101 protein-coding genes, 1 tRNA gene, 3 rRNA genes and 1 pseudogene (1 of these 106 running past the window's edge) are annotated in these 115,343 nt (G+C 67.4%); 46 read left to right on the top strand and 60 right to left on the bottom strand.

Going from position 1 to position 115,343, the window contains the following annotated elements:
• The 7 genes from ACOI2T_RS15560 to ACOI2T_RS15530 form a co-directional block, all read right to left on the bottom strand.
• Window positions 1-1,017 carry an HAD-IIA family hydrolase gene (locus ACOI2T_RS15560; protein ID WP_409505273.1) on the bottom strand — a complete coding sequence of 339 codons (1,017 nt, stop codon included), beginning with the start codon at window positions 1,015-1,017 and terminating at the stop codon, window positions 1-3.
• Between the two features lies 1 nt (window position 1,018).
• Window positions 1,019-1,888 (bottom strand): tetratricopeptide repeat protein, encoded by an 870-nt coding sequence (locus tag ACOI2T_RS15555; protein ID WP_409505272.1) that lies wholly within the window; start codon window positions 1,886-1,888, stop codon window positions 1,019-1,021.
• A 134-nt stretch (window positions 1,889-2,022) separates the two neighbouring features.
• A 5S ribosomal RNA gene (gene rrf / locus ACOI2T_RS15550) occupies window positions 2,023-2,136 on the bottom strand.
• A 137-nt stretch (window positions 2,137-2,273) separates the two neighbouring features.
• Window positions 2,274-5,396, bottom strand: a 23S ribosomal RNA gene (locus ACOI2T_RS15545).
• A gap of 331 nt (window positions 5,397-5,727) precedes the next feature.
• Window positions 5,728-7,247 (bottom strand): 16S ribosomal RNA (locus ACOI2T_RS15540).
• The 16S, 23S and 5S rRNA genes sit together here, the layout of an rRNA operon.
• A 391-nt stretch (window positions 7,248-7,638) precedes the next feature.
• Window positions 7,639-8,931 (bottom strand): tyrosine--tRNA ligase, encoded by a 1,293-nt coding sequence (tyrS, locus tag ACOI2T_RS15535; protein WP_198538931.1) that lies wholly within the window; start codon window positions 8,929-8,931, stop codon window positions 7,639-7,641.
• Window positions 8,932-8,967: 36 nt separating this feature from the next.
• Window positions 8,968-9,579, bottom strand: coding sequence for a DNA-3-methyladenine glycosylase (locus ACOI2T_RS15530; protein WP_085149861.1), 612 nt, complete (start codon window positions 9,577-9,579; stop codon window positions 8,968-8,970).
• 69 nt (window positions 9,580-9,648) lie between these two features.
• Here ACOI2T_RS15530 and ACOI2T_RS15525 point away from each other — a divergent pair, with 69 nt between their 5' ends.
• From ACOI2T_RS15525 to ACOI2T_RS15515, 3 genes are read left to right on the top strand one after another with little or no spacing between them, the layout of a single operon-like run.
• A complete protein-coding gene (locus tag ACOI2T_RS15525; protein ID WP_409501866.1) occupies window positions 9,649-10,404 on the top strand; it encodes an ABC transporter ATP-binding protein in 756 nt (251 codons plus the stop codon).
• Window positions 10,347-11,174 (top strand): ABC transporter permease, encoded by an 828-nt coding sequence (locus tag ACOI2T_RS15520; RefSeq protein WP_084356799.1) that lies wholly within the window; start codon window positions 10,347-10,349, stop codon window positions 11,172-11,174. The genes ACOI2T_RS15525 and ACOI2T_RS15520 overlap by 58 nt, the downstream gene beginning before the upstream one ends.
• A gap of 7 nt (window positions 11,175-11,181) precedes the next feature.
• Entirely contained in the window at window positions 11,182-11,820 is a 639-nt protein-coding gene (locus ACOI2T_RS15515; protein ID WP_409501865.1) for a TetR/AcrR family transcriptional regulator, read from the top strand.
• Here ACOI2T_RS15515 and ACOI2T_RS15510 read toward each other — a convergent pair.
• The 14 genes from ACOI2T_RS15510 to ACOI2T_RS15445 form a co-directional block, all read right to left on the bottom strand.
• Complete coding sequence (locus tag ACOI2T_RS15510) at window positions 11,794-12,003, bottom strand: Trm112 family protein (RefSeq protein ID WP_409501864.1); 210 nt, start codon at window positions 12,001-12,003, stop codon at window positions 11,794-11,796. The genes ACOI2T_RS15515 and ACOI2T_RS15510 overlap by 27 nt on opposite strands.
• A gap of 9 nt (window positions 12,004-12,012) precedes the next feature.
• On the bottom strand, window positions 12,013-12,561 hold the full coding sequence (locus ACOI2T_RS15505; protein WP_067852654.1) for a hypothetical protein: 549 nt from the start codon (window positions 12,559-12,561) through the stop codon (window positions 12,013-12,015).
• Between the two features lie 32 nt (window positions 12,562-12,593).
• The gene (locus ACOI2T_RS15500) at window positions 12,594-15,596 is read right to left on the bottom strand and encodes an acyl-CoA synthetase (RefSeq protein WP_067852657.1); all 3,003 of its coding nucleotides are present in this window, start codon (window positions 15,594-15,596) and stop codon (window positions 12,594-12,596) included.
• 112 nt (window positions 15,597-15,708) lie between these two features.
• The gene (locus ACOI2T_RS15495) at window positions 15,709-16,893 is read right to left on the bottom strand and encodes an alpha-D-ribose 1-methylphosphonate 5-triphosphate diphosphatase (RefSeq protein WP_421876935.1); all 1,185 of its coding nucleotides are present in this window, start codon (window positions 16,891-16,893) and stop codon (window positions 15,709-15,711) included.
• Window positions 16,878-17,537, bottom strand: a complete 660-nt coding sequence (locus ACOI2T_RS15490) for an ATP-binding cassette domain-containing protein (protein ID WP_409501862.1) — start codon at window positions 17,535-17,537, stop codon at window positions 16,878-16,880. The genes ACOI2T_RS15495 and ACOI2T_RS15490 overlap by 16 nt, the downstream gene beginning before the upstream one ends.
• A complete protein-coding gene (locus ACOI2T_RS15485) occupies window positions 17,534-18,376 on the bottom strand; it encodes an ATP-binding cassette domain-containing protein (RefSeq protein WP_409501861.1) in 843 nt (280 codons plus the stop codon). Before ACOI2T_RS15485 ends, ACOI2T_RS15490 begins: the two co-directional genes overlap by 4 nt.
• Window positions 18,373-19,248, bottom strand: coding sequence for an alpha-D-ribose 1-methylphosphonate 5-phosphate C-P-lyase PhnJ (locus tag ACOI2T_RS15480; protein WP_409501860.1), 876 nt, complete (start codon window positions 19,246-19,248; stop codon window positions 18,373-18,375). The genes ACOI2T_RS15485 and ACOI2T_RS15480 overlap by 4 nt, the downstream gene beginning before the upstream one ends.
• Window positions 19,245-20,297: a carbon-phosphorus lyase complex subunit PhnI gene (locus ACOI2T_RS15475; RefSeq protein ID WP_409501859.1), complete on the bottom strand. Its 1,053-nt coding sequence runs from the start codon at window positions 20,295-20,297 to the stop codon at window positions 19,245-19,247. Before ACOI2T_RS15475 ends, ACOI2T_RS15480 begins: the two co-directional genes overlap by 4 nt.
• Window positions 20,249-20,812, bottom strand: coding sequence for a phosphonate C-P lyase system protein PhnH (gene phnH, locus ACOI2T_RS15470; RefSeq protein ID WP_409501858.1), 564 nt, complete (start codon window positions 20,810-20,812; stop codon window positions 20,249-20,251). The genes ACOI2T_RS15475 and phnH overlap by 49 nt, the downstream gene beginning before the upstream one ends.
• The gene (locus tag ACOI2T_RS15465; protein ID WP_409501857.1) at window positions 20,809-21,225 is read right to left on the bottom strand and encodes a phosphonate C-P lyase system protein PhnG; all 417 of its coding nucleotides are present in this window, start codon (window positions 21,223-21,225) and stop codon (window positions 20,809-20,811) included. The genes phnH and ACOI2T_RS15465 overlap by 4 nt, the downstream gene beginning before the upstream one ends.
• Window positions 21,222-21,956 carry a GntR family transcriptional regulator gene (locus tag ACOI2T_RS15460; RefSeq protein WP_409501856.1) on the bottom strand — a complete coding sequence of 245 codons (735 nt, stop codon included), beginning with the start codon at window positions 21,954-21,956 and terminating at the stop codon, window positions 21,222-21,224. The genes ACOI2T_RS15465 and ACOI2T_RS15460 overlap by 4 nt, the downstream gene beginning before the upstream one ends.
• Window positions 21,953-22,798, bottom strand: coding sequence for a phosphonate ABC transporter, permease protein PhnE (phnE, locus tag ACOI2T_RS15455; RefSeq protein ID WP_409501855.1), 846 nt, complete (start codon window positions 22,796-22,798; stop codon window positions 21,953-21,955). Before phnE ends, ACOI2T_RS15460 begins: the two co-directional genes overlap by 4 nt.
• Window positions 22,795-23,595 carry a phosphonate ABC transporter ATP-binding protein gene (gene phnC, locus ACOI2T_RS15450; RefSeq protein ID WP_409501854.1) on the bottom strand — a complete coding sequence of 267 codons (801 nt, stop codon included), beginning with the start codon at window positions 23,593-23,595 and terminating at the stop codon, window positions 22,795-22,797. The genes phnE and phnC overlap by 4 nt, the downstream gene beginning before the upstream one ends.
• A gap of 1 nt (window position 23,596) precedes the next feature.
• On the bottom strand, window positions 23,597-24,487 hold the full coding sequence (locus tag ACOI2T_RS15445; protein ID WP_409501853.1) for a phosphate/phosphite/phosphonate ABC transporter substrate-binding protein: 891 nt from the start codon (window positions 24,485-24,487) through the stop codon (window positions 23,597-23,599).
• A 185-nt stretch (window positions 24,488-24,672) separates the two neighbouring features.
• On the opposite strand from ACOI2T_RS15445, the gene ACOI2T_RS15440 reads away from it, so the two are divergent.
• Window positions 24,673-26,451: an ABC-F family ATP-binding cassette domain-containing protein gene (locus ACOI2T_RS15440; RefSeq protein ID WP_409501852.1), complete on the top strand. Its 1,779-nt coding sequence runs from the start codon at window positions 24,673-24,675 to the stop codon at window positions 26,449-26,451.
• A 498-nt stretch (window positions 26,452-26,949) separates the two neighbouring features.
• On the opposite strand, the pseudogene ACOI2T_RS15435 reads toward ACOI2T_RS15440, so the two are convergent.
• From ACOI2T_RS15435 to ACOI2T_RS15390, 10 genes and pseudogenes are all read right to left on the bottom strand, one after another.
• Window positions 26,950-27,315, bottom strand: a pseudogene (locus tag ACOI2T_RS15435) (alpha/beta hydrolase); the annotation flags it as partial.
• 22 nt (window positions 27,316-27,337) lie between these two features.
• Window positions 27,338-28,765 carry an argininosuccinate lyase gene (gene argH / locus ACOI2T_RS15430; protein WP_409501851.1) on the bottom strand — a complete coding sequence of 476 codons (1,428 nt, stop codon included), beginning with the start codon at window positions 28,763-28,765 and terminating at the stop codon, window positions 27,338-27,340.
• Window positions 28,766-28,871: 106 nt separating this feature from the next.
• The gene (locus tag ACOI2T_RS15425) at window positions 28,872-30,086 is read right to left on the bottom strand and encodes an argininosuccinate synthase (RefSeq protein ID WP_409501850.1); all 1,215 of its coding nucleotides are present in this window, start codon (window positions 30,084-30,086) and stop codon (window positions 28,872-28,874) included.
• Window positions 30,087-30,103: 17 nt separating this feature from the next.
• The gene (locus ACOI2T_RS15420) at window positions 30,104-30,586 is read right to left on the bottom strand and encodes an arginine repressor (protein WP_067852683.1); all 483 of its coding nucleotides are present in this window, start codon (window positions 30,584-30,586) and stop codon (window positions 30,104-30,106) included.
• 19 nt (window positions 30,587-30,605) lie between these two features.
• Window positions 30,606-31,529 (bottom strand): ornithine carbamoyltransferase, encoded by a 924-nt coding sequence (gene argF / locus ACOI2T_RS15415; RefSeq protein ID WP_409501849.1) that lies wholly within the window; start codon window positions 31,527-31,529, stop codon window positions 30,606-30,608.
• Entirely contained in the window at window positions 31,526-32,698 is a 1,173-nt protein-coding gene (locus ACOI2T_RS15410) for an acetylornithine transaminase (RefSeq protein WP_409501848.1), read from the bottom strand. The genes argF and ACOI2T_RS15410 overlap by 4 nt, the downstream gene beginning before the upstream one ends.
• On the bottom strand, window positions 32,695-33,573 hold the full coding sequence (argB, locus tag ACOI2T_RS15405) for an acetylglutamate kinase (protein WP_409501847.1): 879 nt from the start codon (window positions 33,571-33,573) through the stop codon (window positions 32,695-32,697). Before argB ends, ACOI2T_RS15410 begins: the two co-directional genes overlap by 4 nt.
• Window positions 33,570-34,799, bottom strand: a complete 1,230-nt coding sequence (gene argJ / locus ACOI2T_RS15400) for a bifunctional glutamate N-acetyltransferase/amino-acid acetyltransferase ArgJ (RefSeq protein WP_085149825.1) — start codon at window positions 34,797-34,799, stop codon at window positions 33,570-33,572. The genes argB and argJ overlap by 4 nt, the downstream gene beginning before the upstream one ends.
• On the bottom strand, window positions 34,796-35,845 hold the full coding sequence (gene argC, locus ACOI2T_RS15395) for an N-acetyl-gamma-glutamyl-phosphate reductase (protein WP_409501846.1): 1,050 nt from the start codon (window positions 35,843-35,845) through the stop codon (window positions 34,796-34,798). Before argC ends, argJ begins: the two co-directional genes overlap by 4 nt.
• Before the next feature lie 43 nt (window positions 35,846-35,888).
• Window positions 35,889-36,740: an IclR family transcriptional regulator gene (locus tag ACOI2T_RS15390; protein ID WP_409501845.1), complete on the bottom strand. Its 852-nt coding sequence runs from the start codon at window positions 36,738-36,740 to the stop codon at window positions 35,889-35,891.
• A gap of 144 nt (window positions 36,741-36,884) precedes the next feature.
• Here ACOI2T_RS15390 and ACOI2T_RS15385 point away from each other — a divergent pair, with 144 nt between their 5' ends.
• From ACOI2T_RS15385 to ACOI2T_RS15330, 12 genes are read left to right on the top strand one after another with little or no spacing between them, the layout of a single operon-like run.
• Complete coding sequence (locus tag ACOI2T_RS15385) at window positions 36,885-38,108, top strand: CaiB/BaiF CoA transferase family protein (RefSeq protein ID WP_409501844.1); 1,224 nt, start codon at window positions 36,885-36,887, stop codon at window positions 38,106-38,108.
• On the top strand, window positions 38,105-38,899 hold the full coding sequence (locus tag ACOI2T_RS15380; RefSeq protein WP_409501843.1) for an enoyl-CoA hydratase-related protein: 795 nt from the start codon (window positions 38,105-38,107) through the stop codon (window positions 38,897-38,899). Before ACOI2T_RS15385 ends, ACOI2T_RS15380 begins: the two co-directional genes overlap by 4 nt.
• A complete protein-coding gene (locus ACOI2T_RS15375; protein ID WP_409501842.1) occupies window positions 38,896-39,348 on the top strand; it encodes a PaaI family thioesterase in 453 nt (150 codons plus the stop codon). Before ACOI2T_RS15380 ends, ACOI2T_RS15375 begins: the two co-directional genes overlap by 4 nt.
• Before the next feature lie 12 nt (window positions 39,349-39,360).
• Window positions 39,361-40,362 carry a tripartite tricarboxylate transporter substrate binding protein gene (locus tag ACOI2T_RS15370; protein ID WP_409501841.1) on the top strand — a complete coding sequence of 334 codons (1,002 nt, stop codon included), beginning with the start codon at window positions 39,361-39,363 and terminating at the stop codon, window positions 40,360-40,362.
• Window positions 40,359-40,928 (top strand): tripartite tricarboxylate transporter TctB family protein, encoded by a 570-nt coding sequence (locus ACOI2T_RS15365; RefSeq protein ID WP_409501840.1) that lies wholly within the window; start codon window positions 40,359-40,361, stop codon window positions 40,926-40,928. The genes ACOI2T_RS15370 and ACOI2T_RS15365 overlap by 4 nt, the downstream gene beginning before the upstream one ends.
• 8 nt (window positions 40,929-40,936) lie before the next feature.
• The gene (locus tag ACOI2T_RS15360; RefSeq protein WP_409501839.1) at window positions 40,937-42,511 is read left to right on the top strand and encodes a tripartite tricarboxylate transporter permease; all 1,575 of its coding nucleotides are present in this window, start codon (window positions 40,937-40,939) and stop codon (window positions 42,509-42,511) included.
• On the top strand, window positions 42,511-43,011 hold the full coding sequence (locus ACOI2T_RS15355) for an AbrB family transcriptional regulator (protein WP_067852706.1): 501 nt from the start codon (window positions 42,511-42,513) through the stop codon (window positions 43,009-43,011). Before ACOI2T_RS15360 ends, ACOI2T_RS15355 begins: the two co-directional genes overlap by 1 nt.
• Window positions 43,008-44,171, top strand: a complete 1,164-nt coding sequence (locus ACOI2T_RS15350) for a CaiB/BaiF CoA transferase family protein (protein ID WP_409501838.1) — start codon at window positions 43,008-43,010, stop codon at window positions 44,169-44,171. The genes ACOI2T_RS15355 and ACOI2T_RS15350 overlap by 4 nt, the downstream gene beginning before the upstream one ends.
• A gap of 5 nt (window positions 44,172-44,176) precedes the next feature.
• Window positions 44,177-45,385 carry an L-2-hydroxyglutarate dehydrogenase gene (gene lhgO, locus ACOI2T_RS15345; RefSeq protein ID WP_409501926.1) on the top strand — a complete coding sequence of 403 codons (1,209 nt, stop codon included), beginning with the start codon at window positions 44,177-44,179 and terminating at the stop codon, window positions 45,383-45,385.
• The gene (locus ACOI2T_RS15340) at window positions 45,382-46,275 is read left to right on the top strand and encodes a dihydrodipicolinate synthase family protein (RefSeq protein ID WP_409501837.1); all 894 of its coding nucleotides are present in this window, start codon (window positions 45,382-45,384) and stop codon (window positions 46,273-46,275) included. The genes lhgO and ACOI2T_RS15340 overlap by 4 nt, the downstream gene beginning before the upstream one ends.
• 9 nt (window positions 46,276-46,284) lie before the next feature.
• On the top strand, window positions 46,285-47,073 hold the full coding sequence (locus tag ACOI2T_RS15335) for an SDR family oxidoreductase (RefSeq protein ID WP_409501836.1): 789 nt from the start codon (window positions 46,285-46,287) through the stop codon (window positions 47,071-47,073).
• A gap of 35 nt (window positions 47,074-47,108) precedes the next feature.
• Entirely contained in the window at window positions 47,109-47,954 is an 846-nt protein-coding gene (locus ACOI2T_RS15330; RefSeq protein ID WP_409501835.1) for a fumarylacetoacetate hydrolase family protein, read from the top strand.
• Between the two features lie 86 nt (window positions 47,955-48,040).
• Here the strand turns inward: ACOI2T_RS15330 and pheT are convergent, their stop codons facing one another.
• Genes pheT through ACOI2T_RS15315 form a run of 3 tightly spaced genes read right to left on the bottom strand, consistent with a single transcriptional unit; the run spans window position 48,041 to window position 52,536 of the window.
• Window positions 48,041-50,521, bottom strand: a complete 2,481-nt coding sequence (pheT, locus tag ACOI2T_RS15325) for a phenylalanine--tRNA ligase subunit beta (protein WP_409501834.1) — start codon at window positions 50,519-50,521, stop codon at window positions 48,041-48,043.
• Window positions 50,521-51,564 carry a phenylalanine--tRNA ligase subunit alpha gene (gene pheS, locus ACOI2T_RS15320; RefSeq protein WP_409501833.1) on the bottom strand — a complete coding sequence of 348 codons (1,044 nt, stop codon included), beginning with the start codon at window positions 51,562-51,564 and terminating at the stop codon, window positions 50,521-50,523. The genes pheT and pheS overlap by 1 nt, the downstream gene beginning before the upstream one ends.
• Window positions 51,565-51,624: 60 nt before the next feature.
• On the bottom strand, window positions 51,625-52,536 hold the full coding sequence (locus tag ACOI2T_RS15315) for an adenylate/guanylate cyclase domain-containing protein (RefSeq protein WP_409501832.1): 912 nt from the start codon (window positions 52,534-52,536) through the stop codon (window positions 51,625-51,627).
• A 228-nt stretch (window positions 52,537-52,764) separates the two neighbouring features.
• On the opposite strand from ACOI2T_RS15315, the gene ACOI2T_RS15310 reads away from it, so the two are divergent.
• Window positions 52,765-53,802 carry an oxygenase MpaB family protein gene (locus ACOI2T_RS15310; RefSeq protein WP_409501831.1) on the top strand — a complete coding sequence of 346 codons (1,038 nt, stop codon included), beginning with the start codon at window positions 52,765-52,767 and terminating at the stop codon, window positions 53,800-53,802.
• Window positions 53,803-53,811: 9 nt separating this feature from the next.
• Entirely contained in the window at window positions 53,812-55,053 is a 1,242-nt protein-coding gene (locus tag ACOI2T_RS15305; protein ID WP_067852724.1) for an acyl-CoA dehydrogenase family protein, read from the top strand.
• Window positions 55,054-55,089: 36 nt separating this feature from the next.
• On the opposite strand, the gene ACOI2T_RS15300 is transcribed toward ACOI2T_RS15305, so the two are convergent.
• From ACOI2T_RS15300 to infC, 4 genes are read right to left on the bottom strand one after another with little or no spacing between them, the layout of a single operon-like run.
• Window positions 55,090-55,842 carry a TrmH family RNA methyltransferase gene (locus ACOI2T_RS15300; RefSeq protein WP_409501830.1) on the bottom strand — a complete coding sequence of 251 codons (753 nt, stop codon included), beginning with the start codon at window positions 55,840-55,842 and terminating at the stop codon, window positions 55,090-55,092.
• Between the two features lie 23 nt (window positions 55,843-55,865).
• Window positions 55,866-56,255, bottom strand: a complete 390-nt coding sequence (rplT, locus tag ACOI2T_RS15295) for a 50S ribosomal protein L20 (RefSeq protein WP_067852728.1) — start codon at window positions 56,253-56,255, stop codon at window positions 55,866-55,868.
• 40 nt (window positions 56,256-56,295) lie between these two features.
• Window positions 56,296-56,490: a 50S ribosomal protein L35 gene (gene rpmI / locus ACOI2T_RS15290; protein WP_067852730.1), complete on the bottom strand. Its 195-nt coding sequence runs from the start codon at window positions 56,488-56,490 to the stop codon at window positions 56,296-56,298.
• A gap of 23 nt (window positions 56,491-56,513) precedes the next feature.
• Entirely contained in the window at window positions 56,514-57,125 is a 612-nt protein-coding gene (infC, locus tag ACOI2T_RS15285) for a translation initiation factor IF-3 (RefSeq protein WP_234790945.1), read from the bottom strand.
• A gap of 243 nt (window positions 57,126-57,368) precedes the next feature.
• On the opposite strand from infC, the gene ACOI2T_RS15280 reads away from it, so the two are divergent.
• The 3 genes from ACOI2T_RS15280 (at window position 57,369) to ACOI2T_RS15270 (ending at window position 62,494) form a co-directional block, all read left to right on the top strand.
• Entirely contained in the window at window positions 57,369-57,704 is a 336-nt protein-coding gene (locus tag ACOI2T_RS15280) for a DUF1844 domain-containing protein (RefSeq protein WP_067852949.1), read from the top strand.
• Window positions 57,705-57,770: 66 nt separating this feature from the next.
• Window positions 57,771-61,085: a bifunctional lysylphosphatidylglycerol synthetase/lysine--tRNA ligase LysX gene (lysX, locus tag ACOI2T_RS15275; protein ID WP_409501829.1), complete on the top strand. Its 3,315-nt coding sequence runs from the start codon at window positions 57,771-57,773 to the stop codon at window positions 61,083-61,085.
• Window positions 61,086-61,159: 74 nt separating this feature from the next.
• Entirely contained in the window at window positions 61,160-62,494 is a 1,335-nt protein-coding gene (locus ACOI2T_RS15270; RefSeq protein ID WP_409501925.1) for an alpha/beta hydrolase, read from the top strand.
• A gap of 7 nt (window positions 62,495-62,501) precedes the next feature.
• Here the strand turns inward: ACOI2T_RS15270 and ACOI2T_RS15265 are convergent, their stop codons facing one another.
• Entirely contained in the window at window positions 62,502-63,587 is a 1,086-nt protein-coding gene (locus ACOI2T_RS15265) for a hypothetical protein (protein WP_409501924.1), read from the bottom strand.
• Between the two features lie 5 nt (window positions 63,588-63,592).
• Window positions 63,593-64,927: a hypothetical protein gene (locus ACOI2T_RS15260; RefSeq protein WP_409501828.1), complete on the bottom strand. Its 1,335-nt coding sequence runs from the start codon at window positions 64,925-64,927 to the stop codon at window positions 63,593-63,595.
• Between the two features lie 76 nt (window positions 64,928-65,003).
• On the opposite strand from ACOI2T_RS15260, the gene ACOI2T_RS15255 reads away from it, so the two are divergent.
• The gene (locus ACOI2T_RS15255) at window positions 65,004-65,444 is read left to right on the top strand and encodes a hypothetical protein (RefSeq protein ID WP_374214047.1); all 441 of its coding nucleotides are present in this window, start codon (window positions 65,004-65,006) and stop codon (window positions 65,442-65,444) included.
• Window positions 65,445-65,447: 3 nt separating this feature from the next.
• On the opposite strand, the gene ACOI2T_RS15250 is transcribed toward ACOI2T_RS15255, so the two are convergent.
• From ACOI2T_RS15250 to ACOI2T_RS15240, 3 genes are read right to left on the bottom strand one after another with little or no spacing between them, the layout of a single operon-like run.
• The gene (locus tag ACOI2T_RS15250) at window positions 65,448-66,662 is read right to left on the bottom strand and encodes a CHAT domain-containing protein (RefSeq protein ID WP_409501827.1); all 1,215 of its coding nucleotides are present in this window, start codon (window positions 66,660-66,662) and stop codon (window positions 65,448-65,450) included.
• A complete protein-coding gene (locus tag ACOI2T_RS15245) occupies window positions 66,644-68,374 on the bottom strand; it encodes a hypothetical protein (protein ID WP_409501826.1) in 1,731 nt (576 codons plus the stop codon). The genes ACOI2T_RS15250 and ACOI2T_RS15245 overlap by 19 nt, the downstream gene beginning before the upstream one ends.
• Before the next feature lie 57 nt (window positions 68,375-68,431).
• Entirely contained in the window at window positions 68,432-68,929 is a 498-nt protein-coding gene (locus ACOI2T_RS15240) for a lipoprotein LpqH (protein ID WP_067852740.1), read from the bottom strand.
• Window positions 68,930-69,050: 121 nt separating this feature from the next.
• Between ACOI2T_RS15240 and ACOI2T_RS15235 the strand changes: the two genes are divergently transcribed.
• Both ACOI2T_RS15235 and ACOI2T_RS15230 read left to right on the top strand, forming a co-directional pair.
• Window positions 69,051-69,377 (top strand): hypothetical protein, encoded by a 327-nt coding sequence (locus ACOI2T_RS15235; protein WP_409501825.1) that lies wholly within the window; start codon window positions 69,051-69,053, stop codon window positions 69,375-69,377.
• A 3-nt stretch (window positions 69,378-69,380) separates the two neighbouring features.
• The gene (locus tag ACOI2T_RS15230; RefSeq protein ID WP_409501824.1) at window positions 69,381-70,541 is read left to right on the top strand and encodes a winged helix DNA-binding domain-containing protein; all 1,161 of its coding nucleotides are present in this window, start codon (window positions 69,381-69,383) and stop codon (window positions 70,539-70,541) included.
• Here ACOI2T_RS15230 and uvrA read toward each other — a convergent pair.
• Window positions 70,531-73,425, bottom strand: coding sequence for an excinuclease ABC subunit UvrA (gene uvrA, locus ACOI2T_RS15225; protein ID WP_067852746.1), 2,895 nt, complete (start codon window positions 73,423-73,425; stop codon window positions 70,531-70,533). The genes ACOI2T_RS15230 and uvrA overlap by 11 nt on opposite strands.
• Window positions 73,426-73,498: 73 nt before the next feature.
• On the opposite strand from uvrA, the gene ACOI2T_RS15220 reads away from it, so the two are divergent.
• Complete coding sequence (locus ACOI2T_RS15220) at window positions 73,499-74,188, top strand: MBL fold metallo-hydrolase (protein ID WP_409501823.1); 690 nt, start codon at window positions 73,499-73,501, stop codon at window positions 74,186-74,188.
• Window positions 74,189-74,197: 9 nt separating this feature from the next.
• Here ACOI2T_RS15220 and ACOI2T_RS15215 read toward each other — a convergent pair whose 3' ends face one another.
• Together ACOI2T_RS15215 and ACOI2T_RS15210 are read right to left on the bottom strand one after the other, a co-directional pair.
• Window positions 74,198-74,641: a universal stress protein gene (locus ACOI2T_RS15215; protein WP_067852751.1), complete on the bottom strand. Its 444-nt coding sequence runs from the start codon at window positions 74,639-74,641 to the stop codon at window positions 74,198-74,200.
• 93 nt (window positions 74,642-74,734) lie between these two features.
• Window positions 74,735-74,926, bottom strand: coding sequence for a hypothetical protein (locus ACOI2T_RS15210; protein WP_409501822.1), 192 nt, complete (start codon window positions 74,924-74,926; stop codon window positions 74,735-74,737).
• A gap of 222 nt (window positions 74,927-75,148) precedes the next feature.
• Between ACOI2T_RS15210 and ACOI2T_RS15205 the strand changes: the two genes are divergently transcribed.
• Window positions 75,149-76,597 carry a glycosyltransferase family 39 protein gene (locus tag ACOI2T_RS15205; protein ID WP_409501821.1) on the top strand — a complete coding sequence of 483 codons (1,449 nt, stop codon included), beginning with the start codon at window positions 75,149-75,151 and terminating at the stop codon, window positions 76,595-76,597.
• 3 nt (window positions 76,598-76,600) lie between these two features.
• Here ACOI2T_RS15205 and ACOI2T_RS15200 read toward each other — a convergent pair whose 3' ends face one another.
• The 3 genes from ACOI2T_RS15200 to ACOI2T_RS15190 all read right to left on the bottom strand — a co-directional run bounded on the left by ACOI2T_RS15200 (window position 76,601) and on the right by ACOI2T_RS15190 (window position 78,384).
• Window positions 76,601-77,455, bottom strand: coding sequence for an acyl-CoA thioesterase (locus ACOI2T_RS15200; protein ID WP_409501820.1), 855 nt, complete (start codon window positions 77,453-77,455; stop codon window positions 76,601-76,603).
• A gap of 25 nt (window positions 77,456-77,480) precedes the next feature.
• Window positions 77,481-77,554 (bottom strand) — tRNA-Cys (locus tag ACOI2T_RS15195).
• Window positions 77,555-77,598: 44 nt separating this feature from the next.
• Window positions 77,599-78,384 (bottom strand): DUF899 domain-containing protein, encoded by a 786-nt coding sequence (locus tag ACOI2T_RS15190; protein WP_409501819.1) that lies wholly within the window; start codon window positions 78,382-78,384, stop codon window positions 77,599-77,601.
• 88 nt (window positions 78,385-78,472) lie between these two features.
• Here ACOI2T_RS15190 and ACOI2T_RS15185 point away from each other — a divergent pair, with 88 nt between their 5' ends.
• Window positions 78,473-79,204, top strand: a complete 732-nt coding sequence (locus ACOI2T_RS15185; protein WP_067852757.1) for an MgtC/SapB family protein — start codon at window positions 78,473-78,475, stop codon at window positions 79,202-79,204.
• Window positions 79,205-79,213: 9 nt separating this feature from the next.
• Window positions 79,214-79,519, top strand: coding sequence for a DUF1905 domain-containing protein (locus tag ACOI2T_RS15180; protein WP_409501818.1), 306 nt, complete (start codon window positions 79,214-79,216; stop codon window positions 79,517-79,519).
• A gap of 64 nt (window positions 79,520-79,583) precedes the next feature.
• Here ACOI2T_RS15180 and ACOI2T_RS15175 read toward each other — a convergent pair whose 3' ends face one another.
• The gene (locus ACOI2T_RS15175) at window positions 79,584-81,023 is read right to left on the bottom strand and encodes an MFS transporter (RefSeq protein WP_409501817.1); all 1,440 of its coding nucleotides are present in this window, start codon (window positions 81,021-81,023) and stop codon (window positions 79,584-79,586) included.
• A gap of 45 nt (window positions 81,024-81,068) precedes the next feature.
• Window positions 81,069-83,240 carry an excinuclease ABC subunit UvrB gene (uvrB, locus tag ACOI2T_RS15170; protein ID WP_067852957.1) on the bottom strand — a complete coding sequence of 724 codons (2,172 nt, stop codon included), beginning with the start codon at window positions 83,238-83,240 and terminating at the stop codon, window positions 81,069-81,071.
• A gap of 67 nt (window positions 83,241-83,307) precedes the next feature.
• On the opposite strand from uvrB, the gene ACOI2T_RS15165 reads away from it, so the two are divergent.
• Both ACOI2T_RS15165 and ACOI2T_RS15160 read left to right on the top strand, forming a co-directional pair.
• A complete protein-coding gene (locus ACOI2T_RS15165; RefSeq protein WP_198538943.1) occupies window positions 83,308-83,814 on the top strand; it encodes a ribonuclease FAU-1 family protein in 507 nt (168 codons plus the stop codon).
• Window positions 83,815-83,825: 11 nt separating this feature from the next.
• Window positions 83,826-84,362: a hypothetical protein gene (locus ACOI2T_RS15160; protein ID WP_198538936.1), complete on the top strand. Its 537-nt coding sequence runs from the start codon at window positions 83,826-83,828 to the stop codon at window positions 84,360-84,362.
• On the opposite strand, the gene glsA is transcribed toward ACOI2T_RS15160, so the two are convergent.
• Window positions 84,359-85,297 carry a glutaminase A gene (gene glsA, locus ACOI2T_RS15155; protein ID WP_409501816.1) on the bottom strand — a complete coding sequence of 313 codons (939 nt, stop codon included), beginning with the start codon at window positions 85,295-85,297 and terminating at the stop codon, window positions 84,359-84,361. The genes ACOI2T_RS15160 and glsA overlap by 4 nt on opposite strands.
• A gap of 197 nt (window positions 85,298-85,494) precedes the next feature.
• Here glsA and ACOI2T_RS15150 point away from each other — a divergent pair, with 197 nt between their 5' ends.
• Window positions 85,495-87,030 (top strand): APC family permease, encoded by a 1,536-nt coding sequence (locus tag ACOI2T_RS15150; protein WP_409501815.1) that lies wholly within the window; start codon window positions 85,495-85,497, stop codon window positions 87,028-87,030.
• Between the two features lie 79 nt (window positions 87,031-87,109).
• Here the strand turns inward: ACOI2T_RS15150 and ACOI2T_RS15145 are convergent, their stop codons facing one another.
• Window positions 87,110-87,844 carry a FadR/GntR family transcriptional regulator gene (locus tag ACOI2T_RS15145; RefSeq protein WP_067852768.1) on the bottom strand — a complete coding sequence of 245 codons (735 nt, stop codon included), beginning with the start codon at window positions 87,842-87,844 and terminating at the stop codon, window positions 87,110-87,112.
• 170 nt (window positions 87,845-88,014) lie between these two features.
• On the opposite strand from ACOI2T_RS15145, the gene ACOI2T_RS15140 reads away from it, so the two are divergent.
• The 9 genes from ACOI2T_RS15140 to ACOI2T_RS15100 all read left to right on the top strand — a co-directional run bounded on the left by ACOI2T_RS15140 (window position 88,015) and on the right by ACOI2T_RS15100 (window position 97,703).
• A complete protein-coding gene (locus ACOI2T_RS15140; protein ID WP_409501814.1) occupies window positions 88,015-88,746 on the top strand; it encodes an SDR family NAD(P)-dependent oxidoreductase in 732 nt (243 codons plus the stop codon).
• Complete coding sequence (locus tag ACOI2T_RS15135) at window positions 88,743-90,011, top strand: YlbE family protein (protein WP_409501813.1); 1,269 nt, start codon at window positions 88,743-88,745, stop codon at window positions 90,009-90,011. Before ACOI2T_RS15140 ends, ACOI2T_RS15135 begins: the two co-directional genes overlap by 4 nt.
• A complete protein-coding gene (locus ACOI2T_RS15130) occupies window positions 90,008-90,778 on the top strand; it encodes an SDR family NAD(P)-dependent oxidoreductase (protein WP_409501812.1) in 771 nt (256 codons plus the stop codon). Before ACOI2T_RS15135 ends, ACOI2T_RS15130 begins: the two co-directional genes overlap by 4 nt.
• Complete coding sequence (locus tag ACOI2T_RS15125) at window positions 90,775-91,842, top strand: hypothetical protein (protein WP_409501811.1); 1,068 nt, start codon at window positions 90,775-90,777, stop codon at window positions 91,840-91,842. The genes ACOI2T_RS15130 and ACOI2T_RS15125 overlap by 4 nt, the downstream gene beginning before the upstream one ends.
• Window positions 91,835-93,103 (top strand): glutamine synthetase family protein, encoded by a 1,269-nt coding sequence (locus ACOI2T_RS15120; protein WP_409501810.1) that lies wholly within the window; start codon window positions 91,835-91,837, stop codon window positions 93,101-93,103. The genes ACOI2T_RS15125 and ACOI2T_RS15120 overlap by 8 nt, the downstream gene beginning before the upstream one ends.
• On the top strand, window positions 93,100-94,476 hold the full coding sequence (locus ACOI2T_RS15115; protein WP_409501809.1) for a glutamine synthetase family protein: 1,377 nt from the start codon (window positions 93,100-93,102) through the stop codon (window positions 94,474-94,476). The genes ACOI2T_RS15120 and ACOI2T_RS15115 overlap by 4 nt, the downstream gene beginning before the upstream one ends.
• Before the next feature lie 11 nt (window positions 94,477-94,487).
• Window positions 94,488-95,432: an alpha/beta hydrolase gene (locus ACOI2T_RS15110; protein WP_409501808.1), complete on the top strand. Its 945-nt coding sequence runs from the start codon at window positions 94,488-94,490 to the stop codon at window positions 95,430-95,432.
• Window positions 95,429-96,151: an SDR family NAD(P)-dependent oxidoreductase gene (locus ACOI2T_RS15105; RefSeq protein ID WP_409501807.1), complete on the top strand. Its 723-nt coding sequence runs from the start codon at window positions 95,429-95,431 to the stop codon at window positions 96,149-96,151. The genes ACOI2T_RS15110 and ACOI2T_RS15105 overlap by 4 nt, the downstream gene beginning before the upstream one ends.
• A gap of 88 nt (window positions 96,152-96,239) precedes the next feature.
• Entirely contained in the window at window positions 96,240-97,703 is a 1,464-nt protein-coding gene (locus ACOI2T_RS15100) for a flavin-containing monooxygenase (RefSeq protein ID WP_085149757.1), read from the top strand.
• On the opposite strand, the gene coaE is transcribed toward ACOI2T_RS15100, so the two are convergent.
• Window positions 97,700-98,827, bottom strand: coding sequence for a dephospho-CoA kinase (gene coaE, locus ACOI2T_RS15095; RefSeq protein WP_409501806.1), 1,128 nt, complete (start codon window positions 98,825-98,827; stop codon window positions 97,700-97,702). The genes ACOI2T_RS15100 and coaE overlap by 4 nt on opposite strands.
• Before the next feature lie 146 nt (window positions 98,828-98,973).
• Window positions 98,974-100,416 carry a 30S ribosomal protein S1 gene (gene rpsA, locus ACOI2T_RS15090; protein ID WP_067852789.1) on the bottom strand — a complete coding sequence of 481 codons (1,443 nt, stop codon included), beginning with the start codon at window positions 100,414-100,416 and terminating at the stop codon, window positions 98,974-98,976.
• A 207-nt stretch (window positions 100,417-100,623) separates the two neighbouring features.
• On the opposite strand from rpsA, the gene ACOI2T_RS15085 reads away from it, so the two are divergent.
• Window positions 100,624-101,787 carry a PrsW family intramembrane metalloprotease gene (locus ACOI2T_RS15085; protein WP_409501923.1) on the top strand — a complete coding sequence of 388 codons (1,164 nt, stop codon included), beginning with the start codon at window positions 100,624-100,626 and terminating at the stop codon, window positions 101,785-101,787.
• Window positions 101,788-101,839: 52 nt separating this feature from the next.
• Here ACOI2T_RS15085 and polA read toward each other — a convergent pair whose 3' ends face one another.
• Entirely contained in the window at window positions 101,840-104,554 is a 2,715-nt protein-coding gene (gene polA, locus ACOI2T_RS15080; protein WP_409501805.1) for a DNA polymerase I, read from the bottom strand.
• Between the two features lie 10 nt (window positions 104,555-104,564).
• Window positions 104,565-105,455, bottom strand: a complete 891-nt coding sequence (locus tag ACOI2T_RS15075) for a LysR family transcriptional regulator (RefSeq protein ID WP_409501804.1) — start codon at window positions 105,453-105,455, stop codon at window positions 104,565-104,567.
• Between the two features lie 70 nt (window positions 105,456-105,525).
• On the opposite strand from ACOI2T_RS15075, the gene ACOI2T_RS15070 reads away from it, so the two are divergent.
• The 5 genes from ACOI2T_RS15070 (at window position 105,526) to ACOI2T_RS15050 (ending at window position 110,145) form a co-directional block, all read left to right on the top strand.
• Entirely contained in the window at window positions 105,526-106,650 is a 1,125-nt protein-coding gene (locus tag ACOI2T_RS15070; protein WP_409501803.1) for an FAD-dependent monooxygenase, read from the top strand.
• Window positions 106,647-107,324 carry an alpha/beta fold hydrolase gene (locus tag ACOI2T_RS15065; RefSeq protein WP_409501802.1) on the top strand — a complete coding sequence of 226 codons (678 nt, stop codon included), beginning with the start codon at window positions 106,647-106,649 and terminating at the stop codon, window positions 107,322-107,324. The genes ACOI2T_RS15070 and ACOI2T_RS15065 overlap by 4 nt, the downstream gene beginning before the upstream one ends.
• A gap of 49 nt (window positions 107,325-107,373) precedes the next feature.
• Window positions 107,374-108,387 carry a zinc-dependent alcohol dehydrogenase family protein gene (locus ACOI2T_RS15060; protein WP_409501801.1) on the top strand — a complete coding sequence of 338 codons (1,014 nt, stop codon included), beginning with the start codon at window positions 107,374-107,376 and terminating at the stop codon, window positions 108,385-108,387.
• Window positions 108,388-108,478: 91 nt separating this feature from the next.
• Entirely contained in the window at window positions 108,479-108,946 is a 468-nt protein-coding gene (locus ACOI2T_RS15055; RefSeq protein WP_067852800.1) for a Zn-ribbon domain-containing OB-fold protein, read from the top strand.
• The gene (locus ACOI2T_RS15050; protein WP_067852802.1) at window positions 108,943-110,145 is read left to right on the top strand and encodes a lipid-transfer protein; all 1,203 of its coding nucleotides are present in this window, start codon (window positions 108,943-108,945) and stop codon (window positions 110,143-110,145) included. The genes ACOI2T_RS15055 and ACOI2T_RS15050 overlap by 4 nt, the downstream gene beginning before the upstream one ends.
• Window positions 110,146-110,305: 160 nt before the next feature.
• Here ACOI2T_RS15050 and ACOI2T_RS15045 read toward each other — a convergent pair whose 3' ends face one another.
• The 3 genes in view from ACOI2T_RS15045 to ACOI2T_RS15035 are tightly spaced (at most 50 nt apart) and all read right to left on the bottom strand, a layout consistent with a single transcriptional unit that may run on beyond the window.
• Complete coding sequence (locus tag ACOI2T_RS15045) at window positions 110,306-112,303, bottom strand: DUF7064 domain-containing protein (RefSeq protein WP_409501800.1); 1,998 nt, start codon at window positions 112,301-112,303, stop codon at window positions 110,306-110,308.
• A gap of 45 nt (window positions 112,304-112,348) precedes the next feature.
• Window positions 112,349-114,286 carry a primary-amine oxidase gene (locus ACOI2T_RS15040; RefSeq protein ID WP_409501799.1) on the bottom strand — a complete coding sequence of 646 codons (1,938 nt, stop codon included), beginning with the start codon at window positions 114,284-114,286 and terminating at the stop codon, window positions 112,349-112,351.
• 50 nt (window positions 114,287-114,336) lie between these two features.
• A protein-coding gene (locus ACOI2T_RS15035; RefSeq protein ID WP_409501798.1) for a carboxylesterase/lipase family protein crosses the window boundary here: on the bottom strand, window positions 114,337-115,343 show its 3' portion. Its footprint extends 499 nt past the window's final position; 1,007 of the gene's 1,506 nt are visible here — the last part of the coding sequence; its start codon lies beyond the right edge, outside the window — the gene reads right to left on this strand; its stop codon occupies window positions 114,337-114,339.

Genomic DNA, 115,343 nt, shown 5'->3' with positions numbered 1-115,343 from the left:
CTAGTCGACTGGCACCGACAGCAACGACCACTGTTGCAGCGCGCGGCGCGCGGTGTCGTCGCCGGCGAGTACCGCGAAGTCCTGGTGGTCGACATCGGCGGCCCACACGGCGTGCGCGGTCGCCCGGAGCACCGACAACGAGTCCGTCGCCTCGGCACCGGTGGCGTACACCGTGACGTCTGCGCCGTCGAGAACGACCCGCCACGCGGGCTGGGGGCCGACTTTCAGGCTCTCCGCCGGCGCGTGCAGACCACGCAGGTCCGGCGCGATGTAGTCAGGACGTTCGGCGACCACCGCATGCAGCGCCTCTGCAGCGGTGCTGACACCGCTGAGCACCATGAGGCTCGGTAGACCCGCGGCGTTCGCGCCGGCGATGTCGGTGTCGAGCCGATCGCCGACCACAAGCGGGGTGTCGAATGTTCCGCGGGCCAGCGCATCGTTCATCAGGGTCGGCTGCGGCTTCCCGGCCACCTGCGGCTCCTGTGCAGTCGCTGCTTTCAGCGCCGCAACCATCGATCCGTTGCCCGGCAGCAGGCCGCGCTCGTTCGGCAGCGTGAGATCGACGTTCGCGGCGACCCACAGGGCTCCGGCCCTGATCGCCAGCGCCGCTTCGGCAAGTTCGGGCCACCCGGTTTGCGGCGAGTGGCCCTGCACCACGGCCACCGGTTCTTCGTCGAACTGCCGAACCGGCCGCAGCCCGACGTTGCTCACCTCATCGGCGAGCGCGTCGGTGCCGACGACGAGAACTTTTGCGCCCGACGGCAATTGAGCGGCCAACAGCCGCGCAGCGCTCTGGGCACTGGTGACGACGTCGTCGGCGTCGGCCCGGAAACCCATCTCCTTGAGATGGTCGGCGACCTGACCGGGAGCGCGCGACGCGTTGTTGGTGACGTACAACACCCGTGCGTCGACCTCGGCCAGGCTGTCGATTGCTCCGGTGACCGGCTCATGGCCGCGGAACACCGTGCCGTCGAGATCGAGCAGCAGGCAATCATGTTGCCGTGCAAGCGTCGTCACGTCAGGACAGCTCCGTGATCCGGTCTTCGGCGTCCGTCACGCCCTCGACGTCGGCGGCCGCCGCGTTGATGAACCACTGCAGCGCCTCGTCGGCCCGATCGAGCGCCAAGAGAGTGTCGGCGTAGGCGTAGAACAGCCGCGCAGCGGTTTGACCGGTGCTGCCCGGATCGAGCTGCGGGGTCGACAGAATGGACAGCGCCTGCTCGAACTGGCCCAGATCCGAACGCGCGCCGGCGGCCACGATGCGCAGCTCGTCGGCGTCGTCGCCGGTGAGTGCGGCGGCTTCCGCACTGCGTGCGAGCTCGATGGCGCGTTCCGGACGGCCGACACCGCGCTCGCAGTCGGCGATCATGGCGAGCAGAGGCGATTTGCTGCCCATCCTGCGGGCCGCGCGCAGCTCGGCGAGGGCCTGCGCCCAGTCGCCACAGTGGTAGGCCGCGATTCCGACGGCTTCCCGGACGGCCGCGAGCCGGCCCGCCCGACTACGCGCCGCACGGGCATGCGCAAGCGCGGCCTCGGGGTCTTCGTCGAGCAGGTTTCCTGCGGCCACGAGGTGCCGGGCGACGTAGTCGGCAGTCGATTTGTCGAGGGTGATCAGTTCCCGCCGGATCTCGGGTGCCAGTTGCTTGGCTTCGACGTCGGCAGGGAGCCGCGGCACGGCATTCTGGTCCTGCTCGTCGCTTCCCTCGGGTTGTGCCGGGCGGGCCCGACCAGGTCCAGATGATCGCGGGGCCGACGACCGCTGGTCGCGCCTGCGGTGATCGTGCGGGCCGCTGCGCTGGCCCCCACCGGACGTCCGGTTGTTGGATGCACGGTTGCTGGAAGCTCGCCGTGGGCGACGTTCACCGCCGCCTTGACTGTCTCCGACCACGTGTGCCTTTCTACCCGCCCCTTCCCGCAAAGGATACTTGCCGGGGGTGAGCTCGGCATAATCGTCTATTCGAATATCAGTTGGAAATAGAGAATCGCCCCCCACATTTCTGTGGGGGGCGATTCTTAATTTGTGTTCGGCGGTGTCCTACTTTTCCACCCGTGTGGGTAGTATCATCGGCGCTGGCAGGCTTAGCTTCCGGGTTCGGGATGGGACCGGGCGTTTCCCTGCCGCTATGGACCGCCGTAACTCTATTCACTCGTTTCTGAGTGCAAATCTATGGTGTGTTTTGGTGGTGGGGTGATCGGTTTGATCATCCGTGGATGTGTGTGGTTGCGAGTGCGTCAGCATTATTTTGGTTTACATGTTTCCCCACGGTGTGGGGTGTTGTAAGTTTTCGGCCGGTTAGTGCCAGTTCCCTGAACTTATTGCTAAGTGTGTAGGTCTGGTCTATCGATCCCGTGGTCTGCGGGGGGCCTTATCCCTCTAAAAGGGTGAGAAGCCTGGTCTTGGAGGGGGTTTCCCGCTTAGATGCTTTCAGCGGTTATCCTGTCCGAACGTGGCTATCCAGCGGTGCTCCTGGTGGAACAACTGGTAGACCAGAGGTTCGTCCGTCCCGGTCCTCTCGTACTAGGGACAGATTTCCTCAAGCTTCTGACGCGCGCGGCGGATAGAGACCGAACTGTCTCACGACGTTCTAAACCCAGCTCGCGTGCCGCTTTAATGGGCGAACAGCCCAACCCTTGGGACCTGCTCCAGCCCCAGGATGCGACGAGCCGACATCGAGGTGCCAAACCATCCCGTCGATATGGACTCTTGGGGAAGATCAGCCTGTTATCCCCGGGGTACCTTTTATCCGTTGAGCGACACCCCTTCCACTCAGAGGTGCCGGATCACTAGTCCCGACTTTCGTCCCTGCTCGACATGTACGTCTCGCAGTCAAGCTCCCTTGTGCACTTACACTCAACACCTGATTGCCGTCCAGGTTGAGGGAACCTTTGGGCGCCTCCGTTACATTTTGGGAGGCAACCGCCCCAGTTAAACTACCCGCCAGGCACTGTCCCTGAACCCGGTTCAGGGTTCGAGGTTAGAGGCCCAATACGATCAGAGTGGTATTTCAACAACGACTCCACAACCACTGGCGTGGCTGCTTCACAGTCTCCCACCTATCCTACACAAACCGTATCGAGCACCAATACCAAGTTGTAGTGAAGGTCCCGGGGTCTTTTCGTCCTGCCGCGCGTAACGAGCATCTTTACTCGTAGTGCAATTTCGCCGAGTCTATGGTTGAGACAGTTGAGAAGTCGTTACGCCATTCGTGCAGGTCGGAACTTACCCGACAAGGAATTTCGCTACCTTAGGATGGTTATAGTTACCACCGCCGTTTACTGGGGCTTAAATTCTCCGCTTCACCCCGAGGGGTTAACGGGTCCTCTTAACCTTCCAGCACCGGGCAGGCGTCAGTCCGTATACCTCGTCTTGCGACTTCGCACGGACCTGTGTTTTTAGTAAACAGTCGCTTCTCACTGGTTTGTGCCACCCACTCACGCTCACCACCGCAAGGATGGATCACGCCATGTGGGTCCCCCTTCTCCCGAAGTTACGGGGGCATTTTGCCGAGTTCCTTAACCATAGTTCACTCGTACGCCTTAGTATTCTCTACCTGACCACCTGTGTTGGTTTGGGGTACGGGCCGTGTATGTCCTCGCTAGAGGCTTTTCTCGGCAGCATAGGATCACCGAATTCGCCTCACTCGGCTATGCATCACCTCTCAGGATATGTGAAACCCGGATTTGCCTAGGTTTCTCCCTACAGGCTTGCCCCAGTATTACCACTGACTGGTACGGCTACCTTCCTGCGTCACCCCATCGCTTGACTACTACCAACCGGGGTCCCACGCAGCCGGCAACCCTCCGCTCCCGAAGGAGTGGATGGGCCACCATTTGGGTGGTTAGCACGATTGATTCATCAGGGACGCACATACACGGGTACGGGAATATCAACCCGTTGTCCATCGACTACGCCTGTCGGCCTCGCCTTAGGTCCCGACTCACCCTGGGCGGACTGGCCTGGCCCAGGAACCCTTGGTCTTTCGGCGGGCAAGGTTCTCACTTGCCTAATCGCTACTCATGCCTGCATTCTCACTCCCACACCCTCCACAACTAGATCACTCTGCTGCTTCACCGGATGCAGGACGCTCCCCTACCCAACGATAAATCGTTGCCGCGGCTTCGGCGGTGTGCTTGAGCCCCGCTACATTATCGGCGCACAATCACTTGACCAGTGAGCTATTACGCACTCTTTCAAGGGTGGCTGCTTCTAAGCCAACCTCCTGGTTGTCTTCGCGACTGCACATCCTTTTCCACTTAGCACACGCTTAGGGGCCTTAGCCGGCGATCTGGGCTGTTTCCCTCTCGACGCACGGAGCTTATCCCCCGCCGTCTCACTGCCACACTCTTGGACTTGTCGGCATTCGGAGTTTGGCTGACGTCAGTAACCCTGTGGGGCCCATCGGCCATCCAGTAGCTCTACCTCCAACAAGAAACATGCGACGCTGCACCTAAATGCATTTCGGGGAGAACCAGCTATCACGGAGTTTGATTGGCCTTTCACCCCTACCCACAGCTCATCCCCTCAGTCTTCAACCTAAGTGGGTTCGGGCCTCCACACGGTCTTACCCGCGCTTCACCCTGGCCATGGGTAGATCACTCCGCTTCGGGTCCAGAACACACCACTACACCACACACTCCTGTGTGGATACGCCCTATTCAGACTCGCTTTCGCTGCGGCTACCCCACCCGGGTTAACCTCGCGACATGTCCCTGACTCGCAGGCTCATTCTTCAAAAGGCACGCCATCACCCCACGCAAAAACGAAGGCTCTGACGGATTGTAAGCGCACGGTTTCAGGTACTCTTTCACTCCCCTCCCGGGGTACTTTTCACCATTCCCTCACGGTACTAATCCGCTATCGGTCACTGAGAAGTATTCAGGCTTACCGGGTGGTCCCGGCAGATTCACAGCAGATTCCACGGGCCCGCTGCTACTCGGGAACACCGTCCAAGGCAGATGTCAGGTTTTCACGTACCGGGCTCTCACCGTCTACGGCAGGCCATCCCAAGCCACTTCCGCTAACCACAACATTTTCTCACTGCCCTCCAGCCAGGTAGAACCGGACAGACGAATCCCACAACCCCGCACACACAACCCCTACCCGGTATCACATGCATACGGTTTAGCCATCCTCCGCTTTCGCTCGCCACTACTCACGGAATCACAATTGTTTTCTCTTCCTACGGGTACTGAGATGTTTCACTTCCCCGCGTTCCCCCCCACTACCTATGTATTCAGTAGCGGGTGACACGACATCACTCGTGCCGGGTTTCCCCATTCGGACATCCTCGGATCCACGCTCGGTTGACAGCTCCCCGAGGCATATCGCAGCCTCCCACGTCCTTCATCGGCTCCCAGTGCCAAGGCATCCACCATGCGCCCTTAAACACTTACAACACAAAACCAAAAAATGAGTCAAAAAGAAATTGCACATCCACACACAACAACGCGACACCCACCCGAAGGCCGATGCCACACCCTTGCGTGCCAGATGCTCGCAACCACTATCCACAAATCAAACACCACACCCCACCACCAAAGCAGGGCAACAACACACCCCCTGCCCCCAACGGGACAGGACCGCGGGCCTGTTGTCTCAAAGCCCAATAGTGTGCCTGGCAGTTTTCAAACGTTTGTTGTGCACCAAACCCCGGTCACTACAACCCGACGGGTTCCTCACGGCTAGGTGAAACCTTGTGTTCCAACCTTTTTCGTGGTGCTCCTTAGAAAGGAGGTGATCCAGCCGCACCTTCCGGTACGGCTACCTTGTTACGACTTCGTCCCAATCGCCGATCCCACCTTCGACGGCTCCCTCCCACAAGGGGTTAGGCCACCGGCTTCGGGTGTTACCGACTTTCATGACGTGACGGGCGGTGTGTACAAGGCCCGGGAACGTATTCACCGCAGCGTTGCTGATCTGCGATTACTAGCGACTCCGACTTCACGGGGTCGAGTTGCAGACCCCGATCCGAACTGAGACCGGCTTTGAAAGGATTCGCTCCACCTCACGGCATCGCAGCCCTTTGTACCGGCCATTGTAGCATGTGTGAAGCCCTGGACATAAGGGGCATGATGACTTGACGTCATCCCCACCTTCCTCCGAGTTGACCCCGGCAGTCTCTCACGAGTCCCCACCATCACGTGCTGGCAACATGAGACAAGGGTTGCGCTCGTTGCGGGACTTAACCCAACATCTCACGACACGAGCTGACGACAGCCATGCACCACCTGCACACAGGCCACAAGGGAACCGACATCTCTGCCGGCGTCCTGTGCATGTCAAACCCAGGTAAGGTTCTTCGCGTTGCATCGAATTAATCCACATGCTCCGCCGCTTGTGCGGGCCCCCGTCAATTCCTTTGAGTTTTAGCCTTGCGGCCGTACTCCCCAGGCGGGGTACTTAATGCGTTAGCTACGGCACGGATCCCAAGGAAGGAAACCCACACCTAGTACCCACCGTTTACGGCGTGGACTACCAGGGTATCTAATCCTGTTCGCTCCCCACGCTTTCGCTCCTCAGCGTCAGTTACTGCCCAGAGACCCGCCTTCGCCACCGGTGTTCCTCCTGATATCTGCGCATTCCACCGCTACACCAGGAATTCCAGTCTCCCCTGCAGTACTCCAGTCTGCCCGTATCGCCCGCACGCCCACAGTTAAGCTGTGAGTTTTCACGAACAACGCGACAAACCACCTACGAGCTCTTTACGCCCAGTAATTCCGGACAACGCTCGGACCCTACGTATTACCGCGGCTGCTGGCACGTAGTTGGCCGGTCCTTCTTCTGCACATACCGTCACTTGCGCTTCGTCTGTGCTGAAAGAGGTTTACAACCCGAAGGCCGTCATCCCTCACGCGGCGTCGCTGCATCAGGCTTGCGCCCATTGTGCAATATTCCCCACTGCTGCCTCCCGTAGGAGTCTGGGCCGTATCTCAGTCCCAGTGTGGCCGGTCACCCTCTCAGGCCGGCTACCCGTCGTCGCCTTGGTAGGCCATCACCCCACCAACAAGCTGATAGGCCGCGGGCCCATCCCACACCGCAAAAGCTTTCCACCACAATCCATGCAGACCGTGGTCCTATCCGGTATTAGACCCAGTTTCCCAGGCTTATCCCAAAGTGCAGGGCAGATCACCCACGTGTTACTCACCCGTTCGCCACTCGAGCACCCCGAAGGGCCTTTCCGTTCGACTTGCATGTGTTAAGCACGCCGCCAGCGTTCGTCCTGAGCCAGGATCAAACTCTCCAAACAAAAACAACCCAACCAAACAAGGCCAGGTGGAATTCGAATCAGAAAAATCCGATCACAAACAACAGACACCAAAACTGGCATCCAAAAACAACCACGCCCTAAACGGGAAAAAGAACGTGGCCAAAAACAACAAACAAAAACCACCAAACACACTATTGAGTTCTCAAACAACACGCCCGAGCTGACCGCGCAGAAATCCCGCGGCTAAAAGCCGCGTCAGCTCCTGCGGACAGTGAGGAACCCCCACCTTAGTGGGTGACTCTCTCGGACTTTGTCTTCGCTTCCCGGCTGGGCCGTGTCGCTCTGACCTGGAATAAGTTACGTCAGGGCTAACTCCGAGTCAAATCGCCTGGTAGATCTGGCGTTTGGCCTGGTCAGCGCGGTCGGGCGATCAGCCGTTGGCGCTCATCCGCTCGACGCCGGCAATGTTGCGCTTGCCACGTCGCAACACGAGCCAGCGCTCATGCAGAAAGTCCGACGCCTGTGGTATCCACTCGTCGCTTTCGATCCGCTCATTGTTTACGTAAACGCCACCCTCGGCGACCGTGCGCCGGGCCGCGCCTTTACTCGCGGACAGCCCGGTCGCGACAAGAAGGTCGGTGATCGCGTCCGGACTTCCCGGCCGCAATTCCGCGACCTCGCCATTGCCGGCCTCGCGCAGGGCCGCGGCGAGCGTCGATTCGTCGAGGTCGACGAGATCGCCGCGGCCGAACAACGCCTGACTCGCGTACTCGACGGACTTCGTCGCGTCTTCGCCGTGCACGAGCGTGGTGAGCTCGCGGGCCAACCGCCGCTGCGCGGCGCGCTCATGCGCACGGGTGTGCGTCGCTTCGGCGAGTTCGGCCAGCTCCTCACTCGACAGGAAGGTGAACCAGCGCAGATAGCCGAGCACATCGGCGTCGGCCGTGTTCACGAAGTACTGGTACCAGGCATACGGGCTGGTCATCTCGGGATCCAGCCACAGGTTGCCGCCGCCCGTGGACTTGCCGAACTTCTTGCCCTCCGAGTCGGTCACGAGTGGCGTCGTCATGGCATGGACCGTGGCGCCGACCTTCTGCCGCACCAAGCGGGCACCCGCGACGATGTTGCCCCACTGATCGGAACCGCCGATCTGCAGTGCGCAGCCATACCGTTGATGCAGTTCGACGTAGTCGTTGGCCTGCAACAGCATGTAGCTGAACTCGGTGTAGGAGATGCCGTCGCCTTCGAGCCGGCGCCGCACCGTGTCGCGGTCGAGCATGACGTTGACCGAGAAGTACTTGCCGATATCGCGCAGGAATTCGATCGCGGAGAGCTCGCCGGTCCAGTTGAGGTTGTTCTCGACGATGGCACCGGTAGGCGAATCGTCGAACTCGACGAAGCGTTCGAGCTGGCCGCGGATGCGCGAGGCCCAGTCGGCGACCGTGTCCGCGGTGTTCAGCGTCCGCTCGCCGGTGTCGCGCGGGTCTCCGATCATCCCGGTGGCCCCGCCGGCGAGCACGATCGGCCGGTGGCCGGCCTGCTGGAAGCGCCGCAATGTGAGTAGCGGTACGAGATGACCCGCATGCAGGCTCGGCGCGGTGGGGTCGAAACCCGAGTAGACGGTCATGGGCCCCTTGGCGAGATCGCTCGCCAGCACGTCCCGGTCAGTCGACTGCGCGATCAGTCCGCGCCAGTCCAACTCGTCGAGGATTCCGGTTGCCATGGGGACGATCATGCCGCATCGCCCCATCGCCAGAGATCAGTCACTACCCCCGGGCGCCGGCGCGCGCGGACTGCGCCGATAGGCCGAGACCTCGACGCGATCGGCCAGCCAGAACCGCCACCGGCGATCGGCCGCCTTGCTGACTCCGACCCGCGGGCCATCGACCACCTCGCACCCGGAGCCGAGCACGAGCCGCACCGGGCTGTCCGCGTCGAACAGGTCGATTCCGTTGTCGTCCATGGTGATTCCGAGGGCCGAACACAGATTGCCGGGCCCGCGCGCGAGCCCGGCCATGGGCACCAGCGGTCCGCGCCGCCCCTGGGCCACGTCGACCCCGGTGTCCACGGCGGCAGCCCGCAGGAGTACCGCACCGGCGACGCCGTCGTATCCGCAGACCACGTTCGCGCAAACGTGAATGCCGTGGCTGCGGTAGGTGTAGAGCCGTCCGGGCGCTCCGAACATCACCGCGTTTCTGCCACCGGGACCCCGATACGAATGCGATGCCGCGTCCGGCCATGGTCCGTCGGGCGGGCCGCCGTACGCCTCGACCTCGACGATCGTCGCCGTCACACCACGCCCGCTGAGCTGGGCACCTAACAGGCGACGCGCCGCCAGAAGCGGATCCCCCGCCAGCACCTCAGCACTCACCCGAGCGATTCTGCACTCCGCGGCCGACACCCATTGACACCGGTGGACAGCAGGCGGAGTATTCATCACATGATGACTTCATCGTTTGATGAATTCCGTACACCGGCCGCCGGACCGGCCATCGACATCACCGACCTGCAGGTGGTCCGAGGCGGTCGGCCCGCGGTCAGAGATGTCACGGTGCAGATCGCCCGCGGCACGATCACCGGCCTGCTCGGCCCGTCGGGCTGCGGCAAGACGACGCTCATGCGCTGCATCGTCGGCACCCAGATCGTCGCGGGCGGAACGGTGACCGTCCTGGGCCACCCGGCGGGATCGGCACCGCTGCGCCACCGCGTCGGATACGTCACCCAGAACCCGACGATCTACAACGATCTCCGCGTCGTCGACAACGTCCGCTACTTCGCGTCGCTGTACGGCACGTCAGCGGCGGCCGCCGACAACGCGATCCGGTCGGTGGGCCTGGAAGATCACCGAACCGCGTACTGCGCCAACCTTTCCGGCGGTCAGCGCACCCGCGCTTCACTGGCCTGCGCGCTGGTGGCCGAACCAGAACTGCTCGTCCTCGACGAGCCCACCGTCGGGCTCGACCCGGTCCTTCGCGTCGACCTGTGGGAACAGTTCCGCCGATTGTCCGAGCGTGGCTCGACCCTGCTGGTGTCGAGCCATGTCATGGACGAGGCCGACCACTGTGGCGATCTGCTGCTGATGCGTGAAGGCCGCCTGCTCGCCCACACCACACCCACCCGGCTACGAGAGGACACCTCATGCACGTCCCTGGAGGAAGCGTTTCTGACCGTCATCCGGCACAGCACCGCGGCCTGACCCGGCGCAGCCCGCTGAGCCCGCAGGCCTACCTGGCCACGACCGGGCGGATCCTGCGTCAGCTCGCCGCCGACCACCGCAGTGTCGCGATGATCCTGCTGGTGCCGAGTCTGATCATCACCCTGATGTACTTCATGTTCCAGAACGCGCCGCACCGCCCCGGCGGGCCGACGCCGTTCAACACCGCATGCCTGATCATGCTCGGGGTCTTCCCGCTCATCGTGATGTTCCTGATCACCTCGATAACCATGCAGCGCGAACGCGTTTCGGGAACCCTCGAACGCATTCTCACCACCCCGCTGCGGCGGTTCGACCTGCTCGCCGCATACGGGACGGCCTTTTCCATCGCCGCAGCCGCGCAAGCCAGCCTTGCGTGCGTCGTCGCGTTCTGGTTCCTCGGATTCCATACCGAGGGCAGCCCCATCCTGGTGTTCTTCATCGCGATCATCAACGCCGTGCTCGGCGTCGGGCTCGGCCTGCTGTGCAGCGCGTTCGCCCGCACCGAGTTCCAGGCCGTGCAGTTCATGCCGCTCGTGATCGCACCGCAACTGCTGTTGTGCGGGATCATCGTCCCGCGTGCCGCCATGCCGGAGTGGCTCCAGTGGATCAGCAACGTGCTGCCCGCCAGCTACGCGCTCGAAGCACTGCAGGAAGTCGGCGCTTATTCTGAGCCGACTGCCACCGCGGTGCGCGACATCGCCGTGGTGGTCGGCTTCGCGGTGCTGGCCCTGTGCCTGGCCGCGGCGACGCTACGACGACGGACCCCATAGGACATCCTTGACGACCACGAACTCCGCTGCCGGGCAGGAACGCAAACGCCCCGGCCGCCCACCCGGCACCTCCGACACGAGGGAGAGAATTCTCGCGACGGCGCGAGAACTGTTCGCGCGCAACGGAATCGACAAGACCTCGATCCGGGCGATCGCGGCAGGCGCCGGCGTCGATCCGGCCCTGGTGCATCACTACTTCGGTACGAAGACCCAGTTGTTCGCGGCCGCCATCCACATCCCCATCGACCCGATGGCCGTGATCGGGCCGTTGCGGGAAACCCCGGTAGACCACATCGGCCACACGCTGCCGTCAATCCTGTTGCCGCTGTGGGATTCCGAGATGGGTAAGGGTTTCATCGCCACGCTGCGCTCGATCCTCGCCGGCAACGATGTGTCGCTCGTCCGGTCGTTCCTGCAGGAGGTCATCGTCGCCGAGGTCGGCTCGCGCGTCGACAACCCGGTGGGCAGCGGACGAATTCGCGTGCAGTTCGTCGCGTCCCAGCTCGTGGGCGTCGTGATGGCGCGATACATCCTCGAACTCGAACCGTTCAAGTCGTTGCCGGTCGAGCAGATCGCCGAGACGATCGCGCCGAACCTGCAGCGCTACCTCACCGGTGACCTACCGGGACTGGGCGAGCTCCAGTAGCTTCTCGTGTTCGGCGTCGTCGTCGATCGCTATCGCCTCGTCGACCAACAGCACCGGGATGCCGTCCTCGATGCGATAGGCGCGCCGCAGCCGTGGGTTGTACAGGCGGTCCTCGCCGGCAAGGAGCAACGGCCCGCGATCCTGCGGGCAGACCAGGATGCTCAGCAGCTTGTCGTCGACCACGAGGCGACGCTAGCCGATGGGCTGCTGGACGCCACCACCGGTCGGTCCGATGAACACGCCGGTGTTGTCCGGGTTCGTCGGATCGGGGGCCATCCCCGGGGGCAGCTGATTGATACCGGCCGTGAAGCCACCGGGAGTGACCGCGCCGGCAGCCTGCGCCTGCAGCTTGCGCTGGAAGGAGACCGTGCTCTTGAGAGCGTCGACCAGCGGGGTCTGGTTCGGCCGCTTGTCGAGCGCCTCCGAGAGCGCCCGTCCGTTGGCGTTCGAGGGCTTGAAGCCCTGCGCGCGCAGCACCAGAACCTCGTGGATCAACTGGGAGATCTGACCGCCACCCGCGCCGGTGTCGTAATCGGCCGCGATGATCGCGAGCGCTTCGTCCGTCGACATCTTGGGCGCCGGCGGCTCATCGGCCCCCGTGGTCGGCACCGCGAACGCGGTGGGCGCGGCCGCGCCCACGAGCAGACCGACGGCCAGCGCGCTGCCCGCCACCGCTCCAGCGACTACACGACGCCACCCGTAGCGGTTGCCGCCCGTGTGCACCTCAGATCGCGATGTCATCAATCCTCCAGTCAGTTGCCGCCAGCCGGAGCCTAACAGTGCTCCTGCCCGAGCGCCGGGTCGTGCTCCTCATGGTCTCCGGCCAACTCGGCGCGGACGGCCGCGGTCAGTTTCTTGTACGTACCCGTATCGGTGTCGAGGTACCAGGAGTTACGCCGCGCCGGTTTCGGGACGCCCGCGTCCTGCAGCGGGCTCACGAGCGGGCGGTACGAGGCACCGAGTTCCATGTCGGCGACGACGTGGACGACGTCGGGCGGGTTGCCCACGGGAAGCTCGGCGAGCGAATGCGACAGATCGGCAGTTGGCACACTGCCGCCGGGGCGCAGCGCCAGCGCCGTCACCGCGATCTGCCTGCCGCCGGCTTCCACCCCATAGGTGACCGACATGTCGACCGCGTCGAGCCGGCCGACCGCGTCGTTGACCGTGGTGGCGTACACCGGGCCGCGTTCGGTGTGGATCACCGCACTGCGGTTGTCGACCAGCCAGTAGTCGCCGTCCTCGTCGCGGCGGAACAGGAACTCCGTCGACACCCAGGTGTCGGCGGGCGCGAACACGCCGCGCTTGACGACCGCGGTGGGATCCACCGGGCCACGCGGGTGAGCCAACAGCACGCCGACCTCATTGGCCTCGGCCCGTCGGACGAAGCCTTGTTCGTCCTCCAGGATCAGATCGTCGTCCGGGTCGTACGCGGCCAGTTCCACCTGGCCGCCGCCGGGCAGCGGGCGGCCCTTGCTGCCGATCTTGGCGCCCGCCACATTGGCCAGCACGGCCTGTCCGTCGGTGGTGGCGAAGAACTCGACCACCTGAGCGGGCTCGAACACGTCGACGACACGCTTCCACAGGCCCGCGGGCATACCCGACCCGATGAACAGCCGCACCGGATGATTGCCGGTCAACGAGAACGACGGATCGTCGATGACCTCGCGCAGCATCGCCCACGTGTAGGACACCACGGTCACGCCGTACTGCCGGATCTCCTGCAGGAACCGGTCCGGCTGCAAGCCTCGCGACAGCGCGATGCGCGAACCGCCGACCACCGCGCCGCCCAGGCTGACCAGCAGACCGGACTGATGATGCAACGGGGTGAGGCAGTACACCGTGTCGCCGCGGCCGAGATTGGCAGCCGAGGCCGTACCGAACGCCGACAGCGCCCAGCGATAGTTGGTGATCTGCCGGGGAACGAGCTCACCGCCGATCGCGCTGAACGCCACGAACGCGAGGTCGCGCGCCAGGGCCGGGTTGGGCCGGTACCAGCCGGGCAGTTCGACCACGTCGGGGTCGATCTGCTCCATGTCGATGACATCGGCGTGCTCGGGCAAATCGAGGTTGCGGTTCTCACCGCCGCCCAACACCAGCACACGCACGTCCAGCGCCCCGGCAGCGTCGAGATGTCCTGGGTCGGCGATGATTTCGGACACTCCGCCGAGGCGGACGGCTTCGGCGAGGTCGACGTCGGGCGGGATCAGCACCGCCACGGCACCCAGCCGCGACAACGCGGCGATCGCCACCAGCGCGCTGGGCCGGGTCTCCATCAGCACGCCGACGTGCGCGCCCTGGCGCACGCCCACATCGATGAGGCCGCGGACGACGTTGTTGATGCGGCGGTCCACCGCCTCGTAGGTGTGCACACGCCCGTCGAACAGCAGCGCCTCCCCCTTGGGTGCGCTGCGTGCCTGCTCGGACATGATGCGGCCCAAGGAGATTCGGGTGTGATCGTTGACCTGGCCGAGACGGGTCAGTCGGGGCAGCGTGCGGGCGGTCTCGATGACCAGTGTGCGGGCCGACTTGTTGGCCGCCACCAACGCCTCGGCCGCCGAGCGGGCGACGCCGAAGGCCATCTCGGTCGCGGCGGTGGCCCCGTGGGTCACGCGCGTGCTGAACGAGACGCCGCCCTCGGGATGGTCGGCCGGCTGCGCCGCCATCGGTGCGACGCCCTCGGGCATGTCGGCGCTGCCCTCGAGCCACTTCACCCACTGCGCCACCGTCGGCCACGTCTGGCTCGACGCCTTCGAACCGACGACCAGCCCGAAATGGCCTGCCCTGATGAGATATTCGTACACGTCGGCCTGCGGCGCGGCCCGTTTGATGCCGCGCACGGCGGCGGGTTGGCCGATATCGTCGACCTCCCCGACGAATGCGAGTACGGGGCAGTCGATGTCGGACAGGGTCACCAGATCTCCGTGGATGGAGAAGCCCCCGGTCATCATCCGGTTGTGCGAGATGAACTGCTTGAGCAGTTCGGAGATGGCCGGACCCGACCACGCGATCCAGCCTTCCGAGGCCAGGAACCGGCGCTGCTGTTCGCGCGGCAGCAGTGCCTCGCGGTCGTGGAGTTGGCGCAGGAACTCGAGGCGCGATTGCGCGGTCTTGATGGGGTCGAGCATCTGGAAACCCGTGCGGGCGAGCCAGCCGGGAATGTCGATGCGGCTGAAGACGTGATCGGCCATGAAGTCGGCGGCACCGGCCGCGACGCCGGCAGGCAGGTTCATCGGCAGTGCGGCGAGCGTGTCCACGGGTGCGCCGAACGCGATGATGCTGGCGAGATCCTTCGACCGTCGGTAGGCGGCGGCCTGATAGGCGAACATGCCGCCCTGCGAGTACCCGGCGAGATGGACATCGCGCCCGGTGACCTGCTTGACGGTGTCGATGGCTTCCGACAGGGCCACCACGTGGTCGGCCAGGTTCCGCCGCATGCCGCCTTCGACCTTGTCGGGCGAACCGAAGTCGATGACCCACGGGTCGACGCCCGCGGCATGCAGGATGCCGACCGCGCCGTCGTCGCGCGTGACGTCCCACATGTCGGCCGCCATCATCATCGGGTGGACCATCAGCACCGGCGGGCCGGGATTCTGCGCGCCCGGCCGCGCATCGGGCGGGAAGTACCGGCGCAGCCGGTACATGGGCACGCTCTGGATGATCTGGAACGGTGACGGCACCGCACCCGTTTCCAGACCGCCGTAGCGCAAAACCTCCAACCCGTTCTGCGCAGTCGCCAGCAACCGCTCAACCGGCTTGGTCACTGCCGAGAAATCCACCAAAGCCTGCTCCCCTGCTCATGCCCCTCGTGGTGGCGCACCAATCCCCCGATTGACGTGGTCATGATGGCACAAGGCCGACCGGTGCCTGCAGGTTATGACCCTCCGGTGCTCAGACGGCGGCCGCGGCGAAGGTCGATCCGAGTGACTGACGCCCGAATACCTGCTGCCCAGCACGCCACAACGCCATGCCGACCTGGCTCCGCGCGGTGTCGGAACCGATCCGCCGCAGTGAAGCGGTCAGCGGTTGGCCGACCTCGATGACGGCATGGGGCAATCCCAACACGCCCGCCGGATTGACCGACACCAGATCCATGGCGGTGGACAACGGCGCGGCCCCGCCCGACGCGAGGGCAAGTGGTGCCGCGAGCAACGAGGACGGCAGGTAGTCCGAACACAACACGTCACACACGCCTGCCGCCACCGCGTCGGAGGCCAGCACGTTGCCGGTCGAGGTGGACCGGCCACGGATTGCGTTGGGGGCGCCCAGCACGACGTTCATGCCGAGATCCGCGGCGTGTCGGGCAGCTTCGATAGTCAGCGGGAACTCGGCAACCCGGGCACCGACCTCGAACGCCTCGTCGATGTGCTCGGGTGTGCGGTCGTCGTGGCTCGCGAGCGCGATGTTGCGGGAAACCGCGAGCGCCGCAACCTCTTTGCGGCGCTCCGCGATCTGGCTCAGCCGTCCCGCATCGACCGTGAAGACCGCTTCGACCTCGGCCTCGCTCACGCCCCAATCCTGGGCGTAGAAGGCGCGCGTCTCGGCCAGGGTCGCGAAACGGCTGCGCTGCGCCGAGGTTTCAATCAGCGAGATCAGCGCGACCCGGCTCGATGCGCTCAGCACCGCGGTGAGCGCCTCGAGCGACCGATCGTCGGTGAGCTCGACCCTGGCGTGGATGCGCCAGTCGCAGGCCAGGTGAGGCGCGAGTTCCTCGACGACGGCGGCGAGCACCGCGGCGTCGGCGATCTCGATGCCCTTGCGGGGCGGGTCCTCACACCGGGCCGCGACGCAGACCGTGCCGATCCCGGCTGCCGCGCACTCGGCGTCCAAGACGCTGATGACGGCCTCGTGGTCGAGCGAGACGGTGGCGCGCGGCCTGCGCCGCTGAACGAGGTTGTCCAGATGCAGATCTACCCCGGCCGGCACGAGGTACAGGTCCCCTGCCCCGTTCGCACCGGCCGCCTCCGAGATCTCGGTGACGCGGCCGTCCGCGTCGAGTACGACTGCCGCGCTGGGGATGATCGGCCGGCCCCCGCCGGGTACCAGCGTCACACCCTCGATCACCGTTTGCGCCATTCGATCCGTCCTCTCCGTAGTTCTCCGGTTGCGGTGGCGAGCGACGCCAACGCGCTGTCAGGTGCCGCGGTCGCCAGCACCGCGGCGCCGCCCTCGATCGCCCGTTGCACCCAGACAGCCACGCTCGCCGGATCGGCGGCCGCTTCCGGCTCGTCGAGAAGAACGAAAGGGCGCGCGGCGATGAGCGCTGCGGCGAGTGCGACGGTGTGCCGTTCGGCCGGCCTGAGCCGGCCGACGGGTGTGGGCGCGAGCCGCTGGGCGCGCAGCCGCGTGAGCGCCCCCAGTGCGGACGTGTGATCGCAGCGCGCGGCGCGGGCGACGGCGTCGGCGGCAGGCAACCGCGGGGCGGCGGCCAGCGGGCCGTTGAACGAGGCGATGTGGCGACCGCGCAGCCATGCCACGGTCCGTGGGTCGGCGCCGATCAGCTCGATCTCGTCGGCGCCGCCCAACCGGAACGTCACACTCCCCGCATCCGGCCGGTACACGCCCGTCAGGCATCGGACCAGCGTCGACTTACCGGCATCCGGGCCGCCGGTGATCACCGTCAAGTTTCCGGCGGGCACCGTCATCTGCACGGGACCGAGTCCGGTGTCGTTGCCGAAGCGCTTCGTCAGCCCGCTGACGACGATTGCGCCGCTTGTCATATCAACCTCGAGGACACGAGCAGTTGCGTGTAGGGGTGGCGCGGATCTTCGAGCACCTGTTCGGCGATGCCGTGCTCCACGATGCGGCCGTGATGGAGAACTACGACGCGCGAGGCCAGAATCCGCACCGCAGCGAGGTCGTGGGACACGACGATCGTGGCCGACGAGAGGTTCTCGGTCACTCGGCCGACCACTTCGAGCAGATCGGCCTGCACCGACGGATCGAGCCCCGTGGTGGGCTCGTCCAGTAACAGCACCTGCGGCGGGTCGACGAGTGCGCGAGCGAGCTGCACCCGCTGTTGCATGCCGCCGGAGAACGTCATGAGCGCGTCGGTATGGCGTTCGGACCGCAGCCCGAGTTCCCCGAGCAACTCCGCGACCCGCGCGTGGATATCCGCGAATTGTCGTGCACCAGAACCCAACAGCCGTTCTGCGACGTTGGATTCCGCGGCCAGCCGCGGGTACAGGCCTGCGGCGAGAGCGTTCTGGTGGACCATCAGCACCGCCGGCCGCTCGATCGGGTGCTCGCCGACCAGGATCGAACCGTGCTCGGGGACGAGATCGAGGTGCAGACACCGCAAGAGCGTGGTCTTGCCGGAGCCGGATTCGCCGACGATGCCGAGAACCTCATCGGGCCCGACGTCGAACGACGCATCATGCACGGCGATGACCGATCCGCATGCCGAGCAGCGGTTGGTGCCCGCGGCCTCACCGGTCGAATCGACGCACCGGTCACAGCCCGGCCCAAAGCGGTGCGACAGCCCGCGAACCGACAGCACCGGGGCCGGCGGTACGAGTACCCGCTCACTGTCCCATTGGGCGATCGCCCTGGCGGTCATCGGCTTTCACCGTTCGAGCGGACCCGGCACGCGTCCACATCGCTGCACTGCCACACCAGCGCGGTGTCCGCCCCACCCGTGGGTACCCGATACGACGTGGTGCTGCCGCACCGGCAGCAGGGCCCGTCGGCACGTTCGGGCTCGAGCGGGCAGTCGTCGAACGCCAACGGGCGCACCGAGGTATACGGCGGCAATGCGGTCAGGCGCGCCCGGCGTCCGGCGCCCAGCAGGATGGGGTACGGGCGCTGGTCGAGCCGGAGTACGTCGTGGCGCGGTATCGGGCTCGGGCTCATCAGCCGTGAATCTCCAATCAGCACCGGATGATCGGCGCCGGTTCGTGGCCCGCCCAGCCTGGCCTGGTCGTCGTACAGGTCGAGCCAGGCCGGCGTGTAGTCGCCGTCGGCGTGGTGTTGCTTGGCGGTGAGTTCATCGGGCACCACCCGCCGCAGCGGTTCGGGGTGCGGCACCTGCAGAACGAGCACCTGGTCGCCGCGCAGCTCGACCTCGGGGATGCGGTGACGGCTCTGGACGATCGTGGCCTGCGCCGTGTCGGTCGTGGCCTCGCAGGATGCCGAGCCGGCGATGAGGCTGCGCATCGCCGCGGCATTGACCGAATGGTCGTCGCCCTGATCGATCACCTTGACCACGTCGGTGGGGCCGACCAGCGACAGTGTCACCTGCAGGCCGCCGCTGCCCCAGCCGCGGGCCACCGGCATCTCGCGCGACGCGAAGGGCACCTGCCAGCCCGGAATGGCCAGAGCTTTCAGAATCGCGCGCCGCACATTGCGTTTGGTGTCTTCGTCGAGGTAGGCGTAGGCCTGCGGCCTGCCGTGCGCGGCGGCCAGTTCAGCCACCGTCTGCGGGCGGTTCATCGGGTCTCCTTGGCGGCGGCCTGGGACAGGTACGCGGTGAACCCCGCGTAATGCGGCAGCCGCAGATGTTCGACGAACCCGGCCGTGGCCGATCCGTCGGTGGCGGCGAGCACGGTCTGCTCGTCGAGGGTCAACTGCTCGCGCAGCTCCTTGTCCGCTTGCATGACGGCGTCGAGCAGAGCCAACGAGATCGCGCGCCGCTCAACGGTTCCCAACGTGGCACCCCATCCCATCGCCAGGCCGGGCCGCCCGTCGACGTCGGCGTCGAGGACGACCTCGACTTCGGTGATCGGGACCTCGGCGACCAGGCATCCGATACCGGTGCGCGGGTGCGGCATCCGGATACCGGCCGCCCCGACCGTGAGTTCGACGAGAACGGCTTCCTGGCGCCTGCCGAGGACTATCGCCGCCATCGCCACCAGTGCCCCGGTCTCGCCGCGCGACAGCATCGACAGCAGCGCCGCCCGCGTATACGGCGGAACCAGCACGCTCGCAGCGGGATCGGGACTGTGTCCGTCCTCGGCAGGCGTGACCATCGTGACACCGCCGATCAGATCGCGAACCCGTGGCGTCGACCGGCGATCCGGTGCGTCCCCGGCGCAAGGCTCCGCTTCGGGTGAATCAGGGGTGACAGGCACGGATTCGGACCAGCTGAGCTGCCGCGGCAGCAGATCCGGCGCGAAGCCGAGCCATTGCCCGCCGGGCACCTGAGGGTACGCCGAGGACACCCGCCGAACCAGCGCGACGTCAGCCGTGTCGACCGTGCCCGAATCGGCATGCGGCTGAGTGGCTGCCCACACGCGCAGCATCGACACCGCGTGCGCGGTGTCGCCCCGCGATTGGTTCAGCGCGCGCAGCGCGACGGCCGGTTCCCACAGGCCGGCCTCGGCGCACACCTGCTCGGCCAGGACCGACAGGTTGATACTCGATTGCGGCTGCGGCGCCGACGCGATGGCGCGGGCGGCTTCGAGCGCCGGATTTTCGTGCATGCTGGCATACATCAGGCCGCCGCCTTCAGAGAGACGCTGCGCGGCAGGGCGATCAGACATTCGCCGTCGACCATCAACACGTCGACGCCGCAGGGCGGCGCGGCGTTCGCGGCGGCCAACGCGTGGACGGCCACGGTGTCGAGCGCGACGTGTGCGGTCGTCGTCCCGGCGATGCCGGGCCCGGTCAAGCCCACCGGGGCCGGCGCACCCGTCGCCGCGATCACCAGCGTCGCACCGTTTTCCGGCGTCAGGCGGCTGCCGCGGCGGGCCCGCGATATCGCGTCGGCGGCGGGGCCGTGCACCAGCACCCAGTCGGAATCCTCGATGTGGCCCTGCGCCGCACCGCACGTGCCCGCCACCGTCGCCGTGATGCCGTGCGCGGCCTCGCCGCCCGCGACGCCGAGTGCGAGCCCGCGATCGAGGAGGGCCAGCAGAACCGCTGCGGCAGCGTCGAGTTCGGCGACGGGGGTGATTCTCGGCCGGCTCGGCAACTCGAACGGTGTGCCGGGTGCACACATCGCACGCATGCACGCCAGAAAGACCGACCGGCTGTCGTGCACCGGATCCCACGTCATGAGTTGTCCAGCCCGGTGGCGGCTACCAACCTGGCACGGTCGGCTGCCCGCGCCGCGCGATCGCGTTCGGCGGCCGCGCACAACTGCTCCACCCGGCCGGCCAGCGGCCCACGTCGCTGCGATTCGGCGTCGCACACCGCCGCCGCGACCGCGCCGGTCAGGTCATGGCCGGCGCGGATCCCGTCGCCGCGCGTGCCGCCCAGCTCGACCGTGCACCGGGTGAGGGCGACATGGCCGAGGACGACGGTGGTCTCGGCACAGCCGGGCACCGCGACGCGCACGGGCGTGCTGATCGATTCCGGGCCCGCCGTCACCGAAATGTCGGCTCCGGTGGCCAGTATGGCGTCGGCAAGCTCCTCGAGCTCGGCGGCATCGGCGCCCGCGAGGGCCGCATAGCGTTGTTCGGCCGTCACAGCAGATCCACCGTGAACTGCACCCGCTCGCCGCGGAATCGGTGTTCCACGACCGCGACCGGGACACCGTCCTGATCGACGTTCAACCCGCGCATCTCCAGCAGGGGCGCGCCTACGCGCACCTGAAGCTGTTCGGCTTCAAAGGGTTCGGCGAGACCGGCCGCGAACGTCCGGTACGCGCGTTGCATCCGCACGCCGTGACGTTCCAGCAGGAAGTCGAACAGCGAGGTGTCACCGGCCCACTGCGCCACCAGGTCCGGGAACCGGTCGGTGTGGATCGAGGTCACCGAGACCGACCACGGCTCGTCGTCGACGAGCCGCAATGTGCGGCACACGAGCACGCCGCCGGTCGTGTCGAGCTCGGCCTGCAATTCCGGTGTCTGCACGATGTCGGCCGACAGCAGCCGGATGCTCACCCGGTGTCCGAGCTCGCGCATGCTGCGGGTGAAGCTCGCGTCACGACCCGCCGAGACGTCGTACCGGACCCGCGGCGCGGCGACGAACGACCCCTTGCCGTGGACGGTTTCGATCAGGCCGCGCTGGCTGAGTTCCTCGAGCGCACGCCGCACCGTGAGGCGATTGACGTCGAACTCGCGGGACAGCTCCGCCTCGCTCGGGAGCCGGTCACCCGGGCGAGCGTCCTCGGCCAACCGGGCTTCGAGGAGATCGCTGAGCTGACGGTAGATCGGCCGATCGGCGTAGCGGTTGATCATCTCCAGATCGTGACTCATCTTCCCCACCTCTCCCCCGAGACTTTCCCGAGAACACGCCGACGGATTGCCGCCGAGATCCGTTCGAACACCACGACGACACCGAGAATCGCCAGGATGATGGTCAGGGCCTCGTCGTAGCGCAGCAGCGTCATCGACGTCGCGAGTTCGATGCCGATCCCACCGGCACCGACCAGACCGAGCACCACCGACGACCGGGCCGATGATTCGAGCGCGAACATCGACGTGGTGACGAACGACGGCAGGCATGCCGGGATCACCCCGCCGAGCAGGACCCCGACGTGTGACGCCCCCAGCGCGCGCAGTCCCTCGATGCGCCCGGGGTCGATGTCCTCGATGCTCTCGGCGAAGAACCGGCCGCAGAAGCCCATCACGTCGACCGCGATCGCCAGCACGCCCGCCTCGGGTCCGAGACCGACTGCGATCACAAAGATCAGGCCCCATACGAGATCGGGAATCGTCCGGCTCACCGTGATGACGCCGCGGCTGGCCGCGTACAGCGACCAGTGCGGTGTGGTGTTGCGGGCCGCCAGCACGGCGAGCGGCAGACTCAGCACAACCCCGATGAGCGTTCCCAGCAGCGCCATCTCGACGGTGACCAGCAGGGCCTTGAGGATCGGGCCGATGCGATGGACGTCGGGTGGGACCGCGTCCTGCGCGAACTCGCCGAGTCGGAACATCCCGGTCAGCAGGGAGTCCGGGCGCACGGCGGCACCCTGGGTCCAACCGTGCACCAGCAGTCCGCCGACGACCAGCACGATGACGAGCGTCAGCAAGCTGGGCCTGCGCACCCGCGGCGGCTGCGTCGGTGGATTCGATGTCCGGGTCGCGGTGGACGTCACGAAACCGCCTCGGCGAATACCGGATTCAGTTGCGCGGCGTCGCATTCTGCTGCGGGACGGTCGAACTCCACGACGCCGTTGCGTAGCCCGACCACCCGGTCGGCGTAGCGCAGGGCCAAATCGATCTGATGCAGCGCCATGATGACGGTCACGTCGCGCTCGGCGGCGATCGAGCGCATCAATTCCATGACCGCTTGTGCCGACGCCGGATCGAGGCTCGCCACCGGTTCGTCGGCGAGGATGAGGCTGGGCCGCTGCATGAGCATGCGGGCGATGGCCACGCGCTGCTGCTGGCCGCCGGAGAGGGTGTCGACCCGGCGATCCGCGAAGGCACTCAGCCCAACGCGCTCAAGCGAACTCATCGCGTCGGCCCGGACCTCGCGGGGACTCGTCAGCGGCCAGGCACACCGCGTACCACGGTGTCCCATCGCACCGTGGACGACGTTGTGGAAGGCGCTGAGCCGCGGGATCAGATGGAACCGTTGGAACACGAAACCGACGTCGCGCCGGACCGCGCGTAGCCTGCCCCGCGACAGCGCTGTCACGTCGGTGCCGTGGATGACGACGGCTCCCTGCGTCGGTTCGATGAGGCGCACCAGGCACCGCAACAGGGTGGACTTGCCCGCGCCGTTGGTGCCGATCAATGCGATCGTCTGCCCCGGTGGGACTTTGAGGTCCACGCCGCGCAGGGCCTCGGCTCCGCCGCGCCCGTAGCGGACCCTGAGGTTGGCCACTTCGAGTGCCGTGGCGCTGGCGGTCACGGCGTGGGTGTCGGATAGTGCGGTGCCTGCGCCCATGTCAGTCGCCCAGGAATTCGGAGAAGTCGTCGACGCCGACCGCGCGGTACATCGACCGCACCTCGTCGTAATCGGCATCGGTGACCGAAACCAGTTTGGCGTTCTCGTACTTGGCGTTGTCCTTGCCTTCGAGCATCGCGGGCAGCAGGGTGTCGAAGTGCTCGTTGAAGGTGTCGCGAATCGTCGTGACCGTCTGTTCGTCCAGGCCTTCGCGGCCCATCAGGAGATCCGGCGGCAATGTGGGGCCCTCGGCGAGCATCCGATACTGCGCCGGGTCGTCGGTGCCCATGAATTCCTCGTAGTCGTGATAGCCGATGCCGACGGCGGCGACGTCACCGCGTTTGAGGGACTCGTGCACGGCGTCGCCCACGGTGAGCACCTCGAGTTCGGAGGTCGGTTCGATTCCCGCGTCGACGAGCATCTGCGACGGTCCGAGGTGACCGCTCGTCGAGCCGACGTCGGACATGGCGACCTTCTTTCCGCGCAGCTGCCCGAGTTCGGTGATCCCGCTGTCGGCCTTGGTGTAGATGCACGAGTGGTAGCCGTCGCGTTCGATCGCGACGATCGGCTGGGCGCCGGTGCGTTCGTGGATCACGACGTATTCGGCGGGCCCGGTGAACACGACGTCGACACGGTCGGCCTCCAACGCGGCCGCGGCGGCCGTCCGGTCGGTGACGGCGAAGAACTCGAGGTTCAGCCCGGACTGCTTCTCGAACTCCTTCTCGAAGGCGCCGAACTCACGTTGGAGTTCCTCAAGGCCCTGAAGATCGGTCACCGCCATCCGGACGGTCCCGGGCTGTGCCGAGTCCGACGACGGACTGCTACAGCCGACCGTCAGCGCTGCCGCCGACAACAGCGCCACCGCACCTGTGACCATCTTGCGTGCAGACATCGGGCTTCCCATCTCTTCGCGTCGCCATTTGGTGTCTACATGTCTAGATAAGCATTGCGAACTGCAAGTAAACGGCGACCGACGCCTTCCGCAACCTCTCGTGGCGGGCGTGCCGCGCGCCGGCCCCGGCGCGCGGGCGGCCTGTTCGCGGTCTGCTCGTGGCCTGACGATAGGGTCGGCTGGCGATGGCACACCTGCTCGGGGGCGAAGCCCTGCATCTTGAGTACCCCACAGGGGTGGTTTTCGATTCGGTGACCGTCGGCGTCAGCGAAGGCGACCGGATCGGCATCGTCGGACGCAACGGTGACGGCAAGTCGACGCTGCTCGGTCTGCTGACCGGCCGCATCGCCCCGCACTCGGGCCGCGTCACGCGCCGTGGCGGTTTGCGCGTCGGCTCGCTCGACCAGACCGACACCCTCGATTCGGACAAGACCGTGGGCTGGTCGCTCATGGGCGATCGGGCCGAACACGAATGGGCAGGCGACCCTCGGGTGCGCGACGTCATCGGCGGGCTCGTGGCCGACATCCCGTTCGACACCCGCGTCGGGACGCTGTCGGGCGGTCAGCGGCGCCGTGTGCAACTGGCCGCGCTGTTGATCGACGACTGGGACGTGGTCGCGCTCGACGAACCCACCAACCACCTTGACATTCAAGGCATCACCTGGCTGGCCGAGCACCTCAAGCAGCGCTGGGCGCGCGGCGCGGGCGGACTGTTGCTGATCACCCACGATCGGTGGTTCCTCGACGAAGTGGCCACGGCGACGTGGGAGGTGCACGACCGGATCGTCGAGCCGTTCGAGGGCGGTTACGCCGCCTACGTACTGCAGCGCGTGGAGCGTGACCGTCAGGCCGCCGCCGCGGAAGCCAAGCGGCAGAACCTGATGCGCAAGGAACTGGCCTGGCTGCGCCGGGGACCGCCGGCCAGAACCTCCAAACCCAAGTTCCGCATCGATGCGGCCAACGCGCTCATCTCGGATGTGCCGCCTCTGCGCAACACCGTCGAGCTGTCCCGGGCTGCGATGGCCCGGCTCGGTAAGGACGTCATCGACCTGCTGGATGCCTCGGTCGCCTATGACGGCCGAGAAGTGCTGCGCGACATCGAATGGCGAATCGCCCCTGGCGAGCGCACCGGCATCCTCGGCGCCAACGGGACAGGCAAATCGACCCTGCTCGGTTTGATCTCCGGGACGGTGACACCGACGTCGGGCCGGGTCAAACGCGGCAAGACGGTGCGGCTGGCGATCCTCGATCAGCAGTCGCGCGAGCTTGAAGCCGTCGCGGGCGACATGGTGCGTGAAGTCGTGGGGCGGTTGCAGACCAGCTACCAGATCGATGGCAAAGAGCTCACCCCGGCGCAGCTGCTGGAGCGGTTGGGCTTTGCGCGCGAACAACTGTCGGCGCGGGTTGGCGAACTGTCCGGCGGTCAGCGGCGCCGGCTGCAGCTCATGCTCGTGTTGTTGTCCGAGCCCAACGTGCTGGTGCTCGACGAGCCGACCAACGACGTGGACACCGATATGCTCACCGCGACCGAGGATCTGCTCGATTCCTGGCCGGGAACTCTGATCGTGGTGTCGCATGACCGGTATCTTCTCGAGCGCATCACCGACCAGCAGTACGCCATCCTCGACGGCCGCCTTCGCCACCTCCCCGGCGGGGTCGACGAATACCTGCGGCTGTCGGCGCAGCGTCCTGACGCGCCGTCGGCACGGCCGGAAACAACTCCCGCACAAGGGTTGTCCGGAGCCGAGCTGCGCAGCATCGAGAAAGAGATCGCCTCGATCGACCGGTCACTGGCCAAGCTCTCCGACCGGATCACCGCCAAGCACGATGAGCTCGCCGCACACGACCAGTCCGACCACATGGGCCTCGGCCGGCTCACCGGGGAACTGCGCGAACTCGAGAAGCAGGTGGCCGAGTTCGAGGCTCGCTGGCTGGAGCTGTCGGAGCAGCTGGAACAGCCCTAGACCACGCGCCGCAGGAAGGCCAGCTGATCGGCGACAACCCGGTCCCGGACGTCGCGGGTGTAGAAGTCGAAGTGCGCGACGGGGTATTCGAGCAGCTCGCCGCGCGGCGCCGCCGCGGCGAGCACGCCTGCCATCTCGGGCGTCGTCTCGGCGTCCTCGGTTCCGATGCACCAACAACGGGCACGCCACCCGCGTCGCGAAATCTCCAGGGCGGTAACGCATCATCTCGATCAGCCCGCGGGGCGCCACCTCGTTGCGCCAAGTCGGACTCGTCATGCCGGCGATGGCGCGCTGGGCCCCGGCGCCGGTCATCACCGCGAGCTCGCCCGGCCCCCCGACCGCCCGAATGTAGTGCGGCGGCAGGCCCAACCTGCCGCGCAGCCAATCACCGGCCATGACCCCGAGCAGTTTCAACGTCGACAGCGTCGAGCGGCCCTCGACCTTCTTGGGAAACCCGTTGAACGGAATCTGGGCGATCACCGCCGCGACGGCGGGATCGCGGGCCGCCGACGTGACCACGTGCCCGCCGCCGAGCGAGGTTCCCCATAGCACGACGCGGTTGCGGTCGACATGGTCGAGGCCGCGCGCGCAGGTGACCGCGGCCGCGATATCGGCCAGTTGACCTTCGATGCCGACGACTTGGCGGGGCTGCCCACCGCTTTCGCCGAAATTGCGGTAGTCGAACGTCATGGCGTGAAATCCCGCCGCCGCGAATGCCTCGGCGGTTGCCACGACCGACGGGGTGTCCTGAGTTCCACCGAACCCGGTACACAGCACGACGCATGGACCCGTTCGATCGCCGGCACGTCGCAGGTATCCGACGCAGTCGGATCCTCCGGATTGGAACACCACCCGTTCGGCCATGCCTGCCACTGTACGTACGGGCCTATCGGCGCAGCCGGATCCGCAACTCCGCCATCGACTCCCGGACCACCCCGAGCTGTTTGGCGACCTGGATCGGCGCAGTCCCACCGCGCGCGTTGCGAGCGTTCACCGACCCCTCGACGGTGAGCACCTCGCGAACCTGCGGGGTGAGCGCGACGTTGATCGAGGCGAACTCGTCGTCGGTGAGTTCGTCGAGCCCCACCCCGCGTCCCTCGGCCGTCTGCACCGCGGCGCCCGCGGCCTCGTGCGCGACCCGGAACGGAACACCTTGGCGGACAAGCCATTCGGCGATATCGGTGGCCAGGGTGTAACCCGCGGGCGCCAGCTCGGCCATGCGGGCCTCGTCGAACGTCAACGTGGCGACCAAGCCCGCCATCGCCGGCAGCAACAGTTCGAGTTGCGCAACCGAATCGAAGACCGGCTCCTTGTCCTCTTGCAGATCGCGGTTGTAGGCCAACGGCTGCGCCTTGAGCGTGGCCAGCAGACCGGTCAGGTTGCCGATCAGTCGCCCGGACTTGCCGCGCGCGAGCTCGGCGATGTCGGGGTTCTTCTTCTGCGGCATGATCGAGCTGCCCGTCGACCACGAGTCGTGCAGGGTGACGTAGCCGAATTCGGTTGTGCTCCAGAGGATGATGTCCTCGGCGAGCCGCGACAGGTCAACCCCGATCTGCGCGAAGATGAACGCCGCCTCCGCGGCGAAATCCCGCGCCGCGGTGGCGTCGACGGAGTTGTCGGCCGCCGCGGTGAACCCGAGGTCGTCGGCGATGGCGTCGGGGTCGAGCCCGAGCGACGAGCCGGCGAGCGCACCCGAGCCGTACGGTGACACGGCGGTGCGGTCGTCGAAGTCGGCGATGCGGTCGACGTCGCGCAGCAGCGGATGCGCGTGCGCGAGCAGATGATGGGCGAGCAGGATGGGCTGAGCCGCCTGCAGATGCGTCTTGCCGGGCATGATCGCGGTCGGATGCGCGGCGGCCTGGACGGCGAGGGCGTTGACCACCTCGAGCACTCCGTCGGCGACGCGGCGCACCGCGTCGCGCAACCACATCCGAAACAGCGTGGCCACCTGATCGTTGCGCGACCGCCCGGCCCGCAGCCGGCCGCCGAGATCCGGCCCGACGCGGTCAATCAGGCCGCGCTCGAGTGCGCCGTGCACGTCCTCGTCGCTGACGAGCGGCTCGAAGCTGCCGTCGGCGACGTCTGAACCCAGGCTGTCGAGGCCGGCGAGCAGGCCGTCGCGCTGTTCATCGGTGAGCAGCCCGGCCCGGTACAGCACGCGCGCGTGTGCCTTGGACGCCGTGATGTCATAGGGCGCCAGGACCCAGTCGAAATGCGTCGATTTGCTCAGCGCCGCAAGGGCATCCGACGGCCCGTCGGCGAACCGGCCGCCCCACAGCGAACCCTCGTTGGTGGTTCCGTCGTTGGTGCTCATCTCATCCAGCTTCCTGCCGCGCGAGCGACCGTGTGGGTACGTCAAAATGCGGCGTGTCGCCGTACAAACACGGTCGCTCGCGGTGCGAAGTTCTCGCGGTGCGAAGTTACAGGCCCAGGTCGCGCTTGGCGGAGATCTTGGAGCTCAACCCGTGCACGTGCACGAAGCCCTTGGCCGAGGACTGGTCGAAGCTGTCGCCCTCGTCGTAGGTGGCGAGGTTGAAGTCGTAGAGGGACTCCGCGCTGCGGCGGCCGTTCACCGCGATGTGGCCGCCGTGCAGCACGAGCCGGATCTCGCCGGTCACGTGTTCCTGCGTGTGCTCGACGAAGGACTCCAGCGCGCGCTTGAGCGGCGAGTACCACAAGCCGTCATAGACCAGCTCGCCCCACTTCTGGTCGGTAGTGCGCTTGAACCGGCCGAGCTCACGCTCCAGCGTGACGTGCTCGAGTTCGGTGTGGGCGGTGATGAGCACCATCGCGCCAGGCGCCTCGTAGATCTCGCGGCTCTTGATGCCCACGAGCCGGTCCTCGACCACGTCGAGCCGTCCGACACCCTGGGCGCCGGCGCGCCGGTTGAGCTCCTCGATGGCCTGCAGCACCGTCACGGGCCGACCGTCGATCGACACCGGAACACCCTTCTCGAACCCGACGATGACCTCGTCGGGCGAGCTCCAGTTGACGGTCGGGTCCTCGGTGTAGTCGTAGACGTCCTTGGTCGGGGCGTTCCACAGATGCTCCAGGAAGCCGGTCTCGACCGCACGGCCCCACACGTTCTGGTCGATCGAGAACGGCGAGCGCTTGGTGACGTTGATCGGGATCGCATTCTCCTCGGCGAACGCGATGGCCTTCTCCCGGGTCCAGGCATAGTCCCGAACCGGGGCCAGCACCTCCAGATCGGGGGCCAGCGAGGCGAAGCCGACCTCGAACCGCACCTGGTCGTTGCCCTTGCCGGTGCAGCCGTGGGCGACGATGCCGCCGCCGTGCTCGCGGGCCGCCTTGACCAGATGCTTGACGATCAGCGGGCGGCTGATCGCCGACACCAGCGGATAGCGGTCCATGTAGAGGGCGTTGGACTTGATGGTCGGCAGGCAGTACTCGTCGGCGAACTCATCACGCGCGTCGACGACGACGGCTTCGACGGCCCCGCAGTCGAGCGCGCGCTGCCGGACCACTTCCATGTCCTCGCCGCCCTGGCCCAGATCGATGGCGACGGCGACGACCTCGCGGCCGGTCTCCTTGCCGATCCAGCTGATCGCCACCGAGGTGTCCAGACCTCCGGAGTACGCCAGGATGACGCGTTCGGACCCCGACGTTTGTGGCATGAGCAATCTCCTTCGGTTCAGCTCTGATTCAGGTTCTCGATGGTGCTGGCGAGCTCGGCACCGGTCATCGGCTCCCGCGCCACCACCAGGATGGTGTCGTCGCCGGCGATGGTGCCGACGACATACGGCAGGGCAGCACGGTCGATGGCGCTGGCCAGGTAGTGCGCGGCCCCGGGCGGGGTGCGCAGCACGGCAAGGTTAGCGCTGGCATCGGTGGACACCAGCAAGTCCCCCAGCAACCGGGCGACCCGTTCGGTGCCGCCCGACACCCCGCGCACCGGGCTGCCGTCCTCTGGCACCACGTACACGCCGACCCCGCCGTCGGCGCCGCGCAGCTTCACCGCGCCGAGCTCCTCCAGATCGCGCGACAGGGTGGCCTGCGTGACCTCGATGCCTTCCTCGGCGAGCATGGTGGCCAGCTCGCTCTGGCTGCGCACCGAGTGCGACGACAGCAGCGTGACGATGCGGGCCTGCCTGCCGGCCCGGGTCGCCGCCGTCATGTCCCTACCACTGGCCTGGTCACCGGTTCTCCAGCAACCACACCAGCAGCGCCTTCTGCGCGTGCAGGCGGTTCTCGGCCTCGTCGAACACCGCACTCTGCGGTCCGTCGATCACGTCGTCGGTGATCTCGTGGCCGCGGTGGGCCGGAAGGCAGTGCAGCACAACGGCTGCCGGGTCGGCGAGCTTGAGCAGCTCGGAGTTGACCTGGAACGGCCGGAACGGGCGCACCCGATCCAGTCCGTCGTTCTCCTGCCCCATCGAGGTCCAGGTGTCGGTCACGAGTACGTCGGCACCGTCGGCCGCGGCGTTCGGGTCGGCGGTGAGCGTGACCGATGCCCCGGTCTCGGCGGCGCGCCGCTGGGCGGCGTCGACGAACTGCGGGTCGGGCTCGAAGCCGGCCGGGGCGGCGATCGTGACATGGATGCCCGCGGTGACGCCGCCCAGCATGAGCGAGTGCGCCATGTTGTTGGCGCCGTCACCGAAGTAGGTCATGCGCAGACCGGTCAGCTTGCCTTTGCGTTCGGCGAGCGTCTGCAGATCGGCCAGCACCTGGCACGGGTGGAACTCGTCGGACAGTGCGTTGACGATCGGGACGGTCGACCCGGACGCCATGGCCGTCAACCGCTCCTGTGCGAACGTCCGCCACACGATGGCGTCGACGTAGCGCGACAGCACCGCACCGGTGTCCTCGAGCGTCTCCTCCCGGCCCAGCTGGGTGCTGCGCCCGTCGACGACGACCGCGTGGCCGCCGAGCTGGGCGATACCCATCTCGAACGAGAACCGCGTGCGCGTCGAGTTCTTCTCGAAGATGACCGCGACGCCGCGCGGACCCTCCAGCGGGCGCCGCGAGAACGGCGCCTTCTTGAGTTCGGCGGCCAACGCCAGCACGTCGGCCTGTTCGTCGGGCGACAGATCGTCGTCACGCAGGAAATGCCTGATCATGAAACCTCCACGGCGGTGTCGAGCACGGCGGGCAGTGCGGTGAGGAACGACTCGATCTGGCCGTCGGTGATCACCAGCGGTGGCGCGAGCCGAACGACGTCGGGCGCGGCCGCGTTCACGAGGAACCCGGCGTCGCGGGCCACGCTCTCTACGGCCTTGGCCGACGGCGCGGTCAGCACGATGCCCTGCAGCAGGCCTTTGCCCCGGACCTGGCCGACCAGCGGATGGTCGAGCTCCTCGATGCCATGGCTCAACGTCTTGCCGAGCACCCCGGCGCGCGCGATCAGATCCTCATCGGCCAGCGCTTTGAGCACGCCGAGCGCCGCCGCGGTGCACACCGGGTTGCCGCCGAACGTGCTGCCGTGCAGGCCAGCGGTGAGCAGATCACCCGCGGGGCCGACGGCCAGGCACGCGCCGATCGGCAGGCCGCCGCCAAGGCCCTTCGCGAGGGTCACGATGTCCGGGGTGATGCCGTCGTGCTGATGGGCGTAGAAGGAGCCGGTGCGGCCGACACCGGTCTGCACCTCGTCGAGCACCAGCAGCGCGCCGTGTTCTGCGGTGATCTCGCGGGCCGCGACGAGGTAGCCGGCCGGCGGGACCACCACGCCGCCCTCGCCCATGATCGGCTCGAGGAACACCGCCGCGGTGTCCGAGTCGACTGCGGCCCGCAGTGCCGCCACGTCGCCGTACGGCACATGGGTGACGTTGCCGGGCAGCGGTTCGAACGGGGCCTGCTTGGTGGGCTGGCCGGTCAGCGCGAGCGATCCCATCGTGCGACCGTGGAATGCGCCTTGGGCCGCAACGATGTTCGTCTTGCCGGTGAGCCGGGTGATCTTGAAGGCGACCTCGTTGGCCTCGGTGCCCGAGTTGCAGAAGAACACCCGGGCCGCGGTTCCGAGATACCCGACGAGCGCTTCCGCGAGCGCGATACCCGGTTCGGTGGCGTACAGGTTCGAGGTGTGCCCGAGCGTGTTGAGCTGAGCGGTGACGGCCTCGATGACCGCCGGATGCCGGTGCCCCAGCAGGTTGACCGCGATACCGCCGAGCAGATCGAGGTAATCCTTGCCGTCCGCGTCGGTCACCACGGCGCCCTGACCGCTGACCAGCGCCAGCGGCGGAGTGCCGTAATTGTTCATCATCACCGCTTCCCAGCGGTCCTGCAGTGTCATTTCACCACCTTCGTCCCGGTCCCCTCGTCGGTGAAAAGCTCGACCAGCACGCAGTGTTCGACGCGGCCGTCGATGACATGCGCGCTCGGCACCCCGCCCGTCACGGCCCGCAGGCAGGCCTCGATCTTGGGCACCATGCCGGATTCCAGTGACGGCAGCAGCTGCGTCAGGGCGCCCGTGTCGATCTCGCTGACGAGCGAAGTGCGGTCGGGCCAATTGGTGTACAGACCTTCGACATCGGTGAGCATGACCAGCTTCTCGGCGCCAAGCGCCTCGGCCAGCGCGGCCGCCGCGGTGTCGGCGTTGATGTTGTACACCACGCCGTCGGCATCGGGCGCGATGGTCGACACGACCGGGATGCGGCCTGCCGCAATGAGATCCAACAGCGACCCGGCGTTGACGTGCTCGACGTCGCCGACCAGGCCGATGTCGGTGGCCACGCCGTCGACCGTCACACTGCGCCGCACCGCGGTGAACAGGTGGGCGTCCTCACCGGTGACGCCGACCGCGTACGGGCCGTGCGCGTTGATGAGCCCCACCAGTTCCCGGCCGACCTGGCCGAACAACACCATCCGGGCGACATCGAGCACCTCTGGTGTGGTGACCCGGAAGCCGCCTTTGAAATCGCCTGGGATACCGAGCTTCTTGAGCATCGCGCTGATCTGCGGGCCACCGCCGTGCACCACCACGGGGTGAATGCCGCAGTTGCGCAGGAACACCATGTCGGCCGCGAACGCCGCCTTGAGCGTGTCGTCGGTCATGGCGTTGCCGCCGTACTTGACGACGACGATCTTGCCGTGCAGTTGCTTGAGCCACGGCAGCGCCGCGGCGAGCACGTGAGCCTTGACCCCGCGCTCGATGGCCGGTGTGCTCATGAGCTGTACGCCGAATTCTCTTCGACGTAGCCGTGGGACAGATCAGTGGTGCGGATCGAGGCTCGACCCGAACCCGACGCGAGGTCGACGACGACGGCGATGTCCTCGCCCGACAGGTCCACGTCCCGCGCTCCGGGTGCTCCGGTGCCGTCGACGCACACCGGGAAACCGTTGAAGGACACGCTGATCCGCTCCGGGTCTAGCGTCACCGGGGCGATGCCGACCGCGGCCAGCACCCGCCCCCAGTTCGGGTCGGACCCGAACAGCGCGGTCTTGACCAGGCTGTCGCGCGCGATCGTGCGGGCCGCGACCAGTGCCTCGTCCTCGGAGGCCGCGCCGGTGACGGTGACCGTGACGCGCTTGGTGACACCTTCGGCGTCGGCCTGCAACTGAGCGCACAGGTCGTCGCACACCCGCAGCACCGCCGCGTCGAGATCGTCTTGGCTCGGCGCGATCTCGCTCGCGCCGGACGCCAGCAGCAACACGGTGTCGTTGGTCGAACAACTGCCGTCGACGTCGAGCCGGTCGAAGGTGAGTGCGGTGGCGCGGCGCAGCGCGGTGTCGAGGGCGTCCGGGCTCGCGACGGCGTCGGTCGTGAGCACGCACAACATGGTGGCCAGCGACGGAGCGAGCATGCCCGCGCCCTTGGCCATGCCACCCATCGTCCAGTTCTCGCCCGATGCCACGGAATGGTGCAGCGCAACCTGTTTCGGCACGGTGTCGGTGGTCATGATGGCGCGCGCGGCGTCGTCACCGCCGCTGAGCCCGCCCGCGAGCTCGTGCACGATCTCGGTGACCCCGGCCAGCACCTTGTCCATCGGCAGCCGATCACCGATCAGGCCCGTCGAGCACACCGCGACCTCGACCGCGCCGGTCTCGGTGCCCCAGTCGCTCAGGGCGGCGGCCACGGCCTCGGCGGTCGCATGCGTGTCCTGGAACCCGAGCGGGCCGGTGCAGGCGTTGGCACCACCGGAGTTCAGGATGACGGCGCGCAACCTGCCGGTGGTCAGCACCTGCTTGGTCCACAACACCGGCGCGGCCTTGACCTTGTTGCGCGTGAGCACACCCGCCGCGGCGTAGTCGGGCCCCTCGTTGAACACGAGCGCGAGGTCCGGCGCACCGGAAGCCTTGATACCGGCGGCGATGCCCGCGGCACGGAATCCGGCCGGTGCCGTGACGCCCTGCGTGCGGATCAGCTTGGTGTCCGACGTCGCCTGCGAGCTCACGGTGCCACCCCCACGATCGACAATCCCTCGGTCTCCGGCCAGCCCAGCGCAAGGTTCATCGACTGCACCGCGGCGCCACCGGTGCCCTTCACCAGATTGTCGATCGCGGCGATCGCGACGAGTGTCTGCGCGTCTTCATCTACGGCCACTGCCAGCTGCGCGGCGTTGCTGCCGATCACCGAACCGGTCTTCGGCAGCTGCCCCTCGGGCAGCAGATATATGAACGGCTCTGCGTCATAAGCCTTTTCGTAGGCCGCCCGGATCTCCGATGTGGTGGCCGACGTCCGCGCCGTGCAGGTGGCCAGGATCCCCCGGGATGCCGGGATGAGCACCGGGGTGAACGACACGGTCACCTTCTTGCCCGTGACGGCCTGCAGGCCCTGCGCGATCTCGGGCGTATGCCGATGCTTGCCGCCGACGTTGTAGGCACGCGCGGAGCCGATGACCTCCGAACCGAGCAGGTCGACCTTGGCCGATCTGCCTGCGCCCGACGTGCCGCTGACGGCCACCACGGTGACCGCGGGCTCGACGAGGTCGGCGGCGACGGCGGGCAGCATGGCCAGCAGTGCGGCGGTCGGATAGCAACCCGGCACGGCGACCCGCTTCGTGCCGCGCAACCGCTCCCGCGCACCGGGTAGTTCGGGCAGCCCGTACGGCCAGCTTCCGGCGTGCGCCGAGCCGTAGAACCGCTCCCAATCGGCGGCGTCGGTGAGCCGGAAGTCCGCGCCGCAGTCCACGATGAGGGTGTCCGGACCGAGCTGCTCGGCCAGGGCCGCCGAGTGGCCGTGCGGCAGCGCCAGGAACACCACGTCATGGCCGGCGAGCACCGACACGTCGGTGTTCTCCAGCACGCGCGACGCCAACGGCAGCAGGTGCGGGTGGTGTTCGGCCAGACTGGTACCGGCACTCGAGGCCGCGGTCAGCGCCCCGATGGTCAATCGGCCGTCGGCATATGCGGGGTGACCGAGAAGCAACCGTAGAATCTCGCCACCCGCATAACCGCTGGCACCCGCCACCGCTACAGATGTCATGCAGCGATTCTGCATTGTTATGCATGCGAACGCAAACTCATTAATACGGGCGCGAGCGTCACCCGAGCCGGAGGTCCGGCACGAGCGCGTGCACCCCTTCTGCCGTCGCCCCCAACGCCGTCGACAGCCGCCAGGCCACCTCGCGCACCCGGCAGCCGATCTCGGCCATCCGCTCCGCACTCATCCGCACCGCGGGAACCGACGCGCCGATCGCACCGACCACCTGCTGCGTGTGGTCGAACACCGGCGTGGCGACCGCGCAGATGCCAACGGTGCGTTGCCCGTTCGATTCGGCATAGCCACGGGCCCGGGTTTCGGCGAGCTCACGTTCGATGTCGGCCGGATCGGTCACGGTACTCGGCGTCAGCCGATCGATCGGCTCGGCGAGATGGCGCGCCCGCTCATCGTCCCGCAGCGCACACAGAATCGCCTTGCCCGGCCCGCCGTACGCGAGCCTGATGGGCACGCCGATGTCGGTGTAGGTGCGGCGCAATTCCTGGTGACTCTCGACCTGGGCCGCGACGATGCGGTGTCCGGACTGCAGCAACTCATGCAGGCCGATGGTCTCGTCGAACTCGTCGCGAAGCTCGGTCATGAAGGGCAGGGCGGCCTCGCGCAGCGTGCGCGGCATGGCACCGGAGTTGGCGAGCTGCAGCAGGAATGGGCCGAGCCCGTAGCGCTTGGTTCCGGTCTGCCTGACCAGGTGGTTCTCCTGCATCGCGGCGAGCAGCCGGTGCACCGTGCTGGTCGAGAGGCCGGTCGAGCGCGAGATCTCACTGATACCGAGCTCGGGCCTGCGCCCGTCGAAACACCGCAGGATGGCGACCGCGCGGTCGATCGACTGCACGCCGTTGCGCCGCGATTCGGCGCGGTCGCCGCCCGTCTCCCCACCCGTGGTCACGCCCCTCATCTTCCACTCCTTCCCCGCGCCCCCGGGAGGGGCTCCGGCCTTCGGTCAGTGACTCGCATCGCACATCAGGGTTGACGTGACTTCAGTCACGGCCGTAACCTTTCCGCACAGCGCAAAACATATCCCACAATGCGGGAAGGATCAATGCGACCACTCAGCGGATTCCGAGTCCTCGACCTGACCAGATTTCTGTCGGGTCCCTACTGCACGATGGTTCTGGCCGAACTCGGTGCCGACGTCATCAAGATCGAGCAGCCCGGCACGGGCGACGACTCACGGCGTATGGCACCGAAGGTGAACGGCGAGAGCTACCCGTTCGCAATGCCCAACCGCAGCAAGCGGTCGGTGGCCCTCGACCTCAAGTCCGAACGCGGCCGGGAACTGTTCCTCGAGCTGGCGGCCGGCGCCGATCTCGTCATCGAGAACTTCCGGCCCGGAGTCGCGCGGCGCCTCGGCATCGATTACGACGCCCTTCGCGCGCTGCGCGAGGACATCCTGTACTGCTCGATCAGCGGGTTCGGTCAGACCGGTCCGTACCGGGACCGGCCCGGTTTCGACATCATGGCCCAGGGCATCGGTGGCTTCCTGCGGATGACCGGTCACCCCGACGGCAAGCCGACCAAGGTCGGCATCGCGATCAACGACATCGCCGCGGGCGCCACCGCGATCTATTCGATCCTCGCCGCGGAACTGAACCGGCGGCAGACCGGCTCGGGCCAGTACATCGACATCTCGCTCGTCGACGCCGGGCTCGCGTGGACGGTCTGGGAGTCCGGGGCCTACTTCGGTGACGGCGAGATGCCTGCCCAAACCGGCACCCGGCACCGTCGCTCCGCCCCGTACCAGGCCTACCGGACCGCCGACGGCTACGTCACGATCGGCGCCAACACCGATCGGCTGTGGCTGCGTCTCATCAACGACGTCCTCAAGCGCCCTGACTGGGCCGACGACCGGCGCTTCATCGACCTGCCGGCCCGCATGGCACACCTCGACGAACTGGAAGCCGAGATCGAGGCCATCACCACGACGCTCCCGACGAGCGCCTGGGTCGACCGGCTCGACTCGGCCGGCGTACCGGGCGGACCGGTGCTGACCTACGACGAGACCCTCGACGACCCGCACGTGCAGGCGCGCGGCATGATCGTCGACCTCGAGCATCCGATCATCGGCCCGATGCGGACCATCGCACCGCCGACCCGGTTCTCCGACCTCGAATTCAGCGTGCGCTCCCCCGCGCCGTGGCTGGGACAGCACACTGCATCCGTCCTCGCCGAACTCGGCATCGATCGCGACGAGATCGACCGCCTGTTCTCCGACGGCACTCTCTACGACGCCCACCCAGAACTCCAGGAAGGCCGATCCGCATGAGCGACAAGACCATTCGCGTCGAGCGCGACACCGAGACCCCGAGCATCGCCACCGTCGTACTGAGCAACCCCGACAGCCACAACGCGATCTCGCTCGGCATGTACCAGCGCATCCCGGAGGTCTTCGCCGAACTCGACGCCGATCCCGCGGTCAAGGTCGTGGTCGTGCGCGGTGAGGGCACCCGCAGCTTCGCGTCCGGCGCCGACATCAGCGAGTTCGAGCAGGTGCGCGGCAACAGTGAATCGGCCAAGGCCTACAACGAACAGGTCGCGGCCGCCGAGCACGCTGTCGAAGGCTGCTCCAAACCGACCATCGCGATGGTGCACGGCTACTGCATCGGCGGCGGCTGCGGGCTGGCACTGGCCTGTGACCTCCGCTTCGCCGACGAGCGGTCGCGCTTCGGGATCACGCCGGCCAAGCTCGGTCTCGTCTACAGCCTGGAATCCACCAAGCGCCTCGTCGACGTCGTCGGCCCGTCCCGCGCGAAGTGGATCCTGTTCTCCGGCCAGCACATCTATGCCGATGACTCGCTGCGGCTCGGCCTGATCGACGAACTCGTGCCTGCCGAGGATCTGGAGAAGCACACCTACGAGTTCGCGCGCCTCGTCACCACCCGCGCGCAGTTCAGCGTGCGGTCCTCGAAGCGGATCGTCGAACTCGTACTCGGCGGGCAGAGCACCGACGACGACGTGACCGTCGACATCCGCAATTCGTCGTTCGACACCGACGACTACGCCGAAGGCGTCCGGTCGTTCCTGGAGAAGCGCCCACCGAGGTTCACCTGGTCATGACCACCACCGACCCACTGCGCACCACCGAGGATCCGGTCGCGGCCGCGCGCTACGCGACCGAGGTCGCCGAGCCGAAGTTCGGTCAGTACTTCCTGATTCACTTCCTCGGCCTGTCGATCGACTACCTCGACGACGAGCACGCCTGCACGGTGCACCTGCCGTTCGCCCACCATCTGTGCAACGCAGGCGGCGCCGTGCACGGCGGCGTGCTGTCCACGGTGCTCGACATCTCGATGGGCCATGCGTGCAATCGCTACCTGTCCGCCGGCTCGACCATCGAGATGCAGATGAGGTTCCTGCGCCCGGTCACCTCTGACGTGAGCTGTACCGGGCGGATCGTCCACGGCGGACGCCGCGTCGTCCAGCTCGAATCCCGGATGCACGACGACGCCGGACGACTTGTCGCGACCGCCAACGGCTCCTGGTTCCGCCACCCCACCACTCAATGAGGAGAAACAACCATGCGACTGAAGAGCCTGAAGAGTAGGCCCAACATCATCTTCGCCGTGCTGGTCGCTGTCACCGCTCTGGTCCTGTCGGCCTGCAGCGGCGCCGGGGGCGGCGGCGAGTCCGCCGAGGCATATCCGTCCAAGAACCTCGACTGGACAATCGCATTCGGCCCGGGCGGCGGCAACGACCTCATGGCGCGCAAGCTCGTCCAGGTCATTCAGGAGGAGAAGCTCTACCCGGCCGACATCGCCGTCGAGAACCGCGAAGGCGGAAGCGGCGCGACCGGATGGGGTTACCTGCTGAGCAAGCGCGGAAGCGGCTACGACGTCTCGACCACGTCGGGTTCGTTCCTCACCACCCCGCTGCAGGCCAACCCCGGCTGGACCTACAAGGACTTCACCCATGTGGGTCTGCTGGCCACCGACGATGCGCTGCTGCTCGTCGACGGCAAGAGCGACATCAAGACCTTCGAGGACTGGGTCGGATACGCCAAGAACAAGGGCACCGTCGTCGTCGGCGGAATCGGCACGGTGAACGTCGACTTCATCCTGCAGTCGATCATCGCCGAACATGCCGGCTACGACATCGAATACGTGCCCTACAACGAGGAGGGCCAGGTCCAGACGTCGCTGCTGTCCGGTGCGCTCGACGCGATGATCTCCAACCCCGGTTCGATCCTGGGCCAGGTGGAGTCCGGTGACATGCGCCCGCTGCTGTTCACCGGGAAAGAGCGGCTCGCGGCACTGCCCGACGTTCCGACCGGTGAAGAGAAGGGCATGACCGACCTGCCGTCGATGCCGCGCGGCTTGATCCTTCCCCCGGACGCCCCCGACTACGCGCGGGACTGGTGGATCAAGACGATGCAGCAAGTGGTCAAGAGCGAGCAGTGGGGCAAGTTCCTCGCCGACAACCACCTCACGCGCGACGAACGTTGGGGTGCCGACTTCACCACCTATCTCGATCAGACCACGGCTGAATTCGAATCCACGCTGAAAGAGCAGGGCGCCCTATGACCGCGACGACCCCTGCCACCACACAGTTGAACGTGTCAGCATCGGCCGCCTCGACGTCCCGGCGCAAACGAGTGGTCAACTGGCCCAAGCTCGCGTTCCTCGGGGTGCTCCTGATCGGTTTCGCCTTCTACACCGAGATGGCGATGGGCATGGAATGGCGCACCGTGGCCGGCCGCATCGGCCCCGGGTTCTTCCCCCGCATCCTCGGCGGCATCGCGATGGTGATCACCGTGATCGCCCTGGCCCGGGAGTTTTTCGCCAGGCCGAGCGACAAGCCCACCTCGGCGGCGGAGGCCGCCGAGGAGGCCGCCGAACCCGACCTCGGCAGGCACCCGCGTGCGCTCGTGGCGTTCGTCGTCGCCGCGGCGGTGTTCGTCGCGCTGTTCGGGATCCTCGGCGCCGCCGTGTCCGGTGTCCTGTTCCTCGGCGTCACGCTGTGGTTCCTGGACCGCGAACACCACGTGCGCGCGTTGATCATCGCCATCAGCGTCCCGGTCCTGCTGTACCTGGCATTCGAGACCGGGCTGAACGTCGGTCTGCCACAAGGCATCCTGCCGATCGGCTGAGGAGCAACATGAGTCAATTGCTGGACGGCATCGCCGCCATTCTGACAATGCAGAACCTGCTGCTGCTCGTGGGCGGCGTTCTGATCGGCATGATCGTCGGGGTCATCCCCGGGGTGGGGCCGTCCGCCGGCCTGGCGATCCTGCTCCCGGTCACCTTCGGACTCGATCCGACCGGGGCCATCGTGATGCTGGCCGCCGTCTACTACGGCTCGATGTACGGCGGCACCATCACCTCGGTGCTCATCAACACACCAGGCGAATCTGCCACCGTCGCAAGCACATTCGATGGTTATCCGCTCGCCAAACAGGGCCGGGCGGGCCCGGCGCTCGTGATGGCGGCACTGGCGTCGTTCGTCGCGGGCACCATCGGCGCGGTGTTGCTGTCGTTCGCGGCACCCATCACCGCCGAGTTCGCCAAGACATTCGGCCCGCCCGAGTACTTCCTGATCGTCGTCGCGGGCCTGCTGACCGTGATCGTGATCCTCCGGGGCAACAAGCTGCTCGGGGCACTGTCGGCGCTGATCGGGTTCGCGATCGGAACCGTCGGCATCGACATCGGCGGGGGCGAACAGCGCTACACGTTCGGTTCGGTCAACCTCATCAACGGGGTCGACTTCATCCCCGTGGCGATCGGGCTGTTCGCGGTCGGCGAGGTGCTGCACACCCTGTGGCGCGGCGGGCATCTGGAGAAGCTCGACTTCTTCGGGGTGTCGGCGCGCCAGCGCGGATTCTGGCCGACCCGCAAGGATTACCGCGAGTCCGTCGGGCCGTCGCTGCGGGGTTCGTTCCTCGGGTTCGGCGTGGGCATCACGCCCGGTGCCGGTGCGACCGTCGCCTCGTTGATGGCCTACAACGTCGAGAAGTCGATCTCCCGTACGCCCGGGAAGTTCGGTAAGGGCGCGCTGCCCGGGCTCGTCGGACCGGAGGCCGCCAACAACGCCGCGTCATCGGGCGCCATGGTGCCCCTGCTGACGCTCGGCATTCCGGGCGGCGGCGCGACCGCGGTGCTGCTGGGCGGCTTCCTGATGTGGGGTCTGCAGCCGGGCCCGTTGCTCATGGAGCAGAATCCCGAGTTTGCGTGGGGCCTGATCGCGAGCATGTTCCTCGGCAACGTGATGCTGTTGCTGGTCAACGTGTTCTGCATCCCGGGCTTCGCGAGCATCGCCCGCGTGCCGTTCCGGATGCTCGGCCCGATCGTCATCGTGCTGTGCGTGCTCGGCACGTTCGCGGTCAACAAGAGCCTGCTCGACGTCCAGATCATGCTCGTGTGCGGCGTACTCGGGTTCTTCATGCGGATCTACGGCCTGTCCCCCGCGGCGCTCGTCATCGCGCTGGTCCTCGGCCCGCTCGCCGAGGAGTCGCTGCGCCAGACCATGGTGATCTCGGGCGGCAACCTCGACGTGTTCCTGCAGCGCGGCACGTCACTGGCCATCCTGTGCTTCATCGTGTTCCTGTTCATGATCCCATTGATCAAGGACCCGTTGCGGCGCGCCAGTCAGAGTGCGCTGCAACTGGTTTCGGCTCGACGCCGATCCGGCAAGGCCGAGGACGCACGTGACGACAACGAGCGGGAACGCGTGTGATGAACCTCGGCACACTCCTGCTCACGGCGACGGCGGCCGTGGTGGGTGCCGCAGTGGCCACCCTGTTGCACCTGCCGGCCGCGCCGCTGCTCGGCGCCATGGTGGGAGTCGCACTCGTCAACATTCTGAGCACCTCGGCGTTCGAGATACCGGCAGCGGGCAAGTGGATCGTCTACGTCCTGCTCGGCTGGCTGCTCGGTACCGGCGTCACGCACGAGACGCTGACGCAGCTTCGCGCGGCCGTGGTGCCGATCGTCGTGACGGTCGTGGCGTTCCTGGTGTTCGGTTTGGTTGCGGCACTGCTGTTGTGGAAGTTCACGCCGTTCGACTCGATGACCGCACTACTGGCCACCGCACCCGGCGGCATCGCGCAGATGGGTGCGCTGTCGGCCGGTGCGGGTGCCAATGTTCCGATCGTGCTGACCGTGCACGTACTGCGGATCACCTCGGTGATCGTGCTCATGTCGGTCGGCCTGAAACTGATGGGAGGACGCGGGTGACGAATCGTCGACCGCTTGCCGATATCCGGGTCGTGGATCTCAGCCGTGCGCTGGCCGGCCCCTACGCGACCATGATGATGGCCGACGCCGGTGCCGATGTGATCAAGGTCGAGCCACCGGGTGGTGACGACAGCCGCGGCTGGTTGCCCTACGTCGACCGCAACGGCCACCGGGAGTCGGCGTATTACATGAGCGCCAACCGCAACAAGCGGTCGGTGGTACTCGACCTCAAGTCGGCCGGGGATGCCGACCGGCTGCGCTGGCTCGTCTCGCAGGCCGACGTGCTCGTCGAGAACTACCGGCCCGGTGTGCTGGACCGGTTGGGGCTCGGGCTGGACGGCCTGCGCGAGCTCAACCCGCGGCTGGTCACGTTGTCCATCACCGGATTCGGCAAGGGCGGCCCCGACGGCAACCGGCCCGGCTTCGACCAGATCGTGCAGGCCGAGGGCGGCCTCATGACGCTCACCGGCCGGCCGGGCGGGCCGCCGCAGCGCGTCGGCATCCCGATCGCCGATCTGCTGGCCGGCCTGTTCGGCGCGTTCGGCGTGATGACGGCCCTGCGTGCCCGTGAACGTACGGGCCTTGGGCAGCACGTCGAGACGTCGCTGCTGGCCGCGGTCGTCGGCGTGCACGTCTTCCATGGCGTCGGGTGGCTGGCCGCCGGCGTCGAACCGGTGCTCACCGGTAACCGTCATCCGTCCATCGCGCCGTACGGGGTGTTCGGCTGTGCCGATGCCGATATCGTGATCGCTGTCGGCTCAGAGGCCTTGTGGCGCAAATTCGCACCGATCGTCGGTCTCGACGCCGCCCGGCCGGACATCGCGACCAACGTCGACCGGGTCAGCCGGGCCGACGAACTGCAGAAGGAGATCGACACGCTGCTCGCCGACCGTCACGCCGACGACGTCCTCGCCGCACTGGACGCCGCGGGCGTGCCCGCGGGCCGCATCCGCACCGTGCCCGAGGTCTACGACTGGGAGCAGGTCCGCGCGTCGATGGTCACGACGGTGACACACCCGACGCTGGGCGACCTCGACATGCCTGCGTCACCGCTCACGTTGTCCGACCATCGCGAGCCACGCTGCGATGCCCCGCCGGCACTCGGTGCCGACCAGGATGAGGTGTTCGCCGGGTACGCACCAGCCGGAGGTGGCCGATGAGTCCGATACCGAAACGGGTTGCCGTGGTCGGCGGCGGCATCGTCGGGGTGGCCGTCGCCCGTGAACTCCTGCAGCGTCAGCCTGACGCCGAGGTCACGGTCTTCGAGAAAGAGGACCGGCTCGCATCGCATCAGACCGGCCGCAACAGCGGTGTGGTCCACGCCGGGCTGTACTACCAACCCGGTTCGGCGAAGGCACTGTTGTGCCGGCGTGGTGTCGGGCTGCTCGAGGAGTACTGCGCGCAGCGCGGGATCCGCCGGATCGCGTGCGGCAAGGTGCTTGTCGCGCTCGACGATGTGGAGCGTGCGCGGCTTGCCGACATCGAGGACCGAGCCCGGGCCAACGGGGTGCCCGGCATCCGCGTGATCGGCCCCGCCGAGCTGCGCGAACTCGAGCCCCACGTGCGGGGTGTCGCCGCCCTGCATTCGCCGTCCACATCGATCGTGGACTTCGCCGAGGTCACCCAGGCGCTCGCGGCGGACGCCGCCGGCGCCGGTGCGAAGATCCTGATCGGCCACGAGGTCATCGGCATGCGGACCACCGGTACCGAGGTGGTGATCACGGTCCGAACCGGAGGCGGCACCGATCAGGCCGCGTTCGACCAGGTGATCGCGTGCGGCGGGCTGCAGAGCGACCGGTTGGCCGAAATGGCGGGCGACGGGCCGGATCCGGTGATCATGCCGTTCCGCGGCGAGTACTACGCGCTCAAGCCGGAGCGCCGCGGGTTGGTCAACGGGCTCGTGTATCCGGTGCCCGACCCGCGCTATCCGTTCCTCGGGGTGCACGTGACCCCCCGCGTGGACGGCGAGGTGCTGATCGGCCCGAATGCCGTTCTCGCCCTTGCCCGTGAGGGCTACACGTGGAAGAACGTCTCGGTCGCTGACCTGGCCGGGGTCGCCCGAACGCCCGCGTTCTGGCGCTTCGCCCGCCGGCACTGGCGTACCGGTATCCGGGAGATGTACGGCTCGCTGAGCAAGCGGCGGTTCGTCGCCGCCGCCCGTGCCTACGTCCCCGAACTCGCCGACGACGACGTCGTGGCAGGCACCGCCGGTATCCGGGCCCAGGCGCTCGACGCGGACGGCGGCCTCGTCGACGACTTCCGCATCAGCATCCGCGACCGCATCGTGGTGCTGCGCAACGCCCCGTCCCCCGCGGCGACCTCGGCGCTCGCCATCGCCGAGCACGTCGTCGGCACACTCGAAAGCGAAACGTGAACACTGTTCTTGCCCAAGGCCTCTGGGGCGTCCTTGCCACCCCGTTCGACGAGCATCTCGACATCGACCTCGAATCGTTGCGCAACGAGGTGGCATCGTTTTCCGGCGACGGCTGCGACGGGCTTGTCGCGCTCGGCGTGTTCGGTGAGGCGGCGTCGCTGGAACCGGCAGAGGCCGACGCGGTCGCGCAGACCGTCGCCACCGCAACCGACCTGCCCTACGTGCTCGGGCTGTCCGAACGCGATCCGGATGCCGTGGTGGCACAAGCACAGCGGTTGCTCGGCGCGGTGCCACGTCCACCCGCCGCACTGATGGCTCAGATCGGCGACGCCAACCCGGCCGTGGCCGCGGAATCGCTGCGCGGCCTGCACGATGCGACGGGTATCGGTGTGCTGGTTCAGGACTACCCCGTGGTGTCGGGGGTGAGTGTCACCGACGAGCAGGTGGTCGCCCTCGTGCGGGCGTGCCCGTTCGCGGTCGGCGTGAAATCCGAGACGCCGCCGACCTCGGCGGCGATCGCCCACCTCGCGCCCCGGCTCGACGTTCCGGTGTTCGGCGGCCTCGGCGGTGTCGGCCTACTCGACGAGCTCGCGGCCGGATCGGCGGGTGCGATGACCGGTTTCAGCCATCCGGCCGTACTGGCCGCGGTGTTGCGCGCGTACCGGGATGGCGGATTCGCCGCTGCGCGTGAGGTTTTCGCACCGTGGCTGCCGCTGGTCAACTTCGAGGGGCAACTGCGTGTCGGGCTCGCCATCCGCAAGGAGGTGCTGCGGCGGCGCGGGGTGATCGCCGGCAGCCGGGTGCGCCGCCCCGCGATGGCGCTGCCGGCGTCGCTCGTCGGCCTCCTCGACCAACATCTCGCCACCCTGCCCCACCACGCATCGCGCTGAGGAGTATTCATGGATCTCGGGATCACCGGACGCACCGCGCTCGTGCTCGGCGCCAGCGGCGGGCTCGGCGGCGCCATCGCGGTGCGGCTCGCCGAGGAAGGCGCCAACGTCGCGGTTGCGGGACGTTCGGCCGACGCGCTCGCGGCCACCGCGGCCCGCATCGAGCAGGCGGGCGCCAAAGCCCTTCCGCTGGTGTGGGATCTGGGTGACCGCGACCGCATGGAGCCGGCCGTCGCGGAGGTCGAGCGCACGCTCGGCCCGGTCGACATCCTCGTCAACAACACCGGCGGCCCACCGCCGACCCCGGTCGCCGGGCAGGACGCCGATACGTGGGTCGACAGCTTCGAGAAGATGGTGCTGGCCGTCATCGCGCTCACCGACCGGGTGGTCCCCGGGATGCGTGAACGTGGCTGGGGCCGCGTCTTGACCTCGACGTCGTCGGGTGCGCTGAACCCGATTCCGAACCTCGGGCTGTCCAACACGCTGCGGGCCAGCCTGCACGCGTGGTCCAAGACGCTGGCCGACGAGGTCGGCCGCGACGGCGTCACGAGCAATGTCATCGTGCCGGGCCGGATCGCCACCGACCGCACGCGTTTCCTCGACGAACGCCGCGCCGAGCGTGAACAGCGAAGCGTCGAGGACGTGGCGCGGGACAGCGCCGCGACAATGGCGCTGGGCCGGTACGGCAGGCCCGACGAGTACGCCGACGCCGCGGCGTTCCTGTGCAGCCACCGGGCGTCCTACATCACCGGCACGATTCTGCGCGTCGACGGCGGACTGATCCGCAGCGTCGTCTGAACTTTCGATATCACAACAACTTTCATAGGAGTTTCATGCGTCTGCGCACTGTCCTACTCGATGATCACCCGATCGCATGCGTCGCACTGGCCGACGGCCGCCTCGCGCGCGTCGACAAAGTTCTGGCGGGCGCGCCCGCCGATCTGCTGGCGCTGCTGGCGGCCGACACCCTCGAAGCGCTGGCGGCCGCGGTTGCCGCCGGGGTCGCCGAGGACGCGTGCGTCGCGGGAGATACCCCGGCACTCGCGCCATGGACCCGGCCACGCAAGATCTTGGGCATCGGGCTCAATTACGGCGCGCACGCCGGTGATCTCGGCGAGCAGGCACCCCGCACATCGCCCGCGTCGTTCCTCAAAGGCGACCACACCATCGTCGGCCCGGGAGATCCGATCGTGGTGCCGCCGGGCATCGGGAAAGTGACCTCGGAAGCCGAACTCGGGCTCGTGATCGGAAAGCCGTGCTACCAGGTCAGCGTCGAGGACGCGATGTCCTATGTCGCCGGTGTGGTGCCGGTGCTCGACCAGACCGCCGAGGGAATCCTGCTGGAGAACCCGCGCTACCTGACGCGGGTCAAGAACTATCCGTCCTTCCTCGCGTTCGGCCCGGACCTCATCACGCTCGACGAGGTGCTCGCGCACGGGCCGCTCGAAAAGCTCAGGGTCGCAACGATTCACAACGGTGCGGTGCATCGCGAGGACACCGTGTCGGGCATGACGTTCTCCCCCGCCGAGCTACTGAGCTTCCACAGTCAGGTGATGCCGTTCTATCCGGGCGACATCCTCTCGACCGGCACACCGGGTGCGGTCGGCATCGCGCCGGGCGACATCGTGCGCTGCGAGCTCGGCGACGGGCTGGCCGCGCTGACCAACCCGGTGAGTTAGCGGTCACCCCACACCCGCGAGCAGACGCTTGGGTACCCGAAATGTCCAAGTTTTGGGTACCTGCGCGTCTGCTCGCGCAGGAGAAGTCAGCCCCGCAGCACCGCACCGACACGGTCGGCCGCGGCGGCCACGGCCGCGTCGCGGGCAGCGCTGGCCTCGTCCTCGGTCAGCGTGCGATCGGCGGCGCGGAACCGCAGCGCGAGGGTGAGCGACTTACGGCCCTCCCCGATCTGCGGGCCGGTGTAGACGTCGAAGAGCCGGACATCCTCGAGCAGCTCACCCGCTCCGTCGCGGACGGCGTCGACGACGGCCGCCGCCGCGACGTCATCTTCGACGATCATGCTGATGTCCTGGAAGACCGCGGGGAACGGTGAAACCGACGGCGCGGGCAGCGTTTCGGTGATGGGGATGGCATCGAGGTCGAGTTCGACGGCGCAGGTGCCCTTGGGCAAGCCGGTCCGCTCGACCACCGCCGGGTGCAGCTGGCCCGCGTAGCCGACGGGCGTGTCGCCGACGAGCACCTGCGCGCACCGGCCCGGATGCCACGGCAGTTCCTGGGCGGCACGCAGCGTGAGTTCGATCCCGGCGGCCCGGCCGATCACGCGCACGGCCTCGAACGCGTCGGCGGCCTCGACCGGACGGCCCGGCCCCCACGGGCCCGCGGGTTCGCGCAGGCCGGTGAGCACCGCGGCGACATGTTGCGGCTGGCGCGGCAATGACGCATCCAGTCCGGCGATCTCCTCGTCGGTCGGCCTGCGGTCGGTCGGGATGAGCTCGACGGCCCTGATCTGTTCGGTCGGCTCGACCACCTGCGCGATCGCGAACAGCGCGACGTCTGCGGTGCCACGGGACACGTTGCGTCCCAATGCCTCAAGCAGGCCGGGCAGCAGCGTGGTGGCCAGCTGGGGGCGGTCGGCCTCCAGCGGGTTGAGCACGTTGGTGGTCGTGCGCCGCGGATCGTCGGCCGCCAGACCCCACGCGTCGAACACCCCGGCAGGCAGGAACGGCGTCGGGAGGATCTCGACGAATCCGGCCAGCGCGAGCGACTTTCCGATGGCGCGGCGGCGCTTCTGGACCGGCGTGAGGCCACGCCCGGCGGGAGCCGTCGGCAGCACCGACGGGATGACTTCCAAACCCTCGAGCCGCAGCACCTCCTCGACCAGGTCGGCGCGCTGGCGCAGATCGGGCCGCCAGCTCGGCGGGGTCACGGTCAGCGGATCGGTACCCGTGACGGCAGCACCGATCTGAGTCAGCCGCCGCGCGGTGGTCCCCGCGGCGTACTCGACGCCTGCCGTGCGGTCGGGCAGGTCGGCGGGGATGTCGATGGCCGGATGTGACCAATCGGCACGGTCGCCGTCGCGCCAGTCGGTCAGCTTCGGCTGCACGGTGCCGCCGGCGATCTCGGCCAGCAGGGTCGCGCAACGATCCAGTGCCGCAACGGATATCGCCGGATCGACGGAACGTTCGTAGCGCCTGCCCGCCTCACTCGCCAGATGCAGGCGGCGTTGCGTGCGCGACACCGCGGCCGGATCCCACACCGCGGCCTCGAGCAGCACGTCGGTGGTGGTCTCGCGCACCTCGGTGGTGCCCGCACCCATCACACCGCCGATCGCGGCGGTCGCGACGTCGTCGACGATCAGGACGTCGCCGGAGTTCAGCGTGCGCTCGACATCGTCGAGGGTCACGACCTTCTCGCCGTCGCGGGCGAACCGCACGTCGAAACCGCCGGTGATCAGGCTGCTGTCGTGGGCGTGCATCGGGTGGCCGAGTTCGAGCATGACGTAGTTGGTCACGTCGACCGCGGGCGAGATGGCCCGGATGCCGCTCAGCAGCAGTCGCCGCTGCATCCACCACGGCGACACCGCGGCCGGATCGATCCCGGTGACCGGACGCAAACCGAACCGCTGCACGCCCGTGCCGGGCTGAACGGTCAGCGGCCAGGCTTCACCCTCGACCGGTAGCGGCGCGACATCGGCCGGGTCGACATAGTCGAGGTCGTAGGCGCATGCGATTTCGCGGGCGAGACCGCGCACCGAAAGGCAGTAGCCGCGGTCCGGGGTGATCGCGAGGTGGAACACCACGTCGTCGAGGCCGAGAACGCCCGCGGCGGGCGTGCCGGGTTCGGCGGTACCTGGCGGCAACACCAGGATGCCCGAATGGTCGACGCCGAGGTTCATCTCGGCCGACGAGCAGATCATCCCGTCGGAGAGCCTGCCGTAGGTCTTGCGCGACCCGATGGTGAAGTCACCCGGCAACGTGGTTCCCGGCAGCGCCACCACGACGAGATCGCCAACCACGAAGTTCGTTGCACCACAGACGATGTCGCGGGGTTCGGCTTCACCGACATCGACCTTGCAGGCTCGGATCGGCTTCTTGAACTCGGTGAGCTCCTCGATCTCGGCCACCCGGCCGACGGTCAGCGGACCGCTCACCGGACCGATCGGGATGATCTCCTCGACCTCGTGGCCGATCCGGATGAACGTCTGCTCGAGCTCCTCGGGTGTGACGTCCCAGCCGGGTGCCCCGGCGCGGACGACGTCACGCAGCCAGCTGTAGGGAACGCGCATCAGGCGCCCACCCCGAACGGCAGCGAGAAGCGGACATCGCCCTCGACCATGTCGCGCATGTCAGGAATCCCGTTGCGGAACTGCAGGGTTCGCTCCAATCCCATGCCGAACGCGAAGCCGGAGTACACATCGGGGTTGATGCCGCACGCGCGCAACACATTCGGGTTCACCATGCCGCAGCCACCCCATTCGACCCAGCCCGGTCCGCCCTTCTTGTTGGGGAACCAGATGTCCACCTCCGCCGACGGTTCGGTGAACGGGAAGAAGTGCGGCCGGAACCGGGTGCGGCCCTCCGGGCCGAACTGGGCGCGCGCGAACGCATCGAGCGTGCCGCGCAGGTGCGCCATCGTCAGGCCCTTGTCCACCGCAAGCCCCTCGACCTGGTGGAACACCGGCGTGTGGGTGGAGTCCAGTTCGTCGGTGCGGAACGTCCGGCCGATCGAGACGATGTAGACGGGCAGCTCACGCTCGAGCAGCGCGCGGATCTGCACCGGCGACGTGTGGGTACGCAACACCTGACGCGAGCCGTCGGGCGCGATCTGGAACGTGTCCTGCTCGCTGCGCGCCGGATGGTCGGGCGGGAAGTTCAGCGCGTCGAAGTTGAACTGCTCGGTCTCGACCTCGGGACCCTCGGCCAACTCCCAACCCATCGCCACGAAGGTGTCGGCGACGTTCTCGGCCAGGATCGTGATCGGGTGCCGGGCACCGATCGGCTGGCGCGTCGACGGCAGCGTGACGTCGATGCGCTCGGCGACGAGCACCGCGGCGTCGCGCTCGGCGCGCAGCACGGCCAGCCGCTCGTCGTATGCGCGCTGGGCTTCGCCGCGAGCAACGTTGACGCGTTTGCCGGCATCGGCGCGGTCGGCCTTGGGCAGCGTAGCCAGAGCCTGGCGGGCCAGTGCGATCGGCGCGCGGTCACCGAGGTGCTCGGTTTTGGCGCGCGCCAACGCGTCGAGGTCACCGGCCAGATCGAAGGCATGCCGGGCCGCGCTGACGGCTTTGGTCAGGGTTTCTTCGGAGAGATCACTGGGCTGCTCAGCCACCCGGCGATCATAGGCGATGCACTCACCGGCCTTCGAATGCGTTTCGACGCCGCCGAACGATTATGCGTCCGGCGCGCCGTTGTCGTCTCCGCCGGGCCGTTGCCTCGCGGTTCTGACGCGATACATCACGAGATCTTCCGGGACACCTTCCGGCCGCGCCGAGAACATCGGGCGCCGTTCGCGTTTGACGGTCACGCCCAATGCGGCGAGCTGCTCCTCGGAGATGCCCTCCAAGGTGGTGTGCGACACCACCAGGCCACCTTTCGGCGCACGTTCCATCACCCGTGCGGTGATGTTGACGTCGATGCCGAGCCAGTCGGACCCGAGGCGCTGCGGCCTGCCGGTGTGCATACCGACCCGCATGCGCGGCGTGTAGCCATCGACATCGACGACGGTCAGCGCATCCAGTGCGGTGAGCACCGCGCGCAGCGCGGTCCCCGGGTCGGAGAACACCGCCATCATGCCGTCGCCCATGCGTTTGACGATGTGGCCGCCGGACTCCAGCACCGGCGGCTCGACCACCTGGGCGACGCGGCGCAGCAAACGCAGAGTGGCGTCGTCGCCTGCCTTCAACGACCACGTCGAGAACCCGACGAGATCGGTGAAGACGAGAGTCACCTCGGGGTTGGGCGGGACACCGGACACCCGCTCGGCGATCGCCTGCCACACCTGAAGCGCACCCAGACTCACCTCCCGCGACGCGGCGCCACGGTCGAGCAAACGGTCAGCCACGCGGGCGGCAGCACGCGGGCCGCCGTCCCCGGCCGCCGAGAGCGGATCGCCGAAGTCCGGGTCGCCGGGCAGGGCCCGGCGCACGCGCCGGACCATGTCGATCACGGCGGGGCTGTGATTGGTGCGCTGCAGCCAACCCAACGGGCCGGGCAGACCACGCGGCTGAACCGGGCGGCCCTGTGGCAGCTCTTCGATTTCCCCGACACGGCCGGATCGTTCATCGAACGATTCGCCATTCACAGCGCCAGCGTAAGTGGCTTTCGGACCGACCGGCAATGACGTGCGCGCAGGGTTTGCTCACACCCGCCGCAAGCCGGCAATGGGCGCTGGTCACGGCGCCGCAGCAACACAATTGCCGGGCGATAACACTGCGCCTCGCCACGCCGCGGCGTCGTAGACAACGACCGTTGTCATCACTATCGTTGGCCCCAACTGTGATACACGTCATGACGAGTCAACGAGGACGCGATGACCACGAGAGCGACAACCGACGACCGGGACGAACCGCTCGGGCCGGATTCTCTGACCTGGAAGTACTTCGGCGATCTGCGCACCGGGATGCTCGGGGTGTGGATCGGCGCCATCCAGAACATGTATCCCGAACTCGGCGCCGGGGTCGAAGACCACTCGATTTTGCTGCGCGAACCGCTGCAGCGGGTTGCACGGTCGGTGTACCCGATCATGGGCGTGGTCTACGACGGCGATCGGGCGGCTCAGACCGGCGCGCAGATCAAGGGCTTTCACACCACCATCAAGGGCGTCGACGCCAAGGGCAGGCGCTACCACGCGCTGAACCCGGAGACGTTCTACTGGGCGCACGCGACGTTCTTCATGCTTATCATCAAGACGGCCGAATACTTCTGCGGAGGCCTCACGGAGGCCGAGAAACGCCAGCTGTTCGATGAACACGTGCAGTGGTACCGCATGTACGGCATGAGCATGCGCCCGGTTCCGGCGACCTGGGAGGAATTCCAGGAGTACTGGGACGCCAAGTGCCGCGACGAACTGGAGATCAACCGCGCGACGCTCGACATCTTCAGCATCCGCATCCCCAAGCCGTGGTTCGTGCTGATGCCGACGCCGGTCTGGGACCAGTTGTTCAAACCCCTGGTGGGAGCGCAACGCTGGATCGCCGCCGGACTCTTCGACCCCGCGGTGCGCGAGAAGGCCGGCATGCGCTGGACGCCAGGGGACGAAGTGCTGCTGCGAATATTCGGCAAGATGGTCGAGCTCGCGTTCGTCGCGGTACCGGACGAGATCAGACTGCACCCGCGAGCGATCTCGGCGTACCGCAGGGCGGCCGGTCGGCTGCCGGCCGACGCGCCGCTGGTCGAGGCACCCGGCTTCATGGCACCGCCGCGCGATCGGTGGGGGTTGCCGATGCACTATGTGCCGCAGCGCAAGACCCTGCTGGACCGGGCAGGCTCGCTGGTGCACACGACGTTCTCGCTGCCCGCGCTGCGGCCCGCCCGACGGCCCCCACCGCGCCGCAATTCCGCGGCATAAGGTAGCGGAATGCTTGATTGGTCAGACGTCGACATCGCCGTGCGCGACGCCGTACGCGAATTCGTGGACAAGGAAATCCGCCCGCACCTCGACGAGCTCGAGAGCGGTGAGATGGAGCCCTACCCCATCGTCCGGAAGTTGTTCTCGGCCTTCGGAATCGACGCGATGGCCAAGGAGGCGCTCGACAAGCGGCTGGCCCGGCTCCGGGACGGCGGCAAGCCGTCGGCGGGCGGCGGCGGGATGTTCGGCGGCGGCAGCGCATCGGCAGGCATGGGTTTCGTGCTGATCAGCGAGCTGTGCCGGGTGTCGATGGGCCTGGTGACCGGCATGGGTGTCAGCCTCGGGTTGACGGTGCCCACCATTCAGAGCCGCGGAACGCTGGCACAGCAAGAACGGTGGCTGCCCGGCCTGGTGACCTACGAGAAGATCGGCGCGTGGGCGATCACCGAGCCCGACTCCGGTTCGGACGCGTTCGGCGGCATGAAGTCCTACGTGGTCCGTGCCACCGATGGATCAGGCGATTACATCCTCAACGGTCAGAAGACGTTCATCACCAACGGCCCCGACGCCGACGTCGTGGTGGTCTACGCAAAACTGGACGAGGGCGATGGCGCGGACAAGCGCGGCCGCAAGGTGCTCACGTTCGTCCTCGACAAGGGCATGGAGGGCTTCGTGCAGTCGAAGCCGTTCCGCAAGATGGGCATTCACAGTTCCCGCACCGGCGAGCTGTTCTTCAACAATGTCCGCCTGGGCCGCGACCGGCTGCTGGGCGAGACCGAGGACAACGAATCCGGCGACGGCCGCGAAAGCGCCAGGTCCAGCTTCTCCGCCGAACGCATCGGCGTGGCCGCCATGGCGCTCGGCGTCATCGAGGAGTGTCTGCGGTTGAGCGTGGACTACGCGAAGAGCCGCACGCTGTGGGGTCAGGAGATCGGCCAGTTCCAGCTGATCCAGCTCAAACTGGCCAACATGGAAGTGGCCCGGATGAACGTGCGCAACATGCTGTTCCGGGTCATCGAGTCAGCGCAGAGCGGTCAGCAGATCTCGTTGGCCGAGGCGTCGGCGATCAAGTGGTACTGCTCGCAGGCGGCAACCGACGTCGCGATGGATGCGGTGCAGTTGTTCGGTGGAAACGGCTACATGACCGAGTACCGGGTCGAGCAGCTGGCGCGCGACGCCAAATCGTTGATGATCTACGCCGGCAGCAACGAAGTTCAGATCACCCACGTGGCACGGGGTTTGCTGAGTTAGATCAGGCTCCGCCGGGATGCGCCACGCGGCACACCGTCAACCTCCGACGGCCCGGTGCGCGCGGGCGCTCTGATACAGGCAGATCGACGCCGCCGATGCGATGTTGAGGCTCTCGGCACGGCCGGGCATCGGGATGTGCACGCGGTGGTCGGCCATCGCGGCGAGTTCGCCTGGCAGACCGTGGGCTTCGGGGCCGAACAACCACGCGGTCGGCATGCCCAGGTCCGCACGGTCGAGATCCACCTCGCCGTCGACGGTGGTGGCGAGCACCTGTAATCCGGCCGCGCGCAGCCGCTGCACGGCACCGGCCTCATCGGGTTCGCTGATCACCGGGATCGAGAAGATGCTGCCTGCGGAGGCCCGCAGGCACTTGCTGTTGTACGGGTCGACGCTGTTGCCCGCCAGCACGACTGCGGCGGCGCCCATCGCATCGGCGACCCGGATCAGGGTGCCGGCGTTGCCCGGCTCGGAGATCTGCACGGGTACCGCGATCAACTGCGGCGCGGCGGCCAGAACCTCGTCGAGCGACGCCTCTGGGAGCCGGCACACCGCGACGAGCCCGACGGGAGTCACGGTGTCCGACAACGCTTTCGCCGCGCGTTCGGTGACCAGCTCCACCGCGGCGCCGTCGAGCATCGCGCCGAACCGGTCGAGTGCGGATTCGGTGGCGAACACCTCGGAAACGAGTCCGCGCCGCAACGCTGCCTCGACGAGGTTGGGCCCCTCGGCAAGGAAACGTGCGGCGCGGCGGCGCCCGACGTGGCGGTGCAGCTTGACCGCAGCCGCCACCCGGGCAGAACGCTCGGTCAGCGTCAGGCGGCTTCTCCCGAAGGCGCGTTGACGTCCTCGGGCAAAGCGGCCTTGGCGGCCTCGACCAGCGCGGCGAACGCGGTCGGGTCGCTCACGGCGATCTCGGCGAGGTTCTTGCGATCCACCTCGATACCGGCGGCCTTGAGGCCCTGGATCAGGCGGTTGTAGGTGATGTCGTTCGCGCGGGCGGCGGCGTTGATCCGCGAGATCCACAGCTTGCGGAACTCGCCCTTACGGGCACGGCGGTCCCGGTATGCGTAGGTCAGCGAATGCAGCTGCTGCTCTTTGGCTTTGCGGTACAGCCGGGACCGCTGGCCGCGGTAGCCCTTGGAGGCCTTCAGTACTGTGCGCCGCTTCTTCTGGGCGTTGAGTGCGCGCTTCACGCGTGCCATGGAATGTTCCTATTCTCGTTCGTCGGATAGCGGGCGGTACTTAGCCGTTGAGCATCTTGTTGATACGGCCGTTGTCGTTGGTCGCGACGACCGTGCGACCGTCGAGACGGCGCGTGCGCTTGCTGGGCTTGTGCTCGAGCAGGTGGCGACGGTTGGCCTTCTGCCGCACGATCTTGCCGGTACCGGTGCGGCGGAACCGCTTGGAGGCACCGCTGTGGGTCTTCGCCTTGGGCATGAATCCTCAGTTCTCTTGTGAATCTAGTTCTGCGATACGTCTGGCTCTTCGGGGGTGGCCTGCTGCCCGACCGGGCGCTCGGCCTGCTCCGCCGCCTTGGCGCGAGTCTTCGCGCCGCGGTGCGGTGCCAGCACCATCGTCATGTTTCGGCCGTCCTGCTTGGCGGACGTCTCGATGAAGCCGTAATCGGCGACGTCGGCGCCCAGCCGCTGCAGGAGCCGGAAGCCCAGTTCGGGCCGCGACTGCTCGCGTCCGCGGAACATGATCGTCACCTTGACCTTCGACCCCGCCTCCAGGAAGCGGATCACGTGACCCTTTTTGGTCTCGTAATCGTGCGGGTCGATCTTGGGACGCAGCTTCTGTTCCTTGACGACGGTCTGCTGCTGGTTCTTGCGAGACTCGCGCGCCTTCTGTGCCGTCTCGTACTTGAACTTGCCGTAATCCATGATCTTGCACACGGGCGGCTTGGCGTCCGGGGCAACTTCGACAAGGTCGAGATCGGCATCCGCGGCGACGCGGAGGGCGTCTTCGATGCGCACGATGCCTACCTGCTCACCACCTGGTCCAATCAGGCGGACTTCGGGTACACGGATGCGCTCGTTGACGCGGGTCTCAGTGCTGATGGGGCCTCCTATAGTTGGTCTGTGTAGGAGACCTACCCCATCCGCACCTTCTGCCCATAGAACAGAAAAGCCCTGCTCAAAGCAGGGCCCAATGCCGACCGATCACGGCTGGCGCCGCCTGCGGGTGACCGCAGAACCAACATCGTGGATGTTGGTGACCGGACCGTTGAACCGGTGTGGTCAACGGTGGGAGTGGGACTCCACTTGCTGTCCCTGGCGTACGCCGGGACGGTCGCGCATGACAGTCTAGCAGGCGTGACCGATGCGAATAACATTCGTGACCTGGCCGATGTTCCCGCCGTCGAGGTGATCACCCGGGCGGCGGTCATGTTGATGAGCGCAGCGGCCGAGAAGATCGGGCTGTCCGCCGAGGATCCCGATGACAGCCCGCACCGAGATCTCGACGAAGCCCGCCGGCTGATCACCGCGCTCGCCGGTCTGGTTACCGCGTCGGCCGAATACCTGGGGCCACACGCTGGGCCGGTACGTGATGGACTCAAGAGCCTGCAACTGGCGTTCCGGGAAGCCAGCGCCGCCCCGGACGAACCGGGTAAAGGCCCGGGCGAGAAGTACACCGGCCCCGTCTGGTAGCCGGTTGCCCGTCGGGCCGCGTGAGCTCCACCATTTTCCCGGGTTGAGCGCCTATTCTCCCGGCGTATGACCGTTACCAGCCGCGCCACCACGCGGCCGACATCCAGGTTCTCCTGGGTTCCCGCCGCAGCGGGCTGGACCGTCGGCGTCATCGCGACCCTCTCCTTGATCGCGAGCGTCTCGCCGCTGGTGCGCTGGATCATCAGGGTGCCGCGGGAGTTCGTCAACGACTACGTCTTCAACTTCCCCGACACGAGCTTCGCGTGGGCATTCGTCCTGGCCTTGCTTGCCGCGGCCCTCGCGGCCCGCAAACGCATCGCGTGGTGGATTCTCGTGCTCTACATGGTGGGCGCGGTCGGCTGGAACCTCGGCGACCTCGTCGGCGGCGGCAACACGGCCGCCGAAGACGTCGGCGAATCGATCGGCCTGGTGTTCCACGCCGCGGCGATCGCGTTCCTCGTGCTGGCCCGCAACCAGTTCTGGGCCAAAGTGCGCCGCGGCGCGCTGTTCAAGTCGGCCGTGGTGCTCGTGGCCGGGATGGCGATCGGCATCCTGGCGGCGTGGGGCCTGCTCGAGCTGTTCCCCGGCACACTGGCGCCGGAATGGCGACTGCCCTACGCGATCAACCGCGTCAGCGGTTTCGCGACCGTGCCGACCGAGGTGTTCGAGGGGTACTCGCACACGTTCCTCAACGACATCTTCGGCCTGTTCGGCGCGCTGGCGCTGATCGCCGCGGCGATCGTGCTGTTCCAGTCGCAGCGGGCCACCAACGCCCTCACCGGTGAGGACGAATCGGCCATCCGCGGCCTGCTGACGCTGTACGGGAAGAACGATTCGCTCGGCTACTTCGCGACCCGCCGCGACAAGTCCGTGGTGTTCGCACCGAACGGCCGGGCAGCCATCACCTACCGCGTCGAGATCGGGGTCTGCCTGGCCAGCGGCGACCCCGTCGGCGATCCGAAAGCCTGGCCGCAGGCCATCGAAGCCTGGTTGCAGTTGTGCCAGACCTACGGTTGGGCACCGGGCGTGATGGGTGCGAGTTCGACGGCTGCCGAGGCGTTCCGTGCGGCGGGGCTCAACGCGCTGCAACTCGGCGACGAGGCCATCCTGCATCCGGAGAACTTCCGGCTGTCCGGGCCCGATATGCGCGCGGTGCGCCAAGCCGTGACGCGCGCACGCCGGGCCGGCGCCTCGGTGCGGATCCGGCGCCACCGGGAACTGTCCGAGGCCGAAATGGCCGCGGTGATCGAACGCGCCGACGCCTGGCGCGACACCGAGACCGAACGCGGGTTCTCGATGGCGCTGGGCCGGCTGGGCGATCCCGCCGACGGCGACTGCCTGCTGGTCGAGGCCGTACAGAACGACGGGCACAAAGACGCTGTGGTCGCGATGCTGTCGCTGGTGCCGTGGGGTTCGAACGGCGTCTCGCTCGACGTCATGCGCCGCTCGCCACAATCCCCAAACGGCACCATCGAGCTCATGGTCAGCGAACTTTGCATGCAGTCCGAAGACATTGGGGTCAGCCGTATTTCGCTCAACTTCGCGATGTTCCGATCGGCCTTCGAGCAGGGCGCCCAGCTCGGTGCCGGGCCGGTGGCGCGGATGTGGCGCGGGCTGCTGGTGTTCTTCTCGCGGTGGTGGCAGCTGGAGACGCTGTACCGCTCGAACATGAAATACCAGCCGGAATGGGTGCCGCGCTACGCGTGCTACGAGGACGCCCGCCTGGTTCCCCGGGTCGGGGTGGCGTCGGTGATCGCCGAAGGCTTTCTCGTGCTGCCGTTCTCCCGGCGCAACAAGCAGCACACCGGCGACCATGTCGCCGCACCGGCCGATCTCGTCCAGTCCGGACGCTTGCACCGCGACGGCAGCACGCCCGACATGGCCGGGATCGAAGCCGACACCACCGACGACACCGAGCCGCCACGGCTGCCCGAACAGGTGCGCGTACGCATGGCCAAGCTCAAGGCGTTGCAGGACAAGGGTGTCGATGCCTACCCGGTCGGCCAGGCTCCGAGCCACACCGTCGCGGCCGCGCTCGACACCGCCGACGGCGAGACCCTGACGGTGGCGGGCCGTGTGCTGCGGGTACGCGACTACGGTGGCGTGCTGTTCGCGCAGTTGCGCGACTGGTCGGGTGAAGTGCAACTCCTGCTGGACAATTCGCAGCTGACCGATGGAAACACCGCCGACTTCACCGCGACCATCGATCTGGGCGACCTGGTCGAGGTGACCGGATCGATCGGTGTGAGCCGCAACGGCACCCGGTCGCTGATCGTGACGAGTTGGCGGCTGATCGGCAAATGCCTGCGCCCGCTGCCGGACAAATGGAAGGGCCTGACCGACCAGGAGGCGCGGGTACGGGCCCGCTACGTGGACCTTGCCGTCAACACCGAGGCCCGTGATCTCATCCGGGCTCGCAGCGGTGCGCTGCATGCCATCCGGGAAACGCTGTACGCCAAGGGTTTTCTCGAAGTGGAAACCCCGATTTTGCAGCAGATCCACGGCGGCGCCAACGCCCGACCGTTCCTGACCCACATCAACGCCTACGACCTCGATCTGTATCTGCGGATCGCGCCGGAGCTCTACCTCAAGCGGTTGTGCGTGGGCGGGGTCGAGCGGGTTTTCGAGCTGGGGCGGGCATTCCGCAACGAGGGCGTGGACTTCAGCCACAACCCGGAGTTCACGCTGCTGGAGGCCTACCAGGCCCACGCCGATTACAACGTCTGGATCGACGGCTGCCGCGAACTCATCCAGAACGCGGCACAGGCCGCCAACGGGGCGCACGTCTTCCTGCGGCCGCGGGAAGACGGTGTGCTCGAACCTGTCGACATCTCGGGCGAGTGGGCCGTCAAGACCGTGCACGACGCGGTATCGGAGGCCATCGGCGAGCACATCACCGCCGAAACCGACCTGGCGACGCTGCGCCGGCTGTGCGATTCGGCAGGCATTCCGTATCTCACGCACTGGGACGCCGGTGCCGTGGTGCTGGAGATGTACGAGCACCTGGTCGAGGACCAGACCACCGAACCCACGTTCTACAAGGACTTCCCGACCTCGGTGTCGCCGCTGACCCGGCCGCATCGCAGCATCCCCGGGGTGGCCGAGCGGTGGGACCTGGTGGCCTGGGGTGTCGAGTTGGGCACGGCGTACAGCGAACTCACCGACCCGGTCGAGCAACGCCGCAGGCTCCAGGAGCAGTCACTGCTGGCCGCGGGCGGCGATCCGGAGGCCATGGAACTCGACGAGGATTTCCTGCAGGCCATGGAGTACGCGATGCCACCGACCGGCGGGCTCGGCATGGGAGTGGACCGCGTGGTCATGCTGATCACCGGGCGCAGCATCCGCGAAACCTTGCCGTTCCCGTTGGCCAAACCGCGGTGACAGCAAGCTCACAGCCGACCGCAAGGATCTGCGGCCACGATTAGCCGGTGACCTTCAACCACCATCTGTCGCTGATGCACGGCTGGGTCCCGACGACTGTGCAGGCCGTCACCGTCGCGGTTCTGATCGCCGCGATCGGCTGGCGCGCGTGGCGCTGGCAACGCGTCTGGCTTCCGGTGGCCGCCCTCGTCGGCGGTGTTCTCGCGGCAGGCACCTACTGGTACATCCAGAGCGAAGGACTGGCCGGTAACCCGGCGCCGCGGTCGCTGTGGGTGTGGGTCGCGGTGAGCGGGGCGGCCGTCGTGGTTCTGGTCGCGGGTTGGCGCGGTAGCCGGTGGTGGCGGCGCGGCGCCTCGGCACTGGCGATCCCGCTCAGCGTGTTGTGTGCGGCGCTGGCCCTGAACCTGTGGGTGGGCTATTTCCCGTGGGTTCAGACCGCGTGGAACCAGTTGACGGCGGGGCCACTGCCCGACGAGACCGATCTGGTCACCGTCGCCGCCATGCAGCAGGAGGGCTCGATCCCGGTCAAAGGCACCGTCGTCCCTGTCGAAATCCCCAATACGGCATCGGGTTTCCGGCATCGGGGCGAGTACGTCTATCTACCGCCGGCGTGGTTCGGGACCAATCCCCCGCCCAAGCTCCCGACGGTCATGATGATCGGTGGCGAGTTCAATACGCCTGCGGACTGGATGCGGGCGGGCAACGTCATCAAGACGATGGACGAATTCGCCGGCGCCCACCACGGTTACGCGCCGGTGCTCGTGTTCGTCGACCCGGGCGGCGCGTTCAACAACGACACCGAATGCGTCAACGGCATCCGGGGCAATGCCGCCGATCACCTCACCAAGGATGTCGTGCCGTACATGAATGCCCACTACGGGGTGAGCCCGGCCGCGGCCAATTGGGGCATCGTCGGCTGGTCGATGGGCGGCACGTGTGCGGTCGATCTGGCGGTCATGCACCCCGATCTCTTCAGCGCGTTCGTCGACATCGCGGGTGACCTCGGACCGAATTCGGGTACCAAGGCCCAGACCATCGAGCGCCTGTTCGGTGGCAACGCCGCCGCCTGGGACGCGTTCGATCCGACCACGGTCATCAACCGGCACGGCCAGTACCAGGGCGTGGCGGGCTGGTTCGACGTCAACGACTCACAGGCGACCGTCAAACCCGCGGGCCGGTCCAACGACCAGGCCCGTGCCGCAGACTCGCTGTGCGCGTTGGGTTCTGCACACGGCATCGCGTGCGCGGTGGTGAGTCAACCCGGCAGCCACGACTGGCCGTTCGCCACCCGCGCGTTCTCGGCGGCCCTGCCCTGGCTGGCGGGTGCCATCGGGACGCCGCAGGTGCCCGCCATCGGACTGCCCGCTCAACCCGCCTCGCCTGCGTACGTGCAGACGGCCGCCAAGTAGCAGCGCCTCAGTAATCGGATTCGGCGGCCAGGATCTCGGCCAGGTAGGCATCGTCTCGCGGTGCGGCGAGGCGAGCTCGGGCGAACGCCCGCACCCGGTCCCGGGTCTCGGCGGATTCGGTGGCGGCCGCACCGATCCGGACGTCGGCTGACGACCAGTCCACGTTCCAGGCCTGGGTTTCGGTCAGCGCTTGACCATCAGAGCCGAACACCGGCAGCACCGCACGCCCGGCGTCGTCGAGCACCCCGGCGCCACGATGGTCGCCGCAGCGTACCTGCGCGCCGATACCCCCGGCCTGATTCGGACCCGACACCGCGACCTGCACAACGACATTCACCGTTCCGGTCGTGGCGACGACCGACCATTCGACCGTGCCATCAGCCGCGTCGAAGACACCCGGCGGCACCGCCGACCAGTTGACGGTCGCGACGCCGCCGGCGATCGCGTCCCGCGACGACGATCCGCCGGCCCCGGCCGCCAGGGCGTAGTCGTCCCGGCGCCGCACGTCGGCCATGTCGGCGACCCAGGTCACGCCGATCTCGGCGGCCAGCTCGCGGCAGTCGTCCACCATCGCGATCACCCGCGGGTCGCCTTGTGCGGCAAGGGCGTTCAGTGCCGGGATATGCGGCTGTAGCAGGCTGGCCACCTCGGCATCGAGGGTGTCGTCGGTGAAGTAGTCCTCGGCTGCCACGGTCAGCAGCGCAATCTCGGCGTCCAACACGGCCGGGTCGAGTGCCGCGATGCCGTCGCGAGCACTGGCCGGCCACCAACGCCGCAACCAGTGCCCGATGGCCAGTCTGCGGGCCGCGGCCACCGAGCCGGTCTGTACCGCGACGCCGGTCAGGTCGAATGGCTCTCCCGAGTCGCGGTACCGCAGGGCATCGACGACGGCGACGTGGCCGGCTTCCCCGAGCACGCGCCAAAGCCAGTCGGCCCGTAGCGGATCGGTGAACGCGATCACCGGCGGTTCGGCCGGATCGGCGTCCACCGTCCAGGACAGCACGGCCCCGCTGACCTCGAGGACGGCAAGAAGCGGTGGCGGGTCGGGCAGCGATCCGGTGCACCACAAGCCGGAGTCGATCCGCAGTGTCATCGAAGTCATCCGGCCACCTGCACTTCCAGCATCGCCTTGATGCGCTGCCGGTGGTCGAGACTCACCGATCTCGCCACGCCCTCCAGCACCGACCGCATGTCATCGACGTCCTCGCAGGATTCCTGCCAGACGTCGCGACCGTGCAACCGCGCCCACAGCCGGCTCAGGTACGGCCGGGCGAACGCGCCGAGATCGTCGACCACCTGCTGCTGGCGCGGGTGGATGGGACCGCAGTCGGCCAGATAGCGACGGGCGTGCAAGACGTAGGCCTCCTTGGCCAGTCGCGCCTGGATCCGCCCGGACAGTTCATATCGGGCCGATGTGTGCGGCGCCAACGGCCGCAAATCGACCGCGACCTCGATACCGGTGAGCAGGCCCGCCTGCTTGTCCTCGGCCAGCAGGCCCCACGGGACGCAAGCCCGGTCGACCTCCTCGGCGCACAGCAGCGGAACGTCGGGCAACTCGTCGCGGTCGAGCGCGCGCCGCAGTGTTGCCCGCACCCGATCGACCACGCTGCGGTCCAGCGGCCGGTCCCCCTCGGTCTCCCCGTCGATCACCGGAGGCTGTTGCGGCGCAATCGAACACAGCCCGATGTCGACGAGCGACCACGGCAGCCCGGTGACCGAACGGCGTGCCTTCGCGCCGAGGTTGTACGGGGTGGCGTCGGCGACCAGGGCCGACCACACGCGCTGGCGCGCCATCGCGGCGCGGTGGCTGTCGGCCGGGCCGAGCACGGTCGCGAGCCCGGCGAAGAACGGGCCGGTGATGGCGGGCGTCGGCTGTACATCGCGCCAGCTGCGATCGAGTTGGCGCCGCAGCTTCGCGAGCACCTGCGGGTCGCGCACGTACCGGTTGAGCACCTCGATCGCGGTTCGGTCGCGGCCGTCGTGGATATCGGCGAGCACCGTGGCCGCGGTGCTCGACGCGTCTGCGGCCGGGGCGCCGTCGGTGACCGCGAGTTCGAAACACACTGGGAAATACAGTTCCTGCGCGTTGCCCGTCGTGATGCGCTGACGCCGTCGCTCCTGCTTGAGCAGGACGAACCATGCGGCGGCGGCACGCAACTGGGCTGTGTGCCCCACGATCGTGGCGTACATCGCGTCGGCCACCTCGGCGTCGAGCACGGCCGCCGAGTATTGCGTGTTGCTGCGCAGCCGCAGCACCAGCGGGTCGATGATCCGCTTGACGGTCCGCCGCAACGGGCCGCCGTCGTCGCCGCTGAGCACCTCGACCCCGGGGCCGATCGCGCGCCAGGCCCGGTCGATCACCGCACGGCGGGGTTGGGCGGTGTTCACCCGGTCCGTCGCGCCGGCGGACGCTGTGTCGGAACCGGTGCTCACCGGCACCAGGATAGAGCGGCCCAACTTGGGTTCGGTAGCTCGCACCCGGCCCGATGCTCATCGCATGACCGACGCCATGATGATCACCGCCCTGTGCTTGCTGTGCGGTGGGGCCGCCAGTGCCGTGCTCGCCGCTGCCCGCCGTACCCGCTGCGCTCGCCCCGACGACGAGGCCACCGAGCGACTGGCGACCATCGAGGAGCTCGTGGCCGAGTTCGACCTCATGCTGATCCGCAAAGGCTTGCTGACGAGCACGCAGCTCGCGTTGATACGCAACGGAATCCGGTCCCGCGGGATCGTCACCGGCATGCGTCCCACCGGCGCCATGCGGGAGGATTTTCGTGAGGTCGAGCTCGACCTCATGGTCAGCAGGCCCGGCGGCGGGCAGTTCCCGGCCCACCAGACGGCGTTGATACCGGCGTCGTCGTTGCGGAAGGTGACGCCGGGCAGCGTGATCGACACGTACTTCCGGCCCGGCGACGAGAGCGCCATCGCAGTGTGCGTATCGCCGGGGTGAGTGTCAGCGGGCGCCGTCGACCGCAAAGGTGGCGAGCGCTGCCCAGTACAGCGGGCTCGCGGTGGCGTCTCCGGCTCGCCAACGCCGCAACTGCGCACGTTGCCAGCGGTTCACCGCGACGCCCGCATCGTCCTCGCGATGTGCGAGGTCGACGCCCACGACGATGTCGGCCATCGGATCGGCGGAATCCGTTGGACCCGGTGCGAATTGACGGTAGCCCGCAGTCGTCGGCAGCGACCACAGGGTCGCGGTGACCAGCTGCGCACCGCCCAGGATCATCGCCGCGACCAGGCCGGTGGCCTCGTCGAACCGGTAGTCCCCGCCGGAGGCGCACGCCAGCAGCCCCACACGCGGCGGGACGGGCAGCTGTACGGACATGACGTCGCCCGCGGTGAGCGGATGCTCCTCGGCCAGGTGCAGCGCGGCACGGTCGGCGTGGCCGGCGTCATGCTCGGCGGCGCTGGCATGCCCGACGTAGAGCAGCCGCGCCGGGGCACGCGCACAGGCCTCGGCAAGCCAGCGCCGGTCGGTGTCGGTGCGGCGGAACAGTTCCACGGCATCCGCGACCGCAGGCAATGCCTGTTCACCGGTGAAACCGCTGAAGTGACGAGCCAGCGGCGTCTGCGGCGACGGCCGCCCCAGCACCGAACCCAACGCGGAATCCGGCCGCTGCCCGGGGATGCGCGGGTCGAGGACCAGGACCGCCGGGCCGTTGCGACGCTCGGCCCAGCGCGCCGGGCGCCGTGGCCCATGCACGATGTTCGGTGGCACCGCCATCAGCACGTCCACCAGTTCCATCAACCGGAATCCGTCCGCGCCCGGAACGGCCAACTGTCCCCACGGCACCCGGCCGAGCCGCGGGCTCGGTGTCACGAACAGCACGGCCCGCGGCGATGCGACGCAGTCGGCCAGCAGCTGCCAGCCGGCCACCCCGATCAGCTGGGCCCCGAGCGTACGGGCCAGATCCCATTCGGCCCCCGGGTCGGCGAAGGCCCCGGTCGCCACGGCCCGTTGAATGGCCTGTGCGGGCGTCTCGGAGCCGCAGGGGTCGGGCAGCGCGTTGTCCAGCGCGTCGCAGGCCGCGGTCAGATACGGTTCCTCGACCACCCAGGTGACCGACCGCTGCGGGTCCCCCACCACCCGCAGGGTCGCGTATGTGGCGATGCCGACGTCGGCGAACCGCAGCACCAGGGTCTGTGTCACGGCCACGTCGTCCATTCGGTCTCTTGTGCCGTGACCTCGCGGCCGTAGCGCTGCATCGCGAGTTCGCGGTACCGGTTCAGGATCGGCGCGCTGTGCGGGTCCATCCGCAACGGCGGCAACGGTCCGAGTCGTGTGAGCACACTGCCGCCGACCGGCGCGGCGGCCGCGGCGATCGCGAGTTCGGGTGCCATCTCCGCTTCGACAGGAACCGCGGCGGTGGCGGTGGCGGTCCAGTCCCCGGCCTGCCGAGGTGCCGGCTCCGGGGTGAAAGTGCCGCGCGCGCTGTGATACTCGACCAGTTCACAGATCAGCTGGGTGTTGTCGGACTCCCAGGCGACTGCGAACGCACCGGCCAGCATCGGCGCGGATACGCTGCTCGCCCAACGCATGCGGGCCCCGGCATCGCCGATCGTGTAGCGCACCGAATCGACTGCGAGCGCCGCCGGCACTTTCAGATCGGCGGCCCGCTCGAGCTTGACCATGGCGCTGCGATACTCGGGACTGCCGGGCTCGCAGCTGAAGACGCCGGTCCCGGCGGCATGCCTGGCCTCGACCTGATGCCAGTCCTGCCCAGGCTCGCCGAGCCCGTCGAGTCCCATCTCCGCGAGCGCCTCGGCCCGCCAGATGTTGCCGAGGTGCGAATCGAGCCGGGCGTATTGCAGCCAACTGTGCCGGGGTGACATGTCGAGCCATCCCCTGGCCTGGCCCACCAGGTCTCTGGCTTCGGCGAAGGCACCGCGAAAGATCGCGATCCAACTGCGCTGCAACAGTATTCGATGGATATGCAGGGGTTTGCCGAGTTCGCGCCAGTGCCGCTCGGCGTGCTCCCAGCACTGGTCGGCCTCCTGCAGTGCGCCGATACCCAAACGGATCAGCCCGAAGTACAGCCAGCTTCGCGATACGTCGTGCGCCCTGGCGTGATCGGCGATCACCGGGTACGCCTCGGTGACGAGCCGTTGGGTTTCGGCGTACTCACCCGTCGACCAGCACGCCGCGGCCCGTTCGAGCTTGCAACGCGCGGCGGCGAGCTGCCAGCCGCGGGCTTCTGCTCTCGCACCGGCGCGGCGCAGCCACGGCTCGGCCTCGTCGAGCCGGCCGGACTCCACGCAGAACCGCGCGTATCCCAGCGCCCCGGTGACGAACAGGTGATCGGTCTCGGCCGTGCCGTCGCCCGGCCGGTCGATGTCGTCGAGCACGGCGTCCCACAGCGGGACCGAGCGTGCGTACAGGTCGTCGTCGCACAACCCCGCCGCCACCGATGTGCGGCCGTGGCAGACCAGCCGTCGGTACTCGACGTCGAGATCCTCGAAACCTTCATCGGCATCGATCAGAGCGGCCAAATGCGTTGCCGCGCTGTCATGATCTCCCTGGGCGGCGGCGAGTCCGGCGTCCAGGAAATCGGCCCGCCGCGCGTACCGGCAGATCATGTGATCGACCTCGGCATCGGTCATCGTCACCTGATCCGCGGCTTCGGGCATGCGCCCGGCCCGGATCGCGGTGTAGATCGCCAGACAGTCGCGGATACGCCGGATGCTCTCGGCCACACCGTCATAGGCGCTGCGCACGAGGTAGATCTCACCCAGCTGGGCGAACACCTCCAGCGCGTAATCGTCGCGGTCGGCCTGTTCGATCCTCGGCAGGAGCCCGACCAGCAGATCGCGCGCCGAGCCCTCGTCGCCGGCCAGCACAAGGTGACGGGCGCGGTCCAACTCCCCGACGATCGTCACCGTCGCATCATAGGAAGCGGCGGGCACCCACCGGGTGCCCGCCGCCGTCGGGATGGGTCAGCTGCAGGTCACCGTGATGGTGAACGGCTTGTTGATCATCCCGGCCATCGGGTTCTTCATGTCGGCCCCGGAGGCCTCGCCGGTGATCGTGTAGGTGTCGCCGTCGACCTTGACCTCGGCCGAGCCGACCTTGACGCCCATGTTCTCGCTGACGGCCAGCGCACTGCCGTCGTAGACCAGGCCGAGCGACTCGACCTTCGGTGTCGCCTCGTCGGTCATCACGACCCCGAGCCCCTGCTGACCGCCGATCGCGGCGCTCGCGACGTTGATCTTGCCGCCCTGCTTGACGCAGGTCACCGAGTTGACGTCGAGTCCGGCCAGATCCTTGCCGTCCACCTTGACCTGGGTGTTGCCGCCCGTGCTGACCTCCGATGCACCGGCGGCCGCTGCGGGCTTGTCGCCCGAGGCCACCGGCTCGGCCTTGTCGTCCGAGCAGCCCACCAGCACTGCGCCGGTCGCGAGCAGTCCCATGGCGCCTGCGATGACTCGATTCATCTTCGTCGTCCTTCCATTCGTGTTCCGCGTCGCCCCGATGGCTCCGTCGTGCCCTCAGTCAAGGCGGGCCGACCGGCTACCGATCCCAAGAAATGTCGGTCGCCGCGGGTACGGTGAATTCATGACGGAGCAGCCCGAGCAGTCCGCGGAATCTGACGAAACCGTCGTCGAAGGCGAGGTCGTCCCACCCGCGACGGGCTCGATCCCCACGCCGACATCCCATTCGCCCGAGACCGGCTACACCCCGGCCGGTGTGCCGACGTTCGAGTCCGTGCGGGAGAAGATCGAAACCCGTTACGGCACCTCGATCGGGGCGTCGGAGCTGGCTGCCGACACCCCCGAAGGCCGCGCGGTCGAGGAGCAGTACGACGCCAGGCAACGGGCCGCGGCCGAGCGTCTCAAGCAGATCCGGCAGTCGATGCGGGACGACGACAGCGAGAAGTCCTGAGCAGTGCGCACTTTCACTGCCGCCGAGCGGCGGGCGCGGCTGGCTCGGCGCCATTTCCTGACCGCGCCTGCCGATTCCATCACCGGCACCGCCGCCGGCCTGGTCGGGCTGCATTCCACCGATCCGGCGACGCCGTACCTGTCGCTGTGGGCCCGGCTGCCCGGCTTCGCGATCGCCGACCTCGACACCGAACTGTACGAGCGCCGCTCGGTGATCAAGCACCTGGCGATGCGGCGCACCTTGTGGATGGTGCACACCGGCGACCTCGCCGCGATTCAGGCCGGTGCCAGTGATCGGGTCGCCGGCAACGAACTCCGCAAGCTCATCGGTGACGTCGAGAAGGCCGGGGTCGCACCGGACGGCGCACGCTGGGTGAGCGCGGCGTGCGCGGCCGTATTGCGACACCTCCAGCAGCATGGGCCGACCAGCGCGAAAGAGTTGCGCGCGGCGCTCCCCGAGTTGTCGGGCAGCCACGACCCCGCCCCGGGCAAGCGGTGGGGCGGTGAAATTCCGCTGGGTCCAAGGGTTTTGACTGTGCTCGGGGTGCAAGGCGAGATCGTGCGGGGACCCAACGACGGCGCGTGGACCGTTTCACGGCCCCGGTGGACCACCACCGCGGACTGGCTGGGCACGAAACCGGAACCCACGTCGGAGGACGCGGCCCGCACCGAGTTGGTGCGCCGCTGGCTGGCCGCATTCGGTCCGGCCACCGTCACCGACATCAAATGGTGGTTCGGCAACACCCTGACGTGGGCCCGCGCCGCGCTGCGCGACCTCGAGGCGGTCGAGGTCGATCTCGAAGGCATCCCGGGCTATGTGCTGCCCGATGATCTCGAGGTGGAGCCGGATCCCGGCCCCTGGTGCGCTCTACTCCCCGGTTTGGACGTCACGACCATGGGATGGTTCGACCGCGACTGGTACGTCGGCCCACACCGCAGCCAGGTGTTCGACACCAACGGCAACGCCGGCCCGACGGTGTGGTGCAACGGCCGCATCGTCGGCGGCTGGCGACAGGACGAGAACGGGCGCGTCGTGCTGTGCCTGCTGGAGGAGACGGGCAGCGCGATGAACCGCGCGTTGCAGCGCAAGGCCGACGAACTGACGGAATGGCTGGCCGCGGCACGCGTCAACCCACGCTTTCCGTCTCCGGTGTCTAAGCGCTGACCTTGCGCCGCTTGCGCCGCGGCGACGGCACATCGAGCAGTTCGGCCAGAAACTTGCCGGTGTAGCTGTCGGGGTTGGCCGCCACGTCCTCGGGGGTGCCTTGCGCCACCACGGTGCCGCCGCCTGCCCCGCCCTCGGGTCCCATGTCGACGATCCAGTCCGAGGTCTTGATGACGTCGAGGTTGTGCTCGATGACGATCACCGTATTGCCCTTGTCCACAAGGCCGTTGATGACCTTGAGCAGCTTGCGGATGTCTTCGAAGTGCAGGCCGGTCGTGGGCTCGTCGAGGATGTAGATCGTGCGGCCGGTCGACCGCTTCTGCAGCTCGGCGGCAAGCTTGACGCGTTGCGCCTCACCGCCCGACAGCGTCGGCGCCGGCTGCCCCAGCCGCACGTACCCCAGCCCGACGTCCACCAGGGTCTTGAGATAACGGTGGATCGAGCTGATCGGCTCGAAGAACTCCGTGGCGTCCTCGATGGACATGTCGAGCACCTCGGAGATCGTCTTGCCCTTGTAGTGCACCTCGAGCGTCTCGCGGTTGTAGCGCGCGCCGTGGCACACCTCGCACGGGACATACACGTCGGGCAGGAAGTTCATCTCGATCTTGATGGTGCCGTCACCCGAGCAGGCCTCACATCGGCCGCCCTTGACGTTGAACGAGAACCGGCCCGGTTGATAGCCGCGTACCTTGGCCTCGGTCGTGGCCGCGAACAGCGAACGGATCTTGTCGAACACGCCGGTGTAGGTGGCCGGGTTGGACCTGGGGGTACGGCCGATCGGCGACTGGTCGACGCGGACCAGCTTGTCGAGCTGGTCGAGCCCGTTGACCCGGGTGTGCCGGCCGGGCACCAGGCGGGCGCCGTTGAGCTTGTTGGCCAGCACCGATGCCAGGATGTCGTTCACGAGCGTCGACTTGCCCGAGCCCGAGACCCCCGTCACCGACGTGAGCACACCGAGCGGGAATGCGACGTCGATCTCGCGGAGGTTGTTCTCCCGGGCCCCCACCACCGTGACCTGACGGCGCCGGTCGGTCGGCCGCCGGATCGCCGGGACCTCGATGCTCTCCTTACCGGAAAGGTAAGCGCCGGTGAGCGATTCGGGGTTACGCAGCAGTTCGTCGTAGGGGCCGCTGTGCACGATCCGGCCGCCGTGCTCGCCGGCCGCGGGCCCGATGTCGACGACCCAGTCGGCGTGCGCGATGGTGTCGAGGTCGTGTTCGACGACGATCAGCGTGTTGCCGAGGTCGCGCAGCCGCACCAGGGTGTCGATGAGCCTGCGGTTGTCACGCTGATGCAGGCCGATGGACGGCTCGTCGAGCACGTACAGCACGCCGACGAGCCCGGAGCCGATCTGAGTGGCGAGCCGGATGCGTTGTGCCTCACCGCCCGACAGGGTGGCCGCGGCCCGAGACAGTGACAGGTAGTCCAGGCCGACGTCGAGCAGGAACCCGAGCCGGGACTGGATCTCCTTGAGCACCTGACCGGCGATGGCCTGCTCACGATGCCCGAGTGTCAGGGCGTTGAGGAAGTCGGCACAGTCGGCGATGGAGAGTTCGGCCACCTGCGCGATGGACTTGTCGCCGTACTCGCCTGCAGCCAGCGTCACCGCCAGGATCTCGGGCTTGAGCCGGGTGCCGTCGCATTCCGGGCACGGGATGTCGCGCATGAAGCCCTCGTAGCGTTCCTTCATCTGCTCCGAGTCGGTCTGCTCCATGCGCCGCTGCAGGAAGGCCATGACGCCTTCGAAGTCGGCGTAATACGACCTGGTGCGGCCGTACCGGTTCTTGTACCGGACGTGCACCTGATGGTCGGAGCCTTCCAGGATGGCCTTGCGCGCCTTGGCCGTCAGCTTCTTCCACGGGGTGTCGATGTCGAAGCCCATCTGGTCACCCAGGCCCGACAGCATGCGGGTGAAGTACTCGGCACTCTGCCCCACCGCCCACGGCGCGATGGCCCCCTCGGCCAGCGTGAGCTCCGGATCGGGGACCACCAGATCGGGGTCGACCTCTTTGCGGATACCAAGGCCCGTGCACTCGGGGCAGGCGCCGTAGGGCGAGTTGAACGAGAACGAGCGCGGTTCGAGGTCGTCGACTGCGAGATGGTGACCGTTCGGGCACGCCAGCTTCTCGGAGAACCGCTGCTCGCGATGGGGATGGTCGTCCTCACGGTCGACGAACTCGAGCACCACGATGCCGTCGGCGAGGTTCAGCGCCGTCTCCACCGAATCGGTGAGCCGCTGCTTGGCGGTGGCCTTGACCGTCAACCGGTCGATGACCACCTCGATGTCGTGCTTCTCCTGTTTCTTGAGCTTCGGCGGATCCGTCAGCGGGTGCACGACGCCGTCGACCCGGACGCGGCTGTAGCCCTGGGTGTTGAGCTTGTCGAACAGATCGACGAACTCACCCTTACGGGTCCGCACGACCGGCGCCAGCACCTGGAACCGGAGCCCCTCGTCCATCGCCAGCACCTGGTCGACGATCTGCTGCGGGGTCTGCCGGGCGATCCGCTCGCCACAGACCGGGCAGTGCGGGGTGCCCGCGCGGGCGTAGAGCAGGCGCAGGTAGTCGTACACCTCGGTGATGGTGCCGACCGTCGAACGCGGGTTGCGGTTCGTGGACTTCTGGTCGATCGAGACCGCCGGGGACAGCCCTTCGATGAAGTCGACGTCGGGCTTGTCCATCTGGCCGAGGAACTGCCGCGCGTACGCCGAAAGCGACTCGACGTAGCGGCGCTGCCCCTCGGCGAAGATCGTGTCGAAGGCCAGCGACGATTTGCCGGAGCCGGACAAGCCGGTGAACACGATCAAGGAGTCGCGGGGCAGGTCGAGGTCGACTCCGCGCAGGTTGTGTTCCCGCGCACCCTTGATGATCAGGCGTTCAGACACCCGGTTCCTTTCCACGAACAGACTTCACACCCATGCTATGTGCGGGTACCGACAAGCCCGATACGGTGGCGATATGACCCCAACCAACATCACGGTCGACGACACCTACACCGGTCACGTGGATCCGGGAACCGCGGCGCGGCGCACCCTCGCCAACGCCTCGATCATCAAGGTGTCGGTGGGTCCCATGGACAACAACTGCTACCTGGTGACCTGCACGTCAACCGGCGAAACACTGCTGATCGACGCGGCCAACGACGCCGACGTCCTGCTGGAACTCATCAAACAGTACGCGCCCAAGCTCGTGCTGATCGTGACGAGCCATCAACATTTCGACCACTGGCAGGCGCTGGAGGCAGTGGCGAAGAGCACAGGCGTGCCCACCGCGGCGCACCAACTCGACGCCGAGCCGCTCCCGGTGACGCCGGACCGCATCCTCGCCGACGGCGACACCATCCGTGTCGGCGACCTGTCCCTCGACGTCATCCACCTGCGCGGGCATACGCCGGGTTCGGTGGCGCTCGCGCTGTCCGGCGCGGACGAGTCCGGAGCCACCCATTTGTTCACCGGCGACTGCCTGTTTCCCGGCGGGGTCGGCAAGACGTGGCAGCCGGGTGACTTCGAACGGCTCCTCGGGGATGTCACCACCAAGGTGTTCGACGTGTACGACGACAACACCGTCGTCTACCCCGGCCACGGCGACGACACGTCATTGGGTGCCGAGCGTCCCAGCCTGGCTGAATGGCGCGAACGCGGCTGGTAGAAAGCCGCGCTAGCTGGTGTGCACGATGAGCACGTCGGTCTTCGACCGGCGTGCCACGTTCGCGGGTACCGACCCGAGCAGGCGGCCGGCGATCGTGCTCAGGCCGACGTTGCCGACGACCAACAGGTCGGCCTTGACGTCGTCGGCCAGTTCGACGAGCGCATCGACGGGCGCACCGACGATCGGGCGCTCCTCGATGTCGGTGGCGCCTGCGGCCTTCGCCCGGTCGGTCGCCTCTCGCAGGATGGCGTAGATGGGAGCGTTGCCCGCCATCTTGTAGCCCTCGTCCTTGAGCACGTCGGCAGCGCGCTGGTCTTCGCTTTGAGGGAAGTACGCCGTCGCAATGATCAGCTTCGCGTTAGACCCGGCGGCAATCTGACCGGCACGGTCCACCGCACGCAGTGACGAATCAGACCCGTCCGTACCGACCACCACGGTTCGATAGGCGCTCATCCATATCCTCCCACTGTCAGTTCCAACGCCACCCGAGACAGTAACCCGTACCCGCTGGACAGGGGCGCGAATCACGACACCCGTACGTGCAGCTCACAAATCGGTCGGGTATCCGGCTCGGTGACGTTTATCGGCACTGATGTTAACCACAGCTTGCCGAAAATCGGTGCCGACCGTGACACAGGTGACGCCGCGCCGCGCCGAGTTGCCGGCAGCCACCGCAGGCGCAGAAGTGACCGGGCTCATGGTGGTACGCCAAAATCGCACCCGCAGAATGGTTTTCACGACCGAATGCGAGCCCGCGACCCGGCAGGCAATCCGCCGACCATGAGCCACGGTACGCCTGACGAACACCTCTTCACGCAGGCGACATGTCCGCGGGTTACGGTTTTGCCGTCTGGGGGGAGGTAAACGGCCATTCACGCAGAGCTCTCACTGAACACTGCGCGCGTCACCGGTCTCGGCGCGCGGCACCGCGCCGGCCGTTTCGACGCCATACCGGTCGCGATGTTCGCGATCGCGCTGAGCGCGGCCGGGGCGGCCAGGCCATCGCTGTGGTTCGACGAGGCCGCCACGATCTCGGCGGCCACGCGACCGGTGCCCGAACTCTGGGCGCTGATCGGCAATATCGATGCCGTACACGGCCTCTACTACCTGGCCATGCACGGGTGGTTCGCGGTCTTCCCGGTCACCGAGTTCTGGTCGCGGTTCTCCAGCTGCCTTGCGGTCGGCGGCGCAACGGCCGGTGTCGTGACGCTGGGTCGGCAATTCTCCAGCCGCACGCTATCGGTGTGCGCCGGAATACTGTTCGCGATCCTGCCGCGGGTCACCTGGGCAGGCATCGAGGCCCGCTCGTATGCGTGGACCATGTTGGCTGCGGTGTGGTTGACGGTACTTCTCGTCGCCGCGATCCGGGCGCGCCGCGTCATGCGGTGGGCGGCATACGGTGCGGCGCTTGCCCTCTCGACGCTGCTGAACATCTTCGTCGTGTTGATCGTGCTGCCCCACGCCGTCGCCGTGATGCTGCTGTCGCGTCGTGCCGTCGGGCCGTGGCTCGCCGCGTCGGTTCCGGCAGTGGCGGCGGTGACGCCGCTCATCTTGTGGTGCCGCTCGCAGAGTTTCCAGGTGGGCTGGATCTCGCCGTTGGGCTCCCACACGTTCGCCGAGGTGGCGCTCGAACAGTATTTCGACCACAGTGTGGCATTCGCGCTGTTGGCCGCGGTGGCACTGGCCGCACCGCTGCTGGTGCGGCGAATTCGCCCGGCGGATACCGGAAGTCGGCAGTTGGCGGTGATCGCCGCGGTGTGGGTTGTCGCGCCCACCGCGGTTCTGCTCGCCTATTCAGCTGTTGCGCAACCGCTTTACTATCCACGATATCTGTCCTTCACCGCTCCGGCGGCAGCGCTGCTGCTCGCGGTGTGCGTCGTCGCGGTTGCCCGGACCCGGGAATGGATCACCGCGGTGCTTGCGCTGTTCGCGCTCGCCGCCACGCCCAACTACCTGGTGGTGCAGCGCGGGCCGTATGCCAAGGAAGGCATGGACTTCAGCCAGGTCGCCGACGTCATCACCGCCCAGGCCTCCCCCGGCGACTGCCTGATCCTCGACAACACCACGAGCTGGAAACCCGGGCCCATCCGGCCCATCACCGCGGCCCGGCCCGCCGCCTACGCCCACCTCGTCGATCCCGGCCGCGGACGAACTGCCGTCGAGCGAAACCGGCTGTGGGACGCTCACCTCGGCATCTGGGGCGTTGCCGAACAGGTTCGCCGATGCACGGTGTTGTGGACGGTGTCCGAACGCGATCCGTCGGTGCCCGATCGGCAGAGCGGTGAAGCGCTCGATCCGGGGCCGCGCCTCGAGCGGGCACCGGCCTACCGCGTGCCGGAAGGGTTCGGCTTTCACATCGTCGAGCGGTGGCAGTTCAGCTTCGCCCAGGTGGTCAAATCGACCCGGTAGGCGTCAACCGCGCCGATCGCGGCCGAAGTAGATCTCCTGCGTTGCCGTGCACACGAGCTGCCCCGCCCGGTTGTACATCGTCCCGGTCGCCAGCCCACGCCCACCGATACCGCTGGGCGACACCTGATCCGACAACACCCAGTCGGACAGGTCGGCCGGACGGTGAAACCACACCGCGTGGTCGATGAGCGCCGAGAACGAGTCGATCTGCGTGGTGCGCCGCATCGTCACCGAGGTTTCGAGCATCGTGGTGCCGGTGACGTAGGTGAGCAGACAGCAGTTGACGAGCGGATCGTCGGTGACGGGTTCGGTTGGCCGCCACCACATCCGCGTGTGTTGCGGCGGGTCGGGCATGTCCATGGCCAGCCGTGGCGGGGCATCGACATACCGGCGCGCGATCCACTGCGGGCGCACCCAGAACCCGTGGTGTTCGTCGGCGTAGGCACTCAGCTGATCCTCGACCGGGGCCAGCGCCTCGGGGGCGGGCACATCGGGCAACGGCTGGTGATAGTCCATCGCCTCGACCGGGGCGGTCAGCGAGACAAGGGCTTCCAACAACACCTCACCGCCCTGCTGAGCCCGCACCTGCCGCGTCGACAACGCACCGCCGTCCCGAAGGTTCACGACCTCCATGTCGACGGGGTAACGCGCGTCGCCGGCCCGCAACAGATACACGTGGACGCTGTGCGGTATCCGTCCGGGTGCCGTGCGGCTTGCCGCCATCAACGCCTGCGCGGCGATGTGGCCGCCGACGATGTGGTGGTTGGCATTGTCGAGCTGAGTCGCGACGAACGTGTTGTCGCCGGAGCCGGCAAGGTCGAGTGTGGCCAGGATGTCGGCTAACTGCGGCAGGGGCACCGCAGCATTATGCGCGGTGCCCCTTTGGAGCGAGTGACGGGATTCGAACCCGTGTAAACGGCTTTGCAGGCCGGTGCCTAGCCACTCAGCCACACCCGCATCAGGTCAGACTGTGCCAGGAGTGCGGGCACCGGCCCAGGTTTTCAATCGTGGTGATTGCATCCGTCGGCGGGGCCGGCAACGGGCATGCCGGCCGCGATTCCGCCCTGCGGCCATCCGGCAGGCGAGTCCTCCCACGGCTCCTGGCGCCCGTACGGCGTCAGATCGAGGAACGGATACCCCACGGACGAGTGGTCGAGACCGCGGGCGTACGCCGAGTACGTGTGGAACACCTCGTCGCCTCGCCGCAGGAAGACGCTCGCGCCGGGCCAGTCGCCGTGCAGGTCGTCATCGCTGAAACCGGCGGCATGCAGGTCGTCGAGGGACATGTAGTTGTACTCGATCGGCGCCCGGGCCGGATCGAGGGTCACGTGGTAGTCGTAGGTGAAGTCGCTGTCGCGCGACGAGTACCACGGGAAGGTCCAGCCGTGCTGGTCGCGATAGCGGGCAATGCTGGAATACGGCGCGCGCGACACACACGCGAAGGTGACGTCCTTGGCGTTCAGCAGGGCTCGGTCTTTCTCGGTGAACGTGAGATCGGCCGCGGCCGTGCAACTCGGGCAGCCGGCATCGTTGGCGTCGATCCACATGAAGTGGTGGATGTAGAGCTGGCTGCGTCCCTCGAACATGTCGAGCAACCGGACTTCGCCGTCGGGACCTTCGAACGCGTAGTCCTTTTCGACCTTCACCATCGGCAACCGGCGTCGTTCGGCGTTGACGGCATCGCGCAGGTGGGTGACTTCGCGCTCGCGGGCCAGCAGTTTCTTGCGGGCGGCAAGCCAGTCGTCACGCGTGGCGACGTCGGGATATGCGGTGGGCTGTGCAGACATGAGCATCACTCCTCGTCGGAAAATCGCCTCACTGGTATCGACTCGCTCAGCACCCGAAAGTCATCGCATCCGCGCTAATTTGTTCGGCATGGATCTCTGGCTGGCCGACCCGCCGTTCTTCGGCGGACCGGGACAGGGCACCCGACAGTTGATCGAGTTGTTCGTCGCGTTCGGGCTGACCGCGTTGATCGGCCTGGAACGAGAGGTCCAGGGCAAGAGCGCGGGCCTGCGCACCCAGACGATCGTCGGTACGGCAGCCGCGCTGATCCTGCTCGTGAGCAAGTACGGGTTCAGCGACGTGCTGGCCGAAGGCACCGTGGTGGTCGACCCGTCTCGCGTCGCCGCCCAGATCGTCTCCGGCATAGGTTTTCTCGGGGCGGGCATCATCATCTTCCGCCGCGGCTCGGTGCACGGGCTGACGACCGCGGCCGCGGTATGGGAATCGGCGGCGATCGGCATGGCCGCCGGTGCCGGGCTGCTGTTGCTGGCGTGCACCGTGACCGTGATGCATTTTGTGATCGTCCTCGGGTTCATGCCACTGGCCCGGCGGCTGGCGGCGCGCCTCAGCGGGTCGGTCCGCATGCACGTCACCTACGAGGAAGGACGCGGCGTGATGCGCGAACTCCTTCAGGCGTGCGACCGCAGGCAATGGCAGCTGACCGACCTGGCCACCGATGCGCCCGGCGAGCCGCTCGGCGCCGACGGCCGCTCCGGTGTGGTGCTGACGTTGTCGGGCAGCGGCATCCTCAACGCACCGACGGTCCTCGCCGCGATCGATGGCGTCACCGCGATCCACCAACTCGACGAAGACCCCGACTGAGAGAGGCCCATGGTCACGTATCGCAACCCCGGTCCGATCTCATTCGACGCGGTGATCGAAAAGCCCGACCGCCCAGGCGCTTACGTCGAGTTTCCGTTCAGTTCAGTTGAGCTGTTCGGTGTTCGCGCACGGGTGCCGGTTCACGTGCGTTTCGACGACACGGTCGACTACACCGGATCGCTGGCCCCCTACGGCGGCAGGCACATCCTCGGCGTGCGCAAGGAGATCCAAGACACGCTCAGGAAGTCTCACGGCGACACCGTGCACGTCGAATTGTCGCTCGACACCGACCGTGCCGAGGTCGCCGAGGACTGACTCGGGCTGGCCGACAGTCTGTTTCAGGCTGTACGTTGACGAGCGTCCGCAAAATGCCGTCAATTCACGGCGTGTCGCCGTACAAACACGGGCGCTCGCGGTGCTTGCGAGGACGTCCAGAGCGGAATGACGCGATCGCGCCGACAGTGGCGAGCACGGCGAATGCGCCGAACAGCCAGCGGGCCGCCGATGCGTCGCCGGTGTCGGTGAGGTTGACGACGACGCCGGCCAATCCGGCCCCGAAGGCCCCGCAGATGAGCTGGACGGTGTTGATTGCCGCTGCCGCGGCGGGTCCTTCCGCGGGATCGTCGACACTGCTCATCGCCCACGCGGACAGATGCGGCCACGCGATACCGATGCCCGCGCCCGTCACGAGCAGGCCCAGCGCCCACAGCACGACGAGCCAGGCGGGCATGCCGTTGCGAATAAGGATGGCGCCGGCCGTCAGGCCGACCGCCATCACGAGCGGTGCGATCGCCACAGTGCGCACGATCACCCGGCGGTTCTGCACCGATGCGCTGGCGATCTCGCCCACGGTCCAGCCGACCGACAGCACCGCGCCGAAGAACCCGGCCACCACGGGCGTCAGATGCGCAAGCCGTTGCCCGAACAACGGCACGTACATGTCGACCATGGTGGCGGCCATCAGCACACCCAGCGTGAGGTAGATCCACTTGAGTGGGCCGGCACCGAATGTGCTGGGCGGCAAGACGGATGCCTTCGCGCGCCGGTCGACGATCACGAAGGCGACCACAAGCGCGATGCCCAGCGTCAGCAGCGCGGCGGTGGCTCGCGCGTCGTGCGGTATGCCGGCCACACTGACGGCCATCGCCGCCGAACCCAGCAGTGCAAGGGAGGCCACCGGTATGCCGGGTGCTGCGGCCGTTTCGTCACCGCGTCCCGGCAGCGCGATGGGCACCAGCACGGCCATTGCGACCGTGAGGATCACCAGCACACCGAACGCCCACCGCCAATGCCCGTATTGGGCGAACAGTCCCCCGGCGGCCGGGCCGACGAGGGTGCCGACTCCCCACATTGCTGATACGAGGGCAGAAGCCTTGGTCCACAACGTATTCGGCAGCGCGGTGTTGATGACGGCATAGCCGAGCCCGGCCAACAGTCCACCCGCGAACCCCTGGACGGTGCGACCGGTGAGCAGGATCTGCATGCTCGGCGCGAGCGCACAACCCAGGCTGCCCGCGCCGAACACCGTGAGTGCCGACAGGTACGCAAGCCGCGGACCCATCCGTATCAACACCGAATGCACGGTCGTCGCGGCCATGACCGAGGCGACCAGATAGACGGCCGTCACCCACGCGTAGAACCGTTGGCCCCCAATATCGGCGACCGCGCTCGGCAGCAGACTGATGGTCAGAAACTCGTTGGTGGCGTACAACAACACGCCGCCGGCGAGCACGGTCGACGCACCGAGATTCCGGGGACCCAGCAGCTGGCGCCAGGTTCCGGTCGCTCCGTTTGTCGCGGTCGTCGCGGTGTCGGTCACGCCGCTGACGTTAGATCCTCAACCGCCGTTGAGGTCAAGGCCGGCTTATTTGAGCCCCGCCGCGTCCATGCCGCGCAGTTCCTTCTTGAGATCGGCGATCTCGTCACGGATCCGGGCGGCCAACTCGAACTGGAGATCCCGCGCCGCCGTCATCATCTGTTCGGTCAGATCCTTGATGAGGTCGGCCAATTCGGCCCGAGGCATGTTGGTGGTGTCGCGGCCCTCGACGATCCCGCCACTGACCGCTCGTCCCGGTGCGCCCTGGGCACGACGCCCGCGCGAGGCGTTCCGCCCGGAACCGCCGATCTCGACGGTCTCGCTGTCGTCGGCCTCCCGGTAAACCTGGTCGAGGATGTCGGCGATCTTCTTGCGCAACGGTTTCGGGTCGATGCCGTTGGCTTTGTTGTATGCGATCTGCTTGGCCCGGCGCCGTTCGGTCTCGTCGATGGCCTCACGCATCGAATCGGTGATCTTGTCGGCGTACATGTGGACCTCACCCGACACGTTGCGTGCGGCTCGGCCCGTGGTCTGGATCAAGCTGCGGGCATCGCGCAAAAAGCCCTCCTTGTCGGCGTCGAGGATCGACACCAGCGACACCTCGGGCAGGTCGAGACCCTCACGCAGCAGGTTGATGCCGACCAGCACGTCGTACTCACCGAGGCGCAGTTGGCGCAGCAACTCGACCCGGCGCAGGGTGTCGACCTCCGAATGCAGGTACCGCACCTTGATACCGAGCTCCAGCAGGTAATCGGTGAGGTCCTCGGCCATCTTCTTGGTCAACGTCGTGACCAGGACGCGCTCGTCGGCTTCGGCCCGCTTGCGGATCTCCCCGATCAGGTCGTCGATCTGGCCCTTGGTCGGCTTGACGACAATCTTCGGGTCGACCAGGCCGGTGGGGCGGATGACCTGTTCGACGAACTCACCGCCGGTCTGCGCGAGCTCGTAGCGACCAGGAGTCGCCGACAGATACACCGTCTGGCCGATCCGGTCCGCGAACTCCTCCCAGGTCAGCGGCCGGTTGTCGACCGCGGACGGCAGCCGGAAACCGAAGTCGACCAGGTTGCGCTTGCGGGACATGTCGCCCTCGTACATGCCACCGATCTGCGGGACGGTGACGTGCGACTCGTCGATGACGAGCAGGAAGTCCTCGGGGAAGTAGTCCAGCAGCGTCGCCGGCGCCGAACCCGCGGGACGGCCGTCGATGTGTCGCGAGTAGTTCTCGATGCCCGAGCAGAAGCCGACCTGGCGCATCATCTCGACGTCGTAGTTGGTGCGCATGCGCAACCGCTGTGCCTCCAGGAGCTTGCCCTGCCCCTCGAGTTCGGCCAGCCGCTCCTCCAGTTCCTGCTCGATGGTCGAGATCGCGTGGGCCATGCGCTCCGGGCCGGCCACATAGTGGGTCGCCGGGAAGATCCGCAGCGAATCGACCTGGCGGACCACGTCACCGGTCAGCGGGTGCAGGTAGTAGAGCGCCTCGATCTCGTCGCCGAAGAACTCGATCCGTACCGCGAGCTCCTCGTAGGACGGGATGATCTCGACGGTGTCGCCCCTGACCCGGAACGTGCCGCGCGTGAACGCGGTGTCGTTGCGGTTGTACTGGACGTCCACCAGCAGCCGGAGCAGACCGTCGCGCGGCACCTCGTCACCGACGTTGAGCTCGACCGAGCGGTCCAGGTAGGACTGCGGGGTGCCGAGGCCGTAGATGCACGACACCGATGCGACCACGACGACATCGCGCCGCGACAGCAGGCTCGACGTGGCCGAGTGACGCAGCCGCTCGACGTCGTCGTTGATCGAGCTGTCCTTCTCGATGTAGGTGTCGGTCTGCGCGATGTACGCCTCGGGCTGGTAGTAGTCGTAGTACGACACGAAGTACTCGACGGCGTTGTTCGGCAACATCTCCCGCAACTCGTTGGCCAGCTGCGCGGCGAGCGTCTTGTTGGGCGCCATCAACAGCGTGGGCCGCTGCAGCCGCTCGATGAGCCAGGCCGTGGTGGCCGACTTGCCGGTGCCGGTAGCACCCAGCAGCACCACATCGCGCTCCCCCGCCTTGATCCGGCGTTCGAGCTCGTCGATGGCCGCGGGCTGATCGCCGGCCGGCTGGTACTGGCTGACCACCTCGAACCGGCCGCCGGCTCGGACCAGGCCGTCCACGGCATCGACAGCCGGCCGGTACTCCGAATGCGCGAGCACGGGATGTTCGGTAGCGAAAGCCATGTTCACCAGGGTAGAACTGCACACCGACAAGTTCCGGGTGTGTTCGCCGACCGCGTAGGCTGACGCCATCCACGCACCCAAGCACGAGACATTTGACCTGGTCGACCGCACGAATACGGATCCGAAGGGGATCGTGCGGGCCGTTGACGTCTACACGGTCGAACCATGGGGTCTGTACATGGCGCGGCCGACACCGGGGCGGGCTCAGTTCCACTACCTGGAATCCTGGTTGCTCCCGTCGCTCGGGCTGCGGGCCAGCATCTTCCATTTCAACCCTGGCCACGAGCGCGACCAGGACTATTACCTCGACGTCGGCCGGTTCACCGCGGGGCCCCGGTCCTGGCACTCCGAGGATCACTACCTTGACCTGGTCCTTCGCACCGGAATCGGCGTGGAGCTCTGCGACGTCGACGAGTTGCTCACGGCGGTCCGGCACGGCTTGTTGACGCCCGAACTCGCCGAAGACGCCGTGCAGACCGCCGCAGCGACGATCGACGGCCTCGCGCGGCACGGCTACGACCTCGACCGGTGGCTTGCTGGCAACGGCATGGCCCTCACGTGGCAAGGGTTGTAAGGTCAAGATTCATGAGGTCAACTAAGTACGCATGGGCGGTGGCTGCTGTGCTGGCAGGCCTGCTGTCCGGCGCGCAGTTGGTGCCCGCCACAGCGCTGGCCGAGCCCGAGATGCCACCTCAGCCCGAGGTCGAGCCCCAACCGGATCAGCAACTGCACAACGTCACGTACAAGGCGAGAATCGACGGCGTTTCCCGCAACGCGCAGATCACCTACAAGATCGACGACAGCCAGGTCAACACCGCCGATCCGACGATGCTGCCGGGCCGGACGTTCGAGGCCACCGGCGTCGTGTCGGACCCGCAGTTGGCGGGCATGACCGTGCGCATCGACTGGCCGTACTCGGCCAATCTGCACTGCGAGATCCTCGTGGACGACCAGATCGTCGCCCAGGCCGACACCTGGGTCGCGCCACGGCTGACGCGGCCGAACAACGACCCCGGCTACGGGAGCCTGCCCTGCGGCGCCAGCGTGGACGTCCTCGGCACCGCGCCGGTCGTCCCGGCGGCGCCCGTCGATCCCGCCGTGCCGGCACCGCCTGCCGCTTAGAACACCGACCAGCCGGCCAACCGCGCGAACTCCTCGATCGCGGTGACTCCCCCTGCGGAGTTGCCGTCCCCGTCGAGCGGTGGGCTCCACACGCACACTGTGCCGCGCCCGGGCATCACCGCGAGCACGCCACCGCCGATACCGCTCTTGGCCGGCAAACCGATGCGATATGCGATGTCGCCTGCCGCGCCGTACATACCCGAGGTCAGCAGCACCGCGTTGACCCGGCGCACCGTCGCCGCGTCGAGCACAACATGCCCACCGGCGCGATCGGCCAGGAACAAGCCGGCCCGCGCGATGGTCTGCACCGACGCGGTGATCGCGCATTGCGCGAAGTATTGCGGCAGGATCCGATCGATGTCGTTGATCAGCCGCCCATGCTCGGCCAGCACGTGGGCGATGGCCGAATTGCGGTGATCCGCAACCATTTCCGACTGCGCCACTAGTGGGTCCGAGTACACCGGTGCCCCGGGATGGCCGCAGCGGATCAGCTCGATCGTGGCATTGACGGCATCGCCGGTATGCGTCAGGAGCCGGTCGGTCACCACGAGCGCCCCGGGGTTGACGAACGGGTTGCGCGGGCGCCAGTGGTTGCGCTCCAGATCGGCGACCGAGCCGTAGCCGGCGTCGGTCGGGCCCCACCCCACATCGGTCCAGGCGTCGGGATCGTGCCGCAGCAACGCGCACAACGCGAAGAGCTTGGACACGCTCTGGATGGAAAACCCCGTGTCGGAGTCACCGATATGGGCGTGGGCACCGTCGACGGTCGCGACCGCCATCGCGAACCTCGTTGCCGCGACGTCGGCAAGTGCGGGCACCTGACGGGACACGTGACCGGTTCGGGCGGCTTCGCGTCCTCTTTCCTGCGCTGCCAGCAGGTAGTCGCGCAGCCGCGCACCCGCCATCGAGTCACCAGACAACCACGTGCCGGGCATCGTCACCCTCCCATGAGGCTCGTCCGGCCAATCAGAAGCCAATTGGCCAAAATCACCAGTCTTTAGACCAAAACAGTCCACGCTCAAAACTGTTCGTGTAAACGTTATGTCACGCGCGACCTTATTAGGTCTATGGGCCTTGTCTTTAGACCTTTTCAATCCTAGGCTCGCGGCAACCGATTGAAAGGCAGGTGGCGATGGCAGTCGACTTCGACCAGGGAACGGGGGCGGCGCGATCCGCACCCAAGGGCGGCCCGGCCACCTTGAAGCGTGGCGCGATCGGGCTGGCCGGTGTGGTGTTCATGGTGGTCGCCTTCTCGGCTCCGATCACCGCGATGACCGGCAACCTCCCGGTCGCGGTGGGGTTCGGCAACGGGCTGGGGGCGCCAGGCGGATTCGTGATCGCGACCATCGTGCTGACGATCTTCAGCATCGGATTCGTCGCCCTGGCCCGCCATATCACCGCGGCAGGCGCCTTCTACACGTTCGTGTCGCGGGCCTGGTCACGGGTTCCGGGGCTCGCTGCGGGCGTGCTGCCCGCCTTCACCTACATGACGATGGAAGCCGGCCTCATCGGTATCTTCGCCGCCTTCGCCGATCAGGCGTTCACCGCGCAGTTCGGCATGGACCTGCCGTGGGAGGTCTATGCGGTGTTCGGTCTCGTCGCCATCGCCGCGTTGTCGCACTTCGACATCTCGGTGGCCGCCAAAGTTCTCGGCGTCGTGCTGGTGTCCGAGATCGCCATGCTGTCGATCACCGCGATCGCCGGGCTGATCCACCATCCCGACGGCATGAGCTTCGCGTCCCTGAGCCCGCTCACCGCGTTGAGCACCAACGGCGTCGCCGGTGGTGTCGTCGGACTTGGACTGTTGATGGCCTTCTGGTCATGGGTCGGATTCGAGTCGACCGCGATATACGGCGAAGAGTCCAAGAACCCCAAGCGGATCGTCCCGTTGGCCACCATGATCGCCGTGATCGGCATCGGTGTGTTCTACACGTTCATCTCCTGGGGCGTCGTCGTCGGCAATGGCCCGGCCAGGGCCGTGGAGCTGGCGTCCGGGCCGACGCCCTTCGACCTGCTGTACGCACCCACCGCACAGTACGTCGGTCAATGGGGCGTAACGGTTTTCGAATGGCTCGTGGTCGGTGGCTCGTTCGCCTGCGCATTGGCGATCCACAATTCGGCGGCCCGCTACCTGTTCGCATTCGGTCGCGACGGCCTGCTGTGGCGGCGCCTGGGTGAGGCACATCCGAAGCACGCCTCTCCTTGGGTGGCATCGCTGGCACAGAGTGTGTTCGCCGCAGTCCTGGTGACGGTCTGCTCGGTGACGGGCTCGGATCCCTACGCAGACCTCTTCGTCCTGGTCGCGATCCTCGCGACGCTGCTGCTGCTGATCGTGCAGACGATGTGCTCGATTTCCACGGTCGTGTACTTCCACATCAAGAAGCAGCATCCGGAGACGGCGTCGTGGTGGCGCACCCTGCTGGCACCGATAGTCGGCGGCGCGGGAATGCTCTACGTCATCTACCTGATGGCGTCGAACATGCAGGCGGCCGCCGGAGCAGCATCAGACACCTTGTTCTTCAAGGCCATTCCGTACCTTGTCGTGCTGCTCACGCTCGGATCGATCGCGCTCGCGCTGTACTGGCGCAAGGCCAGGCCGGACCGGTACGCGCGCATCGGCAGCACGATCTTCGACGATCACGATCCCGTCCGCGAGCCCGCCGTCTGAGTGCGACGCGGACGCGCGCCCGGTGCGATCACCATTACCCCCGAAGGGTCGCACCGGGCGCTTCCAAATCGAGGAAAGGTCAACGCTTGAGCCAGGACTCGATCGTGTGCCGGGTGTCGTTGATGTGGGCCTCCATTCGGGCGGCGGCCAACTCGGGCTCCCGGTTCTCGATCGCCTCGAGGATCGACTCGTGGTAGTCGTTCGCGTTGGGCTCCAAGCGACCGAAGATCGCACCGACCGGAAGCCACATCCGCCGGCGAGCGTCGGCGACCGCATCGAGCAGGCGGTCGTTCTGCGCGGCCTGGGCGATGCCCAGGTGAAACGCCGAGTCCAGGGTCTGAAAATCGGTGGTGTGCTGGGCCGATTGGTCTTCGAGCGCCGTCTGGAGCGCCGAATCCATCCCGGTCAGCAGCTTGTGCAGCTCGGTGAGGTCGACCGCTCGGCGCCGGTCCGCGGCAAGCCGGGTGGCGCCGGTTTCGACGATGATGCGGTAGTCGAACGCATCGCGGATGGCCCGCTTGTTGCGGCGCATCTCGCGCCGCATCTCGACCGGGTCGTACTCGGGCGCCTGCACGGTGAACCCACCACCACGCCCGCGACGCACCGCGATCAGGCCCTCGCGCTCCAACACGGCGACTGCCGTGCGGACCGTCGTCCTCGACACGTCGAGCATGTCCGACAGCTCGCGCTCGGTGGGCAGCCGGTCACCCGGGCGGAACTGCCCGAGTTCCAGAGCCCGCCGCATCTGGTCGACGACCAGTTCATGGGCCGGGATCTGCCGGACCGGAACCAACGCTGGTTTCGCTGCTGACATGCCAGCCCCCCTTCGGATGCCCACAGGTTACCGCATACCCGCTGATAACAGCGTTTGCCTTACCCAATAGACCAAACGAAAATTTAAAGTCCTAAAAACTTGACCTATAGCCCTTTAACGGCGAAACTCGGTGGAGTACAGGGCAGCTGAGCACAGATGAGGATCATCGATTGAGTAACAAAGTGATCGTGACGGGCGGAGCCGGCGTGATCGGCCAGGCGATCTGCCGCCGGCTGTTGCAGAGTGACTACGTCCCCGTGGCTGCCGACCTCAAACCAGCCGTCGACGCACTCGACCTCGAGCAGTCCGGCCTGCAGGGCACGGTGCCGGTGGCGATGGACGTCGCCGACCGCGAGAGCATCGAGAGCGCGGTGACATCGGTGGTCGACGACGGCGAGACCATCAGCGGCCTGGTCAATTGCGCTGGCATCCTGCGAGATTCGTTTCTCGGCGAACTCGACGAAGCCAAGCTCGAGTTGATGTTCCAGGTGAACATCGCCGGGATGGCCCGGGTGACCGACGTGGTGGCACCCCTACTGACCCAGGGCAGCGCGATCGTCAACATCGGCTCGTTGACCGGGCATTTCGGTCGGTTCCGCGGCGCGTCGGTGTACGGCGCCACGAAGGCCGGGATCGCCGCGTACACCCGTTATCTCGCCGAGGAGTTGGCTCCCCGGGGCATCCGGGTCAACAACATCGCTCCCGGGGTCATCCGTGCGCCGATGAGCCCGTCGATGGCCAGGGTGTCGGGTGGCGAGGAGGTGAGCGCCGGTTACGCGATGCTGGGGCGCATCGGTGAGCCGGAGGAGGTCGCCGAGGCGGTCGAGTTCATGCTGTCACCACGTGCGTCGTTCATCACCGCGCAGACCCTGCTCGTCGACGGCGGAGTGGTGGCCTGGTGAGCACCCAACTCGACACCACCGCCCTCGACGTCGAGGCCGCCAACGCCGCGGCCTTCGCGAACCTCGACGAAGCCGATCCATGGGTCATCGACGTGGCGCCGGCCCGCGAGGTCCTGCCGGGTTTTCGCGACAACCTGGTCCTCACCTCAGGTGCGCCCATGCCGTGGTCGGCCTACACGGGTGGGCAGCGCGAAGCTCTCATCGGTGGCGCCCTGTTCGAAGGTCTCGCCGCCACCCGCGAGGAGGCGATCGCCGGTTTCGCGGACGGCCGCATCGAGGTGGGCGCATGCCACGATTTCTCCGCGGTCGGCTCGCTTGCCGGGATCTACACCGCGTCAATGCCGGTGTTCGTCGTGGTGAATCGCGCACGAGGCAACCTGGGGTTCTGCAATTTCTACGAGGGTAAGGAACCCAGGCGGCTCAACTACGGCTGTTACGACGACGGCGTGCGCGACCGGCTGCGCCACGTCAACGACGTGCTGGCACCCGTGGTCGGGGAGGCGATCCGCCGTCAGGGTGGCATCGCGCTCAAACCCTTGATCGCCCGCGCACTGCGAATGGGCGACGAGGTACACAGCCGAAACGCCGCCGCCTCGATCCTGTTCAACCGCGAGATCCTGCCGGCGATCCTCGACATGGTCGACGCCAAGGTTTCCGGTGTGCGCGAAACCCTGCTGCACCTTGCCGAGAACGACTACTTCTTCCTGCGGCTTTCGATGGCAGCCGCCAAGGCCTCGGCCGATGCGATGTCGGTACCGGGCTCGACCCTGGTGTCGGCGATGGCATTCTCCTGTCGCGGTTTTGCGATCAAACTGGCCGGGCTCGGCGACACCTGGTTCGAAGGCCCGCCACCGATCCACCAGGGCAAGCTCTTCACCGGCCACACCGAGGACGAGATCACCTGGATGGGCGGCGAATCCCCGATCACCGAAACGGTCGGTCTCGGCGGCTTCGCGCAGGCATGCGCGCTGTCCCTGCAGGAGTACCAGGGCGGCTCACCCGAGATCATGATCGAACGCAACCGGGAGATGTATGCCATCACCCACGGCGAGAACAGCTTCTACCGCATCCCGCTGTTCGGCTTCCGCGGCACGCCGACCGGTATCGACGCCCGAAAGGTGCTTGAAACCGGGGTGCTGCCGGTCATGGATGTCGGGCTGGCCGGCCGCGACGGCGGCCAGATCGGTGCGGGCGTGATTCGCGCACCACGAGAATGCTTCGTCGACGCCATGGCCGAGCATGCGCGCAGGTTCGGTCCGCGATGACGGCGCCGAAATCGCTCGCCTTGACGTTCAGCGGCGGTGACGCCGTGGTCACCGGCGCAGCATCCGGCATCGGGGCGGCCACAGCGCAGAAGCTGATGTCGGCAGGCATCCGGACGATCCGGCTCGATGTCCGTATCCCCCAACCGGATTCCCGCTACGGAGCCGACCTTCAGGTGTGCTGTGCAGCCGACGTGCGCGACGCCGACCTGTTGTCGGTGCTGCGAGATCAGAACGTGTCCACCGATGCGGTCAGCTACGTGGTCAACTGCGCGGGCGTCCTCGACAACACCGGATTCAGCGGCGTCGCGCGCGAACAGTGGTTGCGCTGCCTGGAGATCAACCTGGTCGGCGCCTATAACGTCGTCGACGCTCTCACACCGGCGTTGCGCCGCAACGCACCGGCCGCGATCGTCAACATCACCTCGATCGAGGCGTCGCGTGTCATCGCGCTCTCCGATCCCGACCCCACTCCGCAATACGCGGCGTCGAAGGCCGGACTGCACATGCTCACGCAGACCAGCGCTCGCGCCCTCGCATCCGATGGCATACGGGTCAACAGCATCTCCCCTGGTTTCGTCGCCACCCCGATGGCTGCCGCGCACGGCGACACCGGACGCCTGCCACCGTCCCTGGTGCCACGGGTGCCGGCCGGAAGGTTCGCCGATCCGGACGAAATCGCCTCGGCCGTCGCCTATCTGCTCAGCGACCAGGCCGCCTATGTCACCGGGTCCGAGCTACGCATCGACGGCGGGTTCGGGCTGACATGACGCGCACCCACATGCCCGTGGTGGCATACGAACCCTCGCTGGGCCGCAATGCTCGTGTCGGCGACTGGGCCGAACTCGCCCGCGGCACGTTCCGCAGCGCGATCGAATGCGCGGAGCGTCACGACTGGGAAGCCGCCGCGCAACTGGTCGAGGTGTCAGTGCTCGAAGCCGATGAACTGCGCGACATCTACGACCGCTGGCCCGAGGCAACACTGCACTGGATCCGCGCGCACGGCGCCGGCGCGGCCGACCTCGAAAGCGCGGTGGCGCGGCTCGCCGGACTCCTCGGATCGCAAGCCGTGGCCGGTATCGGCCCCCGATGGCCCACCTATCTCGGCGCCGTCACGGACGCCGCCCGCGCATGCCGCGATCAAGATCCGGAGGCGGCCGCGCTGATCGAAGCGGCACGGCTGGTGTGGCAACACATTCACGACCACGCCGTCGACCGGGTGGCCGGGATGATCGACATCGCGGTCAAACTCGTCGGTGAACAGTCCCTCGGTGCGCTGTGGGACTTCCTGATGAGCGACTGGTACGAAATCCATGCGCGCCGTTACTCATTGGACAACCAGCCCTGGACCGAATCGGCACATCAGTTGATGATCGCGATCGTCGACGGCTTCCACGCGCACCTCACCGGCACCGCACGCCAAGGTGACATCGAGCTGATCTCAGAACCGGGCCGCACCGGATTCCGGTTCGCGCCATGCGGATCCGGCGGCCGCTCACTCGACGGCCGGATCACCGAAGGAACCCCCCGGTCCGGTGCACCGTACGGATTCGCCGTCACCACCGAGCCACACGACTGGGCGTGGAACACCGTCGGCATCTGCTCATACTGTGTGCACTGCTGCCAACTCAACGAGGTCATGCCGATCGATCGGCTGGGCTACCCGACCCGCGTGATCGACCCACCGACGTGGACACCGACCGACCCGACGACCTCGTGCACATGGTGGGTGTACCACGATCCCGCCGACGTTCCCGACCACATCTACCACCGGGTCGGGCGCGACCCGGCCCGCCGACCGCGCCGAACGACGAGGAGCGATACGCATGGCTGACACCGTGGCGATGACACAGCTCGAAGTGGCCGACTACGACCTCGGCCTGCGGGGCAAGCTCGTGCGCTCGGCCAAGACGCGGGGCGGCACCAACCTGGCCTTCTGCACGATCGTCTACGGCTTGTCGCTGACGGACGATGTGACCGACACACCGTTCAGCAGCGCGGGTAACGGATACCCCGATGCCCTGCTGAAGCCCGATGAATCCACGCGTGTTCGGCTGCCGTGGCGCCCCGGCACCGACGCCGTGATCGCCGAGCTCGTCGACACCGACGACCGGCCGTTGGACCTCTCGCCCCGCGCCGTGCTCGGCACCCTGACCGACCGGTATGCCGAGCTGGATCTGGCCCCCGTGCTGGGCTTCGAATACGAGCTGTGGATCTTCTCCGCCGACCCGGCGCACACCCCCCACGGCCGCACCGAGAATGCCTACAGCCTCACCCGATGCGCCGAAATCAACAGCTTGGCAACCGAATTCGTCAACCGCATGGATCAGGTGGGCATCGAGGTCGAGATGTTCCACGCCGAACTTGGCCCGGGCTTCTTCGAGTTCACCCTGGCGCCCGCACCCGCCGTGCGGGCTGCGGACAACGCCGTACGGGCCCGACAGTACCTGCGCGACCTGTGCGCCGAACACGGACTGCACGCCAGCTTCATGGCAAAGCCGTTCGCCGACAAGTCCGGAGCCGGCGGCCACGTGCACTCGAGTCTGAACCGCGATGGCGTCAACGTGTTCTCCGACGGATCGGGTGCGTTGTCAACCGAAGGCCGCCACTACCTCGCCGGACTGCTGGCCGGTATGGCCGACACGGTGCTGATGCTCAACCCAAACGTCAACTCTTACAAGCGCATCGACCCGGAGATGTTCACGCCCGCGACGGCCAGTTGGGGTTACGACGACCGTGGCACCGCAGCGCGGGTCATCGTCACCGACCCCAAGTCCGCGCGCGTCGAGCACCGCAGGCCCGGTGCCGACGCCAATCCCTACATCGTCGGGGCCGCACTGCTGGCGGCCGGTCTGCACGGGCTGACCGAGGAACTGGCGCTGCCGGACCGTACCGCCGAGCCCGCCGAGCTGCCCGGCGACCTGGGCGGCGCGCTCACGCAGTTCGAGAGCTCGACGTGGCTGGCCGACCTACTCGGCAAGCCGTTCACCACATCGTTCGGCGCCACCCGCCGTGCCGAACTGCAACGCTATGAACGTTGGCTACGGAGCACCATCACCAGCTGGGAACTGCATCGACACCTGGAGCACCAATGAGCACCGCACCCGCACTGGACCTCGACCGATTCGAGGAGCTGGCCGCGGCCGGCGAGATCACCACCGTGGTCTGCGCCGCCCCCGACCCCTACGGACGGCTGGTCGGCAAGCGTCTGACCATCCCAGCCTTTCGAAGCCTGGGGCTCGACGGCAGCGGCATCAACGCCAGTAGTTTCATCTTCGCGGTCGATCTTGAGATGAACCCGCTCGACCTGCCGGTGTCCAACGCGGCCAACGGCTGGGTGGATATCCGCCTGGTACCGGACCTGTCGACGTTGCGCCGCGTGCCGTGGGAGCCGACCGCCGCGCTGGTCATCTGCGACGCCTACCACATGGATTCCGACCAACCGTTGGCCGTGGCACCGCGCACGATCCTCCGGGCTCAGCTCGAACGGGCCGCGCAGCACGGTATGTCCTTCAAGTTCGCCTCGGAATTGGAGTTCTACCTCGCCGCCACACCGCCGCGCGAAGCGTGGGAGTTGGGGTACCAGAACTTGAAGATGCTCTCGGACTACCGATCTGACTACCAGATGATCCAGGCCGCGCGTGACGACTGGTTCATCGAGCGGATCCGCAATCAAATGCCCGAGTTCGGGGTGCCGATCGAATCGTCCAAACCCGAATGGGGCCTGGGACAGCAAGAGGTCACCCTCGACTACTGCGACACGCTCGAAATGGCCGATCGGCACGTGCTGTTCAAGTACGGCGTCAAGCAGCTGGCCAACGCCGCCGATCTGACGGTGACGTTCATGGCGAAGCCGAAGATCGACGAGGTCGGGTCATCGTGCCACCTGCACGTCAGCATGTGGTCGGACGACAGCGGCGAATCGCTGTGCTGGTCGCCCGAGCACCACGGCATGTCCGAGCGGTTCGGCTCCTTTGTCGCCGGCCAGCTCCATCACGCCGCCGACATCAGCCTGATGTTCGCACCGACCATCAACTCCTACAAGCGTTTTCAGCCCGACCAGTTCGCCGGAACGGCGATCGCCCTCGGCAACGACAACCGGTCGTGTGCATTCCGGCTGGTCGGCACCGGTCCGGCGTTCCGGGTGGAGAACCGGATACCCGGCGCCGACGTCAACCCGTACTACGCCTACGCGGCGACGATCGCGGCCGGGCTCGACGGCATCGAACGCGAGCTTCCCGCTCCCGACATATTCGACGGAAATGCCTGGGCGGGAAGCGGTGTCACGACCGTGCCCATCGCACTGCACCGATCGCTCGAGCTGTTCGCCGAAAGCAAGATGGCCCGAACCGCGTTCGGCGACGAGGTGTTCGAGCACCTTTTGGCGTCCGCGCAGAGCGAACTCGAGGCCTTCGACTCCCACACCGTGACGGACTGGGAGTGCCGCCGCTACTACGAACGCGTCTGAAGGAGAAGCAAATGCCGATCGACCCCATCGCCCAAAAGATGCTCGACGACACCAAGGCGTCGGGCCGCCCCAACGCGCACCTGCTGCCGGTGCCGACCGCCCGGGAGAATTTCGAGAACACCTTCGCCGCACTGGCCAAACCCGAGGTCCACCGCGTCGTCGATGTCACGATCGAAACCCGCGACGGCACCGGAATTCCGGGCCGGCTCTATCTGCCCACCGGCGATGCGGACCTGCCACTGACCGTGTACTACCACGGCGGTGGCTGGCTGCTGGGCAGTGTCGACTCCCACGATGTGGCAACGCGACTGCTTGCCAACGCCTCCGGCGCGGCGGTGTTGTCGGTGGGATATCGGCGCGGCCCGGAGGCTCGGTTCCCGACCGCGGTCGACGACGCGATCGACGCGGTCGAGTGGGCGCGCAGACCATCCTCCGGGCTCGGCGTTGACGTCACCCGCATCGCGGTGGCCGGTGACAGTGCCGGAGGTAACCTCGCGGCCGCCGTGGCGCTGCACTACCGCGATGCGGGCGATCCGGTGGTGCGTCATCAGCTACTGGTCTATCCGGTCACCACCACCGACCTGGGCCGCGGCATGGACCCGGCCTACGACGGCGTGATGCTGGAACGCGACGAATTGCAGTGGCACCAGGACAATTACCTGCCCAGCCCGGACGCCGCGGGCGATCGGCGGGTCAACGTGCTCGACGCCGATCACACCGGCTTGCCAGAGGCGACCATCATCCTCGCCGAGTGCGATCCCATTCGCCCGCAGGGAGAGCTGTATGAGCAGGCGCTGCGGGCGGCGGGCGTCGCGGTGCAGAGCCACTCGACGCCGGGCATGGTGCACGGATTCTTCGGCCTCGTCGAGGTCTTTCCGACCGCGGGCGCGGCCATGACGTTCGCGGGCGAGCGCCTCGCGGCGGCCCTGTCCCGTACCGATGAGTCCGTCCGATGATCGCGCTGGTCACCGGGGCAGGTGGCGGGATCGGCTCGGCCACCGTGCATCGCCTCGTCAAGGATGGTGTGCACGTCATCGCCACGGATGTAGGTGAGCGGGCACCAGGACTGCCCGCCGAGGCCGATTACGTACGCTTCGATCTGCTCGACGGCGATCCGGCCGAGCTGTTCGGCCGGTTGGACGGGCAGGGACTCGACTATCTCGTGAACGCCGCCGGCGTCGCGCTGTTCGACCGCGATGGGTCGACGCTCGACATCGACGAGTCCGTCTGGGATCTCACGCTGGGAGTGAATCTGCACGGCCTGCGAAGAGTAACCACAGCGGCTGTCGATCATCTGCGCCGTGGGAACGGTAAGAGCATCGTCAACGTCGCGAGCACCGCGGGCCTGAGGGGCATGGATTCCCCGCTGGATGCCTATCAGGTGAGCAAGGCGGCGGTGGTGTCACTGACGAGAGCGTTGGCCTTGCAACTCGCGCCAGAGGGAATCCGGGCCAACACCGTGTGCCCGGGCGCGATTCTCACCCCGATGATCGATTACCTGTACGTCGACAGTCCGGCCCGACGAGCCGACATGGAGAGCCGCACACCACTGCGACGTCTCGGGATGCCTGACGAAATCGCCAACGCCATAGCGTTTCTGCTGTCTGCGGACGCCTCGTTCGTCACGGCAACCGATCTCGTCGTCGACGGCGGCTGGACAGCTCAGATCAAGTAACAGCAAAACCGCCGGCACGGCCGGAGACGTTGACAATCCAATTTTTGGTCTAAACACGCGACCTATAGTTCTTTAGACGGGAGTCAGGATGAGCGGGCCAACGATGCCGCGAGTCGCCATCATAGGATCGGGTTTCAGCGGTATCGCCGCGGCGATCGCCCTGCGTAAGAAAGGCATCGAGGACTTCGTGATCTTCGAGCAGGCGCCCGCGCTCGGCGGCACCTGGTGGCACAACCGATACCCCGGCGCCGAAGTCGACCTCGAATCTCATATCTACTCGTTCTCGTTCGAGCGCTACGACTGGACCCGCACGCACGCGGGCTGGCGGGAATTGCAGGGCTATCTCAACCACGTCGCGAACAAGTGGGATCTCCCCCGCCGCATCCGGTTCAACGAAAAGGTTGACGACGTCGCCTGGTCCGACATCGACAAGACCTACACCGTCAGCACCGAATCCGGTGTCGACCACGGCCGGTTCACCGCTGTCATCAGCGCGGTCGGTTTTCTCAACATCCCGCTGATCCCGCCGTTCGCCCGCGAGCACAACGACTTCGGTGGCGCCATCTGCCACACGTCGCGCTGGATCGACGGACTCGACATGTCCGGCAAGAAGATCGGCGTGGTCGGTACCGGCTCCTCTGCCGTTCAGGTGGTCACCGAGGCCGAGCGGGTCGGTGCGGAAGTGAAGATCTTCCAGATCGAACCGAACTGGATACTGCCGAAGAACAGCCACGATTTCACGCCTGCCGAGCGCCGGCTCAATCGGCTCGCGCCGGTGTACGCCTGGCGACGGCTCAAGCTCTACCTCGGCTACGACCTTCGCCAGTACCGCTCCAGCCATGCCAGGTCCACCGGCTGGACGAACCGACGAAAGCACCGGGCCGCAGCCGAATACCTGCGCCGTGAGCTCGGCGACCGGCCCGATCTGCTCGAGCTCGCCACGCCGTCATTCCCGTTCGAGGGCAGGCGCACCGTCGTCAGCGACACCTACTACCGGTCGCTGCGCAACCCGAAGGTCACGCTCGTCCCGCATGCCGTCAAGGGTCTGTCGCGGACCGGCGCCGTCGACGCCAACGGTGACGAACACGAACTCGACATCATCGTGCTGGCAACAGGATTCGATGCCGCCAACTATCTCGGCAACTACGAGGTGCGCGGGCGCGGAGGCGCAGCACTGCACGAACAGTGGCAGGGCGAACCCGAAGCGTTTCTGGGCATGATGGTTCCGAAGTTCCCGAACTTCTTCATCATGTACGGCCCGAACACCAACTCGATTCCGCTGGTGTCCTTCTACGAGGCACAAGCCGGCTTCGCCGCCGGCCTGATCTCGCGAGCGGCCAACACCGGTGCGACCACGATCGAGGTGCGCCGCTCGGCATTCGTCATCTACAACGACTGGGTGCAGGCCGCCCTGTCGAAAACCGTTTGGGCCCAGGTCAACAACTACTTCCAGGCAGGCAGCGGCCGAATCGTGTCACAATGGCCGTTCGGCGCGACCCCCTACATCCTGGCCACCAAACTGCTCCGCAGGATCGCAGTCCGCCTGAGCTAGGGCCGCCAGCCCGTCTCGTCCGCCCACTCCCAGGCCCGCCGGTAGGCGTTGTCGAGGTCGGCACCCGGGTTGGCCCGCAACCAATCGGTGAACAGCAGCGCGTACTGCTGATTGGGCCAACCCGCCACCCGCAGGTGGACGTTCGTGGGCCTGCCGGGGTCTGCCGAGGCGTGCAGGCGGCTGCGCCACAGCGCAGCATCATCGGAATGGTCGAACGCCGCGACCGTGCTGCGGGCATCCGACTCGACCGCGTCGATGCCGTCGGCGAGCGGGAGATAGCCGACGGCCCGCAGGGCACCGGACAGCTCATCGGCGACGTCGAGGGACTCCACGGTCACCTGGACGTCGATGACATCGGGCGCGTCCAGCCCGGGGACCGCCGTCAACCCGACATGGTCGACCCGCACCACGCGGTGACCACACGCCGTCTGCAGCCGCGCGACGATGCGGCGCGCCTCACCGGCCCAGCCCGCATCGAAGGAGACCGGCTGCAGCGGCGCCGCGACGGGTTCACCGGCCTGGATGTTGCGCGCGAACGGCAGGATGCGGTTGAACCACAGCTGTTTTGCTCGTTCCACGAGATCGGCCTGGCTGCCGGAGTTGTCCAGCCACACATCGGCAACGGCGCGCCGCTGCTCGTCGGTCGCCTGCGCGGCGATCCGTGCCCTGGCATCCGCCTCGGGCATGCCGCGATGCTCGACGAGGCGGCTCACCCGGGTTTCGACGTCGGCGTGCACGACGACGACCAACGGGAACAGGGGTGCCATCTGCGATTCGACGAGCAGCGGGATGTCTTCGACGATGACGGCGTCGTCGGGAGCCGCCTCGATCAACTCGGTGCGGCGCCGGCCGACCAACGGGTGCACGATGCCGTTGAGCACCGCCCGTTTCTCGTCGTCACTGAACGCCAACGCCGCGAGCGCGGGCCGGTTCAGCGCGCCGTCCGCCAGCAGGATCTCCTCACCGAACGCCTCGACGAGCCGCCCCAGGCCCTCGGTGCCGGGTTCGACGACCTCCCGGGCGATCACGTCGCCGTCGACGACGATCCCGCCGCACTCACTGAATGTGGCCGACACTGTTGACTTCCCGGCGCCGATACCGCCGGTTAATCCAATACGAAGCACCGCATCAGTCTCTCAGGACGCCAGCCCTTTACGCGAATGTGAAGGAAATGGCGAGGTTTTGGCGATTTCTCGCCATCGAGTTCACGTTCGGCGGGCGAAACGCCGAACGCCCCGGCACTTGCCGGGGCGTTCGGTTCGATCTCTGACTAGGCGCTGCCTGCGAGCTTCTCCCGCAGCGCGGCGAGCTGCGCGTCGCTGGCCAGCGTGCCACCACCGGTGGACTCCTCCGAGCGCGAAGACCCGTTGGAAACCGGAGCGTTGGCGGCCTCTGCCTCGGCAGCGGCGAACTTCTCCATCTGCGCGGTGTGCATCTTGTGCCGGCGCTCGGCCTCGGCGTAGCGGCTCTCCCACTCTTCCCGCTGCTTGTCGAAGCCCTCGAGCCATTCGTTGGTCTCGGGATCGAAGCCCTCGGGGAAGATGTAGTTGCCCTGCTCGTCGTAGCTGTCGGCCATGCCGTACTTCGACGGGTCGAACTCGTCGGTGTAGTCCTCGTTGGCCTGCTTGAGGCTCAGCGAGATCCGGCGACGCTCCAGGTCGATGTCGATGACCTTGACCATCGCGTCGTCGCCGACCTGGACCACCTGGTCGGGAACCTCGACGTGGCGCTCGGACAGCTCCGAGATGTGCACCAGGCCCTCGATGCCCTCTTCGACGCGGACGAACGCACCGAACGGCACCAGCTTGGTGACCTTGCCCGGCACGATCTGGCCGATCGCGTGGGTGCGGGCGAAGTGGCGCCACGGGTCTTCCTGAGTCGCCTTGAGCGACAGCGAAACCCGCTCGCGGTCCATGTCGACGTCGAGGACCTCGACGGTGACCTCGTCGCCCACCTGGACAACCTCGGACGGGTGGTCGATGTGCTTCCAGGACAGCTCGGAGACGTGGACCAGACCGTCGACACCGCCGAGATCGACGAAGGCGCCGAAGTTGACGATCGAGGACACGACACCCTTGCGGATGGCGCCCTTCTGCAGCTGGTTGAGGAACTCGCTGCGCACCTCGGACTGCGTCTGCTCCAGCCAGGCGCGGCGGCTCAGCACCACGTTGTTGCGGTTCTTGTCGAGCTCGATGATCTTGGCCTCGATCTCCTTGCCGATGTACGGCTGCAGATCGCGGACACGACGCATCTCGACCAGTGACGCGGGCAGGAAGCCGCGCAGGCCGATGTCGAGGATCAGACCGCCCTTGACGACCTCGATGACGGTGCCCTTGACGGCCTCGTCCTTTTCCTTGAGCTCCTCGATGGTGCCCCAGGCGCGCTCGTACTGTGCGCGCTTCTTGGACAGGATCAGGCGGCCTTCCTTGTCCTCCTTGGTGAGAACGAGGGCCTCGACCTCATCGCCCACGGAAACGACCTCGTTGGGGTCGACGTCGTGCTTGATGGAGAGTTCGCGCGAAGGAATGACACCTTCGGTCTTGTAACCGATGTCGAGGAGGACCTCGTCACGGTCAACCTTGACGATGGTTCCCTCGACGATGTCGCCATCGTTGAAGTATTTGATGGTTTTGTCGATGGCGGCGAGAAAGTCCTCAGCCGAGCCGATGTCGTTGACGGCTACTTGCGGCGAGGTGACGGAGGGACTTGGCATGTGGTGGGTTGCTCCGGACAGGTTTGATCGTAGGGACAGAATCTTGTGTTGCTCCGGCGCGAACGCCGGGTTGTGCTGGTGTCGCCTGCGGCGCCGACGAGCTGTGCACACAGGTACGTACCGAGGGTACTCGACCCGGTACACGCAGGACAAACCGCCTGCCCGATAGGGCACCGCCGCTACCCTTCGATGGTGGCGTACTCCCCGATGCAACACCCGGCCCCACCACCGTGGTTCCCGGTGGCCGCACCGCTGCCCCGTCCGGTCCGCAAGGTCGGCGCCCCGCTGGCCGTGATCATCGTCCTCGGTGTCATCACCGGCGGCTTGATCCTGCTGTTCACCGCGCTCAACCCGGTCGGCGCGATCATCGGCTTCGTCCTGTCGAGCATCGCCATGACCGGCGTCGTGTTCGCCTACCTGTGGCTGGACCGCTTCGAGCCGGAACCGCCGCGGCTCCTGCTGCTGGCCTTCGGCTGGGGCGCGTCGATCGCGGTCGTGCTGTCGGTCGTGCTGAGCCTGCTCGGCGACGCGCTGTTTCCCCCGAACCCGGCCCTGCCGGACGGGTTCGCCTCAACCGCGATCCGGGCGCCGCTGATCGAGGAGGCCGCCAAAGGGCTGTTTCTGCTGATCATGATGACCGGGCGGCGCCGCAACGAACTCAACTCGTTGACCGATTGTCTGGTCTATGCCGGCATGGTCGGCATCGGTTTCGCCTGGCTCGAAGACATCATGTACATCGCCAGCGCCGACTCGGTCGCCGGATCGCTGGTCACCGCGGCGATGCGGCTCATCATGGCGCCGTTCGCGCACTCGCTGTTCACGACGATGATCGCGATCGGTGTCTACTTCGCACTGCACCGACGCGGTTTCGTCGCCAAAGCCGGTTGCATCCTGCTCGGCTACCTCGCGGCGGCCTTCATCCACGGGTTGTGGAACGGCTCCTCGCTGGTGGGCATCGAGACCTACTTCGTCGTGTACGTGGTGTGGATGGTGCCGATCTTCGCGCTCGTGATCGGTCTGGCCATCTGGAGCCGCCGTCGCGAACAACGCATCGTCGCCACCAAACTGCCTGGCATGGTGGCCGCCGGCCTGATCACTCCCAACGAGGCCACCTGGCTCGGATCGCTGCGGGCCCGGCGCGCCGCGATCGATCAAGCGACCCGGGCCGACGGGCGGCCCGCGGGCAAGGCGGTCGCGAGATTCGCCGCCGCGGTCGTCGAGCTGGCGTTCGTGCGGGACCGCATCGACCGCGGCTTCGGCGATGCCCGGGTGTACGCGCTGCAGAACGAGGAAGTCCACGCCGTCGCGGCCGCGCGGTCACACGCGCCGATCCTCGGATGGCTCGCCAACTACCGCGCACCGCGCCGCTAGTGCGCGGCCCCGGCCGATGCGCCGCTAGTGCGCGGCCCCAGCCGATTCGCCGCTAGTGCGCGGCGGCGTCCCAGCTGCGGCCGTACCCCACCGACACCTCCAACGGCACATCCAGCGGATAGGCCGCGCCCATGTGCTCACGGACCAGTTTGTCCAAGGTGTCGCGCTCACCCTCGGCGACCTCGAACAACAGCTCGTCGTGCACCTGCAGCAGCATGCGTGACCGCAGGCCGGCGTCCTTGATCGCCTTGTCGACGTTGATCATCGCCACCTTGATGATGTCGGCCGCGCTGCCCTGGATCGGCGCGTTCAGCGCGGCGCGTTCGGCGGCCTCGCGCACCTGGCGGTTGCTGCTGTCGAGCTCGGGCAGGTAGCGGCGGCGACCGAGCACGGTCGAGGTGTAGCCGTCCTTGCGGGCCTGATCGACCACGTCGCGCAGGTAGTCCCGCACCCCGCCGAACCGGTCGAAGTACTGCTCCATCTGCACCTTTGCCTCTTCGGTGGAGATCTTGAGCTGAGAGGCCAGGCCATAGGCCGACAAACCGTAGGCCAGGCCGTAGGACATCGCCTTGACGCGGCGCCGCAGTTCCGGAGTGACCTCGTCGATGGGCACCGAGAACGCCCGCGACGCCACGAACGAGTGCAGGTCCTCACCGGTGTTGAAAGCTTCGATGAGGCCTTCGTCGCGCGACAGGTGGGCCATGATCCGCATCTCGATCTGGCTGTAGTCGGCGGTCATGAGCTCCGTGTAGCCCTCGCCGACGACGAAACCGTCGCGGATCCGGCGACCGGCCTCGGTGCGGATCGGGATGTTCTGCAGGTTCGGCTCGGTGGACGACAGCCGCCCCGTCGCCGCGATCGTCTGGTTGAAGGTCGTGTGGATCCGACCGTCCGAGGCGACCGAGTTCAGCAGGCCGTCGACGGTGACCTTGAGCCGCGTGGCGTCGCGGTGGGCGAGCAGATGCTGCAGGAACGGATGCCCGGTCTTGTCGAACAGTGACTGCAGCGCGTCGGCGTCGGTGGTGTAGCCGGTCTTGGTGCGCTTGGTCTTGGGCATCTCCAGCTCGTCGAACAACACGACCTGCAGCTGTTTGGGTGAGCCGAGGTTGATCTGCTTGCCGATCACGCCGTAGGCGGCCTCGGCGGCGTCGCGGATCTGGTCGGCGAATTCACCCTGCAGTTCCTGCAGGTGGTCGAGATCGACCGCGATGCCCGCGTGCTCCATCTCGGCCAGGACCTGCTGGACGGGCAGCTCCATGCGGCCCAGCAGCGACGACGAGTCGATGCGGGCGAGTTCCTCGTCGAGGGCGTCGGCAAGATCGAGCACCGCACTGGCCCGCAGGATCACGGTCTGCACCGCCTGCTCGTCCACCCCGTCGGAGTCGTCGAGCAGCGAAAGCTGTTGTTGCTCCGGCGTTTCCGCGCGAAGTTCCCGGCGCAGATAGCGCACCGACAGATCGTCGAGGGCAAAGCTGCGCTGACCGGGCCGCACCAGATACGCGGCAAGCGCGGTATCGGACGTGACACCGCGCAGCGTCCAGCCGCGCCCGGCGAGATCGTGCATCGCGAGCTTGGCCTCGTGCAGCGCCTTCGGCGGGCCGGGATCGGCGAGCCAGGACGCCAGCGCGGCCTCGTCCTCGGGTGTCAGCGTGGCGGTGTCGATGTAGCGGCCGTCGCCGTCGGCCGACACGATCGCCAACGCGGTGGCGTCGGCGTCGTAGGCCAGGTGCGTGCCCACGACCGCGAGTCCGAAGCGGTTACCCAGGCTGTGCTCGGACAGCCACGCGGCCAGTTCACCGGGCTCCAGCGCGCGGCCGCGCACGTCGAATCCGTGCTCGACCTCGGGCTCGACCGCGACCAGCGTCTCGAACAGGCGGTCGCGCAGCACCCGGAACTCCAGGTCGTCGAACAGCCGGTGAATCTGATCGCGATTCCACGGCTGGACCCGCAGGGTGTCGGGGGTCTGCGCGAGCGGCACATCCCGGACCAGATCGGTCAGCTCACGGTTGAGCACCACGCTGGACAGGTTGGCCCGCAGCGCGTCGCCGACCTTGCCCTTGACCTTGTCGACGTTGTCGACCAGCGCCTGCAACGACCCGTACTCGACGATCCACTTGGTGGCGGTCTTCTCCCCCACGCCCGGGATGCCGGGCAGGTTGTCGCTCGGGTCGCCGCGCAGCGCCGCGAAATCGGGATATTGCGCCGGGGTCAGGCCGTACTTCTCGAGCACCGCGTCGGGCGTGAACCGCGTCAGCTCACTGACACCCTTGCGCGGGTACAGCACGGTGACATCGTCGCTCACCAACTGCAGCGAGTCCCGGTCGCCGGTGACCACCAGCACGCGGTAGCCGCCCTCCTCGGCCTGGGTGGCCAGCGTGGCGATGATGTCGTCGGCCTCGAACCCCGGCTCGGCCAGCACGGTGATGCCCAGCGCGCCGAGCACTTCCTTGGTGATGTCGATCTGGCCGCGGAACTCGTCGGGCGTCGCCGAACGCCCCTCCTTGTACTCGGGGTACTTCTCCTTGCGGAACGTCTGCCGCGAGACGTCGAAAGCCGCCGCGACGTGGGTGGGCTGCTCGTCGCGCAGCAGGTTGATCAGCATGGCCGTGAACCCGTACACCGCGTTGGTGGTCAAACCGCCCTGCGTCTTGAAATTCTCCGCAGGTAACGCGTAGAACGCCCGGAACGCCAGCGAATTGCCGTCCAGCAGCATCAGTGTGGGCTTGTCGGTCGCTGTTTCGGTCTTGGCAGTCGCGGTTGGGCTCACGGCCATAACTCTATGCAGGCACTCCGACAGCCAGTAACCGCCGCGCCATCTTCACCAACTCGCGGGCAGCCGGACTCATCGGCCCGCGCGACCGCCACGCCAGCACCAGCCGTCCGCGCATCGGCGGCTCGATCGTCAGCGCATGCAGTCCGGGCCGGGAGCGGGACACCGAACTCGGCAGGATCGCCACGCCCAATCCGCGCTCGGCCAGATCCGCAAGTGCCGGCGGCGTGCTGGCCTCGAACGCGATCCGCGGGGTGAAGCCCGCGGCTGCGCACGCGGCGTCGAGCTGCCTACGGATGCCCGTGCCGGGCGGCAGTGAGATCAGCGGCCGCTCCCGCAGGGTGGTCAACGAGACGACATCGTGTGCCGCGAGGTCGTCGCCGGCACCGACCGCGGCTTCGATCGCCTCGTCGGTGACCACCTCGGTCGCGATGTCATCGAGCTGTTCGTCCGGACCGATCGACACGATCGCCAGATCCAGCCGTCCGGTGCGGAGCCGCTCCAGCAGCACATCGGAATTGTCCGCGCCGAGCGTGATCTCGACGGCCGGGTGGGCGGTGTGGAACTGCGCCAACAGCGAAGGTATGTCGACGTCGTGGGCCGTCACCGTCGCGATGGCGACGCTGCCGCGCACGAGGTCGGCGAGCTCGTCGACCGCGGTGCGGGCGCCCGCGACGGCCGCCAACGCCGCCCTGGCGTACGGCAGCACCGCCGCCCCGGCCGCCGTCAGCCTGACGGTCCGGCGGGACCGGTCGAGCAACTCCTGACCGAGCTCACGCTCCAGCCGCTGGATCTGCGCGCTGACCGCGGGTTGCGCCACCCGCACGCGTTGCGCGGCGCGCGTGAAGTTCGCTTCTTCGACCACCGCGACGAAGTACTCGAGCTGCCGCAATTCCATAAGCGATGATTATAGTTACGCAACTTAAGTGATATTGGACTTATAGCTGCCGGCGGCCGACGCTGGGGTCATGACCGAAATACTCATCGCAGGCGCCGGGATCGGCGGGCTGACCACTGCCCTTGCCCTGCGGGCCCGCGGCATCCCGGCGACCGTCATCGAACGCGCCCGCGACGTGCGGCCGCTCGGGGTCGGCATCAACCTGCTGCCCCATGCGGTGCGCGAGCTGTGCGAACTCGGGCTCGGCGACGCGTTGGCGGACATCGCCGCGGCCCCGGCGGCGATCAGCTACTACGACGCCACCGGCACCCTGCTGTTTCGCGAACCGCGTGGCATCGACGGTGGCTACGGCCATCCGCAGTACTCGGTCCACCGGGGCGAACTGCAGATGCTGTTGCTGTCGGCACTCGGGCCGGACGGCGTCCGCACCGGCACACAACTGATCGGGTTCGACGACGACGGCGCGCACGTCACAGTTCGGACCTCGGCGGGCGACTTCGATGCCGCTGCGCTGGTCGGCGCCGACGGCATCCACTCGGCGGTGCGCGCACAACTGCATCCCGGCGCCGATCCGCTGCAGTGGTCGGGTGTGCGGATGTTCCGCGGCGCCGCGCCCGGCGAGCCGTTCCTCGACGGCCGGACCATGGCCATCGTGAAAGACGATGCGGCCGAACTCGTCGTCTATCGCATCGGCGGTGGGCTGACGAACTGGGTGGTCCTGCTGCCCGAGTCCGCACCGGGACCGCTGCCCGGTGACGCGCGGTGGAACCAGCCCGGCGACCGGTCGGAAGTGCTGGCCCACCTTGCCCGCTGGGACCTCGGCTGGCTCGATGCCGTCGACTTGATCGCGCGGACCGAAACGGTGCTCGAGTACCCGATGGTCGACCGCGACCCGCTCCCGTGGTGGGGCGCCGGACGCGTCACGTTGCTCGGCGACGCCGCCCACCCGATGTATCCCGTTGGGGCGAACGGCGGTTCGCAGGCCATCGTCGACGCCCGGGTGCTGGCCGACGAGCTCGCCCGCGACGTGAAAACGGGGCTGCGGCGCTACGAGGACATCCGCAGGCCCGAGACCGCCGACGTGGTCGCGGCCAACCGCGCGATGCACCACATCGGCACGTCCCGTCCCGAGGAACTCGCCCGCGTCACCGCCGACTATCGGCGCGACACGAACGCAGATCGGAGCCTGACATGACGACCTATGTGCTTGTTCCCGGCGCCTGCCACGGCAGGTGGTACTACGACGAGCTGGCCGCGCGACTGCGCGACCACGGGCACCGCGTGCTGGCCATCACGTTGACCGGGGTGGCCGAGCGCGCCCACCTCGCGCACGCGGGCGTCAACCTCGAGACCCACATCGCCGACGTGCTGGCCGAACTCGATGCGCAACAGGTGACCGACGCCGTGCTGGTCGGGCACAGTTATGGCGGCATGGTCATCACGGCGGTGGCGGATCGTGTTGCCGCCCAGGTTGATTCACTGGTGTACCTCGACGCGTTCGTGCCGGCCGACGGTGACTCGTGCTGGAATCTGGTGACCGACGACTTACGCGACTGGTATGCCGACGTCGACGCCACCGGATACGGCGTGCCTCCCCTGCCGTTCTTCGACGAGCGCGCCACCGCCCACCCGCTGGCATCGTTGATGCAGCCGATCCGGTTGACCGGAGATCTGTCGGGGTTTCGGCGCCGGGTGTACGTCTATGCCACTCAGTGGGACGGCGAGCCGCCGTTCGCGGCGTTGTTCGAGAGGCTGAGCCAGGACCCGTCGTGGACCACACATGCGCTGGACAGCACACACAACCTGCTGGCCGGCCATACCGACGAGGTGCTGCGGATCCTGCTCGATGTCGCCGGGCACCAGGAATGAATGCGCCATAGACCCGGTTGACGGCCTCGGAGCCGACGAAGGGAAACGCATGCGGCGCTGGGAGATGGACAGCATCGGCCGGGATCAGTTGGCACTGCGGGAGGTGGCACCGCCTGAGCCTGGACCCGGACAGGTGTTGGTCGATGTGGCCGCGGTGTCGTTGAACTACCGCGACAAGATGGTCATCGAGACCGGACGCGGGCTGCCGCTGCAGTTTCCGTTCACGCCCGGATCCGACCTCGCGGGAACAGTCGTCGGCATCGGTGAGGGTGTCACGCGGCTTCAGATCGGTGATCGCGTCATCTCGACGTTCACTCCCGACTGGCGCGACGACGCCCGTGGCGGGGACGCACGCACACCGTCGTACCGCACGCTGGGCGGGTATTACCCCGGCGTGCTCGCCGATCGAGTGTGCTTTTCGGAGGAGTGGTTCGTGCGGGCACCCGCGACGTTGCCGTCGGCCGAAGCCAGCACGCTCCCCTGCGCCGGGCTGACGGCATGGTTCGCGCTCGTCGAACGCGGTCGGGTTCACGCCGGTGACACCGTGCTCGTGGAAGGTACCGGCGGCGTCTCGTTGTTCGGCATCCAGATCGCGAAGGCGCACGGAGCCCGGGTGATCGTCTCCGGTAGCACAGGAAAGCTGGACCGGGCTTTGGCGCTGGGAGCCGACGATGGCGTCGACCGAAGGCGAGAGGACTGGGTGGAAGCCATCTACCAACTCACCGACGACCACGGCGCTGATCACGTTCTCGAGATCGTCGGCGGAGCGCATCTGGGCCAGGCCGTTCAGGTCACGGCCGTCGGCGGGACGATTCACCAGATCGGGGCCTTGGAAGGGTTCGAGATCAGCGCGCCCGTGGCGCCACTGCTGTTCAAGGACATCGTCATTCAGGGCATCGGCACGGGTCACCGGCGTGCGCTGGAAGACCTCGTCGCAGCCGTCGACCGCATCGCCCTGAAACCGGTCATCGACTCCCGCTACGCACTTGCCGACCTTCCGAGCGCCTTGGATCGCCTCGACCGCGGGCCGTTCGGAAAGATCGTCATCGAATTCGACAGGTGAGTCCCGTCGGCACCGAGGCAGCCTCCCGGCAGTCGGGACAAAACTGCAACACGTTTCAGTTTCTGGGTGGATCTCGGTTAGTCTGACCGACGTGCCAGCAGCTTCTACGCAACCCGCAATCGAAGGGTGGTTCGCCGCCGACGATTCCGGCGCGACTCATCTGATCGGCGGCAAGTGCGCACAGTGCGCCACCTACGTGTTCCCGCCGCGCGAGAACAATTGCCCGAATCCGGCCTGCGATAGCGACGTGCTGAACCTTGTGCCACTGTCGCGGCGGGGAAAGGTGTGGAGCTACACCGAGAACCGTTATCCACCACCGGCGCCCTATCCGGCACCCGACCCGTTCGAGCCGTTCGCCATCGCCGCGGTGCAACTCGCCGACGAGGGGCTGATCGTGCTGGGCAAGGTCGTGGAGGGCACCCTTGCCGCCGACCTGAAGGTCGGAATGGACATGGAGCTCACCACGATGCCGCTCTACACCGATGCCGACGGCGTCGAGCGCACCACCTACGCCTGGATGGTTGCGGACGCGAGGAGCAAGGAGGGCACGGCCCGATGAGCACCCCCGAACCGCTCTACATCCTCGGCGCGGGCATGCACCCGTGGGGCAAATGGGGCCGTGACTTCACCGAGTACGGCGTCGTCGCGGCGCGCGCGGCGCTCGCCGAGGCCGGGCTGGACTGGCGCCAGATCCAGTTGGTGGCCGGCGCCGACACGATCCGCAACGGCTACCCCGGCTTCATCGCGGGGTCCACGTTCGCCCAGAAGCTCGGCTGGAATGGCGTGCCCGTGTCGTCTTCGTACGCGGCGTGCGCGTCGGGCTCGCAGGCACTGCAGAGCGCCCGCGCCCAGATCCTGGCCGGATTCTGCGATGTGGCACTCGTGATCGGCGCTGACACCACGCCGAAGGGCGCGTTCGCGCCGGTCGGCGGTGAGCGCAAGAACGATCCCGACTGGCAGCGGTTCCATCTGATCGGCGCGATGAACCCCGTGTACTTCGCGCTGCTGGCCCGGCGCCGCATGGATCTCTACGGCGCGACCGCCGAGGACTTCGCGCAGGTCAAGGTGAAGAACTCGCGGCACGGTCTGCAGAACCCGAATGCCCGCTACCGCAAGGAATCCGCGGTCGAGGACGTGCTCGCCAGCCCGGTCGTCGCCGACCCGCTGCGCCAGCTCGACATCTGCGCGACCTCCGACGGCGCGGCCGCGCTGATCGTGGCCAGTGCGGACTTCGCCCGCAAGCACCTGGGATCGCTCGAGGGGGTGCCGTCGGTGCGCGCGATCAGCACCGTGACGCCGCGCTACCCGCAGCATCTGCCCGAATTGCCGGACATCGCAACGGATTCCACCGCGGTCGTCGAGGCGCCCGAGCGCGTGTTCAAAGATCAGATCCTCGACGCGGCATATGCCGAGGCCGGTATCGGCCCCGAGGACGTCAGCCTGGCCGAGGTGTACGACCTGTCCACCGCGCTCGAGCTGGACTGGTACGAGCACCTCGGACTGTGCGCGAAGGGCGAGGGTGAACAGCTCCTGCGCAGCGGCGCGACCACGATCGGTGGCCGGGTTCCGGTCAACCCGTCCGGCGGTCTCGCGTGTTTCGGTGAGGCCATCCCGGCCCAGGCCATCGCGCAGGTGTGCGAGCTGACCTGGCAGCTGAAAGGTCAAGCGACCGGCAGGCAGGTCGAAGGGGCTAAGGTCGGCGTGACGGCCAACCAGGGTCTGTTCGGCCACGGCTCGTCGGTCGTCGTCGCGCGCTGAATCCAGTCCACGGCACCGAGTGTGGGCTTGTGTGCGAAGATCTCCCGGAATTTGACACACAAGCTCACGTTCGACGAGGCGTGACCGCCGCGAGCGACCCCAAAATGCCGCCCGAACACGGCGTGTCGCTGTACAAACACGGGCGCTCGGCGAGCCAGGGTTACCCGAGGTTGCGGTTCCACTCCAGCCAGCCGACACCGGTGCGGCCGTCGGCGGTGCGCACGGTCGCCCACGCGCGGGGGAACTGGCTCACCTTGCCGTCGGGTGAGGTCAGCAGCACGGGTGCGTGGCCTTGGATGTCGACGGTGACCTCGATGTCGCCGGGCTGCAGCGACAGTGTCGTCGTGACGGGGAGATCGTCGTCGCCGAGGGTGTGCTGTGCGGTCACGGATTGCAGTTCGACGAGCGGCTCACCCGCCCGCTGGGTATAGCCGATGCCGATCGGCGCCATGCCCGGTATCCGGATGTCGACGCCGTGTAGGTGGGTGCCGTCGTCAAGATGCACTGCGCTCCAGACCCATTCCATCGACCACCAGTCCCGCACACCCCACGAGTGGTCCCGCTGACCGGGCACGGCCTCGACGGTGTGAGTCTGGTCCCCTATCGTCACCGTGCCCGAGACGGTGCACGGCAGTTCGTAGCGGGGCGTGATGCGGTACTGGTACGGGGTCGCCGCGGTGGTCCAAGTGAGGTCCATCGTGACCGCCACGGGGCTTCCGGCCTCGCCGCGCAGCAGCGCCGCCGGATCGTCGTAGGACTGCCCCCTGCCCGACGCCGTGATCCGGTAGGTCTGCAGTGGCTCGATCGGCAGCAACGCGAGCTCGACATCGGCACCCGCGACCTCGGCGATGTCAGCCGGCAGAGCGGCGTGAAAGTCGTTGAGCGCGATGGTCGGCAGCCCCGGGCCCGCCAGCAGCACGTTGATCCACGCGGTGTCCTGGTTGGGCATCAGCCCCAGGCGCACCCAGCCGCCGAAACCCGCTGAGGTGTCGACGAAGTCGAAATACCAGCTCTCGTTCCACAACGCTTCGTCGGTGGGCTCGTGTGCGGCCTCGTCGGCGGCCGCAGGGACTAGCGGCTCCGGAACCTGCGGTGGGGCAAGGATTCCCAACGCACCGGTGTCCAGGACGTGGCTGCAGTGTCGGTCCAGCATCGTCATGAACATCTGATCGCCGCGCTCCGTGCGTTCGACGAGCATCGAGGAGATGATCGCCATCATCACCCCGAAGAAACTCTGCCTGCGCACGCCGTCGCGGACCTGATCCAGGCTCAGTGCCGGGTCCGGTCCGAGCGCCGCGTGGTAGGCGCGCAACAACGCGTCATAGTGTTCGCGGCGCCGCTCGACGGGCAGCGCACAGCCGATGAAATACGCGACATCGGTCAGTGCCGGACCCCACGTGACGGTCTGCCAGTCGACCACGGTCAGCACGCGATCGGCGCCCGGGTCACCGAACAGCATGTTGTCGATGCGGTAATCGCCGTGCACCAGGCCGAGCGGGCGACCCGGTTCACCTTCGGCGGCGATGTAGGCGTCGAAGCTCTCCACGAGCCGCTCGCACACGTGGCGCTGTTCGGCGGTGATCATGCCGTCGTAGCGCTCGGCGAACGCCGCGTACAAGCCCGCGATCATCGCCTGATTGACCGGGGCGTCGCGGTTGAGCCACTCGGCCCGGCCCAGCTCGGGCTCGGCCAGGATCGGGCCGTGCACACGGCCGAGTTCGGCCAGCGCGACAGCGGCCTGTTCGGCTGTCGCACCGCGGATCTCGTCACCGACCGTGGCCGGCGCGGCATCGCCGAGCAGCAGGTCGAACGCCCCGCTCTGCGGGTCGAACGCGGCGTGATGGCACGGCGCCACCGGACCGGCGGGCAGGCCGGGCGCGATGTCGGTGTAGAACCGCACCTCACGTTCGTAGAGGCCAAGCGCGAGCCCGGTCTGGCGGCTGCTGGGATCGGTCGCGGCGACCTTGAGCACGACGGACGCCGGACCGGTCGCGCCGTCGCCGTACGTGAGTGACACGCGGTAGCACTCGCTCATCTGACCCGTGCCGATCCGTTCGAAACCGAATCCGGTGACGGGGCCCGCGCCGATCGCGGCGGTCAGCCAGTCGCAGGTCAGGTCGTCGGGACGCTCGAGCACGGCGTTCTGAGTCGGTTGCACACACGCAACTTAGCAGTGGCCGGGATCACACATGACAGGTGTCAACTAATGGTGTGCCGACCTCGCGTCGGTGTGGGTGCAGGCGTCCGGCGGCGACGCGGGCACGTCCAGTGCCGGGTTACGGTCGAAGAAGCCGTACGGCTTGAGCCAGAAGGACACGACGTCGACGGGCATCACCGGCCAGTCCTCGGGCCGGGTGATGTGGTGGATGCCGAACACGTACCACAGCACCACGTCGGTGTTGTCGATCGACCGGTTGGCCTTGGTCCACACGCCCAGCCCAGTGTCCGCGGCGGATTGATTGACGAATTCTCCTGCGGGCCAACGCTCGTCGGGATGGTTCGGGGTCACCCACAGGGTGTGCCCGATGACGTTGGCGCGCTGCAGCACCGGTGAGGCCGGATCGAACATCGGCGGTATCGCGCCGGTGGGCACCAGTTTGTACGACGGATGGGTGCCGAGTCCGTTGACGACGTTGGTGTTGACCACCTTCCAGGCGCGCTGGGTCGCGAAGTCGACGTCCTGCTTGCCTTCGTCTTCGGTGCGCAGCGCCTTGTTGTGCACCACGAGCGACAGCCCGTACGGATTGTCGGGGCCGATCGGTTCGGCATGCGACTCCGTCCGGTAGACCGTGTTGTCGGTGCCGTCGACATCGAGATCGAGCCGCGCGATCAGGAAATGCTGGTGGAAAGGCGCATAGGTGCGCTCGTCGACGAGGGTGCCGTTCGGATTGGGCCGGCCCGGCGCCAGCGGTGTGGTGACCATGATGCCGGTCGCGCGGACCTCGCACTCAATGTTGCCGTCCTGGTAGAACCGCCAGTACACGAGGTACTCGTAGTTCGCGACGGTGACGTGAAACGACAGCGTCAGCCGGCGCATCCTGCGCACTTCGGCGCCCGCGTCGTGGTCGACGTGCTTCCACAGCACGGCGTTGTCTTCTTCGTGGATGCAGATCGCGTTGGTGATGGTGTAGGGCTCACCTTTGCTGTTGTGCAGAACGGCATCCAGATAACGGATCTCACCGAGGCAGTCGCAGCCCAGTTCGAGCGATGTGGTCATGAAACCCAGACCCCACTCGCCGATGTCGAACGCGGTGCGCCGGTAGTGATCGACCGACGGATCGCGGTAGGGCACCACCATCTCGGCGAACGACATCCGGTGCGCCACCGAGCGATTCACCTCACCGTCGCGATACCGCACGGTGTGCAGGGTCATGCCTTCCCGATGATTGAACCCGACCCGCAGCGACCAGTTCTGCCAGCGCAGCAGGTTGCCGTCGAGGGTGAACGACGGCCCGTCCGGCTGCGTGATGTGCAGCGGTGCGAGCGGCTCCCGGTTCCACGCCGACCGGATTCGCTGCGGGATGTGGCGGGGCACGTATTCGCCCATCACATCCGGCTTTTCGTTGCTCCCGTCATCCTCGACCCGGAGCAACTCCATGGTGTTGAGGTCGACGACGCAGTGCAGGCCGCTGACCGGGTGTGCGTACGGGTTGGCGCCCGGCGCCGACTTGTACCAGGTGTCGGACCATCCGATGCGCCGGTTCCGGTACTCCGGTGGCGCGACGGCGTCGCCGTAGGTCCAGGTGTCCATGAACACGTTGTCGATGTCGGTGATGCCACGGTTGGCCAGTGCGGCGATCACATCCGGATGGTGGCGCAGCATCTGATCGCATTCGGCGAACTCGTCGACGGTGAAGTTGGCTTGCACCCCCGGGATGTGGTCGAACGCCTCGACGGCGTCGCCCGTCAACGTCACGACGCCTTTGTACGTGGCGTTCTCGGCCCGGTCGAGGCAGATGACCGCGGCACGCCGCGGCGGCGCGGCGCCACCTCGTTCGAAGGCGGCCAGTTCGGATTTGGACGGTTCGGCCAGCTCCACCGACGCGATCCGCCACCCGTCTCCGACACCGTGTTCGCGCCGCAATATCGCTGCCACCGCGGTGAACTCGTCGGCCGACAGCGGATCGAGGGGATGGTCCACCCGATCACGCAATCACACCGGATGCGCCGCGCGCAGCCGATCGCCCAGAGTCAGCTCTCGGCGAGCGTGAAGCCCTCCCACGCGAGCCGGCGATCGGCATCCGGGTCGTACTCGACGCGCGGCGTGCGGTCGAACACGTACACCGCACGCTTGTCCGCGTCATAGCCGGGCCAGCCCGTACCAGGCACGCCGGTGCGGCTGAACTCGCGCCACCGTGTCTGCACGTCACGGCTCACGAACCGGGCCGACTGCCGATCGGCGGCCGCCGTCAGCATCGAGCCGTATCGCGTTCGGTAGGTGTCGAATACGGCAAGCAACTCCATTGCGTGGGTGGCGCCGAAGCCCGCCCAGCGCAGCGCCCTCGGCGTGTAGTCGTAGCGGTACACATAGGTGGGCGCATGTCGGCTGTGGGCCTCGGCGATCTGCCAGGTGGCCGAGCCGAACGCGAAATCGCCGCCCAGTCGCACACACGCCGCGCTGCTGGGATAGCCGGGGTACGCCGCGACGATGCGCTCCCGGTGCTCGGGGGCGGCATCGGCGAACAGCTTTTCGATCATGGGCTCATTCGTCGGCAACAACGGCAGGAAGCGGGTGAACAGCCTGCCCTCGTCGGCGTTGTTGCCGACGATCAACGGCAGGCGGTGCGCGGATCCGTCGGCCATGGCCGCCACCGGATCGGCGGGCAGGAATTCGGTGCCGTACGTCGGGCCGACCGGGAACGCGCCCGGCATGTCGGTCATACCGCGGGAGATGAGTTGTTCGAGCGCCCTGCCCAGTTCGGCGGCACGCGCGGTCTTGAGCGTCGCTGCCGCATCGCCGCCCGAACCGAGCAGTCCGGCGAACTGGCGGGCGAGCCGCGCCGCCGCGGCAGCCGAGCTGACCATGCCGCTGGCCGGGCTCTCGGAGATGACCCGCGCGAACAGGCCCTTGGCCGCGGGCACCGCCAACAGCGTGGCGACGGCCTGCGCGCCTGCGCTCTCACCGAAGATCGTGACGTTGTCGGGGTCGCCGCCGAACGCGGCGATGTTGTCTTTGACCCACTGCAGGGCCAGCACCA

The sequence above is a fragment of the Mycolicibacterium wolinskyi str. Jessa 2025 genome (assembly GCF_049241375.1).
In the GTDB taxonomy this organism is placed as follows: domain Bacteria; phylum Actinomycetota; class Actinomycetes; order Mycobacteriales; family Mycobacteriaceae; genus Mycobacterium; species Mycobacterium wolinskyi.
This window is presented reverse-complemented; position numbering and strand designations above follow the sequence as displayed.

Excerpts from the sequence above, each read along its gene's own strand:
- ACOI2T_RS15495 (WP_421876935.1), bottom strand. The coding sequence starts at position 16,893 with ATGGCGCAAACGGTGATCGAGGGTGTGACGCTGGTACCCGGCGGGGGC.
- rpsA (WP_067852789.1), bottom strand. The coding sequence starts at position 100,416 with ATGCCAAGTCCCTCCGTCACCTCGCCGCAAGTAGCCGTCAACGACATC.
- ACOI2T_RS15065 (WP_409501802.1), top strand. The coding sequence starts at position 106,647 with ATGACGACCTATGTGCTTGTTCCCGGCGCCTGCCACGGCAGGTGGTAC.
- ACOI2T_RS15085 (WP_409501923.1), top strand. The coding sequence starts at position 100,624 with ATGCAACACCCGGCCCCACCACCGTGGTTCCCGGTGGCCGCACCGCTG.
- ACOI2T_RS15180 (WP_409501818.1), top strand. The coding sequence starts at position 79,214 with ATGGTCACGTATCGCAACCCCGGTCCGATCTCATTCGACGCGGTGATC.
- ACOI2T_RS15310 (WP_409501831.1), top strand. The coding sequence starts at position 52,765 with ATGACCACGAGAGCGACAACCGACGACCGGGACGAACCGCTCGGGCCG.
- ACOI2T_RS15355 (WP_067852706.1), top strand. The coding sequence starts at position 42,511 with ATGAACCTCGGCACACTCCTGCTCACGGCGACGGCGGCCGTGGTGGGT.
- ACOI2T_RS15485 (WP_409501861.1), bottom strand. The coding sequence starts at position 18,376 with ATGACCGCCAGGGCGATCGCCCAATGGGACAGTGAGCGGGTACTCGTA.
- ACOI2T_RS15145 (WP_067852768.1), bottom strand. The coding sequence starts at position 87,844 with ATGTCAGCAGCGAAACCAGCGTTGGTTCCGGTCCGGCAGATCCCGGCC.
- ACOI2T_RS15420 (WP_067852683.1), bottom strand. The coding sequence starts at position 30,586 with ATGACGGCGGCGACCCGGGCCGGCAGGCAGGCCCGCATCGTCACGCTG.
- argF (WP_409501849.1), bottom strand. The coding sequence starts at position 31,529 with ATGATCAGGCATTTCCTGCGTGACGACGATCTGTCGCCCGACGAACAG.
- ACOI2T_RS15520 (WP_084356799.1), top strand. The coding sequence starts at position 10,347 with ATGCACGTCCCTGGAGGAAGCGTTTCTGACCGTCATCCGGCACAGCAC.
- ACOI2T_RS15270 (WP_409501925.1), top strand. The coding sequence starts at position 61,160 with ATGCACGGCTGGGTCCCGACGACTGTGCAGGCCGTCACCGTCGCGGTT.
- ACOI2T_RS15390 (WP_409501845.1), bottom strand. The coding sequence starts at position 36,740 with ATGAGGGGCGTGACCACGGGTGGGGAGACGGGCGGCGACCGCGCCGAA.
- ACOI2T_RS15490 (WP_409501862.1), bottom strand. The coding sequence starts at position 17,537 with ATGACAAGCGGCGCAATCGTCGTCAGCGGGCTGACGAAGCGCTTCGGC.
- ACOI2T_RS15360 (WP_409501839.1), top strand. The coding sequence starts at position 40,937 with ATGAGTCAATTGCTGGACGGCATCGCCGCCATTCTGACAATGCAGAAC.
- ACOI2T_RS15050 (WP_067852802.1), top strand. The coding sequence starts at position 108,943 with ATGAGCACCCCCGAACCGCTCTACATCCTCGGCGCGGGCATGCACCCG.
- ACOI2T_RS15075 (WP_409501804.1), bottom strand. The coding sequence starts at position 105,455 with ATGGAATTGCGGCAGCTCGAGTACTTCGTCGCGGTGGTCGAAGAAGCG.
- phnC (WP_409501854.1), bottom strand. The coding sequence starts at position 23,595 with ATGGGCGCAGGCACCGCACTATCCGACACCCACGCCGTGACCGCCAGC.
- ACOI2T_RS15190 (WP_409501819.1), bottom strand. The coding sequence starts at position 78,384 with ATGTCTGCACAGCCCACCGCATATCCCGACGTCGCCACGCGTGACGAC.
- argH (WP_409501851.1), bottom strand. The coding sequence starts at position 28,765 with ATGAGCACCAACGACGGAACCACCAACGAGGGTTCGCTGTGGGGCGGC.
- rpmI (WP_067852730.1), bottom strand. The coding sequence starts at position 56,490 with ATGCCCAAGGCGAAGACCCACAGCGGTGCCTCCAAGCGGTTCCGCCGC.
- ACOI2T_RS15305 (WP_067852724.1), top strand. The coding sequence starts at position 53,812 with ATGCTTGATTGGTCAGACGTCGACATCGCCGTGCGCGACGCCGTACGC.
- ACOI2T_RS15425 (WP_409501850.1), bottom strand. The coding sequence starts at position 30,086 with ATGCCACAAACGTCGGGGTCCGAACGCGTCATCCTGGCGTACTCCGGA.
- ACOI2T_RS15330 (WP_409501835.1), top strand. The coding sequence starts at position 47,109 with ATGCGTCTGCGCACTGTCCTACTCGATGATCACCCGATCGCATGCGTC.
- ACOI2T_RS15250 (WP_409501827.1), bottom strand. The coding sequence starts at position 66,662 with ATGGACGACGTGGCCGTGACACAGACCCTGGTGCTGCGGTTCGCCGAC.
- ACOI2T_RS15460 (WP_409501856.1), bottom strand. The coding sequence starts at position 21,956 with ATGAGTCACGATCTGGAGATGATCAACCGCTACGCCGATCGGCCGATC.
- ACOI2T_RS15480 (WP_409501860.1), bottom strand. The coding sequence starts at position 19,248 with ATGAACCGCCCGCAGACGGTGGCTGAACTGGCCGCCGCGCACGGCAGG.
- ACOI2T_RS15525 (WP_409501866.1), top strand. The coding sequence starts at position 9,649 with ATGATGACTTCATCGTTTGATGAATTCCGTACACCGGCCGCCGGACCG.
- ACOI2T_RS15335 (WP_409501836.1), top strand. The coding sequence starts at position 46,285 with ATGGATCTCGGGATCACCGGACGCACCGCGCTCGTGCTCGGCGCCAGC.
- ACOI2T_RS15255 (WP_374214047.1), top strand. The coding sequence starts at position 65,004 with ATGATGATCACCGCCCTGTGCTTGCTGTGCGGTGGGGCCGCCAGTGCC.
- ACOI2T_RS15265 (WP_409501924.1), bottom strand. The coding sequence starts at position 63,587 with ATGACACTGCGGATCGACTCCGGCTTGTGGTGCACCGGATCGCTGCCC.
- ACOI2T_RS15205 (WP_409501821.1), top strand. The coding sequence starts at position 75,149 with ATGTTCGCGATCGCGCTGAGCGCGGCCGGGGCGGCCAGGCCATCGCTG.
- ACOI2T_RS15130 (WP_409501812.1), top strand. The coding sequence starts at position 90,008 with ATGACGGCGCCGAAATCGCTCGCCTTGACGTTCAGCGGCGGTGACGCC.
- ACOI2T_RS15410 (WP_409501848.1), bottom strand. The coding sequence starts at position 32,698 with ATGACACTGCAGGACCGCTGGGAAGCGGTGATGATGAACAATTACGGC.
- rplT (WP_067852728.1), bottom strand. The coding sequence starts at position 56,255 with ATGGCACGCGTGAAGCGCGCACTCAACGCCCAGAAGAAGCGGCGCACA.
- ACOI2T_RS15110 (WP_409501808.1), top strand. The coding sequence starts at position 94,488 with ATGCCGATCGACCCCATCGCCCAAAAGATGCTCGACGACACCAAGGCG.
- ACOI2T_RS15220 (WP_409501823.1), top strand. The coding sequence starts at position 73,499 with ATGACCCCAACCAACATCACGGTCGACGACACCTACACCGGTCACGTG.
- ACOI2T_RS15215 (WP_067852751.1), bottom strand. The coding sequence starts at position 74,641 with ATGAGCGCCTATCGAACCGTGGTGGTCGGTACGGACGGGTCTGATTCG.
- phnH (WP_409501858.1), bottom strand. The coding sequence starts at position 20,812 with ATGACGTGGGATCCGGTGCACGACAGCCGGTCGGTCTTTCTGGCGTGC.
- ACOI2T_RS15100 (WP_085149757.1), top strand. The coding sequence starts at position 96,240 with ATGAGCGGGCCAACGATGCCGCGAGTCGCCATCATAGGATCGGGTTTC.
- ACOI2T_RS15385 (WP_409501844.1), top strand. The coding sequence starts at position 36,885 with ATGCGACCACTCAGCGGATTCCGAGTCCTCGACCTGACCAGATTTCTG.
- ACOI2T_RS15185 (WP_067852757.1), top strand. The coding sequence starts at position 78,473 with ATGGATCTCTGGCTGGCCGACCCGCCGTTCTTCGGCGGACCGGGACAG.
- ACOI2T_RS15475 (WP_409501859.1), bottom strand. The coding sequence starts at position 20,297 with ATGTCTGATCGCCCTGCCGCGCAGCGTCTCTCTGAAGGCGGCGGCCTG.
- ACOI2T_RS15375 (WP_409501842.1), top strand. The coding sequence starts at position 38,896 with ATGACCACCACCGACCCACTGCGCACCACCGAGGATCCGGTCGCGGCC.
- ACOI2T_RS15380 (WP_409501843.1), top strand. The coding sequence starts at position 38,105 with ATGAGCGACAAGACCATTCGCGTCGAGCGCGACACCGAGACCCCGAGC.
- ACOI2T_RS15365 (WP_409501840.1), top strand. The coding sequence starts at position 40,359 with ATGACCGCGACGACCCCTGCCACCACACAGTTGAACGTGTCAGCATCG.
- ACOI2T_RS15060 (WP_409501801.1), top strand. The coding sequence starts at position 107,374 with ATGCGGCGCTGGGAGATGGACAGCATCGGCCGGGATCAGTTGGCACTG.
- ACOI2T_RS15370 (WP_409501841.1), top strand. The coding sequence starts at position 39,361 with ATGCGACTGAAGAGCCTGAAGAGTAGGCCCAACATCATCTTCGCCGTG.
- lysX (WP_409501829.1), top strand. The coding sequence starts at position 57,771 with ATGACCGTTACCAGCCGCGCCACCACGCGGCCGACATCCAGGTTCTCC.
- tyrS (WP_198538931.1), bottom strand. The coding sequence starts at position 8,931 with ATGGCAACCGGAATCCTCGACGAGTTGGACTGGCGCGGACTGATCGCG.
- ACOI2T_RS15105 (WP_409501807.1), top strand. The coding sequence starts at position 95,429 with ATGATCGCGCTGGTCACCGGGGCAGGTGGCGGGATCGGCTCGGCCACC.
- ACOI2T_RS15115 (WP_409501809.1), top strand. The coding sequence starts at position 93,100 with ATGAGCACCGCACCCGCACTGGACCTCGACCGATTCGAGGAGCTGGCC.
- ACOI2T_RS15120 (WP_409501810.1), top strand. The coding sequence starts at position 91,835 with ATGGCTGACACCGTGGCGATGACACAGCTCGAAGTGGCCGACTACGAC.
- argB (WP_409501847.1), bottom strand. The coding sequence starts at position 33,573 with ATGAGCACACCGGCCATCGAGCGCGGGGTCAAGGCTCACGTGCTCGCC.
- ACOI2T_RS15235 (WP_409501825.1), top strand. The coding sequence starts at position 69,051 with ATGACGGAGCAGCCCGAGCAGTCCGCGGAATCTGACGAAACCGTCGTC.
- ACOI2T_RS15445 (WP_409501853.1), bottom strand. The coding sequence starts at position 24,487 with ATGTCTGCACGCAAGATGGTCACAGGTGCGGTGGCGCTGTTGTCGGCG.
- glsA (WP_409501816.1), bottom strand. The coding sequence starts at position 85,297 with ATGCCCGGCACGTGGTTGTCTGGTGACTCGATGGCGGGTGCGCGGCTG.
- ACOI2T_RS15505 (WP_067852654.1), bottom strand. The coding sequence starts at position 12,561 with ATGACATCGCGATCTGAGGTGCACACGGGCGGCAACCGCTACGGGTGG.
- ACOI2T_RS15240 (WP_067852740.1), bottom strand. The coding sequence starts at position 68,929 with ATGAATCGAGTCATCGCAGGCGCCATGGGACTGCTCGCGACCGGCGCA.
- argC (WP_409501846.1), bottom strand. The coding sequence starts at position 35,845 with ATGCAGAATCGCTGCATGACATCTGTAGCGGTGGCGGGTGCCAGCGGT.
- ACOI2T_RS15125 (WP_409501811.1), top strand. The coding sequence starts at position 90,775 with ATGACGCGCACCCACATGCCCGTGGTGGCATACGAACCCTCGCTGGGC.
- ACOI2T_RS15440 (WP_409501852.1), top strand. The coding sequence starts at position 24,673 with ATGGCACACCTGCTCGGGGGCGAAGCCCTGCATCTTGAGTACCCCACA.
- ACOI2T_RS15150 (WP_409501815.1), top strand. The coding sequence starts at position 85,495 with ATGGCAGTCGACTTCGACCAGGGAACGGGGGCGGCGCGATCCGCACCC.
- uvrB (WP_067852957.1), bottom strand. The coding sequence starts at position 83,240 with ATGGCTTTCGCTACCGAACATCCCGTGCTCGCGCATTCGGAGTACCGG.
- pheT (WP_409501834.1), bottom strand. The coding sequence starts at position 50,521 with ATGCGCGTTCCCTACAGCTGGCTGCGTGACGTCGTCCGCGCCGGGGCA.
- ACOI2T_RS15160 (WP_198538936.1), top strand. The coding sequence starts at position 83,826 with ATGAGGTCAACTAAGTACGCATGGGCGGTGGCTGCTGTGCTGGCAGGC.
- ACOI2T_RS15070 (WP_409501803.1), top strand. The coding sequence starts at position 105,526 with ATGACCGAAATACTCATCGCAGGCGCCGGGATCGGCGGGCTGACCACT.